General features: G+C 61.6%; 105 protein-coding genes, 1 tRNA gene and 1 pseudogene (1 of these 107 running past the window's edge). 51 read left to right on the top strand and 56 right to left on the bottom strand.

The genetic code is table 11. The annotated features are described in order from the left end of the window. From R0J92_RS14395 to R0J92_RS14365, 7 genes are all read left to right on the top strand, one after another. A protein-coding gene (locus R0J92_RS14395) for a PAS-domain containing protein (RefSeq protein ID WP_411052145.1) crosses the window boundary here: on the top strand, positions 1–855 show its 3' end. It extends 1,050 nt beyond the left edge of the window; only the last 855 of its 1,905 coding nucleotides appear in the window; its start codon lies off the left edge, out of view; it ends in the stop codon at positions 853–855. Then, the gene (locus R0J92_RS14390; RefSeq protein ID WP_317384692.1) at positions 848–1,567 is read left to right on the top strand and encodes a response regulator transcription factor; all 720 of its coding nucleotides are present in this window, start codon (positions 848–850) and stop codon (positions 1,565–1,567) included. The genes R0J92_RS14395 and R0J92_RS14390 overlap by 8 nt, the downstream gene beginning before the upstream one ends. Positions 1,568–1,760: 193 nt before the next feature. After that, positions 1,761–1,988 carry a WGR domain-containing protein gene (locus tag R0J92_RS14385; RefSeq protein WP_106162684.1) on the top strand — a complete coding sequence of 76 codons (228 nt, stop codon included), beginning with the start codon at positions 1,761–1,763 and terminating at the stop codon, positions 1,986–1,988. Between the two features lie 119 nt (positions 1,989–2,107). Beyond that, the gene (locus tag R0J92_RS14380) at positions 2,108–2,764 is read left to right on the top strand and encodes a histidine phosphatase family protein (protein WP_411052144.1); all 657 of its coding nucleotides are present in this window, start codon (positions 2,108–2,110) and stop codon (positions 2,762–2,764) included. Positions 2,765–2,787: 23 nt separating this feature from the next. Further along, positions 2,788–3,402 (top strand): glutathione S-transferase family protein, encoded by a 615-nt coding sequence (locus R0J92_RS14375; RefSeq protein WP_106162682.1) that lies wholly within the window; start codon positions 2,788–2,790, stop codon positions 3,400–3,402. An 11-nt stretch (positions 3,403–3,413) separates the two neighbouring features. Beyond that, positions 3,414–4,466 (top strand): saccharopine dehydrogenase, encoded by a 1,053-nt coding sequence (locus R0J92_RS14370; RefSeq protein ID WP_411052143.1) that lies wholly within the window; start codon positions 3,414–3,416, stop codon positions 4,464–4,466. Between the two features lie 29 nt (positions 4,467–4,495). Continuing rightward, complete coding sequence (locus R0J92_RS14365) at positions 4,496–5,638, top strand: saccharopine dehydrogenase family protein (protein WP_106162680.1); 1,143 nt, start codon at positions 4,496–4,498, stop codon at positions 5,636–5,638. A 113-nt stretch (positions 5,639–5,751) separates the two neighbouring features. Here R0J92_RS14365 and R0J92_RS14360 read toward each other — a convergent pair whose 3' ends face one another. The 8 genes from R0J92_RS14360 to R0J92_RS14325 form a co-directional block, all read right to left on the bottom strand. Next, the gene (locus R0J92_RS14360) at positions 5,752–6,075 is read right to left on the bottom strand and encodes a DUF3775 domain-containing protein (protein ID WP_411052142.1); all 324 of its coding nucleotides are present in this window, start codon (positions 6,073–6,075) and stop codon (positions 5,752–5,754) included. A 79-nt stretch (positions 6,076–6,154) separates the two neighbouring features. Further along, entirely contained in the window at positions 6,155–7,474 is a 1,320-nt protein-coding gene (locus R0J92_RS14355; RefSeq protein ID WP_411052141.1) for an adenylate/guanylate cyclase domain-containing protein, read from the bottom strand. After that, the gene (locus R0J92_RS14350) at positions 7,471–8,706 is read right to left on the bottom strand and encodes a DNA recombination protein RmuC (protein WP_411052140.1); all 1,236 of its coding nucleotides are present in this window, start codon (positions 8,704–8,706) and stop codon (positions 7,471–7,473) included. Before R0J92_RS14350 ends, R0J92_RS14355 begins: the two co-directional genes overlap by 4 nt. Positions 8,707–8,717: 11 nt before the next feature. Next, the gene (gene mutL, locus R0J92_RS14345; protein ID WP_411052139.1) at positions 8,718–10,655 is read right to left on the bottom strand and encodes a DNA mismatch repair endonuclease MutL; all 1,938 of its coding nucleotides are present in this window, start codon (positions 10,653–10,655) and stop codon (positions 8,718–8,720) included. A 90-nt stretch (positions 10,656–10,745) separates the two neighbouring features. Beyond that, positions 10,746–11,672 (bottom strand): metal ABC transporter permease, encoded by a 927-nt coding sequence (locus R0J92_RS14340; RefSeq protein ID WP_411052138.1) that lies wholly within the window; start codon positions 11,670–11,672, stop codon positions 10,746–10,748. Then, entirely contained in the window at positions 11,672–12,874 is a 1,203-nt protein-coding gene (locus tag R0J92_RS14335) for a metal ABC transporter permease (RefSeq protein ID WP_106162675.1), read from the bottom strand. Before R0J92_RS14335 ends, R0J92_RS14340 begins: the two co-directional genes overlap by 1 nt. A 46-nt stretch (positions 12,875–12,920) precedes the next feature. Beyond that, positions 12,921–13,724 carry a metal ABC transporter ATP-binding protein gene (locus R0J92_RS14330; protein ID WP_411052137.1) on the bottom strand — a complete coding sequence of 268 codons (804 nt, stop codon included), beginning with the start codon at positions 13,722–13,724 and terminating at the stop codon, positions 12,921–12,923. Between the two features lie 2 nt (positions 13,725–13,726). After that, the gene (locus R0J92_RS14325) at positions 13,727–14,692 is read right to left on the bottom strand and encodes a metal ABC transporter solute-binding protein, Zn/Mn family (protein WP_411052136.1); all 966 of its coding nucleotides are present in this window, start codon (positions 14,690–14,692) and stop codon (positions 13,727–13,729) included. Between the two features lie 213 nt (positions 14,693–14,905). Here R0J92_RS14325 and deoC point away from each other — a divergent pair, with 213 nt between their 5' ends. Continuing rightward, a complete protein-coding gene (gene deoC, locus R0J92_RS14320; RefSeq protein ID WP_317384703.1) occupies positions 14,906–15,922 on the top strand; it encodes a deoxyribose-phosphate aldolase in 1,017 nt (338 codons plus the stop codon). A gap of 10 nt (positions 15,923–15,932) precedes the next feature. Next, on the top strand, positions 15,933–18,275 hold the full coding sequence (locus R0J92_RS14315) for an aldehyde dehydrogenase family protein (protein WP_411052135.1): 2,343 nt from the start codon (positions 15,933–15,935) through the stop codon (positions 18,273–18,275). Positions 18,276–18,389: 114 nt separating this feature from the next. Here the strand turns inward: R0J92_RS14315 and R0J92_RS14310 are convergent, their stop codons facing one another. The 7 genes from R0J92_RS14310 to R0J92_RS14280 form a co-directional block, all read right to left on the bottom strand. After that, a complete protein-coding gene (locus R0J92_RS14310; RefSeq protein WP_411052134.1) occupies positions 18,390–19,763 on the bottom strand; it encodes a M16 family metallopeptidase in 1,374 nt (457 codons plus the stop codon). Then, positions 19,760–21,193 (bottom strand): M16 family metallopeptidase, encoded by a 1,434-nt coding sequence (locus R0J92_RS14305; RefSeq protein WP_411052133.1) that lies wholly within the window; start codon positions 21,191–21,193, stop codon positions 19,760–19,762. The genes R0J92_RS14310 and R0J92_RS14305 overlap by 4 nt, the downstream gene beginning before the upstream one ends. A gap of 134 nt (positions 21,194–21,327) precedes the next feature. After that, positions 21,328–21,834, bottom strand: a complete 507-nt coding sequence (locus R0J92_RS14300; protein ID WP_106162668.1) for a DUF3035 domain-containing protein — start codon at positions 21,832–21,834, stop codon at positions 21,328–21,330. Between the two features lie 55 nt (positions 21,835–21,889). Then, positions 21,890–22,372, bottom strand: a complete 483-nt coding sequence (gene lspA, locus R0J92_RS14295; RefSeq protein WP_411052132.1) for a signal peptidase II — start codon at positions 22,370–22,372, stop codon at positions 21,890–21,892. Positions 22,373–22,391: 19 nt separating this feature from the next. Further along, entirely contained in the window at positions 22,392–23,981 is a 1,590-nt protein-coding gene (gene purH / locus R0J92_RS14290; protein WP_411052131.1) for a bifunctional phosphoribosylaminoimidazolecarboxamide formyltransferase/IMP cyclohydrolase, read from the bottom strand. A gap of 24 nt (positions 23,982–24,005) precedes the next feature. Then, the gene (locus tag R0J92_RS14285; protein ID WP_411052130.1) at positions 24,006–25,751 is read right to left on the bottom strand and encodes a heparinase II/III family protein; all 1,746 of its coding nucleotides are present in this window, start codon (positions 25,749–25,751) and stop codon (positions 24,006–24,008) included. A gap of 343 nt (positions 25,752–26,094) precedes the next feature. Further along, positions 26,095–27,369: an RsmB/NOP family class I SAM-dependent RNA methyltransferase gene (locus tag R0J92_RS14280; protein WP_411052129.1), complete on the bottom strand. Its 1,275-nt coding sequence runs from the start codon at positions 27,367–27,369 to the stop codon at positions 26,095–26,097. 98 nt (positions 27,370–27,467) lie between these two features. Between R0J92_RS14280 and R0J92_RS14275 the strand changes: the two genes are divergently transcribed. Further along, positions 27,468–27,662, top strand: a complete 195-nt coding sequence (locus R0J92_RS14275) for a DUF1674 domain-containing protein (RefSeq protein WP_317384711.1) — start codon at positions 27,468–27,470, stop codon at positions 27,660–27,662. 115 nt (positions 27,663–27,777) lie between these two features. On the opposite strand, the gene dapB is transcribed toward R0J92_RS14275, so the two are convergent. Beyond that, entirely contained in the window at positions 27,778–28,587 is an 810-nt protein-coding gene (gene dapB, locus R0J92_RS14270) for a 4-hydroxy-tetrahydrodipicolinate reductase (protein ID WP_411052128.1), read from the bottom strand. Positions 28,588–28,680: 93 nt separating this feature from the next. Here dapB and rbfA point away from each other — a divergent pair, with 93 nt between their 5' ends. The 11 genes from rbfA to R0J92_RS14215 all read left to right on the top strand — a co-directional run bounded on the left by rbfA (position 28,681) and on the right by R0J92_RS14215 (position 39,454). Further along, positions 28,681–29,076: a 30S ribosome-binding factor RbfA gene (gene rbfA / locus R0J92_RS14265; RefSeq protein ID WP_106162661.1), complete on the top strand. Its 396-nt coding sequence runs from the start codon at positions 28,681–28,683 to the stop codon at positions 29,074–29,076. A 4-nt stretch (positions 29,077–29,080) separates the two neighbouring features. Continuing rightward, positions 29,081–29,863 carry a phosphodiester glycosidase family protein gene (locus R0J92_RS14260; protein ID WP_411052127.1) on the top strand — a complete coding sequence of 261 codons (783 nt, stop codon included), beginning with the start codon at positions 29,081–29,083 and terminating at the stop codon, positions 29,861–29,863. A gap of 57 nt (positions 29,864–29,920) precedes the next feature. After that, on the top strand, positions 29,921–30,829 hold the full coding sequence (truB, locus tag R0J92_RS14255) for a tRNA pseudouridine(55) synthase TruB (protein WP_411052126.1): 909 nt from the start codon (positions 29,921–29,923) through the stop codon (positions 30,827–30,829). A 191-nt stretch (positions 30,830–31,020) separates the two neighbouring features. Beyond that, the gene (locus tag R0J92_RS14250) at positions 31,021–31,542 is read left to right on the top strand and encodes a DUF1643 domain-containing protein (RefSeq protein WP_411052125.1); all 522 of its coding nucleotides are present in this window, start codon (positions 31,021–31,023) and stop codon (positions 31,540–31,542) included. A 151-nt stretch (positions 31,543–31,693) separates the two neighbouring features. Next, positions 31,694–32,698, top strand: coding sequence for a calcium-binding protein (locus R0J92_RS14245; protein WP_411052124.1), 1,005 nt, complete (start codon positions 31,694–31,696; stop codon positions 32,696–32,698). Positions 32,699–32,926: 228 nt separating this feature from the next. Further along, the gene (rpsO, locus tag R0J92_RS14240; RefSeq protein WP_106162657.1) at positions 32,927–33,196 is read left to right on the top strand and encodes a 30S ribosomal protein S15; all 270 of its coding nucleotides are present in this window, start codon (positions 32,927–32,929) and stop codon (positions 33,194–33,196) included. A 236-nt stretch (positions 33,197–33,432) separates the two neighbouring features. Beyond that, positions 33,433–34,647 (top strand): zinc metallochaperone GTPase ZigA, encoded by a 1,215-nt coding sequence (gene zigA, locus R0J92_RS14235; RefSeq protein ID WP_106162656.1) that lies wholly within the window; start codon positions 33,433–33,435, stop codon positions 34,645–34,647. A gap of 2 nt (positions 34,648–34,649) precedes the next feature. After that, positions 34,650–34,910 carry a DUF6525 family protein gene (locus R0J92_RS14230; RefSeq protein WP_411052123.1) on the top strand — a complete coding sequence of 87 codons (261 nt, stop codon included), beginning with the start codon at positions 34,650–34,652 and terminating at the stop codon, positions 34,908–34,910. 195 nt (positions 34,911–35,105) lie between these two features. Further along, positions 35,106–37,241, top strand: a complete 2,136-nt coding sequence (pnp, locus tag R0J92_RS14225) for a polyribonucleotide nucleotidyltransferase (RefSeq protein WP_106162655.1) — start codon at positions 35,106–35,108, stop codon at positions 37,239–37,241. A gap of 97 nt (positions 37,242–37,338) precedes the next feature. Then, positions 37,339–38,202, top strand: a complete 864-nt coding sequence (locus tag R0J92_RS14220) for a glycosyltransferase family 2 protein (protein WP_411052122.1) — start codon at positions 37,339–37,341, stop codon at positions 38,200–38,202. Positions 38,203–38,353: 151 nt separating this feature from the next. Beyond that, entirely contained in the window at positions 38,354–39,454 is a 1,101-nt protein-coding gene (locus R0J92_RS14215) for a rhamnan synthesis F family protein (RefSeq protein ID WP_411052121.1), read from the top strand. Between the two features lie 49 nt (positions 39,455–39,503). On the opposite strand, the gene R0J92_RS14210 is transcribed toward R0J92_RS14215, so the two are convergent. Next, complete coding sequence (locus R0J92_RS14210) at positions 39,504–40,154, bottom strand: peroxiredoxin (protein ID WP_106162653.1); 651 nt, start codon at positions 40,152–40,154, stop codon at positions 39,504–39,506. A 289-nt stretch (positions 40,155–40,443) separates the two neighbouring features. Here R0J92_RS14210 and R0J92_RS14205 point away from each other — a divergent pair, with 289 nt between their 5' ends. Next, positions 40,444–41,886 carry an aldehyde dehydrogenase family protein gene (locus R0J92_RS14205; protein WP_411052120.1) on the top strand — a complete coding sequence of 481 codons (1,443 nt, stop codon included), beginning with the start codon at positions 40,444–40,446 and terminating at the stop codon, positions 41,884–41,886. Between the two features lie 188 nt (positions 41,887–42,074). Beyond that, the gene (locus R0J92_RS14200) at positions 42,075–42,782 is read left to right on the top strand and encodes a helix-turn-helix transcriptional regulator (protein WP_411052119.1); all 708 of its coding nucleotides are present in this window, start codon (positions 42,075–42,077) and stop codon (positions 42,780–42,782) included. Here the strand turns inward: R0J92_RS14200 and R0J92_RS14195 are convergent. The 10 genes from R0J92_RS14195 to R0J92_RS14150 form a co-directional block, all read right to left on the bottom strand. Then, complete coding sequence (locus tag R0J92_RS14195) at positions 42,779–43,432, bottom strand: RluA family pseudouridine synthase (RefSeq protein WP_411052118.1); 654 nt, start codon at positions 43,430–43,432, stop codon at positions 42,779–42,781. The two genes, R0J92_RS14200 and R0J92_RS14195, sit on opposite strands and share 4 nt — an antisense overlap. A gap of 55 nt (positions 43,433–43,487) precedes the next feature. After that, entirely contained in the window at positions 43,488–44,423 is a 936-nt protein-coding gene (rarD, locus tag R0J92_RS14190; protein WP_411052117.1) for an EamA family transporter RarD, read from the bottom strand. A gap of 127 nt (positions 44,424–44,550) precedes the next feature. Beyond that, positions 44,551–47,004: a GcvT family protein gene (locus R0J92_RS14185; RefSeq protein ID WP_411052116.1), complete on the bottom strand. Its 2,454-nt coding sequence runs from the start codon at positions 47,002–47,004 to the stop codon at positions 44,551–44,553. Positions 47,005–47,095: 91 nt separating this feature from the next. Beyond that, positions 47,096–47,992: a homocysteine S-methyltransferase family protein gene (locus R0J92_RS14180; protein ID WP_411052115.1), complete on the bottom strand. Its 897-nt coding sequence runs from the start codon at positions 47,990–47,992 to the stop codon at positions 47,096–47,098. Beyond that, positions 47,989–50,433 (bottom strand): GcvT family protein, encoded by a 2,445-nt coding sequence (locus tag R0J92_RS14175; protein ID WP_411052114.1) that lies wholly within the window; start codon positions 50,431–50,433, stop codon positions 47,989–47,991. Before R0J92_RS14175 ends, R0J92_RS14180 begins: the two co-directional genes overlap by 4 nt. A 30-nt stretch (positions 50,434–50,463) precedes the next feature. Further along, positions 50,464–50,835 (bottom strand): GFA family protein, encoded by a 372-nt coding sequence (locus R0J92_RS14170; RefSeq protein ID WP_411052112.1) that lies wholly within the window; start codon positions 50,833–50,835, stop codon positions 50,464–50,466. Further along, positions 50,832–51,461 carry a LysE family translocator gene (locus R0J92_RS14165; RefSeq protein ID WP_411052111.1) on the bottom strand — a complete coding sequence of 210 codons (630 nt, stop codon included), beginning with the start codon at positions 51,459–51,461 and terminating at the stop codon, positions 50,832–50,834. The genes R0J92_RS14170 and R0J92_RS14165 overlap by 4 nt, the downstream gene beginning before the upstream one ends. A 1-nt stretch (position 51,462) precedes the next feature. Beyond that, positions 51,463–52,032, bottom strand: coding sequence for a helix-turn-helix domain-containing protein (locus R0J92_RS14160; protein ID WP_411052110.1), 570 nt, complete (start codon positions 52,030–52,032; stop codon positions 51,463–51,465). 172 nt (positions 52,033–52,204) lie between these two features. Then, positions 52,205–52,660: a GAF domain-containing protein gene (locus R0J92_RS14155; protein WP_106162642.1), complete on the bottom strand. Its 456-nt coding sequence runs from the start codon at positions 52,658–52,660 to the stop codon at positions 52,205–52,207. A gap of 89 nt (positions 52,661–52,749) precedes the next feature. Continuing rightward, positions 52,750–53,922: a thiolase family protein gene (locus R0J92_RS14150; RefSeq protein ID WP_106162641.1), complete on the bottom strand. Its 1,173-nt coding sequence runs from the start codon at positions 53,920–53,922 to the stop codon at positions 52,750–52,752. A gap of 96 nt (positions 53,923–54,018) precedes the next feature. On the opposite strand from R0J92_RS14150, the gene R0J92_RS14145 reads away from it, so the two are divergent. The 3 genes from R0J92_RS14145 to R0J92_RS14135 all read left to right on the top strand — a co-directional run bounded on the left by R0J92_RS14145 (position 54,019) and on the right by R0J92_RS14135 (position 56,731). Beyond that, positions 54,019–54,363: an STAS domain-containing protein gene (locus R0J92_RS14145; RefSeq protein WP_317384731.1), complete on the top strand. Its 345-nt coding sequence runs from the start codon at positions 54,019–54,021 to the stop codon at positions 54,361–54,363. A 33-nt stretch (positions 54,364–54,396) separates the two neighbouring features. Next, on the top strand, positions 54,397–54,837 hold the full coding sequence (locus R0J92_RS14140; protein WP_106162639.1) for an ATP-binding protein: 441 nt from the start codon (positions 54,397–54,399) through the stop codon (positions 54,835–54,837). A 316-nt stretch (positions 54,838–55,153) separates the two neighbouring features. Beyond that, on the top strand, positions 55,154–56,731 hold the full coding sequence (locus R0J92_RS14135) for a gamma-glutamyltransferase family protein (protein WP_411052109.1): 1,578 nt from the start codon (positions 55,154–55,156) through the stop codon (positions 56,729–56,731). Between the two features lie 57 nt (positions 56,732–56,788). On the opposite strand, the gene hspQ is transcribed toward R0J92_RS14135, so the two are convergent. Next, a complete protein-coding gene (hspQ, locus tag R0J92_RS14130) occupies positions 56,789–57,115 on the bottom strand; it encodes a heat shock protein HspQ (protein ID WP_106162637.1) in 327 nt (108 codons plus the stop codon). A gap of 229 nt (positions 57,116–57,344) precedes the next feature. On the opposite strand from hspQ, the gene R0J92_RS14125 reads away from it, so the two are divergent. After that, positions 57,345–57,932: a lytic transglycosylase gene (locus R0J92_RS14125; RefSeq protein ID WP_106162636.1), complete on the top strand. Its 588-nt coding sequence runs from the start codon at positions 57,345–57,347 to the stop codon at positions 57,930–57,932. Positions 57,933–57,970: 38 nt separating this feature from the next. Here R0J92_RS14125 and R0J92_RS14120 read toward each other — a convergent pair whose 3' ends face one another. The 4 genes from R0J92_RS14120 to R0J92_RS14105 all read right to left on the bottom strand — a co-directional run bounded on the left by R0J92_RS14120 (position 57,971) and on the right by R0J92_RS14105 (position 64,404). After that, complete coding sequence (locus R0J92_RS14120; protein WP_317384734.1) at positions 57,971–58,570, bottom strand: outer membrane lipoprotein carrier protein LolA; 600 nt, start codon at positions 58,568–58,570, stop codon at positions 57,971–57,973. A gap of 67 nt (positions 58,571–58,637) precedes the next feature. After that, the gene (locus R0J92_RS14115; RefSeq protein ID WP_411052108.1) at positions 58,638–61,667 is read right to left on the bottom strand and encodes a DNA translocase FtsK 4TM domain-containing protein; all 3,030 of its coding nucleotides are present in this window, start codon (positions 61,665–61,667) and stop codon (positions 58,638–58,640) included. 118 nt (positions 61,668–61,785) lie between these two features. Further along, entirely contained in the window at positions 61,786–62,964 is a 1,179-nt protein-coding gene (locus R0J92_RS14110; RefSeq protein WP_106162633.1) for an aminotransferase class I/II-fold pyridoxal phosphate-dependent enzyme, read from the bottom strand. A 108-nt stretch (positions 62,965–63,072) separates the two neighbouring features. Next, positions 63,073–64,404 carry an amidase gene (locus tag R0J92_RS14105; protein ID WP_411052107.1) on the bottom strand — a complete coding sequence of 444 codons (1,332 nt, stop codon included), beginning with the start codon at positions 64,402–64,404 and terminating at the stop codon, positions 63,073–63,075. 181 nt (positions 64,405–64,585) lie between these two features. Between R0J92_RS14105 and R0J92_RS14100 the strand changes: the two genes are divergently transcribed. After that, positions 64,586–65,812 carry a UbiH/UbiF/VisC/COQ6 family ubiquinone biosynthesis hydroxylase gene (locus R0J92_RS14100; protein WP_411052106.1) on the top strand — a complete coding sequence of 409 codons (1,227 nt, stop codon included), beginning with the start codon at positions 64,586–64,588 and terminating at the stop codon, positions 65,810–65,812. Positions 65,813–65,831: 19 nt separating this feature from the next. On the opposite strand, the gene R0J92_RS14095 is transcribed toward R0J92_RS14100, so the two are convergent. The 5 genes from R0J92_RS14095 to R0J92_RS14075 all read right to left on the bottom strand — a co-directional run bounded on the left by R0J92_RS14095 (position 65,832) and on the right by R0J92_RS14075 (position 69,566). Continuing rightward, a complete protein-coding gene (locus R0J92_RS14095; RefSeq protein WP_106162630.1) occupies positions 65,832–66,017 on the bottom strand; it encodes a Trm112 family protein in 186 nt (61 codons plus the stop codon). Then, positions 66,014–66,667 carry an LON peptidase substrate-binding domain-containing protein gene (locus R0J92_RS14090; protein WP_106162629.1) on the bottom strand — a complete coding sequence of 218 codons (654 nt, stop codon included), beginning with the start codon at positions 66,665–66,667 and terminating at the stop codon, positions 66,014–66,016. Before R0J92_RS14090 ends, R0J92_RS14095 begins: the two co-directional genes overlap by 4 nt. A gap of 27 nt (positions 66,668–66,694) precedes the next feature. Further along, positions 66,695–67,630: a tetratricopeptide repeat protein gene (locus R0J92_RS14085; RefSeq protein WP_106162628.1), complete on the bottom strand. Its 936-nt coding sequence runs from the start codon at positions 67,628–67,630 to the stop codon at positions 66,695–66,697. A gap of 206 nt (positions 67,631–67,836) precedes the next feature. After that, positions 67,837–68,625 carry an exodeoxyribonuclease III gene (locus tag R0J92_RS14080; protein WP_106162627.1) on the bottom strand — a complete coding sequence of 263 codons (789 nt, stop codon included), beginning with the start codon at positions 68,623–68,625 and terminating at the stop codon, positions 67,837–67,839. 254 nt (positions 68,626–68,879) lie between these two features. Further along, positions 68,880–69,566 (bottom strand): response regulator transcription factor, encoded by a 687-nt coding sequence (locus tag R0J92_RS14075; RefSeq protein WP_106162626.1) that lies wholly within the window; start codon positions 69,564–69,566, stop codon positions 68,880–68,882. Between the two features lie 169 nt (positions 69,567–69,735). Between R0J92_RS14075 and ribA the strand changes: the two genes are divergently transcribed. Both ribA and R0J92_RS14065 read left to right on the top strand, forming a co-directional pair. Further along, on the top strand, positions 69,736–70,824 hold the full coding sequence (gene ribA, locus R0J92_RS14070; protein WP_411052105.1) for a GTP cyclohydrolase II: 1,089 nt from the start codon (positions 69,736–69,738) through the stop codon (positions 70,822–70,824). Further along, positions 70,821–71,321 carry a L,D-transpeptidase family protein gene (locus R0J92_RS14065; protein ID WP_411052104.1) on the top strand — a complete coding sequence of 167 codons (501 nt, stop codon included), beginning with the start codon at positions 70,821–70,823 and terminating at the stop codon, positions 71,319–71,321. Before ribA ends, R0J92_RS14065 begins: the two co-directional genes overlap by 4 nt. Here R0J92_RS14065 and R0J92_RS14060 read toward each other — a convergent pair. Together R0J92_RS14060 and R0J92_RS14055 are read right to left on the bottom strand one after the other, a co-directional pair. Next, a complete protein-coding gene (locus R0J92_RS14060; protein ID WP_411052103.1) occupies positions 71,313–71,969 on the bottom strand; it encodes a YggS family pyridoxal phosphate-dependent enzyme in 657 nt (218 codons plus the stop codon). The genes R0J92_RS14065 and R0J92_RS14060 overlap by 9 nt on opposite strands. 116 nt (positions 71,970–72,085) lie before the next feature. After that, positions 72,086–73,051 carry a porin gene (locus R0J92_RS14055; protein WP_411052102.1) on the bottom strand — a complete coding sequence of 322 codons (966 nt, stop codon included), beginning with the start codon at positions 73,049–73,051 and terminating at the stop codon, positions 72,086–72,088. Positions 73,052–73,333: 282 nt separating this feature from the next. Between R0J92_RS14055 and R0J92_RS14050 the strand changes: the two genes are divergently transcribed. The 5 genes from R0J92_RS14050 (at position 73,334) to R0J92_RS14030 (ending at position 78,702) form a co-directional block, all read left to right on the top strand. Further along, complete coding sequence (locus R0J92_RS14050; RefSeq protein WP_317384744.1) at positions 73,334–73,822, top strand: DUF3576 domain-containing protein; 489 nt, start codon at positions 73,334–73,336, stop codon at positions 73,820–73,822. 87 nt (positions 73,823–73,909) lie between these two features. Beyond that, entirely contained in the window at positions 73,910–76,483 is a 2,574-nt protein-coding gene (leuS, locus tag R0J92_RS14045; protein ID WP_411052101.1) for a leucine--tRNA ligase, read from the top strand. Then, positions 76,470–77,003: an LPS assembly lipoprotein LptE gene (gene lptE, locus R0J92_RS14040; RefSeq protein WP_411052100.1), complete on the top strand. Its 534-nt coding sequence runs from the start codon at positions 76,470–76,472 to the stop codon at positions 77,001–77,003. The genes leuS and lptE overlap by 14 nt, the downstream gene beginning before the upstream one ends. Continuing rightward, on the top strand, positions 77,000–78,028 hold the full coding sequence (gene holA, locus R0J92_RS14035; RefSeq protein ID WP_411052099.1) for a DNA polymerase III subunit delta: 1,029 nt from the start codon (positions 77,000–77,002) through the stop codon (positions 78,026–78,028). Before lptE ends, holA begins: the two co-directional genes overlap by 4 nt. Positions 78,029–78,111: 83 nt before the next feature. Beyond that, on the top strand, positions 78,112–78,702 hold the full coding sequence (locus R0J92_RS14030) for a glutathione S-transferase family protein (protein ID WP_106162617.1): 591 nt from the start codon (positions 78,112–78,114) through the stop codon (positions 78,700–78,702). On the opposite strand, the gene R0J92_RS14025 is transcribed toward R0J92_RS14030, so the two are convergent. Next, positions 78,675–79,871: a TIGR03862 family flavoprotein gene (locus tag R0J92_RS14025; protein WP_411052098.1), complete on the bottom strand. Its 1,197-nt coding sequence runs from the start codon at positions 79,869–79,871 to the stop codon at positions 78,675–78,677. The two genes, R0J92_RS14030 and R0J92_RS14025, sit on opposite strands and share 28 nt — an antisense overlap. Before the next feature lie 66 nt (positions 79,872–79,937). On the opposite strand from R0J92_RS14025, the gene R0J92_RS14020 reads away from it, so the two are divergent. Beyond that, a complete protein-coding gene (locus R0J92_RS14020) occupies positions 79,938–80,243 on the top strand; it encodes an HNH endonuclease (protein WP_411052097.1) in 306 nt (101 codons plus the stop codon). Here R0J92_RS14020 and R0J92_RS14015 read toward each other — a convergent pair. Beyond that, a complete protein-coding gene (locus tag R0J92_RS14015) occupies positions 80,240–80,857 on the bottom strand; it encodes an enoyl-CoA hydratase/isomerase family protein (protein WP_411052096.1) in 618 nt (205 codons plus the stop codon). The two genes, R0J92_RS14020 and R0J92_RS14015, sit on opposite strands and share 4 nt — an antisense overlap. Then, positions 80,854–81,603: an SDR family oxidoreductase gene (locus tag R0J92_RS14010; RefSeq protein ID WP_317384750.1), complete on the bottom strand. Its 750-nt coding sequence runs from the start codon at positions 81,601–81,603 to the stop codon at positions 80,854–80,856. Before R0J92_RS14010 ends, R0J92_RS14015 begins: the two co-directional genes overlap by 4 nt. Before the next feature lie 134 nt (positions 81,604–81,737). On the opposite strand from R0J92_RS14010, the gene R0J92_RS14005 reads away from it, so the two are divergent. The 5 genes from R0J92_RS14005 to lpxK all read left to right on the top strand — a co-directional run bounded on the left by R0J92_RS14005 (position 81,738) and on the right by lpxK (position 87,704). Continuing rightward, the gene (locus R0J92_RS14005) at positions 81,738–83,252 is read left to right on the top strand and encodes a DUF2125 domain-containing protein (RefSeq protein WP_411052095.1); all 1,515 of its coding nucleotides are present in this window, start codon (positions 81,738–81,740) and stop codon (positions 83,250–83,252) included. 134 nt (positions 83,253–83,386) lie between these two features. Further along, complete coding sequence (locus tag R0J92_RS14000) at positions 83,387–84,733, top strand: TldD/PmbA family protein (protein WP_411052094.1); 1,347 nt, start codon at positions 83,387–83,389, stop codon at positions 84,731–84,733. Beyond that, a complete protein-coding gene (locus tag R0J92_RS13995) occupies positions 84,720–85,520 on the top strand; it encodes a 3'(2'),5'-bisphosphate nucleotidase CysQ (protein ID WP_411052093.1) in 801 nt (266 codons plus the stop codon). Before R0J92_RS14000 ends, R0J92_RS13995 begins: the two co-directional genes overlap by 14 nt. Then, positions 85,520–86,716 carry a 3-deoxy-D-manno-octulosonic acid transferase gene (locus tag R0J92_RS13990; RefSeq protein ID WP_411052092.1) on the top strand — a complete coding sequence of 399 codons (1,197 nt, stop codon included), beginning with the start codon at positions 85,520–85,522 and terminating at the stop codon, positions 86,714–86,716. The genes R0J92_RS13995 and R0J92_RS13990 overlap by 1 nt, the downstream gene beginning before the upstream one ends. Continuing rightward, positions 86,703–87,704 (top strand): tetraacyldisaccharide 4'-kinase, encoded by a 1,002-nt coding sequence (gene lpxK, locus R0J92_RS13985; protein ID WP_411052091.1) that lies wholly within the window; start codon positions 86,703–86,705, stop codon positions 87,702–87,704. The genes R0J92_RS13990 and lpxK overlap by 14 nt, the downstream gene beginning before the upstream one ends. A gap of 36 nt (positions 87,705–87,740) precedes the next feature. Here lpxK and R0J92_RS13980 read toward each other — a convergent pair whose 3' ends face one another. Together R0J92_RS13980 and R0J92_RS13975 are read right to left on the bottom strand one after the other, a co-directional pair. After that, positions 87,741–88,433, bottom strand: a complete 693-nt coding sequence (locus R0J92_RS13980) for a DsbA family protein (protein ID WP_411052090.1) — start codon at positions 88,431–88,433, stop codon at positions 87,741–87,743. Between the two features lie 2 nt (positions 88,434–88,435). Next, a complete protein-coding gene (locus R0J92_RS13975) occupies positions 88,436–88,957 on the bottom strand; it encodes a DUF721 domain-containing protein (protein WP_106162606.1) in 522 nt (173 codons plus the stop codon). An 84-nt stretch (positions 88,958–89,041) separates the two neighbouring features. Here R0J92_RS13975 and mutY point away from each other — a divergent pair, with 84 nt between their 5' ends. Both mutY and R0J92_RS13965 read left to right on the top strand, forming a co-directional pair. Then, complete coding sequence (gene mutY / locus R0J92_RS13970; protein WP_411052089.1) at positions 89,042–90,112, top strand: A/G-specific adenine glycosylase; 1,071 nt, start codon at positions 89,042–89,044, stop codon at positions 90,110–90,112. A gap of 74 nt (positions 90,113–90,186) precedes the next feature. Beyond that, positions 90,187–91,329 carry an alkane 1-monooxygenase gene (locus R0J92_RS13965; protein WP_411052088.1) on the top strand — a complete coding sequence of 381 codons (1,143 nt, stop codon included), beginning with the start codon at positions 90,187–90,189 and terminating at the stop codon, positions 91,327–91,329. A 61-nt stretch (positions 91,330–91,390) separates the two neighbouring features. Here R0J92_RS13965 and R0J92_RS13960 read toward each other — a convergent pair whose 3' ends face one another. The 4 genes from R0J92_RS13960 to R0J92_RS13945 all read right to left on the bottom strand — a co-directional run bounded on the left by R0J92_RS13960 (position 91,391) and on the right by R0J92_RS13945 (position 95,388). Then, complete coding sequence (locus R0J92_RS13960) at positions 91,391–92,788, bottom strand: adenylate/guanylate cyclase domain-containing protein (RefSeq protein WP_411052087.1); 1,398 nt, start codon at positions 92,786–92,788, stop codon at positions 91,391–91,393. Between the two features lie 193 nt (positions 92,789–92,981). After that, positions 92,982–94,088 (bottom strand): site-specific DNA-methyltransferase, encoded by a 1,107-nt coding sequence (locus R0J92_RS13955; protein ID WP_106162729.1) that lies wholly within the window; start codon positions 94,086–94,088, stop codon positions 92,982–92,984. A 108-nt stretch (positions 94,089–94,196) separates the two neighbouring features. Further along, complete coding sequence (locus R0J92_RS13950; RefSeq protein WP_411052086.1) at positions 94,197–94,814, bottom strand: ribonuclease HII; 618 nt, start codon at positions 94,812–94,814, stop codon at positions 94,197–94,199. 106 nt (positions 94,815–94,920) lie between these two features. After that, entirely contained in the window at positions 94,921–95,388 is a 468-nt protein-coding gene (locus R0J92_RS13945; protein ID WP_106162601.1) for a hypothetical protein, read from the bottom strand. A gap of 169 nt (positions 95,389–95,557) precedes the next feature. On the opposite strand from R0J92_RS13945, the gene R0J92_RS13940 reads away from it, so the two are divergent. The 3 genes from R0J92_RS13940 (at position 95,558) to R0J92_RS13930 (ending at position 98,302) form a co-directional block, all read left to right on the top strand. Further along, positions 95,558–95,851 carry a hypothetical protein gene (locus R0J92_RS13940; protein ID WP_411052084.1) on the top strand — a complete coding sequence of 98 codons (294 nt, stop codon included), beginning with the start codon at positions 95,558–95,560 and terminating at the stop codon, positions 95,849–95,851. Next, positions 95,823–96,524 carry a hypothetical protein gene (locus R0J92_RS13935; RefSeq protein ID WP_317384760.1) on the top strand — a complete coding sequence of 234 codons (702 nt, stop codon included), beginning with the start codon at positions 95,823–95,825 and terminating at the stop codon, positions 96,522–96,524. Before R0J92_RS13940 ends, R0J92_RS13935 begins: the two co-directional genes overlap by 29 nt. A 227-nt stretch (positions 96,525–96,751) precedes the next feature. Further along, entirely contained in the window at positions 96,752–98,302 is a 1,551-nt protein-coding gene (locus R0J92_RS13930) for a DUF427 domain-containing protein (RefSeq protein WP_411052083.1), read from the top strand. A 135-nt stretch (positions 98,303–98,437) separates the two neighbouring features. On the opposite strand, the gene R0J92_RS13925 is transcribed toward R0J92_RS13930, so the two are convergent. The 4 genes from R0J92_RS13925 to betC all read right to left on the bottom strand — a co-directional run bounded on the left by R0J92_RS13925 (position 98,438) and on the right by betC (position 103,271). Then, positions 98,438–99,946, bottom strand: a complete 1,509-nt coding sequence (locus R0J92_RS13925; RefSeq protein ID WP_411052082.1) for an aldehyde dehydrogenase family protein — start codon at positions 99,944–99,946, stop codon at positions 98,438–98,440. An 8-nt stretch (positions 99,947–99,954) separates the two neighbouring features. Beyond that, positions 99,955–101,076: a saccharopine dehydrogenase family protein gene (locus tag R0J92_RS13920; RefSeq protein ID WP_411052081.1), complete on the bottom strand. Its 1,122-nt coding sequence runs from the start codon at positions 101,074–101,076 to the stop codon at positions 99,955–99,957. A gap of 118 nt (positions 101,077–101,194) precedes the next feature. Further along, positions 101,195–101,623: an Lrp/AsnC family transcriptional regulator gene (locus R0J92_RS13915; RefSeq protein WP_106162597.1), complete on the bottom strand. Its 429-nt coding sequence runs from the start codon at positions 101,621–101,623 to the stop codon at positions 101,195–101,197. A 130-nt stretch (positions 101,624–101,753) separates the two neighbouring features. After that, on the bottom strand, positions 101,754–103,271 hold the full coding sequence (gene betC / locus R0J92_RS13910; RefSeq protein WP_411052080.1) for a choline-sulfatase: 1,518 nt from the start codon (positions 103,269–103,271) through the stop codon (positions 101,754–101,756). A 397-nt stretch (positions 103,272–103,668) separates the two neighbouring features. Here betC and R0J92_RS13905 point away from each other — a divergent pair, with 397 nt between their 5' ends. The 4 genes from R0J92_RS13905 to R0J92_RS13890 all read left to right on the top strand — a co-directional run bounded on the left by R0J92_RS13905 (position 103,669) and on the right by R0J92_RS13890 (position 109,147). Continuing rightward, positions 103,669–105,714, top strand: a complete 2,046-nt coding sequence (locus R0J92_RS13905) for a putative bifunctional diguanylate cyclase/phosphodiesterase (protein WP_411052079.1) — start codon at positions 103,669–103,671, stop codon at positions 105,712–105,714. A 212-nt stretch (positions 105,715–105,926) separates the two neighbouring features. Further along, a complete protein-coding gene (locus tag R0J92_RS13900) occupies positions 105,927–106,973 on the top strand; it encodes a TRAP transporter substrate-binding protein (protein WP_106162594.1) in 1,047 nt (348 codons plus the stop codon). 90 nt (positions 106,974–107,063) lie between these two features. Next, positions 107,064–107,645, top strand: coding sequence for a TRAP transporter small permease (locus R0J92_RS13895; RefSeq protein WP_317384765.1), 582 nt, complete (start codon positions 107,064–107,066; stop codon positions 107,643–107,645). Further along, the gene (locus R0J92_RS13890; protein ID WP_106162592.1) at positions 107,642–109,147 is read left to right on the top strand and encodes a TRAP transporter large permease; all 1,506 of its coding nucleotides are present in this window, start codon (positions 107,642–107,644) and stop codon (positions 109,145–109,147) included. The genes R0J92_RS13895 and R0J92_RS13890 overlap by 4 nt, the downstream gene beginning before the upstream one ends. Positions 109,148–109,219: 72 nt before the next feature. Here R0J92_RS13890 and R0J92_RS13885 read toward each other — a convergent pair whose 3' ends face one another. Then, the gene (locus tag R0J92_RS13885) at positions 109,220–110,245 is read right to left on the bottom strand and encodes a LacI family DNA-binding transcriptional regulator (RefSeq protein ID WP_411052078.1); all 1,026 of its coding nucleotides are present in this window, start codon (positions 110,243–110,245) and stop codon (positions 109,220–109,222) included. 123 nt (positions 110,246–110,368) lie between these two features. Between R0J92_RS13885 and R0J92_RS13880 the strand changes: the two genes are divergently transcribed. Then, positions 110,369–110,445: transfer RNA gene (locus R0J92_RS13880), tRNA-Arg, on the top strand. 136 nt (positions 110,446–110,581) lie between these two features. On the opposite strand, the gene R0J92_RS13875 is transcribed toward R0J92_RS13880, so the two are convergent. The 3 genes and pseudogenes from R0J92_RS13875 to R0J92_RS13865 form a co-directional block, all read right to left on the bottom strand. After that, positions 110,582–111,052, bottom strand: a complete 471-nt coding sequence (locus tag R0J92_RS13875) for a hypothetical protein (RefSeq protein WP_411052077.1) — start codon at positions 111,050–111,052, stop codon at positions 110,582–110,584. Positions 111,053–111,062: 10 nt separating this feature from the next. Beyond that, positions 111,063–112,463, bottom strand: a complete 1,401-nt coding sequence (locus R0J92_RS13870) for a TniQ family protein (protein WP_411052076.1) — start codon at positions 112,461–112,463, stop codon at positions 111,063–111,065. Between the two features lie 516 nt (positions 112,464–112,979). After that, positions 112,980–113,978, bottom strand: a pseudogene (locus R0J92_RS13865) (transposase); the annotation flags it as partial.

The raw sequence follows: 113,978 nt of genomic DNA, 5'->3' as shown, positions 1-113,978 counted from the left end.
GACCGCATGGCGGAGATGACAAGTCACCGGGGCTTGCGCCCGCAAGCTACCAACCTGCATGCGCTGCTGGACGAGATGAAGATCCTCGCCACGCCCTCCTTGCCGCAGGGCATCGGCCTCAGCGTGCTCGACAACACCGGAGACGGGCGCTTTCTGCTCGACCCTGGACGATTGCAGGATGCGCTGTTGAACCTGATCCTGAATGCCCGCGACGCCTGTGGCACCAGCGGCCAGATCACCGTGGCCGCGCATTTGGTGGGGCAGACCTGGATCGAATTCTGCGTCGGCGACACCGGGTCCGGTTTTTCGCGCGACGCGCTCGAAAATGCGCTCAACCCGTTTTTCACCACCAAGGGGCAGGAGGGATCCGGGCTGGGTCTGTCGATGGTCTATGACATGGTCAAATCCGCCGGCGGCGATATCCGCATCGGCAATACGGTCTCCGGCGCCATGGTCACCCTGCGACTGCCCTATCGCGCCGCGCCCCTAGCCACCGGTGGCATCGCGCTGCTGGTCGAGGACAGTGACGGGCTGAGGGCCACCTATCGCCAGCTGTTGATGGACCTCGGCTATTCTGTGCTGGAAGCCACCAGCGTCGACGAGGCGGTGGCGCTGGTCGCCGATGTCGAGGGCATCGCCCTGATCCTGTCCGACATCAAGCTGGAGGGCGAGGCCACCGGTGTCGATTTCTGCACGCGCCTCGGGTCAAATGCTCCGCCTGTGGTTTTGATGACCTCGCTGCCGCACACTGACCCGCTCTACCGCGCCGCATTGGCCGCAGCACCGCTCTTGCCGAAACCCTTTGACAGCTCCCATCTGATGGCGCTCCTGCAACAGAAGGCCGACCATGCGTGATGCCAATCAATCCCCTCTCGTGACGATCCTCGATGACGAGCCGGAGATCCGCCAGCTGCTGACGGAAACGCTGGAGGATGCCGGATATCGCACCCAGAGCTTTTCCCGCGCCCGAGATTTCGAAGCTGCCTTGAAACGGGTGACACCGGACGTCTGCCTGGTGGATCTGTCGCTGCCGGATACCGACGGGTTGGCGCTGGTGCACCGGCTGGCGCTGGAACAGGGGGCCAGTGTCATTATCATTTCGGGTCGGGCGCAGGTGCAGGATCGGGTCACCGGGTTGGAGCTAGGCGCCGATGACTACATCACCAAACCCTTTGATCCGGCGGAGGTTGTCGCCCGTATCCGCGTACGCCTGCGCGATGCCCCCCGGGGCGGACAGGCGCCGTCTGGAGATCGGGCACAGTTTTCAGGCTGGACCGCGCATTTCGACCGCTACGCGCTGGAAGACGAGGCCGGGGAGGAAACCGCCTTTTCCCACGCCGAAGGCGAAGTGCTGCGCCTGTTTCTGGAAAGCCCAAAGCGGCTGATTTCCCGCGCACAGATGATGGAACGACTAGGCGGCGGGGCCGGGGACAGTTTTGACCGGGCCATGGATGTGCGCATCTCCCGCCTGCGCACCAAACTGCGCGAGGACCCCAAGAACCCGCGCCTGATCAAGACGATCTATGGCGCCGGGTATATTTTCCTCGGAGATGTCAGCTGGAGTTGACCCGACCTGCCACCATACCGGTGTGAGTGAGGGGGGCTCCCGCCTCCGCAGAGGCCTGGCCTGCGGCAATCCCCCTTTGCGAAGTTCGGCGCGGCGCAACGCCCAACGGGAGCGGAGGATTTTCTCCTCCGGCGACGGGCGGGAGCACACCCGACCTCTTGCGGCGATGATTCGGCTCGCGTAAAAAGACAATATGGCCACCTGTCTGCTCTATAATCGCGCTGAAACCCGCCCTCCTCGGTTCTACCGGATCGAGCTCGCGATGAACCTCTTCGACGAGGTCTCCCTCCTGCGCGAATGGGGTGTGAAGGGTGGCAAGGGGCGAACGACCATCAATATCTTCGGCAACCTGCGCGAAGCCTCGGTGGCGGCCGACCGTCATCGCCACCGGATGCTGAAGCGCGGCTACAACCGCGCCTGATGGCCGCGGCCCGCTCCGAACGGCCCCGCATCCCGCCCCTCTGCATCGCTTGCAGTTTGCCCCTTTCAACCCGGGCGCCCCTCCCCTAGTAATTCTGCGACAGGATCAAAGAGGCGCGCATGTCAGAGATCACGCTGGTCCGCCACGGCCAGGCCAATACCGGGGCACGGGACGAAATCAGCTACGACAAGCTGAGTCCGCTTGGCCACCAGCAGGCCCAATGGCTCGGCGATCACCTACGCAGCTGCAAGGATCACTATGCCCGCATCTACTGCGGCACCCTCACCCGGCACGAGGAAACCGCCCGCGCCATGGGCTTTGACGCCGGACAGTTGATCCGCGATCCACGCCTCAACGAGATGGAGTATTTCACCCTCGCCAAGACGATGGAGGCCCAGCACGGTCTGGCGATCCCGCAGGAGCGCGAAGGTTTTGTCGCCCATTTGCCGCAGGTCTTTGCCGCCTGGGAAGCGGATCGCATTGCCGCCCCCTATGAAAGCTGGCGCGACTTTGAGAGTCGCACCAAGGCCGCCCTGTCGGAAATCGCCAAAGGCGACGGCCCGGCGCTGGTCGTGACCTCAGGTGGCTTGATCTCCATGGTGATGCGCCACTGCCTCGGGCTGGATACTGCCGCCACTGCCCGCATCGCCCTTGCCATCATGAACACCTCGCTGCACCGCCTGCACAATATCGGCGGGCACTATGCGCCGGTCCTCTTCAACGCGGTGCCGCATCTGGAAGAGCCCGACCGGCAATACGCGCGCACTCACCTCTAGATCGCCCCGCACAGGAGACCGCCATGCAACTCTACTACGCGCCCAATACCATCTCTATCGCCGTAGCCATCGCGCTTGAGGAAGCCGGTTTGGAGTATGAGGCGATCAGGATCGATTTTGCCGAACGTCAGCAAACCACCAGAGCCTATCACCAGATCAACCCCAAGGGCCGGGTGCCCGCACTGGTGGTCGAGGGCGGCATCCTGACCGAAACCGGCGCGCTTTTGGAATTGATCGCCGACATGGCCCCCGAGGCGGGTCTGCGCCCCAATGATCCGGTGCTGGCCGCCCGCATGCGTGAGGTGATGTTCTATCTCGCTTCCACCATGCATGTGAACCACGCCCACAAGCTGCGCGGCGCCCGCTGGGCCTCCAATCCGGCCTCGTTCAAGGACATGGCCCGCAAGGTGCCCGAGACCATGGCCGCCTCCTGCGACTACATCTGCAACCACGGCCTGCGCGGTCCTTTCGTTCTGGGCGACAGCCCCAGCCTCGCCGACTGCTACCTCTATGTGGTCTGCACCTGGCTCGAAGGCGACGGGGTCAAGATTGCACGTTTTCCAAAACTCACCGCCTTCATGGCGGCGATGGAGGCACGCGACAGCGTCAAAGCCGTGCGCGCCAAGGATATGCTTTGAAGGACAAGACTATGACACATCTCTGGGTCCGCGCCGAACAGCGCCAGAACGAGGATCGCGTCGGGCTGACCCCGGCCGGCGCAGGGGCGCTTCTGGAGGCCGGCCTCCGCGTCACCGTTGAAGAAAGCGCCAGTCGCGCCATTCCGCTGCAGGGCTACATCGACGCAGGCTGCGAGATCGCGGCAGAGAATTCCTGGCCCGACGCCCCGCAGGACACGATCATCTTTGGCCTCAAGGAACTGCCGGACGACGGCACGCCCCTGCCCCATCGCCACATCATGTTCGGCCATGCCTTCAAGGGCCAGCACTCCGGCAAGGAACTGCTGCGCCGGTTCCGCGAAGGCGGTGGCACGCTCTACGATCTGGAGTATCTGGTGGACGAGACCGGCCGCCGGGTTGCCGCCTTTGGATATTGGGCGGGCTATGCAGGCGCTGCCGTCACGCTCAAGGCCTGGGCCGCGCAGCAACGCGACGAGATCTGTGGCCCCGTAGGTGTCTACAAAGACAAACATGCCCTTTTGGCCGATCTGGATGGCGAGTTGGACGCGATCAGCACGGACCGCCCCACTGCCATCGTCATCGGCGCGCTTGGCCGTGTCGGCACCGGCGCTGCCGACCTGTGCGAAGCGATGGGGGTCAGTGTCACCAAATGGGACATGGCCGAGACCGCAAGCGGCGGCCCTTTCCCGCAAATCCTCGACCATGACCTGTTCCTGAACTGCATCTTTGCCCGCCCCGGCACACCGGTGTTCGTGCCGCAGGAGGCGCTTGGTGCGGTCCGTAAACTCACCGCAATTGGTGATGTGGCCTGCGACCCGGATAGCGACTACAATCCGGTTCCTGTTTATGACCGTGCCACCACGTGGGACGCGCCGGCCCTAAGGGTTGCAGAGGCGCCCGTGCTCGACGTGATGGCGATCGACAATCTGCCCTCGATGCTGCCCGCGGAAAGCTCCGAGGACTATGCGGATCAGCTTCTGGCCAGCCTCCTGACCCTGCCCGACCTAGATGCGGGCGTCTGGGGCCGGGCCAAGGCGGTCTTTGACGAACATGTGGCAGGCTAAGCGGCCTGCCCCGACCAAGGAGAACTGACATGACTATTCACTGGTGCGGCACCGGCCTCTCCGCCATTCCCGGCCTGCGTCGCCTGCTCGAAGCGGGTCACGACGTCGCCGTCTGGAACCGCACGCCCGAAAAGGCCGCCGAGGCGATCGGCGATCTGACCACCAATATCCACAAATTCTCCATCGCGCGCCTGTCCGAACTGCTGAGCCCCGCCGACGTCGTGGTCTCCATGCTGCCCGGTGACTGGCATGTGGAGCTTGCGGAACTGGCGATCAACAACGGCGCGCATTTTGTGTCCTCCTCCTATATCTCGCCCGAGATGCGGGCGCTGGATCAAAAGGCCAAGGATGCCGGTGTCGCGCTGGTGAACGAGGTTGGTCTTGATCCGGGCATCGACCACCTGATGGCTCATGCACTGGTGGCGGAATATGCCGAATCTCCGTCCTTCGACGCGGACAACGAGATCAGTTTCCTGTCCTATTGCGGTGGCATTCCCAAAACCCCAAACCCGTTCCGCTACAAGTTCAGCTGGTCGCCCCTTGGCGTGCTGAAGGCACTGCGCTCACCGTCTCGCTCGATCCGCAACTTCGAAACCTACGATGTCGCCCGCCCCTGGGACGCGCTCTCCACCTACGACGCGCCGCTGGCCACGCCGGAAACCTTCCAAGTTTATCCCAACCGCGACTCGCTGCCCTTCATGGAGCAGTATCATTTCGGCGCGGACTGGAAGGTGAAGACTTTCGTGCGCGGGACCCTGCGTCTGGATGGCTGGTCCGAGGCCTGGGCCGATGTCTTCAAGGAGGTCGAAACCCTCGAAGGTGAGGCAGGCGACGCCCGTCTCAAGGAGATGTCCGACCAGTTCTGGCAGGACAACGCCTATGACGAGGGCGAGCCTGACCGCGTGGTCCTCTGCGTGGATCTCAAGGCAGAAAAAGACGGCGAGACCAAGTGGCACAAGACCTATGTGATGGATGCCTGGGGCGATGATCGCGGCAGCGCCATGGCGCGTCTGGTATCCTACCCGGTCTCCTTCGCCATCGAAGCGGCAATGAATGGCAAGATCGCCCCCGGCGTCAGCGCCGCGCCCAGCGATGCCGCGCTGGTCGACAGCTGGATGGGCCGTATCGGCGCGCTCGCGCAGCACCTTCAGGTGGTGTCACACCGCTCCTGAGGCGCACCATCCACGATTTGACACTATAAAAAGCCCCGCCAATTTGGTGGGGCTTTTTTTCCTGTTCACAGTCTGGCGGCCCGACCCTGTGCAATGTCGCGCCCCAAGGCCGCTCAGCGCCCCATGACATCCTCGGCAACTGCCGAGACATCAACGCCCAAGGCCTCCAGCCCCGCCTCGATGTCATAGGCCAGGTTCGGCGTTGCCATCAGGTAATCCTCGGTTGGCGTGGTCTTCTCCTGGCGTGCCATGCCCACCGCCTGAGTGAATTCCTCCGCCTCGAACACTCCGCGACCGACCCAGAGGATCGCCACGAGCTCGGCCTGCTCATCCTCATTCATATCGGCAATGAAGGCGCGCAGCTCCGGCTCTGCACGGCTGATCTCGCGCGCCATCAGCGCCACCTGCTCCGCTTTGTTTGTTGCAATATCAACCATCGTGTTTGCCTCCTGCTGTCTCGCTGCTGAGGTCAGATGGTGCTGCAATGTCCGTCGTGTGTCCTTGATCTGCGACAAGTCAGACCTGAGCCGACGCGCCCCGTGGTCGCCCGCAAAGCGCGAGCGGCTGACTCCGCCCGCGCAGCGGCTCCAGATCCAGCGTCACCCATTCCTCGCGCTCGGACATAGGCAGATTGGCGGCCTCCAGAACGGCTGCAGACACGATGATTTCCATGTCATTGGTCTTGGTCATCTGCTCCAGCCGCGACGCAGTATTCACCGTGTCACCAAGCGCAGTGTACTCAAGCCGGTCTTCATCTCCGACCACGCCGGAGAACACCTCGCCCCAATGCAACCCAATGCCGACCTGCACATCCGGACGCCCCTCAGCATGCCGCAGCATGGACCACTCCTGCATCTCTGCCGACAATTGCATGGCACATTGCAACGCCCGTTTCGGCGCCTCTGCGCCATCAAACACCAGCATGGCACCGTCGCCGATGAACTTGTCGACCATGCCATGCGTCTGGCGGGCGGCGCGTTGAACGCGGATACGATATTCGGTGACAAACGCGCCGACTTCCGCCGGGTCACGTCCCTCTGCCCAGGAGGTGAAACCGCGAATGTCGATGAACATCACCGCCATGTCCTGGCGCTTTCCCTGACGCAGATCGTCCAGATCCTCTGTCTGCATCCGCTCGGCCAACCGCGCAGGTAGGTACCGGGTCAGCAACAGGCGTTTCTCTGTCTCGATCAGGGCGCGATGCAACAGGCCCCGCAGCGCTGCGGCCGCCACCACCAGCACCACCCCCGCGAGCAGGATCATCGCCAGTCGCACGATATTGGGCGGCACCGCCACCAGATGCTGCACACGGCTGGCGATGTCAGGTGTGATGGTAACCTCCGTGACAAAGCTGAGATACCCGAGGCCACCAACGATCAGCGCCACGCAATAGGCCTGCAAATAAGGGTTGAACCGCAACACCGCAAAGGCCAGCACAAGCGGCACCAGCCATGTCGGAGGCAGCAGGAAGGTCAAGGCACCGGGCATCGACACGTTCTCCAGACCAACCCAGGCGTTCACCAACATGAACAGGCAATCCAGCGTCACGACGGGCCAGACCATCCAGCGCCGGAAGCGGCCACTACGCGCCAGCCAGAGCGTCAGCGCGCCCAGCAACAGATACGAGAACATCGACAGGACCGCAAAGATCCACTGTTTGCGCAGAAAGTCCGCGATCTCCTCCGGCGGTTCGCCGACCGCGAGGAAGAAGACAACCATCAGCCCCAATGCCACGAACATCCGAAGGATCGAGACAACTTTTTCGGCTCTCAGCTCTGCCTCGCGCAACAGGGCCGCATCAGGTGCAATCCGCCGCCGTTTCGGCAAGACCCTCATTCGCCTGGAGTTTCCAGTGCGACCACCTGGCTGACGCTGTCCTGGCTCAGCTCCTCGAAGTCGAAATTATCCAGCCGCTGCGCCCGGCGCCCGGCCTTGTCGGCGCTGATCTTGATGTCGGAGATGTCCTTTTGCGCCTGGCCAAAGTGGCGATCAAGACTGCCGACCCGATCCCCAAGCCGCTCCACATCCTTGTGCAGCAGGCCCAATTCCTTGCGGATGGCGCCGGCCTGCTCGCGCATGCGCGCGTCCTTGAGGATGGCGCGCATGGTGTTCAGCGTCGCCATGCAGGTGGTGGGCGAGACGATCCAGACCTTGAGCGCAAACCCTTCGCGCACCACGTCGGAAAAATTGGCATGCAATTCGGCATAGACTGCCTCCGAGGGCAGGAACAACAGCGCACCATCGGCTGTCTCGCCATCCAGGATGTATTTTTCCGAGATGTCCCGGATGTGTTTTCGGAGCGCGCCTTTGAGCAGCCGCGCCGCCTGCGCGCGCTCGTCCTGCGTCTCGGCATTGCGCAGCGCCTCATAGGGCTCCAACGGGAACTTGCTGTCGATCACGATCGGCCCCGGCGGATTCGGCAGATGGATCAGGCAGTCCGCGCGCTTGCCGTTCGACAGCGTGTATTGAAACGCATAGGCATCCGTCGGCAGCGCCTTGGACACGATATCGTTGAGCTGGATTTCCCCGAATGCCCCGCGTGTCTGCTTGTTGGACAGGATATCCTGCAGCGACAGCACATCGCACGACAGCTTGGTGATATTGTCCTGCGCCTTGTCGATCACCGCCAGCCGCTCCTGCAGCTGCGTCAGTGAGGTGGCGGTGCGTTTGGCATTGCCATGCAGGCTCTCGCTCATGCGTTCCTGCATATCGGAGATCGCGCGGGCCTGTCTCATCGCATTGTCCGCCAGCCGATCGTTCATGCGCTGCTGCACATCGCCCAGACGGGATTCCATCGTTTGCAAAATCTGCAGCTGCGCGTTGGCCTGGGTGTCCGACACGGTCTGCAGATTGCCGCGCAGCGCCTCCTGTCCCGAAGAGAGCTGCTGCGCCACCTGGCTGAGAGTGCTCATCTGCTGACCCAGCGGCTCAATCGCGCGAGCGGTGCGCGCGGCGCTGCGCATCGACTGCACAAGGAGAACCACTAACAGCAGCACCCCGGCCCCTGCGCCCAGCAGGATCAGCCCCAGCGTATCCATATTGGCGATGGCGTCATCCATGCCTTCCATCAGATGTTCCTTCAGCTGCGACCAAACAGGCGTTCGATGTCAGCGAGTTTGAGTTCCACATAGGTCGGGCGGCCATGGTTGCACTGGCCGGAATGAGGCGTCTCTTCCATCTCGCGCAACAGCGCATTCATCTCCTCGCCGCGCATGCGCCGGCCCGAGCGGATGGAGCCATGACAGGCCACCCGGCTCAGGATCGCTTCCAGACGTGCCTGTACCAGCTGGCTCTCGCCCTGATCGGCCAACTCGTCGAGGATGTCGCGGATCATCGCCTCTGCATTCACCTCGCCGAGGATCGCGGGGGTTTCCCGTACTGCCACGGCGTTGCCACCGAAGGCCTCGATGCCAAGGCCGAATTTCGCCAGATCCTCCGCCACCTCCAGCAGCCGGGCACAGTCCCCCTCCGACAGCTCGATGATCTCCGGGATCAGCAGCGCCTGCGCGGCGACGCCAGTGTCCGCCATCTGGTGTTTCAGCTTTTCATAGACCAATCGTTCGTGCGCGGCGTGCTGGTCGACGATCACCATGCCGTCGCGGGTCTGGGCGATAATGTAATTCTCATGCACCTGACCCCGCGCGGCCCCCAGCGGCAGATCCTCGACGGGCTGCGTCTCCGGCTCGGCGCTGACAGGCTCTTCGACCAGACGGCCATTATAGGCGGCAGAAAATTCTGCAAAGCCCGCGTTTTCCTCTGCTGGTGGCAGCGCAGGATAGGACGGTGCGGGTGGCAAGCCGGGGGATTGCGCCGCATAGGCACTGTTGCGCGCGCCGAGAGAGGGCCGGTCCATCTGGTAGACCCGTGGAGCCCCACTCGCCGTGGGCTGTTCGGGTCGCATCGCCCCCAAGGTGGCCCCCGCCACGGTGCTGGAAGCACGATGACCGGCCTCCGCCAGCGCATGGCGCAAGGACGAGACGATCAGCCCGCGCGCCAGACCCGGATCGCGAAAACGCACCTCTGATTTTGCCGGATGTACGTTCACGTCGACCAGCGTCGGCTCGCAATCGATGAACAGCGCCGCCGCCGGGTGCCGGTCGCGGCTGAGGAAATCCATATAGGCGGCCCGCAGCGCCCCCGTGAGCATCTTGTCCTTCACCGGCCGCGTATTCACGAACAGGAACTGCGTCACCGCCGCACCGCGCGAATAGGTCGGCAGCGCCGCATAGCCGTAGAGGCGAATGCCCTCACGTGTGGCGTCGATCTTCAGCGCGTTTTCGGCGAACTCCCGGCCAATGACATGCGCCAGGCGTCCATGCAGCGCGTCAAACAAATCGCCGCTCATGGGGTCGGCCCGGAAGGTCACGCGCCCCTCGCCACCGCCGGACACATCACGCAGGGTGAACCCTACCGCAGGCTCCGCCATCGCCAGCCGCTTCACGGTGTCGGAGATCGCCTGGCTTTCGGCGCGATCGGTGCGCATGAATTTCAGCCGTGCCGGCGTGGCAAAGAACAGATCGCGCAGCTCCACGATGGTACCCTGACGCAGGGCGGCGGGTTTCACCGCCTCCATCTGGCCGCCGGCAACGCGGATCTGCGCCGCGTCATGACCCTCGGCACGACTTGTAATGGTCAGCCGCCCAACCGCGCCAAGGCTGGGCAGCGCCTCACCGCGAAAGCCGAAGGTGTGGATGTTCAGCAGATCCGAGCCGTCGATCTTGGAGGTCGCATGGCGCGACAGGGCCAGCGGCAGATCCTGAGGCGTCATGCCACAGCCATTGTCTGTCACCCGGATCAGCGTCTTGCCGCCATCGGCGATCTCGACCGTGATGCGGGTCGCCCCGGCGTCGATGGCGTTCTCCACCAACTCCTTCACCGCCGAGGCCGGACGTTCGACCACCTCCCCCGCGGCAATGCGGTTGATGGCGCTGTCGTCCAGCTGGCGAATGACGGGAAGAGGGGCAGACGCAGCCTGAGTCACGGGATTTTCGCTGATTTGGGGGTCGATAGTAGACATAGCCCAAGATTTAGCATGCGCGAGCACGATTCTGCCACCCGGAATACGCGCGCTAGGTGGTCCGTGCAGCGAGCGCGCAGCCCTCGGCGGTTACACGCCCGACGGCGCCCCCGCACGCCCACGGCAGGGGCCGAACAACGCGGCAATCGCCAGGATCACGCCGGAGATGGTGGCGATCATGCCCGCCGCGCTGACCGCATCCCCCATGCCAATCCAGAGCGGACCGTAACCCGCCAGAACATAGCCAATGATGGCCGATAGGGTGGCGAAAGCGACGCTCCAGGCGATCTGAAGTTCGAGCCGGTTGGTCATCATCCGCGCCGCGGCCGGCGGGCAGATGAACATGGCGATCACGATGATCGACCCAACCGCATCAAAGGCCGCCACGGCCGCGATCGCCGCCGTGATCACCAGCGCCAACCCCAGCAGATCAGTCCGCATCCCGATGGTACGGGCGAAGCTTTCGTCGAAAGTCGCAATCTTCAGCGGACGCCAGAACAGCGCGATGAAGCCCGCCACCACCACCAGCGTCGCTCCCATGCGCGGCAGTTCGACTGGCAGATAGGCAAGCGCCTGCGGATCCAGCAGCGATCCCCAGCCGGTGCCATCGAGCCAAATCAGGCTCTCCAAGTTGCCATAGAGCGCATGTTCCACGTCCAGATGAACGGAGGACGTATCGCTCTGCTCCAGCAGAAGCACCCCGGCGGCGAACAGCGTGGTGAAGACAACGCCCATGGCCGCACCGGGTTCGATGCGGCCGAGGCGGCGGATCGCCTCGATCATCACCACCGCGACCACCGCCGCGCCCGCCGCACCCAGCATCATCGGCCAGGTGGAGATTGCGCCGGTCAGCAGGAAGGCCACGACAATGCCCGGCAGCGCCACATGGCTGATGGCATCGCCGATCAGCGCCTGCTTGCGCAGCAGCAGGAAATTCCCCGGCAGCGCGCAGGCCACCGCCGCAAAAATCCCGATCAGCAGCGGCGTGAGGGAGAGGGTGACGAATTCGCTGCCCATCAGAAGGCCTCCTTGGGGGTGCCGATCTCGCGATCAATTGCGGCGATCTGGTCCGGGGTCAGCACGGTTTCAATCTCGCGCAGCCCATCATAAAGCGCTGCCGCTGCCTCCTGTGCCTGATCGCGGCGCAGGATGTCCCAGCGGCGTTCGTCGCGCAGCGCCTTGGCGGCGCGGGCTTGGCCGGACCGTGTCGCAACACCATCGGCGCGCACCAACCCAGCTCGGGACAGCAGACGCAGGGTGAGCGGTTCATAGATGGTCTGGTCTTGCGCCAGCGCCAGCAGACCCTGTCGCATATGCAAGCGGCGCTGGAACCTTTGATGTCGCAGCACGGCGGCGAGCACACCTCTGTTGGGCGCCACCAGCAGCGACAGGGCAAAGAGCGCAAAGCTCATCAGAACGATGATCGGCCCGGTGGGCAGGTTCGGCGCAGAGGCCGAGATGGCCGCACCGAGATAGGCCGCCAAAGCACCCAGAACGCCTGCAAGGATCACCACCTGGTCGGCGCGTTCAGTCCAGAATCGCGCAGCAACAGGCGGAATGATCAGCAGCGCCACGATCAGGATCAGCCCCACCACCTTGAGGCCCACCACGGTGACCGCCATCACCAGCCCCATCATCAGCATGTCGATCTTGCTGACCGGCAGGCCACGCGCGGCGGCATATTCGGGATCAAAGGCCACCATGGTCATGGGGCGTCGCGTCAACAGCACCAGGAACAGCACCGCCGCACCGCCCCCTGCGATCACCAGCGCATCGGTGTAGAGCATGCCTGCGGTGGAGCCCAACAGGAACCCCTCAAGCCCCGCCTGCCGTCCGACACCCAGCGTCTGGATCACAGTCAGCAGCACCACGCCAAAGCCGAAAAACACCGATAGCACCGCACCGATCGCCGCATCTTCGGCCAGGCGCGTGTTGCGGGTCAGCCAATTCATGCACAGCAGACCGAGGCCAGCTGATACGGCAGAGCCGGTCAGCAGAGCCGCAAGATTGCGGCCATCCCCACCCAGCGCCACGAGGACCAGGAACGCAACGCAGACGCCGGGCAGGGTGGCATGGCTCACGGCATCGGACACCAGCGCCCGCTTGCGCAGGAACAGGAAGGTCCCCGTGATCCCCGAGGCTGCGCCCAGCAGCGCCGCCCCGATCGCCACCAAAGTGGCGTTATAGCCCATTTGCAGGAACAGCGCGTCAATCAGCATGCTCCGCCTCTCTCTATATATTATATGTGTCAGGTCACCGTGGCGGTCACGCCGGCCGCGCGATCTGGTCGATCTGTGCGGTGGCCAGACGTCCGCCATAGGCCGATTGCAACGTGTCCGGAGTAAAGGCCTCAGCCACCGAGCCTTCGGCGACCTTGCGGGTGTTGATCAGGAACACATTGTCGAAGTAGTCCCGCACCGTCGCCAGATCATGATGCACCACGACCACGGTCTTGCCCTCGGCCCGGAGCGCCTTCAGCACGCCGATGATCGCCTTCTCCGTCGCCGCATCCACCCCGGCAAAGGGCTCGTCCAGCAGGTAGAGATCCGCTCCCTGTGCCAGCGCGCGCGCCAGAAACACCCGTTGCTGCTGCCCACCGGAGAGCTGACCGATCTGCCGGTCGGCAAACTCGCTCATGCCGACGCGATCCAGACAATCCGATGCGATTTGGCGATGGGTGCCGCGGATACGGCCCAGCAGTCCCAGTTCGCGATAAAGCCCCATCATCACCACGTCGATCACCCGGGTCGGGAAATCCCAATCCACCGAAGCGCGCTGCGGCACATAGGCGATGCGCCCGCGCTGATGGTCCAGCGGGCGGCCGAAGACCTGCACCCGGCCCGAGACCGGCGGCACGATGCCCAGGGCGGCCTTCAACAGGGTGGACTTGCCAGCGCCGTTGGGACCGATGATCGCGGTCATCTGCCCCGGAACCACAGTCATGTCGACGGAGAACACCGCCGGCTTCTCGCCATAGCTGACGGTGAGGCCACGGATGGCGAGCGGACTGGCATCCAGCCCCGGCTCGCGCGCAGCCTGTCCGTTCTGGCTGGCCAGTGAAAGTTGCATATTCAGTGTCCCGCCCCGAGTTTGCCATCCATGCCGCCGGTGGGAACATCCGCGCCCAACGCGCCGGCGATGGTGGTAAAGTTGTGGTCCAACATACCAAGATAGGTTGCCTCATAGGTGCCCTCCGCGCCCATGGCGTCGGAAAACAGCTCGCCGCCGATGACCACCTCATGATCCTTGGCCGCCGCGCCCTCGATCAACGCACGCATGGAGCGATCCGCCACCGAGGTTTCGACAAACACCGCCTTGACCTGGCGATCCACCAGCACGTCGACCAATTCGCCGATACGGTTCAGACCGGCCTCGGACTGGGTGGAAATGCCCTGAATGCCCAGCACGTCAAACCCGTAGTCGCGCCCGAAATAGCCAAAGGCGTCATGCGCGGTGACCAGCACCCGGTTGTCATCCGGTACGCCGGCGACAACCCTGCGGCCGTAGTCCGACAGGCGGTCCAACTCGCCCAGGTGACGCTCCAGATTGGCGGCAAAGAGGTCTGTCGCCGCCGGGCGGGCCTCGGTGAGCGCCCGCGCCACTTCGCGCACCACATGCTTCCACATCTCCGGGCTCATCCAGACGTGGGGGTCGAATTTGTCAGCGTAGTCATCATGGCCGCGCAGCAGGTCCTTGGGCATCGCCTCGGCCACCGGCACCACAACACGCTTGCGCGCCAGCGAATGGAAGAAGTCTTCCATCTGCGCCTCAAGATAGAGCCCGTGCCACAGCACCAGATCGGCGCGGGTCATGGCAGCGATATCAGTGCGGGTCTGGCGATAGGCATGCGGATCCACGCCCGCGCCCATCAATGCGGTCACCGCGACCTCGGCGCCGCCGATCTGGCGCGCCGCATCTGCGATCATGCCGGTGGTGGCCACAACGGTAAGCTTTCCCTCGGCCGCCAGCCCCGGAGTCGCACTGGCCAGTGCGGCCACAGCACCCAGCCCCAGAAGAGTTTGACGTCGGCTCAGCATATATACGTGCTCCCTGCTCGCAAAAATCTCGTTTCTCTTTCCAGCAATATGAGAACGATTCTCAACTTCGTCAATGAAAATGCGAATTATTCTCAAGAAAGGTCAATTTTTTGTCCTTTTGGTCAAAACAGAATGCGGAAAACCCATGGGAAACCTTGCATCAACGCGGTTTGGCGTGCGATTTTGGGGCAAATCTTTCGAGGACTCCCGCACATGGACAGCCAAACCGCAGACGCCCCTGCCAAAGCCGCCGCTGCATCGCCCTCAGGGGACGGTGCCGGCGTACATCTGCCCCGCAACCCCGGCATGGAGCTGGACCTGGATTGGGCACTCGGGATGGAGGCCAACACCTCCGCCATCGAACGCCGCTGCGCCAGCCTTCCCGGGCGCCGGTCGGTCAAAAAAGACCATCAGGCCGCATGGCTTCTGAAGGCGATCACCTGCATCGACCTCACGACGCTTGCAGGCGACGACACCGAGGCCCGCGTGCGGCGTCTCTGCGCCAAGGCGCGTCAGCCGGTGCGCGCAGAAATCCTGTCGCAACTCGGCATGGAGGGCATCACAACCGGCGCGGTCTGTGTCTATCACGACATGATCCCGGCCGCTGCGCGGGCGCTGCATGGCACCCAGATCCCGGTCGCCGCCGTCTCCACCGGCTTTCCCGCAGGCCTGTCGCCCTTTCACCTGCGGGTCGAAGAGATCCGCGAAAGCGTGCGCGCCGGGGCCCGCGAGATCGACATCGTGATCTCCCGCCGCCATGTGCTCTCGGGCAACTGGCAGGCGCTCTATGACGAGATGAAGGCCTTCCGCGAGGCCTGCGGCGAGGCGCATGTGAAGGCGATCCTGGCCACCGGCGAGCTGGGCACCCTGCGCAACGTCGCCCGTGCCTCGATGATCTGCATGATGGCGGGCGCCGATTTCATCAAGACCTCCACCGGCAAGGAAGGGGTGAACGCCACCCTGCCCGTTTCGCTGGTGATGATCCGCGCCATCCGCGACTACTACGCGCGCACCGGCTTTCACGTCGGCTACAAACCCGCAGGCGGCATCTCAAAGGCCAAGGACGCGCTGGTCTACCTCTCCCTGATGAAAGAGGAACTGGGCAACCGCTGGGTCCAGCCCGACCTGTTCCGCTTTGGCGCGTCCAGCCTGCTGGGCGATATCGAACGCCAGCTCGAACACCACGTGACCGGTGCCTATTCCGCCGGCTACCGCCACCCGATGGCGTGAGGACGAACAGATGACAATCAAAGAGATCTTCGACACCATGGACTATGGCCCCGCTCCCGAAAGCGCCGCAGACGCCTTTGCATGGCTGGTCGATCAGGGCAGCCGGTTTGGTCATTTCATCAACGGTGACTTCACCACCCCGGGCAAGGGGTTCGAGAGCAAGAACCCGGCCACCGGCGAGGTGCTGGCGGAATTGAGTCAAGCGACAAAAAAGGACGTGGACGCCGCGGTCAAGGCCGCCCGCACCGCGCAAGGCCCCTGGGCCGCCATGGGCGGATCCGGCCGTGCCACCTACCTCTATGCGATCGCACGTCTGCTGCAGAAACACAGCCGCCTGTTTGCGGTGCTGGAGACGCTGGACAACGGCAAACCGATCCGCGAGAGCCGCGACATCGATATCCCGCTTGTGCAGCGCCACTTCTACCACCACGCGGGCCACGCCCAGTTGATGGACGAGGAGATGTCGGGTCGTGAGGCGCTCGGCGTCTGTGGCCAGATCATCCCGTGGAATTTTCCGCTCTTGATGCTCGCGTGGAAGGTCGCGCCAGCGCTGGCCATGGGCAATACGGTGGTGCTGAAACCGGCGGAGTATACCTCGCTGACCGCGCTGCTGTTTGCCGATATCTGCCGTCAGGCCGGCCTGCCCAAGGGCGTGGTCAACATCGTCACCGGCGATGGCGCCGTGGGCGAGATGATCGTCAATGCGGATGTGGACAAGATCGCCTTCACCGGCTCGACCGACGTCGGCCGCAAGATTCGCGAAGCCACCGCAGGCACCGGCAAGGCGCTGACGCTGGAGCTGGGCGGCAAGAGCCCCTACATCGTCTTTGACGACGCTGATCTGGACAGCGCCATCGAAGGGCTGGTGGATGCGATCTGGTTCAACCAGGGCCAGGTTTGCTGCGCTGGCTCGCGTCTTCTGGTGCAGGAGAGCGTCTCCGAGCGGTTCCACAAGAAACTGCGCGCCCGGATGAAGACCCTGCGCCTCGGCGATCCGCTCGACAAATGCATCGATGTCGGTGCCGTGGTCGATCCCGTGCAACATGCCGAGATCACCCGTCTTGTGGCCACTGCCAAGAATTGCACCGTGCATCAGAGCAAGGTCAACATGCCCGCAAAGGGCTGCTTCTTCCCGCCGACCCTGATCGAGGGTCTGTCGCCCGCCGATCCCCTGATGCAAGAAGAGATCTTTGGACCGGTGCTGGTCACCACCACCTTCCGCACGCCGTCCGAGGCGGTCGAGCTGGCCAACAACACCCGCTACGGGCTGGCGGCGACGCTCTGGACCGAGAATGTGAACCTGGCGCTGGATATCGCGCCAAAGCTGGTCGCCGGCGTGGTCTGGGTCAATGGCACCAACATGTTCGATGCTGCCGCCCCGTTTGGTGGCGTGCGCGAAAGCGGCTTTGGCCGCGAGGGCGGTGTCGAGGGGCTGATGGCCTACACCCGACCCAAGGGCGAGACCAAGGCCCTGACACCGATTGCCGCCTTTGACGGCGCAGAGACCGCGACCGCCCCTGCAAGCATCGACCGCACTGCCAAGATGTACATTGGCGGCAAGCAGGCACGCCCCGACAGCGGCTACTCCAAGCCTGTCTACGGGCCAAAGGGCAACCTGCTGGGCCATGTCGGCGCTGGCAGCCGCAAGGATGTGCGCAACGCGGTCGAGGCCGCCCATGCCGCCAAGGGCTGGTCCAAGACCACTGGCCACCTGCGCGCTCAGATCCTCTATTACATGGCCGAGAACCTCGCCGCGCGGGCTGGTGAATTTGCCGCCCGCATCGACGCGATGACCGGCAAGGGGGAAGGCACCGCCGAGGTTGAAGCCTCGTTGCAGCGCCTGTTCTCCGCCGCTGCATGGGCCGACAAATACGATGGTCTGGCGCATGGTGTGCCGATCCGCGGCGTCGCGCTTGGCATGAAGGAACCGGTCGGCACCATCGGCGTGCTCTGCACGGACGAGGCGCCGCTGCTGGGTCTGATTTCCGCCATGGCACCCGCAATCGCCATGGGCAATCGGGTGGTTCTGGCGGCCTCACAAGCGTTTCCGCTAGCCGCCACAGATCTTTATCAGGTGCTGGAAACTTCCGATCTGCCTGCCGGTGTGGTCAACATCCTGACAGGCGCGCACAAGGATCTTGGCGACACCATGGCCAAACACCTCAACCTCGATGCGGTCTGGAGCTTCTCCTCCACCGATCTGTCACAATTGATCGAGGTCGCCTCTGCCGGAAATCTGAAACGCACCTGGGTCAACAATGGTCAGGCGACGGACTGGGCGCGCGATCACAGCAAGCGCTTCCTGCAAGCCGCAACCGAGGTGAAGACGGTCTGGATCCCCTACGGCGAGTGACCTGAGAATTAATCAACACAGAAACGGCGCGGCCCCGACTTGGGACCGCGCCGTTTTCATTTTGCGTTGTTCGGGCGTTGATCTGCACGCGATCTCACTGCCGAGTACCGCAGATCAGTCCGTCGACTTCAGCCCCACGGGCTCACCGACGACCACAAACCGTAGGCCATCCGGGTCCAGCAGCTCCCGTGCCACCCGGTTCACATCCTCCAGCGTCACCGCGTCGATCTTCTCATTGCGAGTCAGCACATAATCAGTCGGAAGATCGTCCATCTGCATCGCCACAAGGATTGATGCGATCTGACCATTGCCGTTGAACCGCAGCGGGTAGGCGCCGGTCAAATAGGTCTTGGCATCCTGCAATTCTGCCTCGGTCACGCCGTCCGCCACCAAAGAGGCCCATTGATCACGTACCACTCCGACGGCCTCTGCCATCTTCTCATTCGCCGAGGCGAGCGACCCCATATAGGTCGCGGCCAGATCGCGCGGCACCAGATAGCTGTAGACGCCATAGGTCAGCCCACGCTTGGTGCGCACTTCCTGCATCAACCGGGTCTCGAACGAGCCCCCACCCAGGATCTGGTTCAACACATAAGCGGCAAAGAAATCTGGATCCGTCCGGTCAATGCCCTTCTGGCCAAACAACGCGACCGATTGCGGCGTGGCAAAGGGCACCACCGTGACGCCACCTTCGATCATCACCTCAGCCGGACCAGGCATAGGGCTGCCCTCAGCGGGCAGATCACCCAGCAACTCGTCCAGCATCACACCCAGCTCCTCGGGCGTGATGTCGCCAACAGCACTGACATAGAGCCTGTCCCGAGCAAAAACCGCCTCATGTGCCGCAAACATGTCCTGACGTGTCAGCGCTGAGACGCTCTCCACGGTGCCGATGCCATTTGTCCCATAGGGATGATCTCCAAAGGCGAGTTCGGCAAATTTGCGCCCGGCGATCGCATTGGGATCGCTCTCATCCGAACGTAGCCCCACCAGAACCTGCGCCCGGACGCGATCCAACGCATCCTGATCGAATCTCGGTTCCTGAATCGTCTGACGCAGCAGCTCCACCACCTCTTCGCTGTTCTCACTCAGAAAGCGAGCAGAGATGGAGACCGTGTCCTTATCTGCATCATATGAGAAATTCGCAGCCAGCGCTTCGAGCGCGCGTGCGTAATCCTGCGCGCGAAGCTCGCCCGACCCCTCCTCAAGCAATCCGCCCATCAAATGTACCGCGCCCCGCTTTCCGGGCGCATCCAGTGATGTCCCGCCGCGAAAGCGCATCTCCAATGCGGAGAAGGGGATCGTGTGATCCTCCACCAGCCATGCCTTGATGCCGCCCGGAGAGGTGACCTCCTGGATGTCGATCTCCGCCCGTGCCATCTGGGCCGCCATCAGCAGGGCAAACCCGGCCACAAGCGCCAGCACCGCACGCTTCAGCGGGCGCAGATCCACGGTTTTTGCGCGCAGGGTTGTCGTGTTCCGGCTCATTGGTCAGCCTCCTGCTGGCTCTGGGTCAGATATCCGGTGACAGAGGTCTCGGGCCGCATCACCTCGCGCGCGACGGCAATGATCTCATCCTCGGTGATCGACTGCAGCACACGCGGCCAATCCTGCACATCCTCCACCGTCAGCCCCGAGGTCAGCGCGCGGCCGTAACGGTTGGCGATCCGGTCCACGTCATCACGGGCATAGATTTCGGAGGCGCGCAGCTGCAACTTGATCCGCTCCAACTGCTGACTGTCGACGCCTTCGGCCAAAAACTGTGTCACGGTCCGGTCCAGCGCAGCCTCCGCTTCCTCAAGCGTCACACCATCGGCGGGCACAACAACAAAATCAAAGGTCGTGTCATCCAGTGATACCCCGGAATAGAAAGCAGCCGTATAGACCGCGACCTGCTGCTCGAATTGCAGTGCGTTGGCGAGATAGGAAGTCGTGCCCCCGCCCAGCAATTCCGACAACAGATAGAGCGCCGCAGCTTTCTCTTGGCTGGCGTGATCCCGTTCCGGTGCCAAATAAGAGCGCTGCACGTAAGGCTGCGCCACCCGCGCGTCGGCAAAGGCTAGACGCCGCGCCGCGCTCTGCGGCGGTTCCTGACTGCGCAGGCGTTCGGGCAAATCGGGATTGGCGGGAATGACACCGTAGTATGTTTCGGCCAAGGCCCGCACCTCGTCTGGCCTCACATCCCCGGAGACCACCAGAATCGCGTTATTGGGCGCATAGTAGGTGCCGTAGTAGGACAGCGCGTCCTCCATCGACAGCGTCTCCATCTCGTGACGCCAGCCAATGACTGGCTGGCCGTAACGATGGTTGAGATACTGAACCGCCCGCATCTGCTCCCGGAACAGCGCCGAAGGATCATTGTCGGTGCGCTGATTGCGCTCCTCAAGGATCACTTCGCGTTCTGTCACGATGTCGGTCTCGGTCAGGCGCAGGTTCCGCATCCGATCCGATTCCATCTGCATCATCAACTCAAGGCGATCCGCCGCAACCCGCTGAAAATAGGCGGTGTAATCATAGCTGGTGAAAGCATTGTCGCGGCCACCATTGCGCGCGACGGTGGCCGACAGCTCGCCCGCCTCCAGCGTATCCGTGCCTTTGAACAGCAGGTGTTCTAGAAAATGCGCGACACCGCTCTGCCCTACGGGTTCATCCGCCGATCCGGCGCGATACCAGACCATATGCTGAACAACCGGGGCCCGATGATCCTCCACAACCACAATCATCATGCCGTTTTCCAGCGTGAAGGTTGTCACCATTTCGGCCCCTGACTGTGCCTCTGCGGGCGCGGCCTCAGCAGCGGGTGCGGTCTCCTGGGCGGACAGCATGGGCGCACCAAGACCCGCCGTCATCGCCAGGGCACAAAGCGCAACCCGCCAGCTGGCCCGAAGCCCGGACGGAAACGCTGCCACAGATGTCATATGTTCTATCCTCCAGATCGATCATCCCGGCACATGCCATGGCATGCCCCAGCGCAGAGTCGGTTTCGTCTGCTGAAGATCAAGTTACGGTGCAAAACGCCAGCCACAAGCCGGTTTGCCGAAATTGTGAAGGGTTATTCGCCTTCTGGCGGCGAAGAGGGGGTCGGCACACCGGCCCGACGGTACGCCGTACTCACATCCTGAGGGTCCAGCGCCTGACGCTCGTAGGTCTCGGCGTAGCGGTCGACCGGGAACAGCTTGATGTTGGCAAGAATACCGGCCCGTTTGCGATACTTCGCATCCTCTGTTGCCAGCGACTCGCGAATATCACCCTGCACGCCATATCGGCTGGCGGCCGTCACAAGCGCGCCATCGCCGGCAGGAATATCCGTGCCGCTTGGGCGTCCGCCCAGGGCCACCACGGCTTCTGCCTTAGGGTCGCGATCCGTGCGGTTGCGTCCGCCGGGGGTCGGCTCCGGCAGAGCCGCATAGCTTGCTGGTTCTTCCAGCGGCTTGCTGGGCAGCACGAGAAACTCATCGGGACTGTTGCGGCGCGCATCAAGATCATGCAGCGGTTTGTTGCCACAGGCCGACAACAGCAAAACGGAACCCAGAATGATCGGTGCAGTCGCAAAGCGCATGGGGCGCGGTCCTCTTAGACGTTTCAGTCACCTCTAGCGCATATCGCGCAAGAGGTCACGCGGGCTTTTTCGCGCGGCCTTCGAACAGGATCAACCCCGCCGCGCCCGCAAAGATAAAGATATCCGCGACGTTGAAAACAAAGGGATTGTTCACGCCGCAGCAGGACATGTTGAGAAAGTCGAGCACATAGCCATAAAGCACCCGATCCACCACATTGCCCAGCGCACCGCCGATCACAAGACCGGCACAGAGCTGCATCATCCAGCTCTGGCCATGACTGCGGCGCACCCAGAGGAACACCGCAACGCAGATCACCAGTGAGATCACCACCAGCGCCCAGCGACTTGCGTCGCTGCCGCCGTCGAACAGGCCGAAGTTGATGCCGCGGTTTTCGCCATACCGAAAGGTCAGGAGCGGCGGAGCCACGTCGAGTCGCAGCCGATTGACCAGATCGAGGCCGAACACGACCCCGATCTTTGTTGCCTGATCAATGATCAGCGCAACAAAGGCGGCAAGGTAAAGCACGTAGCTCCGCATATCAGTTACTGCTCCGGGCTCAGTGACGGAAGTGACGCATGCCGGTGAAGACCATCGCCAGCCCCGCCTCATTGGCGGCCTTGATGACCTCATCATCGCGCATCGAGCCACCGGGCTGGATGACGCAGGTGGCGCCATTGGCCGCCGCCTCCATCAGACCGTCGGCAAAGGGGAAGAACGCATCGGACGCCACGGCAGACCCTTTCGCGAGGCTTGCGGGCAGCTCCATCGCATCCGCCATCCGCTGCGCCTTGACGCCAGCGATGGTGGCAGAGTCCACACGGCTCATCTGGCCTGCACCAACGCCCACGGTCTGACCGTCCTTCACGTAGACGATCGCATTGGATTTCACGTGTTTGGCAACTTTCCAGGCAAACAGCAGATCCGCCATCTGTTCCTCGTTGGGGGCTTTTTCGGTCACCACCTTGAGGTCATCCATCGCGCGGTGGCCAATGTCTTTGTCCTGCACCAGCATGCCGCCCGAGACCTGACGGGTGGTCAGGCCTGCGTCCTGCGGGTTGGGCAGACCATCGGTGATCAGCAGGCGCAGGTTCTTCTTGGCGGCAAAGATCGCCTTGGCCTCGTCGGATGCGCCCGGCGCGATAACCACCTCGGTAAAGATCTGGGCGATCGCCTCGGCGGTTTCGCCATCCAGCGGCTGGTTCAGCGCCACGATGCCGCCAAAGGCCGAGGTGCGGTCGCAGTCGAATGCCTTTGTGTAGGCCTCAATCAAGGTCGCGCCCCGGGCCACACCGCAAGGGTTGGCGTGTTTGATGATCGCCACAGCAGGGCCGTCCTCGGGGGCGAATTCACTCACCAGCTCAAAGGCCGCGTCGGTGTCGTTGATGTTGTTGTAGGAGAGCTCCTTGCCCTGCAGCTGCTGTGCGGTGGCAACACCCACGCGGTCGCTGCCATCGGTGTAGAAAGCTGCGTCCTGATGCGGGTTCTCACCATAGCGCAGCGTCTGCGCGATCTGTCCAGCAAAGGCGCGGCGACGCGGCGCTTCCAGGCCGATGGCACCGGCCATCCAGTTCGACACCGCCGCATCATAGGCCGCCGTGCGGGCATAGGCGTTCTGCGCCAGCCACTGACGGAACACGAAAGAGGTCTGACCGTCGTTCTGGTCCAGTTCCTCCAAGAGTACGCCGTAGTCTTCGACATCCACCACGGTGTTGACGAACGCGTGGTTCTTGGCCGCCGCGCGGATCATCGCCGGGCCGCCGATATCGATGTTCTCGATCATCTCGTCATAGGCCGCACCGCGCTTCAGTGCCGCCTCGAACGGGTAGAGGTTCACCACCAGAAGGTCGATCTCACCGATGCCATGCTCGGTCATCGCCGCCACATGGGCATCATTGTCGCGCAGCGCCAGCAGACCGCCATGCACCATCGGGTGCAATGTTTTCACACGACCGTCCATCATTTCCGGGAAGCCGGTCACATCAGACACATCCCGAACGGCGAGACCCGCATCACGCAGCGCTTTTGCAGTGCCACCGGTCGAGAGCAGTTCAACCCCGCGCTCAGCGAGGGATTTGCCCAGCTCGATCAGCCCGGTTTTGTCAGAGACGGACAGAAGGGCGCGGCGGACGGGGTGGAGGTCGGTCATCGGTGTCAGAATCCTTGTTCAGGTTCACTCTTCGTAGGCCATGGGTTCGTCGCGGGCCAGATCGCGCACGGCCACGGCCGTTTCCTGCGCCTTGCTGAGGGTCCAGCGGATCTGGGTCGCGTATTGAATGGCCCGGCCCGACAGGACAATTTGCAGCGATTGACGCGGCTTCAAGCGGGTCTTTTCCAGGTAAACGCTGGTTTCCAGCTTCAGGTCGCATTGACCGTCGTGACGGAATACCCAGATTTCCCCACTCTTGAGCGCCATGGATACTGCCGCGCCCCCCAAGTCAAGGGCCGCATCCACATCCGGGTGCAAATGGAACCGCAAATCATAACCGATTCCCTGCAGCCCACCGGAATCCAGCGCCTTGTCGAAGCGTTTCTTGGCTGCCCCATCCAGCGCGAGCAACATATCCTCGCCCGAAACCATCCGCCCATCCACGGACAGCTCCAATGCGCGGGCGACAGTTACCCCGAAGTGGCGGGCATAACCATCATGCGCGCCCTGAAACCGGTAACCATCATCAAGGTCTTCGCGCTCGATCGGCACCTCAGTGGGCGACTCGATCAGGAATTCATGACCGGTGCCCTTCTGCGGTTGCGCCAGCCGGGCGCTGGAATGCCCTTCGACACAAAGGGCAGAATGCGATGGTGTCGCCCGCCCGGCGCGACGCCACTCGAGACCAAAGTTCTCACCCGCGCCGCAGTTCACGATCAACGGACGCCGACCAGAGGTCAGCTCGAACGCCAAGGTTGAGGCATGTCCGTTATAGGACGCTTTGCTCACCGGCGGTACGGTGGCATCAACAATCACCGAAGTCCGCCTGGCAGATAGCCGGGCAAATCCCATCGCCAATCCATCAAAGGCACGCGCTGGCACATGTGAGGCCGCCAAGGCATGGTCGAGCCAGCCTTCCTGCCCACGCCCACCGCCGTGAAACCGCGCAAGTCCCCCATCGCTATGGCGCAACGCGCGCAGGGTGGGCGCGATCCTGTCCAGGGCGGCATGATGTTCGCGGGGCACCGAGCGCCCGGCTTCGTGCAGGGCCGCCGCCGCCCAGGTCAGCAGGGTGAAGACATCGAGCAACTCTTCCGGGTTGCGAGTGGGCAGACCTCCGTCGGCATTGATCTGCGTTTCGCAATCCTGTGCCAATGCCCGCACCGCCGGGTCCGCCAGCTCCTCGCAGCCCTTGAGCGCCAGCCCGGCATAAATCAGCCCGGTGAGTGCCTCGAAGCGTGGCAGCCCCGGCGAAGCCCCTTTCCAGCGCTGCGACAGGAACCAGGTTTGCTGCGACAGTGACCGGTAAAAGGCGTCCGAGGCTGGCTTGTCCTGGCCACTAAGCAGGAACAGCGCGTGGTTGATCCATCGAATCACGCGGCGACCAGTCAGATCCGGTGACCAGCCCGGGCCAGTGCCATTGCCAAACTCGTCGATCCAGCCCCAGACCCAATGCTGCGCCTTGCGACGTGCCTTGATGTCGCCGACGGCTGCTAGATCGTCGAGCCAGGTGCAGCCCTGCCGCTCCGCCTCGAAGGCAAAATCCGGCGCGTCGACATCCCACAGCCCTGTGGTACTGCTCTCGACCAGATAGCCCGCAAGCAGCAGGTTGCCGGCCACCAGCTGGCGCCCGCGCGCAAAGCTGCCGATGGTGCGCGGTTCCGGCTGCGACACGAATCCCGTAGCCGCAGGCTGCTTGCGCGCCTTCCAGGCGGTATAGCGGTTCAGCAGACGCGTTCCGCGACTGGCCATTCGATCGTATCTGGACATGCTCTCTTGCCTCACACGCCTTTGGCGTTTTGGCCAGAGGATAACGCGCGGTGGCGCGGGTGTCATGCGCTCTGTGTCACAGCTGCGTCGGAGAACCATGAAACCGGAGCTGACACACCGTCGGGGACGCTCCCGCCCGTCGCCGGATCATGCGGAGATGATCCGCTCCCGTTGGGCCTGGCGCCTTGCAGGCCAAATGGCCCGCAAGGCGGGACCCTTGACCCTCCCATGGAGGGTCAAGGGCCGGGCCCAAGACCGCCAAGGGGGCTTGCCGCCGGCAAGGCACCTGCGGGCGCGGGAGCCCTCCCCCCCCGGTAACCGTTGTTGCCGAAAAAATCAGTCGCTAGACGTCCGCTTTCACAAGCTCCGCCATGTAGAACCCGTCCATGCCGCCGACCTCCGGCCAGTAGTCCGGACGCAGACGCAGTCCGCCTTCCTCAGTGATCCAGCTTGCATCGATTCCCTCCAGCGTCCTGACGCCATCGCCAACCCGCGCCTCAGGGAACATCTCCAACGCATCCTCGATCTGACACTCGCCTTCATCCGGCAATAGCGAACAGGTGCAATAGACCAAGCGGCCACCGGGTTTCACCAGCGTCCAGGCATGCGCCAGCATCTGCGCCTGCAGCTCGATCAGCGCACCAAACCCGGCACCGTCCTTGGCATGGGGCAGATCCGGATGGCGACGGATGGTGCCCGTGGCGGAGCAGGGCGCATCCAGCAGTACCGCGTCGTATTGCCCGCTCTGCGCCATGACATCACCGGCAATCACATTCGCCGACAAGCCGGTGCGCGCTAGGTTCTCTTGCAAACGTGCCAGACGGCCTTCCGAGATATCAACCGCCGTGACATCGGCCCCCGAAGCCGCCAACTGCAAGGTCTTGCCGCCAGGTGCTGCACACAGATCAAGCACCCGTTCACCGGGCTGCGCATTGAGCATCCGCGCGGGGAGTGCTGCCGCCGCATCCTGCACCCACCAATCGCCCCGCTCGAACCCCGGCAAGGCTGAGACCTGGCCGGCCTCTTCCAGCCGCAAACTGCCGGTTGGAGTCAGCCCGCCGCCCAATGCCGACAGATCCACGCCGGGCTTGGCGCTCAGGTCCAGCGGCGCCCCCCGCAGATGAGCCGCCTCGATCCCCAGCATGGCCTCGCTGCCCCAGGCCTGCGCCAGCGGGCTACGCAGCCATTTCGGCAGGCGTGGCACCCGCAGCTTGGCCCATTCCGCCGGACCCTCCTCAGCGACCTTGCGCAGGACCGCATTGACCAGCCCCTTGAGCTGCCCGTGGCGGCGATGGCGCGCCACCAGATTGACGATGTCATTCACAACCCCATGCGCCGCACCGCCCGAGCACAGCTCAACCGTGCCCAAACGCAAGGCATTGCGCACAAACAGCGCCGGTGGTTTGCGTAAGTGTTTCTGCAACACCCGGTCCGCGCGCTCCAATGACCGCAGCACCTCCAGCGTCAACCGCTGCGCCCGGGCGCGGTCCGCCGGTTCCAGCTTGTCCAGAACCTGCGCCTGACACTCGGACAGCAACAGCCCCTCACCCAGAACCTTGTCGAGAAGCGCTACCGCCGCGCGGCGGGCATCGGTTGCGGATGTTGGGCGGTCACTCATGCAATTGCTCTCCTGATGGGGCATCGGCTTGTCCACAGCGGACGCGGGCGTATATCATGGCGCAAGCATAATGAAACCCACCCTGCGGAGAAGACCCCATGAGCGACGCCCCCGAAGCCCCCCGCGCAGAGGATCTGCCCCCCGCCGCCCAGCGCGCGCTCGCCGAAGCCGAGGCGCGCCGCAAAGCCCGCGCAGCAGAATCAGCGCAGCCAATCGAACTGGGCGGTCGCGACGGCCCCGACCCGGCCCGCTATGGTGATTGGGAGAAAAAGGGCATCGCTATCGACTTCTGAGCCGGGCGCTCACCCCGAGATATTTTCAAAAAGATGAAACAGGGCGCCGCTACCTTTCATCTTTTGCCAAATACCTCCGCCGGAGGCAGCCGCCCGCAAGGGCGGCCCAGAAACCTCAGAGGCCGAGCACGTCGATCATGTCATACTCACCAGGCGCCTTGTCCTGCCCCCAGAGCGCCGCTTTCAGCGCACCGCGGGCAAAGATCGCGCGGTCAGTGGCCATGTGACGCAGCACGATACGCTCGCCGGCGGCGGCAAACAGCACGTCATGCTCGCCCACGATGTCGCCGCCCCGAATGGCAGTAAAGCCGATATCGCCCGACTTGCGCGCGCCGGTAATGCCATCGCGGCCCCGGTCCGCAACATCCGCAAGCGTGACACCCCGGCCCTCGGCCGCGGCCTCGCCCAGCATCAACGCAGTGCCGGAAGGCGCGTCGACCTTGTGGTGGTGATGGGCCTCGATCACTTCGATGTCGAAATCCTCATCCAGCGCGGCAGCGACCTTTTTTGTCAGCTGCACCAGCAGGTTCACCCCCAGAGACATATTGCCCGCCCGCACCAGCACTGTCTGACGACCAGCTGGCTGCAACCGCGCGATCTGTTCTTCCGTCATGCCGGTGGTCCCAATCACATGCACGCAGCGCGCCTGTGCCGCGAGTTGCGAAAAGGCGATCGTTGCTTCAGGCGCGGTAAAATCGATCACCGCTTGCGCCCCGGAAAAAGCCTCCAGCGCGTCATCAGTGACAATCACGCCTCGCGCGGCGCCGCCAATGGCAATACCGATGTCCTGCCCGATCCAGTCGTGGCCCTCGCGCTCCACCACGCCCGCCAGCTCGGCCTTGTCGCTCTCCAGCACCGTCTTGATCAACATTTGCCCCATGCGCCCCGAAGCGCCGGTGATCACGATCCCTGGTTTATCCGTCATGGCCTCACTCTCTGATTGGACTATCCGCTTGAATCCTCCTACCCTGACCGCGACCGCTTGGCAAAGGGCGGGTTTCGGCATAGAGCGGGTTTCATGGCTAAGAACAAATTTCACGACGGTCCCGGTCCCTCTCAACGTCAGCTTCGCGTCGGCGAAGTGATCCGCCGCACCTTGTCCGAGGTGCTGGCGCGCGGTGATATTCACGACCCGGAGCTAAACCGTCTTTCGATCACCGTCGGCGAGGTCCGCACCTCCCCCGATCTGAAAATCGCCACCGCCTATGTGCTGCCGCTTGGCGGCAAGGGGCAGGAGGACGTGCTGCAGCTGCTGGCCCGCAACAAGGGAGAGCTGCGCCGCGCCATCGGCAAGAAGACCGGGCTGAAATTCACGCCGGATCTGCGCTTTCAGATTGACGAGACCTTTGACCGGATGGACGACACCCGCCGGATCTTCGAACAGGACGCGGTGCGCCGCGACATCGAGGACTGAGGCGATGCGGGCCCGTGCCTCCCTGCTCGGTCTGTCGCTGAGTCTGTCCATGTCTCTTTGGGCACATGCGGCCAGCGCCGTGGAGTGCCGCGATGAAAGCTACGCTGGCAATCGCTTCAGCCTGTGCGAAGTCGATGCCGCGAGTGAAGACCTGCGCCTGTTCCTGCGCGATGACGATGGCGTGGTCATGGGGCATTTCTCCACAATCGAGGCGCATCTCGCGACCTCCGGCAAACGCCTCGCCTTTGGCACAAATGCGGGCATGTATCACACGGATCGCTCACCGGTCGGGCTCTATGTCGAAGACGGCGCAGAAGAGATGCGGCTGGTCACCAACCCCGGCCCGGGCAACTTCGGCCTGGTGCCCAACGGGGTGTTCTGTCTGCGCCCGAACCGCGCCGACGTGATCGAGACCTTGGCCTATGAGGCCAGCGACACCACCTGCACCAGCGCCACCCAATCCGGGCCGATGCTGGTGATCGACGGCGATCTGCACCCGCGGTTCCTGGAGGACAGCGATTCTCGCTACATTCGCAACGGTGTCGGCACCAGTGCGGACGGCAGCCGCGTGGTTTTTGCGATCTCGCGCAACGCTGTGAACTTCCACGATTTCGGCAGCCTGTTTCGCGATCATCTCGGCCTGCCGCAAGCGCTCTATTTCGATGGCAATATCTCTCGCCTGCACGCGCCAGAACTGGGGCGTTCTGATGTGGGGTTCATGATGGGGCCTGTGGTGGGTGTGGTCGAGGATATCCCGGATACGGAAGCAGACACGCTGCAGAATTGACAGCCCTCGCGTCCTGCGTTACCCCGCCCGCCTTATCCGACATTTTAGGGGACTCTGATGGGACGCAAACGCAAGGGACGCGATATTTCCGGCTGGCTGGTGGTGGACAAACCCGCAGGCCTGACCTCGACCGCCGTCGTGAACAAGGTCCGCTGGGCGTTTGACGCAAAAAAGGCCGGTCATGCCGGCACCCTCGATCCCGAAGCCACCGGCGTGCTTGCCGTGGCCCTAGGCGAGGCCACCAAGACTGTTCCCTATATCACCGACGCAATGAAGGCCTATACCTTTACCGTGACCCTCGGCGCGGCCACGAATACCGATGATGCAGAAGGCGAGGTGCTGGCCACCTCCGAAACCCGCCCCACCGATGCAGACATCAAGAATGCGTTGCAGGGCTTCATCGGCGAGATCCAGCAGGTACCGCCGAAGTTCTCCGCGGTGAAGATCGACGGGCAACGCGCCTACAAGCTGGCCCGTGATGGCGAAGAGGTGGAGCTGTCCGCCCGCGCCCTCTGGGTCGAGGAGCTGGTGATGCTGGACCGTCCCGACGCCGATCACGTGGTGCTGGAGATGACCTGTGGCAAGGGCGGCTACGTGCGCTCCATCGCACGCGACCTCGGCGAGAAACTCGGTTGCCTCGGCCATGTGAAGCAGCTGCGGCGGGTCTGGTCCGGCCCGTTTGATGCCGAGGTTGGCGTCACGCTGGAGCAGATCGACGCGCTGGCCAAATCCCCTGAAATCGACCAGTTCCTGCGGCCGCTCGAAGAAGGCCTGATCGACCTGCCGGAACTGAAATGCACCGCGCAGGGCGCGGTACGTCTGCGCAACGGCAACCCCGGCATGGTGATTGCCTCCGACGTGGAGTACGGCGAAGAGGCCTGGGCCTCTCTGGACGGCAAGGCCGTTGCCGTGGGCAACTACAAGGCGGGTGAATTGCATCCCTCCCGGGTGTTCAATCAGGACTGACACCCGGGGATCGAAGGCCACTCACATCCGCGACAGATCAGTTAAGATGTTGTAAATGATAGGGAAAACTCCCTGACCCATTGTTTCGCGCGCGAAACATAACGTCAACTGTGCTGACCTATACCTGCAGACCTCCGGGGAAAACGCCGGGGGAATTGCGCATTCCGCCGGGATGCGGCAAAACCGCTGGCATGATCACCCGCCATCACGTCAAGGGCGATGCGCCCTCCACCGCCGTCTATTCCGATTGCGAGACCTATCGCTACAGCCTGAGCCGGATCTGGGATCCGGCGGGGCAGAAGGTGATGTTCGTGATGCTGAACCCCTCGAAGGCCACCGAGGTACAGAACGACCCCACCATCGAGCGGTGCGAACGTAGGGCCAGGGCGCTGGGATTCGGCGGGTTTCAGGCCACCAATATCTTTGCCTATCGGGCCACGGATCCGCGCGACATGCGCGCCGCGGCGGACCCCGAAGGGCCGGATAATATGGATGTGCTGCTGCAGGGCATGGACTGGTCCGACATGGTGATCTGCGCCTGGGGCACGCATGGCGCGCACCGCAATCAAGGTCCGCAGGTGGCCGCCACTCTGCGCCAAAGCGGTCGCCCCCTGCATCACCTCGGTCTCAGCAAGGCCGGACATCCCAAACACCCGCTTTATATCGCGTATGCCGAAGCGCCCCGGATCTGGCTTCAGGAGGTCGATTCATAGGGTTCATTAACCGATGTTCCTGTTTTGTATTCTGCTTTAAGCTATCCTGTGCCATCCTTCATACTGGTTGAGTGTATCTAGTACGAAGTGGACCAGTACCGTGTTGTGGTTGGCCAGTATTCTTGGAATCGCTGCTGTTGGCAGCGCGATCATGATCGATTTTGACTCCGACGAGGACGATGAGGAGACCTCTGACGAGGATGTGACACGCACCGGAAACAACGTTGTGTCACCTGACGTATTTCTCTCTGGCTCCGATCCCGACGGCGACACAGAAGATGTGAGCGCGGCAGACGACGAGGACGGGACCGAGGGAAGCGCAACCAATCTCGGCACGACTCACATTGGCACCGACACGCTCGATCACCTGTCAGGCAGCACCACGAATGATACGCTCCTTGGCCTCGGCGGGGATGATCAGATTAATGGCTACGCCGGAGATGATTCAATCGATGGCGGCAGCGGCAATGACGACCTCTATGGCGATGAGGGAGACGACACTCTGACCGGGGGAACCGGCGCCGACACACTCCATGGCGAAGAAGGTTCCGACACGCTGGCGGGCGAGGATGGCAATGATGCCCTCTATGGCGGCTTTGGCAGCGATCAGCTTCAGGGTGGCAGCGGCGACGACACGCTTCATGGTGGTCAGGGCGATGACACACTGACCGGTGGCGAAGGGTCTGATGCGGTGCATGGCAACGATGGCAATGACACCCTGTCCGGCCGCGAAGGCGAAGATGCGCTGTTTGGTGGTGCCGGAGATGATCTGGTCAATGGCGCCGATGATGGCGACACGCGTGACTTCGTAAACGGCGGAGACGGAGATGATACCCTGATCGCGGGCGCCTCTGACGTGCTGACCGGCGGCGACGGCGCAGATCAACTTCTGCTGGGCGATTGGATTGCGCAGGGCACTGTCGACCTCATCGACTTCGACCGCGAAGAGGATCAGCTCCTGCTCGTTTACGACGGCACGGAGGCCCAACCGTCGCTCGAAGTCGAGGCAGACCCGGATGTGCCCGGACAAACCATCGTCAGGCTTGATGGTGAAGAAGCGATGCGCCTGACGGGCGCCGAAGGGTTGACCGCTGACGACATCATCTTGGTCGAAGCAAACGACGAAGACGTCGCCTATCTGCCGATTCCGACCTGACAGTCGCCCGCGTGCCCTGCCGATCCTTGCGCCCGCACCGCTATTGGCAGACCGCTCCAGTGACCTCACCACGCTTTTCCTTTGCAATACTGCCCCGGATCCCGTAGTGACCCGCATCCGCGCGTGGAATCAAACCTCGTGAGCTTCGTGCGTGGGTTTCTCCATGGGCCTGTGCTGGACGACATCCCGGCCTGCGCCATCAACTCTAACCTTATGAAGGAGACCCCGATGTCGATTACAGCTGAAGAAAAAACACGCTTGATGAAAGAATTCGCGACCAAAGAGGGCGACACCGGTTCTCCGGAAGTCCAGGTTGCAATCCTGACCTCGCGTATCACCACGCTGACAGAGCACTTCAAAACCCACAAGAAAGACAACCACGGTCGCCGTGGCCTTCTGAAAATGGTTGCTCAGCGCCGTAAGCTGCTGGACTACCTGAAGGGCAAAGAAGAAGCGCGCTATCAGGACATTATCAAGAAGCTGGGCATCCGTCGCTAAGACATCCGCCCGGACTTCGGTTCAAAGAGCGCCCGTTCCTGCACAGGAGCGGGCGTTTCTTTTTGCCCCAACCGCATTTGCAGATCGAAGCGCGTGACGCGCTGTCTGTGTCTCCCGATTGTGAGTCTGGCGTGAATCGCGTTCCGGGTCGGGGCGCGGCTTTTTTGATTTCGGGGACTTGTCATCGCAATCGCTTCATGATTGTTACGTTATAACACATCACACAGGAGTCGCAGATGTCCGATCCCCGCCTTCCCGTCACCGTGCTCTCCGGCTTTCTCGGCGCTGGCAAGACCACGCTGCTGAACCGCATCCTCAACAATCGCGAGGGCCGTCGCGTTGCGGTCATCGTCAACGACATGTCCGAGGTCAACATCGACGCCGATCTGGTACGCGAGGGCGGCGCGGATCTGAGCCAGACTGAAGAAACCCTGGTGGAGATGTCCAACGGCTGCATCTGCTGCACCCTGCGCGATGACCTGCTGGCGGAGGTGCGTCGCCTGGCGCAGGAGGGGCGCTTTGACTACCTGCTGATCGAATCCACCGGCATTTCGGAACCGCTGCCCGTCGCGGCGACCTTTGATTTCCGCGACGCCGAGGGCGAGAGCCTGTCGGATGTGGCCCGACTCGATACCATGGTGACCGTGGTTGATGCGGTAAACCTGCTGCGCGACTTTGCCAGCCACGACCTGCTGGCGGACCGGGGCGAGACGATGGGCGAGGAAGATGAACGCACATTGGTGCATCTGCTGACCGATCAGATCGAATTTGCCGATGTGGTGGTGCTGAACAAGGTGAGCCTTGCCACGCCGGAGCAGGTCGATGCGGCGCGTAAGATCATCCGCAGCCTCAACGCCGATACGGACATCATCGAAGCGGATTTCAGCGCCGTGCCCGCAGACAGGATCCTCGACACAGGGTTGTTTGATTTCGAGAAGGCGCATGAGCACCCGATGTGGGCCAAAGAGCTTTATGGCTTTGCCGATCACGTGCCGGAGACCGAGGAATACGGCATTGCCTCTTTTGTCTACCGCGCCCGGGCGCCCTTCGACCCGCAGAAGATCCACGATGTGCTGAACGGCAGCCTGCCCGGGGTGATCCGGGCCAAGGGGCATTTCTGGATCGCCACCCGCCCCGACTGGGTCGCGGAGTTCTCGCTCGCCGGTGCCTTGTCGAGCGTGGCACCGCTGGGCACCTGGTGGGCCTCGGTGCCGCAGGACCGCTGGCCTACGCATCAACAGGCGCGGGACTACATGCGCGCCCATTGGCAGGAGCCCTTTGGCGACCGGCGGCAGGAACTGGTCTTTATCGGCGCCGGCATCGACTGGCCGGCGCTGACGGCCAAGCTGGACGCCTGCCTGATGCCGGAGATCACCGCCGAGACCCTGCCAGACTGCGAAACCCTGGCAGATCCCTTTCCGCTGTGGCGGCGCGCCGAACAGGCGGCCTGACCATGGCCAGGCGGGACCGGGATGGCAACCGGGGGGCAGTGTCCCTGCCCACCCGGCGCAGGCACGAAGATCCGATGGCGGCCTATGACCGGCTGCCGCCGCCCCTGCGGGCCTGGGTGCGCGAGGCCTCGCTTCCGTGGTCGGCGCAGTCCTGCCGCCGCATCTGGCAGGCGGCACGCCGGGCCGGTCTGGGCGAGGAGGCCGCCCTGGCCCACCTCGATGCGGTCGAACAGAAGACGCTGGCACAGCCCCGCAACCGCTGAGCCGCGTAACACGACACCACAGCGAACGCTTTCTTTTTGCGCCGAACTCCTGTAAGGGCGGATCTATCTGAGACGATGTGCCCAGACCCCGGCACGCGAAAGCAAGATAGCATAGGGGGTCGGCGGCAATGGGGCCGCTACGCAATATGGAGACCCGGGATACGCCCGGGAGTGCTCCGACTTAGGATACGATAGATGTTCAATGTGACGACGAAAACAATGCAGTGGGGCGAAGAAACGCTGACACTGGAAACGGGTAAGGTTGCGCGCCAGGCAGATGGCACCGTGATCGCGACCCTTGGCGAAACCTCGGTCATGGCCAACGTGACCTACGCCCGCGCACAAAAGCCCGGTCAGGATTTCTTTCCGCTGACCGTGCACTACCAGGAAAAATACTACGCCGCCGGCAAGATCCCGGGCGGCTTTTTCAAACGCGAAGCGCGTCCGACTGAAAAAGAGACGCTGACGGCCCGTTTGATCGACCGCCCGATCCGTCCGCTGTTTGTCCCCGGCTTCAAAAACGAAGTTCTGGTGATGTGCACCGTGCTGTCCCACGACCTGGTCAACGACCCGGATATCGTCGCGATGATCGCGGCCTCTGCCGCGCTGACCATCTCCGGCGTGCCCTTCATGGGTCCGATCGCCGGTTGCCGCGTTGGCTATGAGGGTGGCGACTACGTTCTCAACCCGACCGTGGACGACATGCAGGACCTGCGTCTGAACCCGGAGCAGCGCCTGGACCTGATCGTCGCCGGCACCAAAGACGCCGTGATGATGGTGGAATCCGAGGCTTACGAGCTGACCGAGGAAGAAATGCTCGGCGCGGTGACCTTTGCCCACGAGCAACTCCAGCCGGTCGTCGACCTGATCGTCTCGCTGGCGGAAGAGACCGCGAAAGAGCCGTTCGACTTCACCCCGCCGGATTACTCCGACCTCTATGCTGCGGTCAAAGCAGCTGGTGAAGAGAAGATGCGCGCCGCCTATGCGATCTCCGACAAGCAGGAACGCGTGACCGCCGTTGGCACCGCCAAAGACGAGATCATCGCCGCTCTGAGCGAAGAACAGCAGGAAGACGGCAACCTCGGCTCCGCGCTGAAGAAGCTGGAATCCGTTGTTCTGCGTGGTGACGTGGTCAAGAACGGCCGCCGCATCGACGGTCGTGCGCTGGATCAGGTTCGCGGCATCGAATGCGAAACCGGCCTCCTGCCGCGCACCCATGGCTCCGCCCTGTTCACCCGTGGTGAAACCCAGGGTCTGGTCGTGACCACGCTGGGCACCGGCGATGACGAACAGTTCATCGACGCGCTGCACGGCAACTTCAAATCCAACTTCCTGCTGCACTACAACTTCCCGCCCTACTCGGTTGGTGAAGTGGGTCGTGTTGGTGGCCCCGGTCGTCGTGAAATCGGCCACGGTAAACTGGCATGGCGCGCGCTGCAGGCGGTTCTGCCGGCACCGACCGACTTCCCCTACACCATCCGCGTGGTTTCCGAGATCACCGAATCCAACGGCTCCTCCTCCATGGCGTCCGTTTGCGGTGGCTCCCTGTCCATGATGGACGCGGGCGTTCCGCTGAAAGCACCGGTTGCCGGTGTTGCGATGGGTCTGGTTCTGGAAGAAGATGGTTCCTACGGCATCCTGACCGACATCCTCGGCGACGAGGATCACCTCGGCGACATGGATTTCAAGGTTGCGGGCACCGAAGCGGGCATCACCTCCCTGCAGATGGACATCAAGGTTGCGGGCATCACGCCTGAAATCATGAAATCCGCGCTGGCTCAGGCCAAAGCGGGCCGTCTGCATATCCTCGAGGAAATGTCCAAGGCGCTGACCGAAGCTTCCGAGTTCTCCGAGCACGCGCCGCGCATCGAGACCATGCAGGTTCCGACCGACAAAATCCGCGAAGTCATCGGCTCCGGCGGCAAGGTCATCCGCGAGATCGTCGAAGTCTCCGGTGCCAAGGTCGACATCAACGACGATGGCATCATCAAGATCGCATCCGCCAACGGCGAGGCCATCAAGAAGGCCTATGAGATGATCTATTCGATCGTTGCAGAGCCGGAAGAAGGCGCGATCTACACCGGTAAGGTCGTGAAGATCGTCGATTTCGGCGCCTTCGTGAACTTCTTCGGCAAGCGCGACGGCCTTGTGCACGTCAGCCAGATCGAAAACCGCCGCCTGAACCACCCTTCGGATGTTCTGAAGGAAGGTCAGGAAGTGAAAGTCAAACTTCTGGGCTTTGATGATCGCGGCAAGGTGCGCCTGTCGATGAAGATGATCGATCAGCAAACCGGAGAAGAGATCGTCGAAAAGAAAGAAGACGCTGAATAAGTCTTTCCCCGCATTATGCGGATCTGACATAAGATGCCCGGGGCCAGTGGTCCCGGGCATTTTTTATGGCGCGCCCGCCGCGCCGACCGAGGATCTCATGAGCCGCGTCACCATCATTACCGTTGCCTATAATTCATCCAAGATCCTGCCGGGGTTGTTGGCCTCCCTGCCTGAGGACGTGCGCTGCATCGTGGTGGACAACGGATCGGCAGATACCGATGCGACCCGCTGGCTTGCAGAAACCCATGGCGCGGAACTGGTGGTCTCTGAGACGAATATCGGCTTCGGGCGAGGGTGCAATCTGGGCGCTGCACACTCCAACAGTGAGTTCCTGTTTTTCGTGAACCCTGATGCCAGTCTGGCCCCCGGCGCCATTCAGGTGCTTTTGGCGGCGGCAGAGGCCCATCCTGAGGCCAGCGCCTTCAACCCCCGCCTACGCGAGGGGGATGGCAGGCTCGCGTTCAAGCGCCGCAGCAAGCTGCTCCCGAAATCCCACTGGTTGCCACGCGCCGCCGCGGAGGCAGATTGCGAGCTTCCAGTTCTGTCAGGCGCCGCCATATTTGTGCGCCGCGCGGCATTTGAAACCATCGGCGGGTTCGACCCGAAGATCTTTCTGTTTCACGAAGATGATGACCTCAGCCTGAGATTGGCGCGGGACTGTGGCCCCTTGCGTTTGGTCACCGGCGCTGAGGTGACACATCTCTTTGGAGAGTCCACCGTGCGCTCTCCCCGTACCGCTGCGCTCAAGGCCTGGTACATGGGACAGTCGCGGGTCTATGCGGCCCGCAAACACGGCCTGCCTGGGGCATATGCCCGCGCGCTTTCAGATGCGCTGTTGCAGCTTTCGTCACCGTTGACGCTCCTGTCGAAGCGCAAACGCGCGAAACATTGGGCCTATCTTCGCGGCGTGCTCGCGGCTTACCAGCAAAACACCGCCAACCTACCCCTGCCCTGGGGCTGACCACGCAGTTGTCGCCTCCTCGGCAACACGCTATGAATTGCGCCTCTCTTCTGGCCGCCCGTTATCCTACTTTGTCTCTGGTGAACTGATGTCGCTGTCCCTGTGGAAAATCCAACGTGAACTGATACGGCCTTTCAAACAATTGAGCCGTTTGCCACCACGTCTCGGCAGTCTGTTCTTCGCGCAACCGTACTATGATCACATTCTGGCGTGTAAAAAGCGCACCCATATCGGCACCGCTCCACAAACCAACAAGGTCGCAATCTACCTTATTTTCCCGCAAACCGGCGTTCTGGCCTCGCACAAAGTGGCGCTGCGCTATCTGATCGACAATGGCTATAGCCCGGTGGTTGTGTCGAACCTACCGCTATCTGACACCGATAGGGACGAGTTGACTGCACTGTCATCGCGTATCATCGAGCGTCCGAACTTCGGCTATGATTTTGGCGGGTATCGAGATGGGGTGCTTGAGGTCATCAACGAGTTCAAATCTGTTGAACGGCTTGTCTTGTTGAACGACTCCGCCTGGTTCCCGCTCCCGAACTCTGGTGATTGGCTGCATGAGGCCGAAGCGCTGAAACTGGATTTCGTCGGTGCGGCCAGCAACTATGGCCATGAACGCGTCGATCTCGAAGACTACAGGCAAATCCGCTGGAGCTATAGTTGCGATCACCGCAACTTTCACTATTGCTCATTTGCGCTGATGATCTCTGAAAACGTTCTGAAGTCACCGGCCTTCCGACGCTTCTGGCGCAAATTCCCGCTGACGAACAACAAGACGGTGACCGTTCGTCGGGGCGAGATCGGGTTGAGCAGCTGGATTATCTCACATGGGTTCAGTCATGGCAGTACGCTGGATATTTCGGACCTCGACACGGAGCTGGCCGGCCTCTCGGACACGGAATTGACGGCCGTCGCCCGCGACACCATCATTCCCGAAATGCCGCGCGCCAAGGCGTTGAGAGAGGATCTCATGTCCCGTACGGCCACACGGGAAGAATTGATCGGTTTCATCCTGACGGCCGTCGCCCGTCAAGGGATCAGCTACACCCAGCCGCGCCTGATGCATCAAAGCCGTGGTTTCGCGTTTCTGAAGAAATCGCCGATCTGGCTGGACGAAGACGCCTCCGATCTGACGCTGCGCTTTGTTCGCGATCTGGACGGCCCGTTTGGTGACACGATCCGAGACGAAGCCCTGAACCTGAGACAAACCCGCGGCAAAGCTTTTGCTGCCTCAGCCGACGCGGCATAACGCGGCAAGATCGGTCACCGCACGCAGCACACGGTGACCGATTGAGATTTTACTCCGGCGCCTTTGTCTTGCGCAGGTAGGGGAAGATCGTCTCGAACTCGCCGAATTTCGCTTTTGCATCCTCATTGGACACCGACGGTGGGATGATGACATCTTCGCCCGGCACCCAGTTAGCCGGGGTGGCAACACCCTTGGCGGAGATCTGCAAACCGTCCAACGCCCGCAAAATTTCCGCGAAGTTGCGGCCCACAGTCATCGGATAGGTCATGGACAGCTTCAGCTGCTTGTCCGGACCGATGATGAAGACGGACCGCACGGTTGCGCTGTCGGCGGGGGTACGGCCATCAGGCAGATAGGCCTCGGCGGGCAGCATGTCGAAGGCCTTGGACACCGCAAGACCCTCATCCGCAATGATCGGGAAACCGGCTTCGGACTTGCCGTAGCTCTCGATGTCGCTCTTCCACTTGCGGTGGTCCTCGGCGCTATCGACAGAGACACCGATGACCTTGGTGTTGCGCTCCGCCCACTCCGTGCTCAGTTGCGCCACTGCAGAAAACTCTGTGGTGCAAACCGGAGTAAAGTCCTTGGGGTGAGAGAACAGAATGGCCCAGCTGTCGCCTATCCAATCATGAAAAGTAATGGTGCCCTGATCGGTTTCTGCCGTGAAGTTCGGCACTACGTCATTAATACGCAAACCCATTTGAGTGCTCCTCCTGTATCAAGTCGCGTGAATCGCTGCGCCAAACCTACTCCGTTTCTGTCCGGGTGAAAGCATATTGCCCATTCACGTCCGTTTTTGTCGCAGGTCACCAAATCTTCCGCAGCAAATGCAAGTTCAATACGCTGACGAAACACGGTTTCATGAGGCACTAGATCTGACGCCGGAATTTGATCAAAAATCCGACTTGTAGAGAGCTGCGGTCACTGACACACTGCCCGCAACGCGCCGAAGACCGGCCAGATTCCATACCTGATAGGGGAGCTGAAACATGCTTGAGAAACGTGATTTTTACATCAATGGTCAGTGGGTTTCCCCCTCTGCAGCCAACGACTGTGCCGTCATAGACCCATCCACAGAAGAAGCCTGCACGGTGATCTCTCTGGGCGCACAGGCCGACACGGATGCTGCCGTTGCTGCTGCGAAGGCAGCATTGCCCGGCTGGATGGCGACCCCTCCTGCTGAACGTATCGCGCTCGTTGAGAAGCTGATCGAGGTCTATAACACTCGTACCGAAGAGCTTGCGCAATCCATGTCCACGGAGATGGGCGCGCCGATCGATCTGTCCCGCAGCGGCCAGGTCGGCGCGGGCAGCTGGCACCTCGATGGGTTTGTGAAAGCGGCGAAAAACTTCGAGTTCGAACGCCCCCTTGGCGATCATGCCCCCAACGACCGGATCATTTACGAAGCGGTCGGCGTGACGGCCCTGATCACGCCGTGGAACTGGCCGATGAACCAGATCACGCTGAAGTTTGGCGCCGCGGCAATCGCGGGCTGCACCATGGTACTGAAACCGTCCGAACAAAGCCCGCTGAACGCGATGATCTTTGCCGAGATGGTCCATGAGGCGGGCTTCCCTGCCGGTGTGTTCAACCTTGTGAACGGCGATGGTGCGGGCGTTGGCACGCAGCTGTCGTCGCACCCGGATGTGGATATGGTGTCCTTCACCGGCTCCACCCGCGCGGGCACCGCGATCTCCAAAGCGGCCGCTGACACGCTGAAGAAGGTGCATCTGGAGCTTGGTGGCAAAGGTGCGAACCTCGTGTTTGAGGACGCCGATGAGAAGGCCGTGAAACGTGGTGTGCTGCATATGATGCAGAACACCGGCCAGAGCTGTAACGCACCCTCGCGGATGCTGGTCCAGAAGGGCATCTATGATCGTGTGGTCGAAGAAGCCGCCACAGTCGCCAACAAGGTCGAGGTCGGCCCCGCCTCGCAGGAAGGCCGCCATATCGGTCCCGTCGTCAATGAACTGCAGTGGACCAAGATCCAGGACCTGATCCAACAGGGCATTGATGAGGGCGCACGTCTGGTGGCAGGCGGAACCGGTCGCCCGGATGGGTTGAACAAAGGGTACTACGTGAAGCCCACGGTCTTTGCTGATGTGAACAACCAGATGACCATCGCGCGCGAAGAGATCTTTGGCCCGGTGATGGCGATCATCCCGTTCGAGACCGAGGAAGAAGCGGTCGAGATCGCCAATGATACGCCTTATGGCCTGACCAACTACGTCCAGACGCAGGACGGCGCGCGCGCCAACCGTCTGGCGCGGGCTCTGCGCTCCGGCATGGTGGAAATGAACGGCAAATCCCGCAGCGCCGGTGCGCCCTTTGGCGGCATGAAGCAATCCGGCAATGGTCGCGAAGGCGGCGTTTGGGGGCTTGAGGACTTCCTCGAGGTGAAGGCCGTTGGCGGCTGGACGCCAGAAGCCTGATCCCACACGAAGATTGACATCAGGAACCGCCCTTCGTGGCGGTTCTTTTCTTGCCGTGGTGCAGTCATCAGCAGGGCGTCTTTAAACGTTCATCAAAACTTGCAAGACTTTGAGCACCGGTACAGCGTTTTAGCACCGTGGATTGAGCCCAGCCCTGCGCCAGGCTTGCCTCAGTGAGGAGGTGCGCAATGGATTTTAGCGATGCTCTGGGCGTGGATCTGTCTGCCGACCAGCCGGCGGAGACAATTATCCGATCAGTGGCCGGTGCCGAGGCACCCGTGGTCACCGCACTCGTTGCAGTCCCCGACCCCGCGCTGATCTGCGAAAAACTGCTACGGTTGCAACGGTACTGCAGCATTGTTCCTCGCCTTGAGATTGCCGAGGTGACCACGCAGGCCATCACCCTGGCAGCGGGGCCACACGGCGAACCACCGGACCTGAAATGCGCCGCAATTCTGCAGGGGGTTCTGGAACGGGCGGGGTTCAAATTTGTTTCGGCCCAAGGGCGGAAAATCCGGTGGAAGAATGCCCCGGGCATTCCCACGCCGCCTCCCTGCGAATCTGCGCAACTGACGGATCATCTGGTTCAATTGATCGCCTCGGACCTTTCACGTGCCTGGCGCATCGAGGACGCAGCCCTGCATCTTGGCCTCTCCACTCGCAGCCTGCAGCGCTATTTGCACGCCGAAGGGGGAACATTTTCGATCACCTTGCGACAGGCGCGAACGGACCGGGCAGCCGCACTTTTGCGGACCAGCAGCCTGAGCCTCGCGGAAGTTGGATTTTACTGTGGCTATGCAGATCAGGCGCATTTTCAGCGCGAGTTTCACAGACAGATCGGCACGACGCCGCGCAAGTACCGGATCAAACAGCACGCCCAAAGGCGTGTCGATTAGAATGGGGCTTTGCTACGGAACTTGTGAGAGGCGCCACCTTCGGGATGTTTGAGCCGCAGCTCCTCCGAGTGCAGCATCATACGTGAATGCTCTCTCGCCGCACCGCTGGCATAGAGCGGATCCCCGAGGATTGGGTGACCAAGTGACAACGTATGAACCCGCAACTGATGCGACCGGCCGGTTTTGGGGGACAAGCGCACACGGGTTTCGTTTTCGCCGTAGCTGACGACCTTCCACTCCGTCTCCGCCGGTTTGCCGGTCTCAGCGCAGACTTTTTGCAGCGGACGGTTGGGCCAATCCACGATCAGCGGTAGATTCACCGTCCCGCTGCGCGGTTCAAGATGTCCAACCAGACGCGCGACGTAGGTTTTCTTCGTCATGCGCTTTTCAAACTGCAGGCCAAGATGCCGTTGCGCATGCGGTGTCATCGCAAAAACCATCACCCCTGAGGTATCACGGTCCAAACGATGTACCAAAAGCGCCTCCGGAAAGGCGGCCTGAATGCGGGAGATCAGGCAATCGGCCAGATGCTCTCCCTTGCCGGGCACGGAAAGCAGGCCCGCAGGTTTGTTCACCACAAGCAACTGCGAGTCGTGATGCAGAACATCAAGCGGGTCGCTCGGCGGGCAATATACGCTGGATACGGTCATGAGCCGCTGCCTAGCTGTGATCGGCGTGCCAAGCAAGCATCAGTCTGCGCGGGCCTCAGGCCTCACGCGCGGGTGCCGCCTCGGTCAGGGCCGCGCGCCCCTTGCGCCGCATCTCCCGCAGCAGAGAGACCGAATAGATCACCAGCGCCACCCAGATCAGCGGGAAGGCCACCATGCGGGCACCACCGAAGGGCTCCTTGAACACAAAGACCGCGACGAGAAAGATCATCGTCGGCGCAATATACTGCAAAATTGCGATGGAGGAGAGCTTCAGCAGCTTGGCGCCATTGGCATAGATGATCAGCGGCACCGCCGTGACCACACCGCAGCCCAGCAGCAGCAGCGTGTCGAACTGCACGGAGGCAAAATGGCTCTGCCCGGTGGCAGTCAGATAGCCGATGTAGCCCAGCGCCGGAATGGTGAGGATCAGCACCTCCAGCAGGAAGCCCTGATTGGGACCGATGGGCAGGGACTTCTTGAAAAAGGCATAAAAGCCCCAGGATACAGTCAGTCCCAGCGCCGCCAGCGGCAACCGCCCAGTTTCCACGGTCAGGATGATCACCGCAAGGCTGGCGAGGCCAACCGCAACCCACTGCGCCCGAGTGAGGCGTTCACCGAGCAGAAGCGCGCCCAGCGCAATCGAGAACAGCGGGTTGATGTAATACCCCAGCGCCGCCTCCAGCGCGTAGCCCGCCCCGACGGACCAGACATAGATGCCCCAGTTCACCGAAACGAACGCCGCGGTGACGCAGCCCATGGCCAACACGCGTGGGCTGCGCAAGGCGGCCTTCAGATCCGACAGACGGCCCAGCATGATCAGCAGGATACCGGCGATCGGCACCGACCAGATCACCCGATGGGCGACCACCTCGGTGGGGGGGATATGCGCCAGCAGCTTCATGTAGAGCGGAAGGAAGCCCCAGAGGATATAGGCCGTCAGCGCAAAGGCGAGGCCCTGGGGCGTATCCACGTTTTCTGGTTTGCTGCTCATCGCCGGGCCTCCTCCCCAATCCGAATCGACCGTCCGGCAACGTGCCGTCAACGACTTAACAAACAAAAGAAAACCGCAGCGCCGCCATAAATATGGGCGCTGCGGTCGTGTCGACGTAGCAGATGTATCAGGCTTTTACACGCTCCGACTTGGGGTCATACAGCGGTTTGAGAGAGATCTCTGCCCGCACCCTCGTGCCGCAGACATCAATCTCGTAGGTGGAGGCCAGCACATCCGCCGCGGCCTCACCTTTGCACGGCACATAGCCAAGGCCGATCGCCGCACCAAGGGTATGACCGTAGTTGCCCGACGACAGGTAGCCCACGCAGTCCCCGTCCCGCAGGATCGGCTCGTTGTGAAACAGCAGGGGCTCCGGATCGGTCAGGCGGAATTGCAGCAGACGATTGTGCGGTCCGCTCTCCTTGCGTTCGGCCACGGCAGCACGACCGATGAAATCGCAGCCCTTGTCGAGTTTCACCGCAAAGCCGAGTCCCGCATCCACCACGTGATCCTCGCAGGTGATGTCATGGCCGAAATGGCGAAAACCCTTCTCGATCCGGCAACTGTCCATCATATGCATGCCGCAGAGTTTCAGGTCGAGGTCCTGCCCGGCCTGCCACAGGGTCTCGAACACATGACCGGCCACGTCGGAAGAGACATAGACCTCCCAGCCCAGCTCTCCCACATAGGTAACCCGATGGACGCGGGCGAGGCCCATGCCGATCTCGATCTCCTGCGCGGTGCCAAAGGGGTTCACGGCGTTGGAAAAGTCATTGGGCGAGACCTTCTGCAGCAGCGCGCGTGCATTGGGCCCCATCACCGCCAGCACGCCCTCGCCCGCCGTGACATCGGTGATGACCACGTTGAAGGCACCGCGGTGGCGCATCATCCAGGTCTGATCCGCCAGCCGCGTCGCAGCGGGCGTGACCACAAGATAGGCCGTCTCAGACAGGCGGGTGACGGTCACATCCGCCTCGATCCCACCAGTGCGGTTGAGGAATTGGGTATAGACGATCTTGCCCACAGGCACCGAATAGTCTCCACCGCCGATGTAGTTCAGGAAGGCCTCCGCATCCGGCCCCTCGACGCGGATCTTACCAAAGGAGGACATGTCGTACATGCCGACATTCTCGCGCACGGCACGATGTTCTTCGGCAGAGTTCTCAAACCAGTTCTGGCGCTTCCAGCTGTATTTATAATCCTTGTCCTGTCCCGGCGCGGCAAACCAGTTGGCGCGTTCCCAGCCCGCCAACTCGCCAAAGACCGCGCCCTGTTCTTTCAGCTGATGATGGAAGGGCGTGCGGCGCACCCCACGCGCGCTGGCCTTCTGGCGATAGGGGAAATGGTCCGCATACAAGAGCCCCAGTGTTTCCTTGGAGCGTTCAAACAGATAGTGCCTGTTGCCCTGGAAAGGCTGCATTCGGGAGATGTCCACGTCGCCGAGGTCAAAGGGCTTCTCGCCCGCCTCCATCCACTGCGCCAGCGCCATTCCAGCACCACCTGCAGATTGAATACCGATGGAGTTGAAGCCGGCGGCGACCCAGACATTGTCCATCTCCGGCGCGAGGCCGAGGTGATAGGCATCATCGGGCGTGAAGCTCTCCGGCCCGTTGAAGAAGGTATGAATGCCTGCCTCGACCAGCATCGGCATGCGGTTCACGGCGGCCTCAAGGATTGGTTCGAAGTGATCGAAATCCTCCGGCAGCTGGTCAAACTCAAAACTTTCGGGGATGCCCGTCATGGCCCAGGGTTTGGCGTTGGGCTCAAAAGCGCCAAGCAGGATCTTGCCCGCGTCCTCCTTGTAGTAGGCGCATTCATCCGGCACCCGCAGCACCGGCATCTGGGTCAGGCCCGCAATGGCTTCGGTCACGATGTAGAAATGTTCGCAGGCATGCAGCGGCACATTGGTGCCCGCCATGCGGCCCACTTCATGCCCCCACATGCCAGCACAATTCACCACCATATCGCATGCGATGTGGCCCTGCTGCTGCCCGTCATCGGAGTGCCAGTCCACCCCGGTGACACGGCGGCCCTCCCGCTGAATACCGCTGACCTTGACGCGTTCTTGAATGATCGCGCCGCGTTGCCGCGCGCCCTTGGCCAGCGCCAGTGCGATATTGGCCGGGTCGCCCTGCCCGTCCCTGGGCAACCAGACCCCGGCGGTGACATCCTCGATATTCAGGTGATCGTATCTGGCCTTGACCTCATCGGGCGAAATTTCCTCCACCTCTACCCCGAAGGCCCGCGCCATGGCGGCCTGACGGAATATCTCCTCGCGGCGCTCCTCGGTGAGGGCGACTGTGATCGAGCCGCAGCGTTTGAACCCGGTGGCAACCCCGGTTTCCGCTTCCAGCGCGCCGTAAAGCTCCTGACTGTATTTGGCGAGCTTGGTCATATTGGCAGTGGCGCGCAGCTGCGCGATGAGGCCTGCGGCGTGCCATGTGGTGCCGGAGGTGAGCTGTTTACGCTCCAGCAGCACCACATCCTGCCAGCCCAGCTTGGTCAGGTGATAGGCGACAGAGCAGCCCACGACGCCGCCACCGATAATGACAACACGAGCCTGTTGCGGAAGTTGGTTCATTGGTCTGCTCCTTTCCGTTCGGAAATCGTATCTGGGGCGTGCCACCGCGAGCGGGGCGCCGCCTCTTGCCACGAGGTCGCAGGGCCGCAGGTCAGACGAGGCGATGCCCTGCGGCCCTGAGGCGTCGGGCCAGCTCGGCGATGTGGTCGGGACCCACCTCGCAACAGCCGCCGACAATTGTGGCGCCCGCCGCAACCCATTCCATTGCATGATCGGCATAGTCCTGCGGACCAAGATCAACCCGTCGGCTGAGGGCGTCGACGGTGGGCGCGTCCTGCAGAAATCCTTCGGCGATGCCGTCAAAGCCATTGGCAAAGGCCCCAAAGGGCAGATCGGAGGTCTTGAGAATCGCAAGCGCCGGCAGGATGGCCTCCGGGCGAGAACAATTGATCAGCACCGCGGCGACCTCATAAGTCTGAAGCAACGGCAGAACATCCGACAGCGGCTCGCCCGAACGCAAGCGCGTGCCATCCTCATCCATCACGCTGAAGGCCATCCAGACGGGTTTGCCCAGATCAGAGATGCCGCGCAGGATCCCTTCTGCCTCCTGCACCGACGACACCGTTTCGGGCAGAAGCAGGTCGACGTGCGGCGCCATGTATCGGGCGATTTCCCGAAAGGCGGCTGCCGCGACCTCCGGGTCGGGCTTCAGATCAGGCCGATAGGACGCATAGAGCGGCCCCAGCGCCCCGGCCAGACGCACCCCCGGATACGCGGACTGCGCCGCTTTGGCCTGTGTCAGCGCCGCATCGAGCAGAGGAAGCAGTTGCTCTTGCTCGCCGATCCGCGCCAGCCGCGACCTGTGCACGGCGTAGGTGTTTGTGGTCGCCACCGTTGCCCCCGCGGCGAAATAGTCGCGATGGAGCGTGCCCACCAGATCGGGCGCCTCCATCATCACGGCGGTGGACCAGAGCGGCGTGGCCTTTGCCCCTCTGCGGCGAACCAGCTCCTGCCCGATGGAGCCATCCAGAAGCGTAATCTCGTTCATGCGCGCAGCCTTTCGTTGTGAGGATCCCAAAGGGGTTGGTCGGGCCGTACGGTGGCGCGGTGCTTGCGGCCGTAGATCTCCACCTCCAGCTCGGTGCCGGGCGTGGCAAGATCGGCGCGGACCATGCCCAGCGCGATGGAGGCCTCCACCCGGTAGCCCCAGTCGCCGGAGGTGGTTTCGCCGACGATCTCGCCCTCCTTCCAGAGACAGGACATATAGGGCGCGTCGGCCTCGCCTGCCTCGACCACCAACGTGACAAAGCGTTTCTGCGCCCCCTGCTGCAGCTCCTGCCGGAGTGCCGCCTTGCCGGGGAAGTCCTGCGGCTTGTCGAGTTTCACGAACCGGTCCAGCCCAGCTTCAAGCAGACTGTAGTCTGTCGAGAGATCACCCTTCCACGCACGGTAGCCTTTCTCGATCCGCAGGGCATTCAGCGCATACATGCCGAATGGCTTGGCGCCCGCCTCTCGGATCGCGGCGTAGATCGCAGGCATATGGTCGTTCAGCGCGTGGATCTCCCAGCCAAGCTCTCCTGCGAAGGAGACACGGACCAGATGGGCGGGGTGGCCTGCCACCGTGGCGGCCTGATGGCTGAGCCAGCCCAGTGAAAGATCGGCGTCGGTGAGCGGCGCAAGGATTTCGCGCGATTTCGGACCGGTGACGATCAGCGTGTCGCGACAGGTGCTGAGATCCTCCACCGTGACACCGGCGGGCATGGCGGCGCGCAGAATGTCCCGGTCGTGCCATTGGGCCGAAGCGGCGGTGATCATCGTGAACTCTTCCTCGCCGCTGCGCAGGCAGGACATTTCCGTCAGGATACGCCCCCGGCTGTCAGCGATATAGACGAGGTTCATCCGGTCCACCTTGGGCAGGCCGCCGGCGATGAGGCCGCGCAGGGCCTCTGCCGCGCCATCACCAGAGACTGCAAACCGCGAAAACCCCGGCAGGTCCAGCACGCCGCAGTGGTCGCGCACCGCCTCGCATTCCTCGCGGATGCGCTGCTGCCACGGGCCAGCGCGGCCCCAGGTATGGGTGGCCTTTTTCGATGTGTCATCGCCCGGCTGTGCAAACCAATTGGCGCGCTCCCAACCGTTGTAGGCGCCCATCTGGCCACCCTGCGCGATGACCTGCTCATGCACCGGCGAGAGTTTCTTGTTCCGCCCGGCGGGCCATTCGTGACGGGGGAAGTGCATGGCGTATTCGTTGCCGTAGACCTCCATCCCCTTTTTCACGCAGTAGTCGTGATCGGTGTAATCGGTGAACCGACGCGGATCGCAGGACCACATGTCCCATTCGGTCTGCCCGTCGACAATCCATTCCGCCAGCACCTTACCCGCGCCGCCGCCCTGGGCGATGCCGAAGGTGAACACACAGGCCTCAAAGGCATTCTTCACACCGGGCATGGGGCCAAGCAATGGCAACCCGTCCGGCGCGTAGGGAATGGGGCCGTTGATGACGCGCGACACGCCGGAGGTGGCCATCAGCGGCACCCGCTCCATGGCGTCGGTGACGATATCCTCGATCCGGTCGAGGTCATCCGACCAGAGCTGGAAGGAGAAATCCTCCGGCATCGGATCGCTGTCCGTGTCCCAATGCGCGCGGCAGTTGGGCTCGTAGGGGCCAAGGTTGTAGCCGTGTTTTTCCTGCCGCAGATAGTAGGATACATCCACATCGCGCAAGAGCGGCAGCTTGCGTCCGGTTTCCTTTGACCAGGCCTCGATATCGGGGATTTCCTCGGTCAGCAGGTACTGGTGGCTCATCACCATCATCGGCACGCTGCGCCCGCCATAGGGCTTGAACCACTCCCCCACGCGCTGCGCATAATATCCGGCGGCATTGACCACGTAGTCGCAGGCAATATCGCCCTTGTCGGTGTGCACGACCCAGCCGTCGTCGGTCTGGGTGACACCGGTGGCGGGGCAGAAGCGGATGATCCGCTGCCCCAAGTCGCGCGCCCCCTTGGCCAGCGCCTGGGTCAGCTGCGCCGGGTCGATGTCGCCATCGTTGGGATCATAGAGGGCCCCGGTCAGGTCGTGGGTCTCGATGAAGGGATAAAGCTCCTTCACCTCCTCTGGCGTCAGGATCTTGATATCCATGCCCTGATAGCGCCCCATCGCGGCGGCGCGCTCGAACTCCTGCATGCGCTCGGCGGAATGCGCCAGCCTGATGGATCCGGTCTGATGGTAGTTCATCGGATAGTCGACCTCGTCGCCGAGGCGGGCATAAAGCTCCGTCGAGTAGCGCTGCATGTTCATGATCGACCAAGAGGTCGAGAAGGTCGGCACATTGCCCGCCGCATGCCAGGTAGATCCCGCCGTCAGCTCGTTCTTTTCCAGCAGGACACAATCGGTCCAGCCTTTCAGGGCCAGATGATACAGCGCGGAGCAGCCGACAACGCCGCCCCCGATGATGACCACGCGGGCCCCTGTTGGAAAATCAGACATGGTCGGCTCCCTGTTGACGTATATCTCGGGTCAGTCCTGTTGCGGCAGCCCGTCGGCGATCTTGTAGTAGTCGCCCTTGTCCGCCGCGAAGATGTGCTTCTCCAGCGTGAGGCCGGTGGGATTGCTCACCGCCCCGAGGGCAAAGCTGGTGGTGTCCTCATCCAGCGCTTTCCAGAACAGGAAAGAACCGCAGGTGGCGCAGAAGCCGCGCTTGGCGTTTGTGCTGGAGGCAAACCAGGACACGGTGCCAGTGATGGTCAGATCCGTGTCCGCCACATAGGCCGAGGACCAGATGCCGCCCGACTGGCGTCGACACTGGCCGCAGTGACACATGGATGGCCCCATGGGGGCGGCCTCGGTTTCGAAATGGATATTGCCGCAGAGACACTGGCCTTTGATCATGAGGAAACCTCCAGATTTGGTGTGCTGCTGGCACCCAGAAGAACACCGTAAATGATGAAACAGATCGCCAGCAGACGGCGGATCCAGATGTTGAAAACGGCTGCCAGTGCTGCCCGGCCCATAATCACGCCAAGGAGCGTGAAGCCGGTGTAGCTGAGCGTGGTCAGCGTCAGCGCGGTCGGCATGATGACCGCCATCTGCGACCAGATCGGCACGTCCGGCTGCACGAATTGCGAGAATGCTGCCAGATAGCCCGCGACGCTCTTGGGGTTGATCGTCGCCACCGCCAGCGCGTGCAAATAAACATGCCGCGCCGGGCGCTCGGCGGCAGGCGCGGGTTTGGCAGCATTGCGCCACCCCCGGATGCCTTGAAAAATCAGGAAACCCGCCCCGACCAGTTTGGCCACAAAAAACGCGCTCGGTGAGGCCGCGATCAGCGCTGTCACGCCCAGCGCCGAAAGGATCAGAAACCCCGAGGCCTGGGTTAGGATTGCAAGCACCCCGAGCATCGCCTTGCCGAACCCGAGGTTCATGCCGTTGGAGATGCAATTGACCGCATTGGGCCCGGGTGTGGTTACAAAGACCAGCCAGAACAGGGCAAAGAGGGTCCAGGCGTCAAAGCTCATCTCAATACACCGGCGGCGCGATGACCCAGACGGCGACACAGGGCGCGTCATAGGGGTTGGCCCATTGGAAGGGTTCATTCCGGATGCGGAAACTGTCGCCGGGACCAACGGTAAAGCGACGATCCGCGATCTGCAGGTCGAGGCGGCCGGAAATCACATATGCGACCTCCTGCGTCGGGCGATGGGCCCGCGTCTGCATGAGCGCGTTTGGGGCGAAGGTGGAATGCACCATCTCGAAGTCATCGGTCAGATCGGGGGAGAGCAGTTCCTCGATCAGCCCTTCTTCACCGGAGCCCATGGGCCGCCGGGCCTCTGCGCGCACGATGTAGCCCTGTTCCTCCACCGGTGCGGAAGCATGGGCAAACAGCATCGACATCGGCACTTCAAGACAGGTCGCCAGCTGCCGCAGGTCGGAGATCGAGGGTTCCGACAAGTCCCGTTCCACCTGGCTGATCCAGCCCACCGACCGGCCCATGCGCGCGGCCAGATCGGCGATGGTGATCCCCCGCGCCCGTCTGAGCGCGCGCAGATCGGCGCCAAGCGTGGTGAGAGCCGGGGTGTGATCGTTCAAGGCGGCCTCCGCAGGCTGGTGAAATTTACCCTATAAATTTCATGATGCCTGATCTCTGTGAAATTTAAAAGGAAAATTTCACAAGGGGATTGGAGGGGTCCCCTATCGTCAGACAGGCAGAAAAAAACCGGCACTGAGGCAGCGCCGGTTATTGTACTAAAGACGGGAGCATTCAGAGCCCGCCAAACACGCTCTCCAGCAGTGCAGCCAAGCAATCCGCATCCTCCTGCGTAAATGCGCCGGGCTGGTCGCTGTCGATATCGAGGACACCGATCACCGCTCCGGCACCGTTGCGCACCGGCAGCACGATTTCGGATCGGGTGGACGACGAGCAGGCGATGTGACCGGGAAAGGCCTCAACATCCTCGACCAGCTGCACCGTATTTGCGCGCGCCGCCGCGCCACAGACACCGCGCGCGAAAGGGATGACCAGGCAGCCGTGCCCACCCTGATAGGGACCAATCTTCAAAACCTCCGGCTCGGTGACGCGATAGAAGCCGGTCCAATCAAAGCGATCATCAGAGTGATGCAGCTCGCAGGCCAGCGTCGCCATCAACGCCACCTCGTCGGTTTCGCCTTCGGTCAGCGCAGCCACTGTCTTGGCCAGATCCTGGTAGTTCACCCGCATTTCAGATTTGCCTTTCCTGAATGTGACAGGAAGAGACGCGCCCCTCCATGTCGTGATGCCTCAACCGATAGGATGCGCCAGAACCGAGGTCAAACCCGCTCGATCGCGATGGCGGTCCCTTCGCCGCCACCGATGCAGATTGCTGCGATGCCGCGTTGCAACCCGCGCTTCTCCAGCGCGTTCAGCAGCGTCACCATGATCCGCGCACCCGAGGCCCCGATCGGATGACCAAGCGCACAGGCACCACCGTTCACATTGATCTTCTCGCGCGGCACGCCCATTTCGCGCATGAAGGCCATCGGCACCACGGCGAAGGCCTCGTTCACCTCCCAGAGGTCCACATCCTCCACGTCCCAGCCGATCCGGGTCAGCAGCTTTCGCGCCGCCGGCACCGGCGCGGTGGTGAACCAGCCCGGCGCTTGCGCGTGACTGGCGTGGCCAAGGATATGCCCGCGAACCGGCAGCCCACGCGCCGCGGCGGCCTCTTCGGACGCCAGAACCAATGCCGCTGCCCCGTCGGAAATCGAAGAGGCATTGGCCGCCGTCACCGTACCATCGGCACGGAACGCCGGTTTCAGGGTCGGGATCTTGTCGGGGCGCGCGGCGCCGGGCTGTTCATCAGTGTCGGTCACCACCTCACCCTTGCGGGTTTTGACCGTCACTTCAGTTATTTCGCCCTCGAATGCACCACTTTCCTGCGCCGCCAGGGCGTTGGATAGCGACCCCAGCGCAAATGCATCCTGATCTTCACGGCTGAATTGATAATGCTCGGCGCAATCCTCGGCAAAAGTGCCCATCAAGCGGCCCTTGTCATAGGCGTCTTCCAACCCGTCGAGGAACATGTGGTCGATGACCTGACCATGGCCGATCCGGGCCCCGCCGCGCATCTTGGGCAACAAATAGGGGGCGTTGGTCATGCTCTCCATCCCCCCCGCGACCATCACATCGGCCCCGCCAAGCGCCAGACGGTCAAACGCCATCATCGCCGCTTTCATGCCGGAGCCGCACATTTTGTTGAGGGTGGTGGCCGGCACCTCTTCGCCCAGCCCTGCGGCAAAGCCTGCCTGCCGCGCCGGGGCCTGCCCCTGCCCTGCTGGCAGGACACAGCCCATCAGCACTTCGTCGACGGTGGTGGCCCCTGCTCGCTGCAGTGCAGCCTTGATGGCCGCCCCGCCGAGGTCTGCCGCTGTCACCCCATCGTAAATTCCCTGAAAACCGCCCATCGGTGTTCGCGCCGCGCCCGTGATCGCAATCCTGGCCATTCCGTCAACTCCTCCAAATTTCTGAACTATCCATACTGAATGATAACATTTAAGGTCTAGGGTGAGTTCCAAATATGATGACCCGAGGAACACTCTATGAGCCTTACAAGCACGGAAGCAGACGGCGCACAGGTGGTGACGGTTAACGCCCAGCGCATTGATGCAGCCATGGCCATTCAATTCAAAGAAGACATGCGCACGGAGACGGAGGCGGGGCCGACACGTGTGATTCTCGACCTGTCTTGCGTGGATTTCATCGACTCTAGCGGTCTGGGCGCAATCGTCGCCGCGATGAAGCAGCTTGGCAAGGATCGCAAGCTGGACCTGGCCGGCCTGACCCCGAAGGTCGACAAGGTGTTTCGGTTGACCCGAATGGACACGGTTTTCAATCTTTATGACACGCTGCAGGACGCGCTCGATCCTGAACACGTCGAGACTTAAACCGACCAAGATCGTCTTTGGAGATCGAACTATATGGTTGAAACTTTTGCCTGTTCCTTCAGGGCGACCGAGCTGGATGCCAGGCGTGGCGTCATTTCGGTGGTCCATCGGTTGAAGGACATGGGTGTCCCCGACACCCGTGTCGACGAGGTGCAGATCGCCCTCGCCGAAGCAGTCAACAATGTCGTCGAACACGCCTATTCCGAAACCACCACAGGTGATGTGCTGATCCGATGCAACCTACACTCGGACCGTCTCTGGGTGGAAATCCGCGATGCGGGTATGCCTTTTCCGGACACCAAACTGCCGGAAGGAAAGCCCGCGCATGTCGACGCGAGCACACCGCTAGAGGATCTGCCCGAAGGGGGGTTTGGTTGGTTCCTGATCCGCGAGTTGGCCAGTGACATTCAGTACAAGCGCAATATGGACAACAATCAGTTGTCGCTGTGTTTCGAAATCCAACTCACGAAGTGAACCGGGCACATTCCTCCAAACCGCTATTCCCGCAGCATTTGTTTCAGATCCGCATGAACTTGCTCGGCCAGCCACAGATCCGACACATTAAAGGCCCGCGAGCGCCCCAATGCTGAGCAAAAACTCAACGTAGAGCTGACCTTTAGCTTGCCCCGGCGCCGTGTATTTCTGCCCCCACCTGTCGCGCGGCGCCGGGGTTTCGGCAGTCTGCGCAGTGCCACGCATTCAAGCGCAGCAATCCGGCCCCTCCCGCGTTTTGCCATTGCCTCCGGTTTCAGGACCACTACGCTTCGGTCCCAAACAGGAGAAAACAGGAATGCGTGATTTCCAGAAACCGGGCCGCTCTGCGGTTTTCGCCCAGAATGGCATATGCGCCACTTCGCATCCCTTGGCTGCCCAGGCCGCCATCGACATTCTGAAGCGTGGCGGCAATGCGATGGATGCGGCAATCGCTGGAGCGGTGCTATTGGGGATTTGCGAACCACAGATGACCGGCATCGGCGGGGATTGCTTTGTCCTCTATAATCGGGCGGGCGAAAACAGGGTGCGCGCCCTGAACGGATCCGGTCGGGCCGCCGCAGCCGCGCATGCGGACCAACTGCGCGCTCAGGGGCGCCAGACCGTACCGCTGAATACCGCGGATGCCGTTACCATCCCCGGTGCCATGGATGCGTTCTGCCGCTTGGCGGAAACAGAAGGCAAACTCGGCCTCGATGCCATTCTGGCCCCCGCCATACACTATGCAGATGAAGGTGTGCCCGTTGCCCCGCGCGTTGCATTTGATTGGGGCAATGACGCGTCTACCCTGCAGGGCTCCGCGCGGGAGGCCTATCTCTTTGACGGCAAGGCGCCGACACAGGGCGACATCTTTCGCGCTCCCGGACAGGCCGAGGTGTTACGCCGGGTCGCCAAGGACGGGCGTGATGCATTCTACACCGGAGAGATCGCGGACGACATGATCGCCGCCCTTGCGGCGCGCGGTGGTGTGCACACTGCAGATGATTTCGCCGCGACGGAGGCCACGCCCACAGATCCGGTCTCGGGTCACTACAAAGGGACAGACCTGCTGGAGCATCCGCCCAACGGTCAGGGTGCCACCGCGATCCTGATGCTGAACATCCTGAAGCATTTCGACATCGCAGCCATGGACCCCAACGGGGCTGAGCGCGCTCATATCGAAGCTGAGGCAGCAAAACTCGCCTATGATGCCCGAAATCGCTTCATTGCGGACCCGGATCACATGTCCCGTCTCGACCATATGTTGGCATTGGACACGGCAGAGCGTCTGGCCGCGTTGATCGACCCGAAACGGGCCATGGCCGCGCCGCAAGGCGTCAGCGAGGCAGTGCACAAGGATACCATCTACATCACCGTTGTTGATAGGGACCGGATGGCCGTGTCGCTGATCTACTCCATCTTCCACGGATTCGGATCCGGCATTGCGTCGGAAAAGTTTGGCATCCTGTTACAGAACCGGGGCGCGGGGTTCTGCCTCCAGCCCGGGCACGCCAATGAACTGGCAGGCGGCAAGCGCCCAATGCACACGATCATCCCGGCGATGCTGGCAGAAAACGGTCGCATCACCATGCCATTCGGCGTCATGGGCGGCGCGTACCAGCCCAACGGGCATGCGCGGTTTGTGTCTAACCTGAAGGATTTCGGCATGGACCCGCAGACCGCAATGGACGCACCACGGGCGTTCTCCGATGCAAGCACGCTGAAAGTTGAGCGAGGTTACTCGGATAAAGTGAGAGCCGAGCTCACCGACATGGGTCACAAGGTCGACGTTTCAACCACCGCGATCGGTGGCTCGCAAGCCATCCAGATTCACGCCAATGGCGTTCTGGAAGGGGCAAGTGATCCCCGCAAAGATGGATGCGCGATCGGATACTAACGCGACAGGACAGGACGTCGGGGGACGCCCCCGGCACCTGTCTCGCGTCGAACGGCGTCAGTTCAGATGATACTGCAGTTGATAGTTGCCATCATCAAACCCGGTGAACATCTCGTGCAGGTCAGGATGACTGACCGGCTCGCCGGAATAATCCGCAACCAGATTTTGCTCTGAGACATAGGCAACGTAATAGCTCTGATCGTTTTCGGCGAGCAGGTGGTAATAGGGTTGTTCCTTGGCCGGACGGCTCTCCTCCGGGATCGCCTCATACCATTCCTCGGTATTGGAAAACTCCGGGTCCACGTCAAAAACGACGCCGCGGAACGGGTGCTTTCGATGACGGACGACCTGGCCAAGATTATATTTTGCGCGCGTCTTCAGCATGTTTGTCGGCCCTCTTCTCCCCCTGTACTAACGGTTTCCGTCCTCGGTTGTCCAACCTTGGTGGTGACAATTTGCAGAAACAGTCTGTCAGGCCGCCAACGACAGTTCCACAACCCCCTAGTTTCACGTCAATTTTTAACAATCGGCGGGAAATGTGAGCGCTATTCATTGGGGATTTCCTCCCTGATCGCAATTGGCTAAACTGCCAAAAAAAACAGAGGCAGAGGCAATGAGCAGAATCATAAGTGCCCTGGTGCTCCTGTTGGCATTGGCCGCCTGTGGTGGTGGATACAAATCCCCACCGCGAAATTTGGACAACGCCTGCAGCATTATCAACGAGCGCCCGAAGTATTTGCGTGCGTTCCGCGCGGCAGAACGCCGGTGGGGTGTGCCGGTGCATGTGCAGATGGCAACCATACATCAGGAAAGCCGCTTTGATGGCAGGGCCCGCACACCGCATAAATATGCGCTCGGCATCATCCCGATGGGCCGCATTTCCAGCGCCTACGGCTATGGCCAAGCTCTGGACGGCACCTGGGAAGACTACAAGAAAGACACCGGCCGTCGCTCTGCACGCCGGGACAAGATTGATGACGCCACGGATTTCATGGGTTGGTACATGACGCGCAGCTACCAGCGCAATGGCATCCAGCTAAGCGATGCGCGCAATCAGTATCTGGCCTATCACGAAGGTCACACGGGCTACGCGCGCGGCAGCTACAACAGAAAGAGCTGGCTGCTGGGCGTCGCGAACAAGGTCGAAGCGCGCTCCAATGCCTATAAGGTTCAATTGGACAGCTGCCGAAAATTCAGGTGAAGAACTGCCCCACGCCAAATGGTGTGGGGCAACCTATATCAGCGGTCGCGTCTTGGACGTGAGATGCTGAACAGGCTGGATTTAAACGACATTCCCGTTTTCATATCACCGAGAATGACCGTGGTCGTCTCGCCAGCGCTGCCGTGGATAACCCATTTTCGCAGCTGTACCGGCGCATCGGTGAACATCATTTCGATGCTGCCATACTCCGGGTTCTTAGGGTCCTGCGCACGCACCACGGTAGACACCCCATCAAACCCATGTCCGACAACCATATTCGCGCGCCCCAGATTCACGTTCCGCGCCAGGATGATCGACAACGGCGTACGGCTGAGCGGATAGGTCTCTGGTGGCTGGTTTGATTTCGGGTCCATGATCGCGACGGTCCCGGCCTCGGCCAGCACCAACCCGGAATGTGGCGGATCATATTCAAACCGCACCTTGCCCGGACGGCGAATATAGAGCTTCCCGGTCGACAGGCTGCCGTCATCGTTCACCTGAGTGAAGTCTGCCTGAGCAGTGGCAAAACTGTTCATATAAGAGGAAATCTCGTTCAGGCTCAGCTTCTCCGCCGCGGTTGCAACGGTGGAAGCCAATGTGGTCGCGCCGAGCGCGAGAGCAAAGACAAACTGTTTCATAACTTAGAAGATATGCGCCTCAGGGCCAAAGTGAAGAGGCCGGGCACAGCGCCCGGCCTTTTGTTGCTCATTGCTCGGGAACGAGAATTTCTCTTTTACCAACGTGGTTTGCAGCAGAGACGAGGCCTTCTTCTTCCATCTGCTCCACCAACCTCGCGGCCTTGTTATATCCGATACCCAGTTTACGCTGGATGTAGGAGGTCGAACACTTGCGATCCTTGATGACGATCCCCACCGCCTGGTCATAGAGCGCATCTTCGCCGTTGGTGTTCCCACCGGTATTGAGACCCAAGACCGCATCGATGTTGTCGGCCTTCGCATCATCCGGACCTTCAACCACGCCACCGACGTAATCGGGCGGGCCGAATTGTTTGAGGTGGTTCACCACCTCTTCGACCTCTTCGTCCGACACGAACGGGCCGTGGCAGCGCGTAATACGGGCGCCGCCCGCCATATAGAGCATGTCCCCCATGCCCAGAAGCTGCTCGGCCCCCATCTCGCCCAGAATGGTACGGCTGTCGATCTTCGACGTCACCTGGAAGGAAATCCGGGTCGGGAAGTTCGCCTTGATGGTGCCGGTGATCACGTCAACTGACGGACGCTGTGTCGCCATGATGAGGTGAATGCCTGAGGCCCGCGCCATCTGTGCCAGCCGCTGAATACAGGCTTCGATTTCCTTGCCTGCCACCATCATCAGGTCTGCCATCTCATCGACAATGACGACGATGTAAGGCAGCGACTTGGGTTCGAATTCCTCGGTCTCGAAGATCGGCTCGCCAGTGTCCTCGTCAAAGCCGGTTTGGACAGTGCGCGAGAACATCTCACCCTTGGCGAGCGCCTCTTTCACGCGACCGTTGTAGCCCGCAATGTTGCGCACGCCCATCTTGGACATCTTGCGATAGCGGTCTTCCATCTCGCCCACGACCCATTTGAGGGCAACAACCGCCTTTTTCGGATCGGTCACAACGGGGCTCAGGAGGTGCGGAATGCCGTCATAAACGGACAGTTCCAGCATCTTCGGGTCGATCATGATCAGGCGGCATTCATCAGGCGTGAGCTTGTAGAGCAACGACAGGATCATTGTGTTGATCGCCACCGACTTACCAGAACCGGTGGTCCCGGCGATCAGCAGGTGAGGCATCTTGGCGAGGTTGGCGACCATACTGTCACCACCGATATCTTTGCCCAGCGCCAGCGGCAGGTTCTGATTGCCGTCGCCGAAGTCGCGACTGGCGAGAATTTCGCGCAACACCACCTTTTCACGGTTCTCGTTCGGCAGTTCGATACCGATCACCGTACGGCCGGGCACAGTGGACACCCGCGCCGACAGGGCAGACATCGAACGGGCGATGTCGTCAGACAGACCGATCACACGAGAGGCCTTGAGACCCGGCGCTGGCTCCAGCTCATACATGGTGACCACAGGGCCGGGGCGAACCGATACGATCTCGCCCTTTACGCCATAGTCGTCGAGTACGGTTTCCAACATGCGGGCGTTTTCTTCCAGCGCTTCATCGCTGAGATGCAAGCGTTCAACACCCGACGGGTTGGTCAGCAGTGACAGCGGTGGCAATTCGAAATCGCTGTCGCTCTCCTCGTTGAACAAATTCGGTTGCGCCTCCGCCTGCGCCCGGGCTGAGGGCTGAACCGGTTTGCGCTGAGGCTGTTCCACGACCGCCTTGCGAGGTTCTGCGACCGGGATTTCCATCGACACATTCGCGGCGGGCTGAGGATCAGCGCGCGGTGTGATCTGGACCCGAGGTGCCTCAGCAGACGGCATGGCTGGTGCGGGGCTGGTCATGGCAGGTTCTTCGGGCAAGTTCTCCGTCGGAACCTGGTCGGCGAGGAACGCATCCGGCATGTCCGGCACAGCTTCGGGCGTGTTCAGTGCAGAAGCGACTTGCGCCTGTGGGATCGCCTCCGGTGTCGGGGCGGCAGGAATGTCAGGGACAGATGAAACACCGGCAGTAAGCTGCGGCTCGCTTGCGGGGGACGCCTGCGGCGCGCTTTGATTGAAAATCAGCGGTTCGGGCCGTTTGCCACGCCCCTTTGTCAACGACAGGTCCGACGGCGGCGGTGTCTTGGATCGACGGATGCGAACGGCATTGGCGATCTTTTCGGCGATACGCTCGTCACCCGGAACATTCGGAACGTCGGCGACCGGTTCGGGATCCACCAGTTCTGGTGCTGGCATGTCCGTCGCCTCACCCCGCCGGATGAGATTGGTTGCACGGCTGAACAGACCTGTGCGCTCCTCGACGGGGGGGGCAGCGACGGGCTGCGGCGCCGGTGTATGCAGACCGAATTGCGGTTCGTTGCGGACAAATTCAGTTTCGTCCATAGGGTCGCTGTAGACCAGTGGTTCGTCTTCTGCGTCGAGTGCCAGGGTGCGTTGTTCTGCCCGGCGGTTCTGCCATGAACGCGCGGCCTGAAGACCGCCATTGGCGCCACGGCCCAAGAGGTTTGCCAAGGCACCATAGGCCAGCACCAGTCCAATCAACAGGAAACGCCCGATGCGCGTCACTTCGGAACGGGTAAACCCAAGAACAAACGCCCCAAGCGCCAGCACCGCGATGGCCGTCAGGAACGACAGGAACTTTACCAGGAACGCAAGACCGAAAGGCAGGAGCGCCAAAAGGCCGCCCAGGGCCGTATTGCCGATCATCCCACCAAGACCAAAGCTGTGGAATGCCTTCCATTCGTCACCCGGCACCAGTGTCTCAAAGTGCAGCGCCACAATGATCAGCCAGAACACCAGCATCAGGGCCGGCCAGAGCACCCGGTCCTCGCCCCTGTGCAACAGGAAGCGCGCACCCCATGCAAACAGAAACACGGAAATCGCCCAAGCGCCCTTGCCAAGAAATGTGATCAGCAAAAAGGCGATCGAGGCCCCGGTCTGACCAAGCCAGTTTTGCACCGGCGCGTCTGTGGACACCATCCAGTTGCTGTCGTCCGGCGTGTATGAGCCGATCATCGCGGCCACCAGCAGGCCAACGCCAATCAACAGAAGCCCGATCAGCTCCTTGCCACGCTTTTCGATAGCCGCCTGCATGTTGCTGTCCAGAAGCGGATCTCTGCTGCGGGTCTGAAATGCCATGCCTACCTCGGTTCGCTCGCGCAGGGCATCGGCTGTTTCGCTCTTGGATCAGCCCCGCGGGTGTTTCGTCTTGCTCTTGGCCTGTTCCCGGCTTTGGGAACAGGCGATCTTCTTATTCTCAATAGAGACAATCGCGCAGCAAAGTAAGCGCTGCACGTGTCTGTTCCGCAGAGGCCACAAGTGCCACGCGGATATATCCATGTCCGGGATTCTCTGCCCCCTCGCCCTGCGCCAGGAACGAACCCGGCAGCACACGCACGCCGGTTTCCTGCCAGAGCTTTAAGGTCGCCGCCTCAGCATCCTCGACCGGCAGCCAGAGAAAGAAGCCGGCTTCAGGCGACATATATCCGTTGAGACCGGCAAAGACCTCATCCGCAACGCGATATTTTTCCTGATAAAGCGCACGATTTTCGACAACATGCGCCTCATCCGCCCAGACCTTTGCGGCCGCGGCCTGCAACGGACCGGGCATTGGGGCGCCGGAATAGGCACGCAGTTTCTTGACCTGCACCAATGTCTCGGGTCCGCCAGCCAACAAGCCGGAACGCAGCCCCGGCAGGTTGGAGCGTTTGGAGAGCGAATTGAACAGAACAATCCGTTCGGGATCCGCGCCCAGCTCGTCAGCGACCGTCAGCGCGCCCACCGGGGCGCTGTCTCGGTAGATCTCGGAATAGCATTCGTCCGCGAATATCTTGAAATCATATTTCTCCGCCAGGCGGATCAGCTGTTCCCAATAGGCGCGCGAGGCCACGGCCCCCTGCGGATTGGCTGGCGAGCAGATATAGGCCACGGCGGTGCGGTTCAGCACCTCTTCGGGCAGCGACGCATAGTCGGGCAGATGGCCGGTCTCATCGGTGGCGGGCACGAACACCGGCTCGGCGGCAACCGAAATCGCCGCGATCATGTAGACCTGATAGAAGGGGTTCGGGATCAGTACCACCGGGCGCTGGCCGTTCTTTTCCTCGGGGCAGAGCGCCATGGCGGCATTATACAGCCCCTCGCGGGTGCCATTGAGCGCCATCAGCCGGGTGGCCGGGTCCAGCGTCACGCCATAGCGCTGCGCCGCCCAATCGGCCATGGCCCCGCGCAGGGCGTCGGTGCCTTCGTTCTGCGGGTAGCTGTTAAAGCCTGCCGCGTTCTCCATGATCACATCGGTGACCCAAGACGGGAATGCGTGCTTTGGTTCGCCAATGGTCAATTGCACCACATCGCCACCGGGCGCGTGATGGTCAAGAAGCGCACGCAAACGCGGAAACGCGTAGGGCGGCAGATGGGCAAACCGCTCGGGAAACTTCATGTCTGTGCCTCAATACCGGGATCGTAATCGCCCCGTTTTGTCCCGCAAGTTACAGGCCAAAGGAGCATGCGTCCACCCGCTGATGGCGCGGGTGCAACAGTGTGTCTTTCAGGCCAAAGCCGCCTCAACGCCAGCGCCTACGCGCAAAAGCGCCTCTTCGCAGTTGGGCTGACCAATCACCTGCAGCCCGCAGCTGGGCGTGCCGGTGGGCAGCGACAGCGCGCAGATCCCCATCAGATTGCCGATCCGCGTGTTCCGGAGCGCCATGAGATTCGAGGTGACGTAATAGTCGTGATCACTTTGGAGCCGGGCGAGGTTTGGCGGCAGAATCGGGGCCGTCGGCGCCAGCACCGCGTCAAAGCCAGCGACCGCCTGATCCCAGATCATGCGCACCTGCTCCAGCTTGGCCCATGCGGCGACGTAATCCGCTCCCGTGAACTCCGCGCCGGAGCGGAACCGCGCCAGAATCTCCGGGAACATCAGATGAGGTGCGGCCTCGATCACCTCCTTCCACAGGCCATAGGCCTCGGTGGTGAACAGGATCGGCGACAGGACCATCGCCTCGGGCAGTTCCGGCACCTTCAGCGGCACGATGTCCGCCCCAGCCTCGCGCAGCTTGTCCAGCGCGGCGGCATGGGCCGCGGCCACTTCGGGTGCAAGATCATCCTGCGCCACCGTGCGCAGGTCGGCAAACCGCTTGCCCTCGACGCTTGCGCCTTCCAGATCCGGCGCGGCGGCGGAGCCTTCGACAAGCGCCAGCATCAGCGCCGCATCTTCGACCGTGCGGGCCAGCGGGCCGATAGTGTCAAACTTCAGACACAGCGGCACCACGCCCTCAAGGCTGACGCGCCCGGAGGTGGTCTTGAGCCCGACCAGATCGTTCCAGGCCGAGGGGATGCGCACAGATCCCCCGGTGTCCGAACCGATCGCCCCGGCCGCCAGACCAAAGGCCACCGAGGCGGCCGCACCGGACGATGACCCGCCGGGCACCGCGTCGGGATCATTCACGCAGGGCGGTGTTTCCTTGATCGGGTTCAGCCCGAGACCGGAGAAAGCCAGCTCGCTCATATGGGTCTTGCCGAGGCAGACCGCCCCCATCGCGGTTGCGGTCTCCAGCACCAGCGCATCGCGGTCCGGCACCCGGCCTTTCAGCAGATCGGAGCCAGATTCGGTGCCCACGCCGGCGCTGTCGAACAGGTCCTTCCAGCTCAGCGGCACCCCGTCGAGCGGCGAGCGGCGCAGGCCGGATTTCGCGCGGTCCTGTGCGGCCTTGGCCTCTGCCAGGGCGCGATCACGGGTCACTTGCGTGTAGATACGCGCCGTCGCGGGATGGGCATCAATCGCTGCCAGATAGGTCTCGGTCAACGCCAGCGGGTCGATCTCTCCCGCGGCGATACCGCGGCCCAGTCGCGCGGCGCTCATGGTCAGCCAGTCCTGCATCAGTTTTGCCTTTTCGTGATCCCCGTGCCGGGGGCGGATTTGCGTTTGCGGCCACCGTAGCGACCGCGCATGGGGCGCACAATCCCGACCGGCCCGGATCGCTGCCCCTCGACGGGACTGCGGCAGCGTGCCTCTGGACATTGGCATGGACAATTGCCCGGCAGGGCGCATATTGCGGGGCATGACTGATATGCGTGAAATCCTGATCGTGGGCGGTGGCCTCAACGGCCCCTCGCTGGCTCTGGCACTGGCCCAGGGCGGCCATTCCGTAACGTTGATCGACGCCCTGCCCGCGCCGCTGCGCGAAGAGGCGGGCTTTGACGGGCGATCCTACGCGCTGGCGCTGGCCTCCACCAGGTTGCTGCAGCAGATCGGCGTCTGGTCCCGCATCGCGGATCGGGCCCAGCCGATGAATGAGATCAAGGTCAGCGACGGCACCGCCGGGCGCGGCCCCTCGCCGCTGTTCCTGCACTTCGAAGACAGCGATCTGGACGAGGGCCCGATGGGCTACATGGTCGAAGACCGCTATCTGCGTCGCGCCCTGCTGGAGGCGATGGCGGTGGAACCCCGGATCACCCAGATCTCCGGCCAGCGTGTGGTGGCGCAATCTGTCGGAGCTGATGCGGTCACCGTGACGCTTGAAGATGGCGCACAACTGTCCGGAGCACTGCTGGTGGGCGCCGATGGGCGCCAGAGCGGCACCGGCGAACGCGCGGGCATCAAGCGCACCGGCTGGGACTACGGCCAGACCGCGCTGGTCTGCGCCATCTCACATGATTTGCCGCATGACGGGATTGCACATCAGTTCTTCATGCCGCCGGGCCCACTGGCGATCCTGCCGCTGCCGGGCAATCGCAGCTCCATCGTCTGGAGCGAGACCCATGCCGAGGCGGCGCGCATCCAGGCGCTGGGGGATGCGGATTACCTGACCGTGCTGCGCCCGCGATTTGGTTCGTTTCTCGGAGAGATCGCGCTGGAAGGCAAACGTTTCAGCTATCCGCTGAAGCTGAGCCTCGCCAATGCGTACTACGCTGAGCGGCTGGCGCTGGTGGGAGATGCGGCGCATGGTCTGCATCCGATCGCCGGTCAGGGCCTGAACGCAGGTCTGCGCGACATAGCCAGCCTGGCCGAGGTGCTGACAGACGCCGCGCGCCGCGGCGAGGATATTGCAAGCCCCCTGGTCTTGGCGCGCTATCAGCAGTGGCGACGGTTTGATACCACCTCGCTGGCGCTGGCGACAGATGTGTTCAACAAGCTGTTTTCGAACGACAATCCGATCCTGCGTGCCACCCGCGACCTTGGCCTTGGACTGACCAACGCCTTGCCCGGCCTGCGCCGTGGATTCGTGCGCGAGGCGGCGGGACTGTCCGGGGATCTGCCGAAACTGTTACGCGGGCGCCCGCTCTGACCGCGCGCTCGCGGCACGCTCACTCCAGCGGGCGCGCCTCATCCGTTAGCATCACCGGGATACCGTTGCGGATCGGGAAAGCCAGATTGGCGGCGCGGGAGATCAGCTCCTGCTTTTCGGCATCATATTCCAGCAGCGTTTGGCTCGTCGGGCAAACCAAAGCCTCAAGCATGCGACGATCAAAGGCGGGGGCCGTATCTGTCATTGCAGTTTTTCCTCCAAAGAGCCACCGGAGCCGCCCCGCAGGGCAAACTCCATCAAGGTGACCAATGTTTCGCGCCGGGTCGACAAGCTCGGCGCCTCCAGTAGGGCCTGTTTGTCCTCCGGTTCGAAATCCAGCAGCATGGAAAGCGAGTTGATCAGCAACTCGTCCCCCGCCTCGTCCAGACTGCCCCAATCGGTCGACAGGCCGCGCGCGTCAAGGTAGCGCCCGAGAAGGCCCATCAATGCAGCGCGGTCAAAGACCTCGTCGCATTCCGTTTGCCCCAGATCGGCATCGAACCCTGCCCAATCCACCGCGCAACGGCGATAGGGGGTGAAGCCCTCGACCTCCGTTTTCACGCGAAACCGAGACAGCCCGCAAAGCGTAATGAAATAGCGCCCATCTTCTGTTTCCGAGAATTGCGTCACCCGGCCTGCACAGCCGATGGTTTGCAGGCCGGAGCCTTCACCGTTGCGCTTGCCATTGGGCTGGATCATTCCAATCACCCGCTCAGGCGTCTTGAGAGCATCCTCCAGCATCTGCAGGTAGCGTGGTTCAAAAATATGCAGCGGTAGTTTCGCCCGCGGCAACAGCAGCGCCCCGGGCAAAGGGAAGACAGGGATAGTGTCCGGCAGATCAGCGGGTTTAATCATGTTGTGCAACCTAGTGCCGCAACAGCATCAGGCAAATATAATAGAGCTGAGCTTGCGGCGGCCATTCAGAACCACCGGATCATTGGGCTTCAGCGCCTCGAAGATGGTGAAGAGCTGCGCCTTGGCCGCGCCGTCGTTCCACTCGCGATCACGGCGGAACAGCTCCAGCAACTCCTCCACAGCGGCCTCGGCTTCGCCTGCGGCATGCAGCGCCTGCGCCAGATCGAACCGGGCCTGCAGATTGTCCGGATCCGCCTCGACAGCCGCGCGCAACTCGGCGACCGGGCCGGCGTTTTCGGCCTGACGGGCAAGCTCGATCTGCGCATGTGCGGCCTCGATTTCGGGAGCCGTTGAAATCTCGGCCGGGGCACCGTTCAGAACCGCCTCGGCCTGGTCCAACTCACCCATCGCCACGTGACAGCGCGCCAGTCCACTGTAGGCCGGAGCACTCTTGTCGTCCTCACCGAGGATCGCCGCAAAGACCTGCGCCGCGTCAGAGGCCGCGCCTTCTTCGAGCATCTGCTCGGCGGTTTCCAGCGCTTCGCCCAGTCCGCCATCGGCGGTGCTGCCAGCGGTTTCGGCCAGTTTCTGCAGGAAGGCGTCGATTTCGGATTGCGGCAACGCACCTTGAAACATGTCCACCGGACGCCCCTGATAAAAGGCAACGACACTCGGGATCGACTGCAGCGGCAGGCCCTGTTGCGCCAGCGCGGCAGCCAGACGCTGGTTTTCATCTACGTTGATCTTCGCCATCTTGACCGCGCCCTTGGCCTTGGTAACGGCTGCCTCCAGCATCGGGCCCAGCGTCTTGCAGGGGCCACACCAGGGCGCCCAGAAGTCCACCACGACCGGCACCTCCATGGAGCCATCAACCACCTCCGCCATGAAGGTTTCTTCGGTCACATCCTTGATAAGATCGCCTGCAGACGCTGCGGCATCGGCTCCGCCCAGAATGTCCATCATTGTTCCGCACTCCTTTGAGTCTTGCTTGAGCCCTATATGCGATTTCAACGCCGGAAAACCAAGGGATGAGTTTCGCGAGAGTCTTTGCGGCGTGCCCCCGCCGCGCCGCCAGGCGCGGCGCCCGGCCCAACAAAAATGCGCGCCCCCTCTGGCGCGCGTCTTTTGGCGGGAGCGCCCCGCCCTGCTTGCGCCAAACTTAGCCGGGATCAGAGATCGAAGGTGGCAAAGACCGGCGCGTGATCGCTGGGCTTTTCCCAACCCCGCGCCGCGCGCAGGACCCGGCTGGAGTGTGCGGCATTGGTGATATCCGACGTGGTCCAGACATGGTCGAGCCGACGCCCCTTGTCTGCGGCATCCCAATCCTTGGCACGGTAGCTCCACCAGCTGTAAAGCTGCCCGTCGGGAATGTCGTTGCGGGTGACATCGGCCCAGCCACCGGCCTCCATCACCTGCGCCAGGTGCTCCACCTCGATCGGCGTATGGCTCACCACCTTCAGCAGTTTCTTGTGGTCCCAGACGTCATCCTCGCGCGGGGCGATATTGAGATCGCCCACCAGCACCGATTTCTCGGGCCGCTCGGCGTGGAACCAGTCCCGCATCTCGGTGAGGTAGTCGAGCTTCTGGCCGAACTTCACGTTCTTTTCGCGATTCGGCTCATCACCGCCCGCGGGCACGTAGAAATTGTGGATGGTAACGCCGTTTTCCAGCCGTCCCGCCACATGGCGGGCATGGCCGAGGCTGGCGAAGTCCTTGTCGCCCGCGTCCTCGATGGGAAGCCGGGACAGGATCGCCACTCCATTGTAGCCCTTCTGCCCGCGCGCAACCATATGAGTGTAACCGAGCGCCCGGAACGCCTCCATCGGGATCTTGTCCACCGGGCTCTTGCACTCCTGCAGGCACAACACATCCGGCCCCTCCTCTTCGAGAAGCTTCAGCACGATGGGTTCGCGCAGGCGCACGGAGTTGATGTTCCAAGTGGCGAGGGTAAAGGACATGCGGGCTCTCAATCTCTGGCAAGTGTTCGCGCGGATATTGCCTCCGCAGCCGCCTTGATGCCAGCCCTTGACCGGTCATTCTGCACAAACACTTTCAAGTAACGCCGCTCGCGGAACAAAAAAAGACCGGGCACGAAGCCCGGTCCAGTCCAACAGGGAGGGTGCATATCATAACCCGGATATGCACGGGATCTCTTCAGCAGAGCAACCGTTCAACGTGTGTACACGAAAGTTGTTCCACCTTTAATTGTTACTCAGGCGACCAGCCGGTAACCGCCTGATTCCGTCACAAGAAGTCTCGCATTCGACGGATCCGGCTCAATCTTCTGGCGCAGGCGATAAATATGCGTCTCCAACGTATGCGTTGTAACCCCGGCGTTGTAACCCCAAACCTCGTGCAGCAAAATGTCGCGGGGCACCACGCCATCGTTTGAGCGGTAGAGGAATTTCAAGATATTCGTCTCTTTCTCCGTCAGGCGGATCTTGCGCTCATCTTCGGTCACCAGAATTTTCATCGCCGGCTTGAAGGTATAGGGGCCAAGCACAAACACTGCGTCCTCAGACTGCTCGTGCTGACGCAACTGCGCGCGGATACGTGCCAGAAGAACCGGGAATTTGAATGGTTTGATGACGTAATCATTCGCGCCAGCGTCCAACCCGAGAATGGTATCGGCATCGCTATCGTGCCCGGTCAGCATCAGGATCGGCGATTTCACCCCCTGCTTGCGCATCAGTCGGCACAGCTCACGCCCGTCCGTATCCGGCAATCCAACGTCCAGGATGATCAGATCATAGATCGCCTCTTTGGCACGTTCCATCGCGCCCTGCCCGTCGCCAGCCTCGAAGACGTCGAAATCTTCGGTCATCACAAGCTGCTCACTCAGAGCCTCTCGCAGATCCTCATCGTCATCCACGAGCAGAATTTTCTTCAACTGGGCCATCCGGTCTCTCCTGATCTCTTGCCATCACAGATGTGCCCGTGCTCACAAAAGAACAAGCTTCGCGACATGAGGTTCACGTCGACGTGTCCGGTGGCGCGGAAATATTTCACTTTTGCAGCAATTGGGCGTAGGAAAAAACTCCTGATGTTACAGCCGGGATCGTGACCTGATGAGCCTATTGCCAACAATGCTGGAGCGGATCGCACGTGCGCGAGTCGATCTGAGAATGGGATTGCCAGTCATCCTGACCACCGGCGACACTGCCATCCTCGCGATCGCCATAGAAAGCCTTACCCCGGAGCGCCTTGCGGACCTGCGCGGGCTCGGCTCGGTTGCCCTGGCCCTGACAGCACGCCGCGCAACGACTCTGAAGGCCCGCGTCTATGATGATGATCTGGCACGGGTGGAAGTTCCCATCGACGCGGATCTAAGCTGGCTTCAATCCCTTGCGGATCCCGCCGACGATCTCGCAGCCCCCATGAAAGGGCCGCTCACCAGCCTGCGGAGCGGAGAGGCCTCTCTGCCCCGGCTGGCTCTGGCGCTTGTGAAATCGGCGCGCCTTTTGCCGTCTGCCGCCTATGTTGACCTTCAGGACGCCGGATCCTTTGCGCTAAAGCACGACCTGACCCTCCTGCCCCGCTCTACCGCCGAACCGCTACTGAACCAAAGCTCCCCGCTCCATCCAGTGGCGGCTGCCCGGTTGCCAGTGGAAGCCGCCGAAGCTGGCCGATTGCACATCTTTCGCCCCGAAGACGGCGGCGAGGAGCATTACGCCATCGAGATTGGCCGCCCGGATCGTGACAAACCGGTATTGGCGCGGCTGCACTCCGCCTGTTTCACCGGCGACGTCCTCGGGTCACTCAAGTGCGATTGCGGACCACAGCTGCGCGGGGCGCTTGGCCAGATGGGCCAAGATGGCGCTGGCGTCCTGCTTTATCTCAATCAGGAAGGGCGCGGTATCGGGCTGGCCAACAAGATGCGCGCCTATTCATTGCAGGATCAGGGCTTTGATACGGTAGAGGCGAACCATCGTTTGGGGTTCGAGGATGACGAACGGGATTTCCGCCTCGGCGCGTCGATATTGCGAGAGCTGGGTTTTTCCTCAGTACGGTTGATGACCAACAACCCCGGCAAGATCGCCATGATGGAGAAAACCGGGATCTCGGTCGAAGAACGCGTCCCGTTAAAAGTGGGCGAGAACGAATTCAACCGTCACTATCTGGCGACCAAGGCCGCGAAGTCGGGGCATATGTTATGACCCCCGCAAACCTTGTCCTGACCCCCACCGGCCTGCGCTTTATGGGCCGTACGTTTGCCTGCTCTATCGGCAGAGGCGGCATTTCAGACAGGAAAACAGAAGGGGACGGCGCCACCCCCGTCGGCGAACACCGCATTGTCGGCATGCTCTATCGCCCGGACCGCATCTGCCCACCGCAGGACTGGGCCATGCCAATCCTCCCCGGAGACCTCTGGTCTGACGACATCAAGGCCATCGACTACAACCACATGGTGCGTGCGCCGTATCCACATAGCCATGAGCGGCTTCGGCGTGCCGACCCGCTTTATGATCTTATTCTGCTAACCGATTGGAATTGGCCCTATTCACAAAAGTCGCGCGGCTCCGCGATCTTCCTGCATCAATGGCGCAGGCCGGGCTATCCCACCGAAGGGTGTATTGCGTTCTCTCGCGAAACCCTGCGCTGGATCGCAGAGCGACTGCAGCCCGAAGCACGGGTTATTGTCCGCTCACGCTGAATAGGTGCGGTCACCAAATATCGCCGAGCCGACACGAACATGGGTGGCACCAAGTGCGATTGCGCCTTCAAAGTCGCCGCTCATCCCCATCGACAGACCGGCCAAGCCATTGCGATCCGCGAGTTTGGCAAGGAGCGCGAAGTGCAGGCTTGCCTCTTCGTCGACCGGCGGAATGCACATCAGTCCTTTGACGGGCAGGTCGAGGTCACGGCAGTCCTGAATGAACCCATCTGCATCAGCAGGTAGAATACCGGCCTTCTGCGCTTCTTCGCCGGTGTTCACTTGAATGAACAGATCCGGACACTGCCCTAACTCCTGCGCCAGGCGCGCAAGCGTTGTGGCAAGCTTTGGGCGATCAACGGAATGAATGGCATTCACCAGCTCCATTGCCTGCCGCGCCTTGTTGGTCTGCAATGGGCCGATCAGATGCAGGTCGACGCCCTGAAACCGCTCGCGAAACTCGGGCCATTTACCCGCTGCTTCCTGAACGCGGTTCTCACCAAAAACTCGGTGCCCCTCTTCAAGAACGGCCTCGACGCGTTCGTTCGGCTGCACCTTGGACACGGCGATCAGCTCTACCGAGCCGGTTGCGCGATTGGCGGCGGCTTCTGCGGCGGCAATGCGGGATTTGATCTCACTCAGCGACATCTCGGCCTCATTTAGCTAGGGGGGCTGTTTGGCCGGACAAAACACTGTTTACGCACAAAAGAAAAGGGCGAGCTCCGAAGAGCCCGCCCCAAGAACCGAGTGGTTCCGTTCTCCAATTAGAAGGAGAAGGACACACCGAGGTCTGCTTTGGTGTTGCTGGAGGAGTCGGAACCAACACCACCTGCGAGGGTCACACCACCGCCGAGACCGTGACGGAAGCCGATACCGTATGCGGTGTCTGCGCCGGTCACACCACCGTCAGCAACCAGTGCGCGGATGGAGGTCGCGGAGGACACTTCGTAGTTCATCGAAGCGGAGATGGAGGTGTCCTGCTGGTTGTCGCCGTCACCAACCATTACGGTGTAGCCGATTGCGCCGGCGGTGCCGTTCAGGCCGATTACCCAGTAATCGCCAGCAGTGTCGGTGTCGGAGTAAACCGCGCCGATGGACATGCCGTTGGCCAGGGTGTAGCCGAGACCCAGCTGAACTTCTTCGTCTGCTGCAACAGCTGCAGTGTCAACAACAGTCGTGTCAGCACCAGTGGCGTCTTTCAGGAAGGTAGCAGCCTGCGCACGGGTCTCTTTGTAGGAGAGCGATGCGGAGAAGTCACCAACAGTGTAACGTGCTTTGATGGTGGTTGCGTCAGCGGAACCTGCACCGAAACCGGTTGCCGGGCCGTTGAAGTTGGAGTTCGCTTCCAGGAAGGAAGTGAAGCCGATGCCGTAACCGTAGTAGTCAACCTGGTCACCGGAATCCAGAACGTTGGATACGTTACCAACGTCAACACGCAGACCGCCGAAGGACACTGCGAAACCAGCTGCGCCCGGGCCACGACCGGAGATGGAGTTCTCGTGGTCATCTTCGTTGGCTTCGAGACGGAAGCGAGCTTCCAGTTTCACGCCAGCGTCGGTTTCCGCGATACCGGTGATGTTGACGCGCATACGCTGTTCGATGCGGGTCTCGTTGGTTTCAGCTTCGTTGTATGCCAGACCAAAGCGTGCGGAGCCGCCGATGGTGAGTTCTGCTGCTGCGACACCTGCGGTCGCGACCAGAGCGGTCGAAGCGAAGAGAATCTTTTTCATGGTTTACCCTCGGGTTTGAATTTCGAAAGAAGCAATCGGCGTCTGCCACTTCGCTCCTCAAGTACGCACATCCTCTCGCTCGTTTTGGGGTCTCGAAGCAAGCGTGCGCTGAAAGCTGAAAACCATTCATCAACCAAATGATGCATCAAGGTCACAGTCGATTTCACCGGATAGCTCCGCAAACTGCAGCAGGCGCGAGTCTATTAAAGAATAGGCTTGTTGGCGCATCCCGCCTTGTCTAGGAGTAGATCAACTGCAAATTCTGGAACAGGCCCGGCCAATATGCGTGGTATAAAGACTTTCGTTCTTCTATCTTCATTGACCTTTGTGACCGCCTGCGGGGCCTTCAGATCGCTGGACACCAGCACTGAGGTCGATGACCGCGACACGATCGTGCTCGCAGGCGAAGGCCGTGAAGCAAACGATGACAAGACCACGATCTGGGAAGCCTTTGGCCCTCGCAAAAGCGAACAACGCGTTCAAGTGAACCGCTATCTGTGGGCCGCAAGCCTTGATGTGCTGGAATTCCTGCCTGTTCAGTCGGTCGACCCGTTCACCGGCGTGATCGTGACCGGGTACGGCACACCGCCGGGTGGCGGGCGCTCTTACCGGGCAACCGTTCACATCAAAGATCCCGCGCTTGAGGCACGGTCGCTCAACGTTGCGCTGCAAAGCCGTGGTGGCGCCGTGAGTTCGGCAACTGCACGCGCCGTCGAGGATGCGATTCTCACCCGTGCCCGTCAGCTACGCATAGCTGACAAGAAGATCTGACGCCTGCGCACTGGAACCCAATAGAAATTACACGTATCAGAAGCGCCGGGTCTAAAGCCCGGCGTTTTTAGTCAAAGGACCCCTCACATGTCGCGTTACGAAGCCTCGGACATCGAAGCCAAATGGCAAAAAGCCTGGGAAGAGGCTGCCATTTTCCAAGCGAAAGAAGATCACGACAAACCCAAGTACTATGTGCTTGAGATGTTCCCCTACCCGTCGGGCAAGCTGCACATGGGCCATGTGCGCAACTACACGATGGGCGACGTGATCGCGCGCTACAAGCTGTCCACCGGCCATAACGTGCTGCACCCGATGGGGTTTGACGCCTTTGGCATGCCTGCGGAAAACGCCGCGATGGCCTCGGGCGGGCACCCCAAGGACTGGACCTATTCCAACATCGACACGATGGTCGAACAGATGAAGCCGCTGGGCCTCTCGCTCGACTGGTCGCGCATGTTCGCCACCTGCGATCCCGAATACTATGGCCAGCAGCAGGCTTTGTTCCTTGATTTCCTTGAAAAAGGTTTGGTCTACCGCAAGAACGCCGTGGTCAACTGGGATCCCGTGGACATGACCGTTCTGGCCAATGAGCAGGTTGAGGCCGGACGTGGCTGGCGCTCCGGTGCGCTGGTGGAACGGCGTGAACTGACGCAGTGGTTCTTCAAGATCTCCGACTATTCGGATGAGCTGCTGACCGCGCTCGATGGGCTGGAAAACTGGCCGGCCAAGGTGCGCCTGATGCAGGAAAACTGGATCGGCAAGTCCCGCGGGTTGCAGTTCAGCTTTGAGCGCACCGATGGTGAAGAGGCAATCGAGGTCTATACGACTCGCCCCGACACGCTGATGGGCGCAAGCTTTGTTGGCATCTCTCCCGATCACCCGATTGCCAAGCAGCTCGAGGCCGAATCGCAAGAGGTCGCCGATTTTGTTGCGGAATGCCGCAAGGGCGGCACCACGGAAGAAGCCATCGAGACCGCACCGAAGCTGGGCTACGATACCGGCCTGCGCGTGCGTCACCCGCTCGACCCGAACTGGGAGTTGCCGGTCTGGATCGCCAACTTCATCCTGATGGATTACGGCACCGGCGCGATCTTTGCCTGCCCGGCGCATGACCAGCGCGACTTTGAGTTCGCCACCAAATACGACCTGCCGATCATTCCTGTGGTGGAGCCGGTCGAAGGCGCAGATGAGCTGACCGAGGCCTATGTGCCGACCAAAGCCGAGAAGGTCCGCTATGTGCGCGGCTTTGCAGGTACCGAGGAACAAACCGGCGAGGACGGCGTCAACACCGCCGTCGACAAAGCCGAGGCTGAAGGCTGGGGCGAAGGCGTCACCAAATTCCGCCTGCGCGACTGGGGTCTTTCGCGTCAGCGCTACTGGGGCTGCCCGATTCCCGTCGTCCACTGCCCCGATTGCGGCGTGGTGCCGGAAAAGAAAGAGAACCTGCCCATCGCGCTTCCTTACGACGAGGACGGCAAGGCGATTGATTTCTCGGTGCCCGGCAACCCGCTGGACCGTCACCCGAGCTGGCGCGATTGTGCATGCCCGTCCTGTGGCAAGCCCGCCCAGCGCGAGACCGACACGATGGACACCTTTGTGGACTCCAGCTGGTATTTCGCCCGTTTCACCGCACCCCGCGCCGAGACGCCGACGGATCTGGAAGCTGCGAGCTACTGGATGAACGTCGATCAATACATCGGCGGCATTGAGCATGCGATTCTCCACCTGCTTTATTCGCGGTTCTTTGCCCGCGCGATGGAGATCTGTGGCCATCTGCCCGAGAGCGCCAAAGAGCCGTTTGATGCGCTCTTTACGCAAGGCATGGTGACCCACGCGATTTACGAGAATGCCGAGCGCAAGAACGAGAACGGCCGCTCAATCTACCACTACCCGAATGAGGTCGAAGAGCGGGATGGAGGCGTCTTCGTCAAGGAAACCGGTGAGCGGATCAAGGTTATTCCCTCGGCCAAGATGTCCAAGTCCAAGAACAACGTGGTCGATCCGCTGGCGATCATCTCTACCTACGGGGCCGATACCGCGCGTTGGTTCGTTCTGTCCGATTCGCCGCCCGAGCGGGACGTGGAATGGACCGCATCTGGCGCTGAAGCCGCCTATAAGCACCTGAACCGGGTCTGGAACCTTTGTGATCGCATTGGCGAGATGGACCCGGATGCGAAAGGCGAAGGCGACGAGGATCTCTTGCGCGAGATGCATAAGGCGATCCGTGATGTGACGCTGGGGGTCGAGAGCTTTGGCTTCAATGCCGCCATCGCCAAGCTTTATGGCTTCACCAACACGCTGTCGAAATCCAAGGCCAGCGCTGCGGTACAAAAGCAAGCTATCAAGACTTTGGCGCAGCTGATGTCGCCGATGACACCGCATTTGTCCGAGGATATCTGGGCGCATCAGGGTGGCGAAGGGCTGGTTGCCAACGCCCCATGGCCGGTCGCGGACGACTCCATGCTGGTCGAGGACAGCGTCACCCTGCCCATCCAGGTGAACGGCAAACGGCGCGGCGAGCTGACCGTTGCCAAGGATCTCGACAAGGCGGAGGTTGAAAAACTGGCGCTGGCGCATGAAGCTGTACAACGGGTGCTGGAAGGTGCGGCGCCCAAGAAGGTGATCGTTGTACCGGGGCGGATCGTCAATGTCGTTGCCTGACCGACGCAGATTCCTAGACCTGATGCTGGCGCTGCCCCTTGGCGCCGGCCTCTCTGCCTGCGGGTTCGAGCCGGTCTATGGGCCGAACGGAGCGGGCACGGCCCTGCGCAACCAGATTGCATTTCAGGCGCCCGAAACCATCGGCGCGCCGAGCGACACTGATGCCTACTACTTCGTCCGCCAGCTGGAGACACGTCTGGGCCGTGCGGGGGCGCCAGCCTACCGAATGGACCTGACGCTGAACACGAGCGAAGTCGGTCAGGCGATCACCGCCGACGGCGACATCACCCGGTATTCGCTGACCGGCACCGCGGGCTACAGCCTCGTGCGCCTGTCGGACGGGCAGATCGTTGCCAGCGGCGAGGTGGAGAACTTCTCCGGCTATTCCGCCAGCGGCACCACGGTACAGACCCTGGCTTCTGAGACCGACGCGCACGAGCGCCTGATGGTGATTCTCGCCGATCAGATCGTGACCCGGCTTTATGCGGTGCCCGGTTTGGGCACGGCGACCGGCACATGAAACTCAGCCCGCGCGAGGCCGAGGGCTATTTCGCCCGCCCCGACCCCGGCAAGACCGGGATGTTGATCTACGGGGCGGATGCGATGCGCGTCTCGCTCAAACGTCAGCAGATGCTGGCAGCACTCCTTGGTCCCGCAGCCGAGGAGGAGATGCGCCTGACCCGTATGGTGGCGGGCGAGTTGCGCAAGGATCCGGCCCGACTTCTGGACGCAGTGAAGGCCGTGGGGTTCTTTCCCGGCATCCGTGCGGTGTTTGTCGAGGATGCCAATGACACCGCCACCCCGGCGATCACCGCTGCGTTGCAGGAATGGCAGGCGGGTGATGCGCAAATCGTGGTCACCGCGGGCCAGCTGAAAGCCTCATCAAAGCTGCGCAAGGCCTTTGAAACCCACAGCAACGCCTACGCCACCGGCATCTACGACGATCCGCCCTCCCGCGCGGAGATCGAGCGCATTCTGGGCGAGGCGGGGGTGCGCGATGTTCCCGGCGACAGCATGTCGGCGCTGACCGACATTGCCAATGAGATCGGTCCCGGCGATTTCTCTCGTATGATCGAGAAGCTGAGCCTCTATAAACATGGCGACAACAGCCCGCTGACGCTGGAGGATATCGACGCGGTGGCGCCTCAATCCACCGAAGCCGCGCTGGACGATCTGCTCAACGTGGTGGCCGAAGGGCGCAGCACCGAGATCGGCCCCGTGCTGCGGCGTCTGCAGGCTCAGGGCACTAACGCGGTCAGCCTTTGCATCGGGGCGACCCGGCATTTTCGCACGCTTTACACCATCGCCTCTCATCCCGGCGGCCCAGCGCAAGGCATCGGTGGCCTGCGGCCGCCGCTCTATGGCAAGCGGCGCGACCGGATGTTGCGGCAAGCCCAGGGCTGGGGCGCGCAGAAATTGCAGAACGCGCTGACTTTGCTGACCGATACCGACCTACAGCTGCGGTCTGCCGGGCAGAGCGCTCCGGCGCAAGCGCTGACTGAACGCGCCCTGATCCGGCTGGCTATGCTGGCCCGGGCGCGCTGATCACCATCCCGCGACGACGTGACGGGCCGCTTGACCTCTTTCGCGCGTGCAGCAAACCTGCCTGCAACCAAGGAGGACACATGATGTACAAAGTGATCGGCAAGCCGATGACCCGCACGTTCCGCGTGCTTTGGGCGCTGGAAGAACTGGAACAGCCCTATGAGTTGGAAGATGCGGCCCCGCAAAGCGCCGAAATCCGCAATTACAACCCATCAGGCAAGGTGCCCGCCCTTGTGGTAGACGGCACGACCGTGACTGATTCCGTGGCGATCATCACCTATCTCGCTGACAAGCACGGTGCGTTGACCGCGCCCGCCGGCACTTTGGCCCGCGCGCGGCAGGATTCGGTCACCAATATGCTCAACGACGAAATGGATGCGCTTCTCTGGATGGCTGCGCGGCACAGCTTTGCCCTGCCGGAAGAGCAGCGGGTGCCGGCGATCAAGGACTCGCTGCGCTGGGAATTTGCCCGATCCGTCAGCCGCGTCGAGGCCCGCTTGACCGATGAATTCATCGCAGGCGAAAGTTTCTCCATCGCCGATATCCTGCTGACCCATTGCCTGAACTGGGCACGCGGGGCCAAGTTCGAGGTCGAAAGCGAGGCGTTGCTGGCCTATGGCAAGCGCATGCGTGACCGGGCGGCGTTTCAGCGCGTCGTGACACTCGCCAAGTAACGCGCCGCAGCCTGCCCGGCCCAGCGCCCGGTAGCAAAACAGGCGGTCAGCAGATAGCCGCCCGTCGGCGCGTCCCAATCCAGCATCTCTCCGGCGCAAAATGTGCCGGGGAGTGCCTTCAACATCAGCCCGTCATCCAGCGCATCGCGCCGCACGCCGCCCGCGGTCGAGATCGCCTCGTCCAGTGGACGCAGCCCCGCATGGCTGACCCGCAGATGCTTGATGATCCGGGACAGAGCCGCCGGATCCTGCGGCAGCGGACGCCCGAATTCCTGCAGGAGTGCCGTTTTCACCGGACCCAATTTCAGCCCCCGCCGCATATGATTGGCCCAGCTTGCCTTGCCGCGTGGCTTTGCCAGGCGCGTGGCCAGCTCCGCCACGGCCACGTCAGGCGCGAGGTCCAGATATAGCGCATGTCCGTCTCGTAAGGCCGGGGTCAGCGCATAGAGCCCGCCGCCTTCTAGCCCACGCGCCGATAGAGTTGCCTCTCCGCGTCCCGTCAGATGCCCGGCCTGCCAGCCTACCGCCTTGATCGCCGCCCCGAAGTGCGGCGCCATGTGATCGCTCCATGCCACCGAAAGCGCTGCGTTGGAGGGCTGGAAGGGGGCCAGCGCCACACCCTGGCTGGCCAGCATCGCGGCCCAGGCGCCATCAGATCCCAGCCGCGCCCAACTGGCCCCGCCCAGCGCCAGAACCGTCGCACGGGGCGAAATCCGCTGCGGGCCATCCGGCGTGTTGAAGCTCAACTGACCATCCTGCCAACCGGTCCAGCGCCAGCCCACATGCCGGGTTACGCCAAGCTGATCCAGCTCCGCCAACCAAGCGCGCAGCAGAGGCGAGCCTTTCATCGCAGTGGGAAACACCCGCCCGGTCGAGCCCGTGAACAGCGCCTGCCCCAGCCCCTGCGCCCAATCCTGCACCGCCTGCGCGTCAAAGGCGCGGATCATCGGGGCCAGCCAGTCCTCGGCATCGCCATAGTGGGCAAGCAGCGCCCCGATCGGTTCGTCCTTGGTCAGGTTGAGGCCGGATTTGCCAGCCATCAGAAACTTGCGCGCCGGCGAAGGCTTGGCCTCGACCAGCGCCACCCGATGCCCCTGACGGGCGATTTCACCCGCAGCCATCAGGCCCGCTGGCCCGCCTCCGATCACCACCGCATCCCACTCGTGCATTCGACTTTGCCTTTTGCTGTCTCTGCCGCATCTTGCGCGGTGAGCATCCCAACTTCGCAGCCCATCATGACCGACCCGGACACCAATCCGATCTGCCCGCTCTGCGCCCGTCCGATCCCGGAAGACGCCCCACAGAGCCTGCACCACCTGATCCCAAAGCTCAAAGGAGGCAAGGGCGGTCCGACGGTTTTGCTCCACCATATCTGCCACAGGGAGATCCACGCCAGCCTGAGCGAAGCGGAGTTGGCGCGCAATTACAGCACCATCGCAGCCTTGCAACAGCATCCGCGGCTGGCGAAGTTCATCAACTGGGTGCAGAAGCGCCCGCCAGACTTTTCCTCCCGCGTGCCGGGCAAGCGACGGAAACGCTAGGTCGGCGCGCAGGCTTGCAGGATCGCGCGGGCAACTTCGGGATCTGCCGCCAAGGACGTTTCCACCAATGCTTCGGCGGTCTGCAACAGGTCCTCCGGCGCCACGATGCGGTCGATCAGTCCGTAGTCATAGGCCTCCTGCGCGGAGAGCTTCTGCCCCGCCGCCAGCACCATCTTGGTGCGCGCCGGGCCGATCAGTGCCCGCATCCGGGCCGCATCCGAGGGCTGTGGCAGGTAGCCCAGTTGCATCACCGGATAAAACACCTTGGCCGTAGGCACCGCAATGCGGAGATCGCAAGCCAGCGCCATGCCGTTGGCACCGCCCGCAAGCGTGCCGTTGAGGGCCGCCACCTTCAGGCAGGGCATCTCCGCCAGCGTCGCGGACAGCTCCTCCCACAGGGGCGAGGTGGCCAGCCCGGCCTTCGCGGCATCAAGATCCGCACCGGCGCTAAACACCTTGCCCGTGCCGGTCAGGATCACGGCCCGCGCGCCCTCGGCCCCACGCAAGACAGCAATCAACTGCTGCAGCATGTCCGGCGTCAGGGCGTTGGCTTTCTCCGGACGGTTGAGGCGCAGGGTCAGCAAACCGCGCGAATCCTGATGGCGTTCGATCATGTCAGGCCGACTCGCGTGCGGATGGTCTCATCGCGCAGGGAGATCTCGGTGCCGATGAATTCGTCGGCATCGGGGCTGCACATCCACAGAAGCGTACGCGCAGGCCATTCCGCCGGGATGTGATCCTCCCAGTCCAGCTGGCTTACCGGATTGAGACCGCTGGCCTTGATGTCGCGCTGCATCTGGGTGGCCACCGTGCCCGGCGACAATCCCATAACCCGAATGCCGTTTTCACCCTCCTCAAGGTGCAGCGCTTCAGTCAGCATCGCCGCGCCCGCCTTGGAGGTGCAATAGGCGCTCCAACCTTCCAGAGGCCGCTGCGACGCGCCAGATCCGATGGTCAGCACAGAGCCGCCACCCGCCGCCTTCAGATGCGGCAAGCCTGCGTGCATCATATTGAAAACGCCGGTGATGTTCACATTGATCAACTGCGCCCAATCCGCAGGGGATGCATCCGCCAAACGGTCGATCGGGTCGATCAGGCCAGCGTTGCAAATCAGCACATCAAGGCTGCCGAAAACGTCCTTGGTTTTGGCAAATGCCGCCTCAACCGCCGCGTAGTCGGACACATCGCAGGCCAGTGCGAGCGCTTTTTCGCCTATCTCTGCCGCCAGTTCGGTGAGCGCATCAGCGCTACGCGCAAGAAGCGCGACATTTGCACCAGAAGCGGCGAAAACCCTTGCTGCATCCGCTCCGATGCCCCGGCTCGCCCCTGAAATGACAACTGTCTTACCTGCGATATCCATAAATTGTCTCCAAATCTTCGTTTGCTTATGTGTTAATCTGCTTTGGGGGGAACGGTCCAGTCATTGGCTCCCTTGACCACACCCGCGCGAGCGGAGAGGTTCGCCCCAACTCTTCGCTAGGAAAGGTTCTTCTTATGTCTGTTTCTCTTTTTCGTGGCCTGGGCGCCGTTGCCCCAATACTGCTTATCGCCCAGGCGGCGCACGCCGATCTGAGCGCTCAGGATGTCTGGTCTGACTGGAAATCCTACATGTCCGACACCGGATATGACGTGACCGCATCAGAGGCGTTCGAAAACGGTACACTCAAAGTCACCGACATCGCAATGTCGATGGACATCGACGGTGATACCCTCTCCGTGACCATGGGCGCGCTGGACTTCATTGAAAATGGCGATGGCAGCGTGAATGTCGTGATGCCAGCCGAATTCCCGATGGCGTTTGATGTCAATTCCGATGGCGAAGCCGTCACCGGTAGCTTGCTCTACACCCATGACGGCAGCCCGATGGTCGTCAGCGGCGACACTTCCGAAATGGAGTATAGCTACGCTGTCGATCAAGGCACCATCACGCTCAACGACCTCGTGATCGAGGGCGAAGCCGTCCCCACTGACGTTGCGGCCCTGACCCTCACCATGAATGACATTGCCAGCAACACGGTGATGAAAATTGGTGACTTGCGGTCCTACACCCAATCCATGACCGTCGCATCCCTTGCCTATGATTTCATGTTCCAGGACCCTGAAGGTGACGACGGGGCGGCCTTCAACGGCGTGATCGAGGGTGTGAACTTCGACGGCGACGCCATCGTGCCCGAGCTTGAAGATCCCTCTGATGTCTCGGCGATGCTGAACGCAGGCATGGCCTACGATGGCAAATTCACCTTCGAGTCCGGCAGCAGCAACGCGAAAGGCTCCGACGGCTCTGACAACTTCGAGATACAGACCACCTCGAACGGCGGCGAGTTCAACATCGGCCTCAGCCCCGACGGCCTGACCTACGACGTCATCCAATCCGACACGACGTTGAACATGACCGGCTCCGACTTCCCGTTCCCGATCTCGCTGAGCATGGCCGAGATGGGCGTGAACTTTGCGATGCCGCTGACAAAATCCGAAGAAGAGCAGGATTTTGCTCTCGGTCTCGCGCTGCGCGAATTTGCGGTTCCGGAAATGCTCTGGGGTCTGATCGACCCGACTGGCGAGCTGCCGCATGACCCGGCCAACCTGGTTGTTGACCTGACCGGTACCGGCAAACTGTTCTTTGACCTGACGGATGAAGAACAAATGGCTGCAGTCGAGGACGGCGAAGAGGTTCCGGGGGAAGTGAACTCGCTGAAAATCAACGAAGTGCTGCTGTCCGCCGCGGGTGCAGAACTGACCGGCACCGGTGACTTCACCTTTGACAACACCGACCTGGAGAGCTTTGACGGGATGCCGGCACCTTCAGGTGAGGCCAACCTGCAGTTGGTGGGTGCAAACGCGCTGATCGAAAAGCTGATCGGAATGGGTCTCCTGTCCGAGGATGACGCCATGGGTGCACGCATGATGATGGGCATGTTTGCCGTCCCTGCCGGTGATGACACGCTGACCTCGAAAATCGAAGTCAACGACGAAGGTCACGTGCTCGCCAATGGTCAGCGCCTGAAGTAATCGCATCGGGCCTTTGCCCACATGTGATGGGGCCGCTCCTGCCGGGGCGGCCTCTTTTTATGGTGCACAGCCCTTGCGGTAGCCCGGCGGTCTGGCTAGCTCTGGAGCATTGCCGCTCATACGTGAAGGTGCACATGACCCAAACTCCGCAAACCCTCTGCCACGCCCTGCTCGACGCAGCGCGCAAGGCGGGCGCTGATTCCGCCGATGCAATGGCCGCCGAGGGCAGCTCCCTCTCCATCGAGGTCCGCGACGGCACCCTGGAACACGCGGAACGCTCCGAAGGGGTGGATATCGGGCTGCGCGTATTCGTCGGACAACGACAGGCGCAAGTGTCCTCGTCCGACACACGCACCGAGACACTGGCCGCCATGGCGGAGCGCGCTGTGGCGATGGCGCGCGAGGCACCGGAAGATCCCTATGCGGGATTGGCGGATGCCGAACAGTTGGCCCAGTCCTGGGATCTGGCCGCACTTGAGATGGCAGACCCCAGCGCGGAACCGGCACCGGACCAGTTGCAGCAAGACGCCTTGACCGCCGAGGCGGCCTGCGCGGCCATCGAGGGGATCACGCAGGTCCAATCCGCCGCTGCGGGCTACGGTCGGCATGACATCCATCTCGCCGCGAGCAACGGGTTCTCCGGAGGCTATGCGCGCACCAGCCGATCGGTCTCCTGCGTTGGCATCGCGGGGACCGGCAGCGGCATGGAACGCGACTATGATGGCGATTCCCGCACGTTTCAGAGCGATTTGCGCGCAGCCGGAGACGTCGGGCACACCGCGGGCACCCGTGCAATCGAACGTATCAATTCCCGCCGCCCCAAGACCGGGGCCTATCCGGTCCTGTTTGACGAACGCATCTCGTCCTCGCTGATCGGCCATTTGCTGAGTGCCGCCAATGGGGCGGCCATCGCGCGGGGCTCATCGTGGTTGAAGGATGGTCTTGGTACGCAGATCCTGCCAGACAGCCTGTCAGTGATCGAAGATCCGCACCGTGCACGTATGTCCGGCTCTCGTCCCTTTGACGGCGAAGGGCTTCCGACGCAAAAACGTGCCATTGTTGAGGACGGGGTCCTGACCGGCTGGACCATGGATCTGGCCTCCGCTCGCAAGCTGGGGATGGAAAGTACCGGCAACGCCGCCCGTGGCATTGGTTCCGTCCCTTCGCCGTCCAACTGGAATATCGCACTGACCCAGGGCACACGGACGCGCGCCGAGTTGATCCGGGACATGGGCACCGGCCTGTTGGTCACCTCGATGATCGGCTCTACGATCAATCCCAATACCGGGGATTATTCGCGCGGCGCTTCGGGCTTCTGGATAGAGAACGGCGAGATCGCCCATCCGGTCAACGAAGTCACCATCGCGGGCAACCTGCTCGACATGCTCAAGACGCTGGTGCCAGCCAATGACGCCCGGACCTACCTGTCCCGTGTTGTCCCCTCGCTGCTGCTCGAAGGAATGACACTTGCCGGAGAGTGATCTGTCCCTTCTCATTTCGGCGGCGCAGCGGGCAGGTGAGATCGCGGGGCAATTTGTTGGCACCGAAGCGCAGAAATGGGACAAGCCCGATGGTGCAGGGCCGGTAACCGAAGCCGACCTCGCCGTGAACCGCTATCTCGAGGATCGGCTGCAGGCCGCGCGCCCCGATTACGGTTGGCTGTCGGAGGAGAGTGAAGACAATGAACTGCGCCTGTCGCGGTCACATGTCTTTGTCATTGATCCGATCGATGGCACCCGTAGTTTTGCCGATGGCTCTCGAACCTGGGCGCATTCGCTCGCGATCGTGAGGGATGGCGCGCCCGTTGCCGCCGTCGTCATGCTACCGCAGCGCGACCTGCTTTTTGCCGCGGCCGCCGGTCAGGGCGCACGCTGCAATGGTACGCCAATTCACGCCAGTCCTGCTCAAGATGTCGAAGCTGCTCACGTGCTGAGCGCCAAGTCCGCGCTGGATGCCCACCACTGGACCGATGCCGGACCGCCTGCATTTGAACGTAGCCATCGCCCATCGCTGGCCTATCGAATGGCACGTGTGGCCGATGGCACCTATGATGCGATGCTGACCCTGCGCCCCACCTGGGAGTGGGACATCGCCGCAGGTGTCTTGCTCCTGGAGGAAGCTGGAGGTGTGGCGACCAACCGCTGTGGTGGGCGCATGGTTTTCAACCGCCCCGACGCGCTTCAGGACGGCGTCGTGGCGGGCGGACCGGAGCTGCATCGCCAATTGCTCTCCCGCCTGGTCTACAGTTCGGATGAGAACCGGAGCTGATGCCCTGGCGCGAAGACGAATATAGATTTGGTACCGCCCCCCTGAGCCGCCCTGACGGCGAGCTGGTCTGGGCGCATGCGACAACACAGGAACGGTTTCTGGGCCTGTGCGATGTAGGGCATCGTCTGAAGACCATGCGCCCTGACCTCTCGATGATGTTCACCTGGGAGGAGGATGCGCGCCCCTCTCACATTCCGGAAGGTTGCGATATCGCCTTGGGGCCGCTGACTGTCGAGCAGCCAACTGATATCCGCAATTTTCTTGATCACTGGGACCCGGATGTCTGCATCTGGGCGGGCGGTCATCTGCGCCGGGTGTTGATGCGCCAGATACGCGAACGCAAACTCCCCTCCGTTCTGGTCGACATCGATGCCGATGAATTGCCAGGACGTACATCGCGTTGGTTGCCCGATCAACGGCACCGGCTATTGAATGGGTTTTCCGAAATCCTCGTACCTGGCACCGAAGTCACGGAGCGGTTGAAGCGCGCTGGTGTTCCGGCTGAACGCATCCGCTCGTCCGGTCGCCTATTCGAGTCGACCAGCCCGCCTGGCTGCAACGACGAGGAGCTGGCACGGCTGCAATCTCAACTCCATAGCCGCCCCGTTTGGCTCGGCGCGCGGCTGTCGCTGACCGAGTTGCAACCGGTGGCAAAGGCGCATCGCGCCACGCTCCGACTGTTGCATCGTTTGCTTCTGGTCATCACTGTCGACACGTTTGAGGATCTCGAAGCTGCTCGTAATACTTTGAAAAAAGAGGGGCTTGTCTTTGCCGACTGGGATATGGGCGAGGAGCCGGAAGATCACACCCAGGTCATAATCGGGCTTACCGAAGACCTCGGCCTCTGGTACCGGCTGTGCCCGCTCTGTTTTCTCGGCAATAGCCTGATCAGGGGAGCGCAGGGCATCAACCCATTGAACGCAGCGGCCTTGGGATCTGCAATTCTACATGGTCCGGGTGTTGTCACGCATACACAGGCCTACCATCGCCTGGCGGCACTGGGAGCTGCCCAGCGCATCCATGGCGAAGAGGAACTGTCCGAAGCGGTTTATCAGCTCTCCTCCCCTGACAAGGCAGCAGAAATGGCGCTTGCAGGTTGGCAGGTCGTGACCGAAGGTGCGGTCATGACAGACAATCTCCTCGACAAGATTCAGGATCTTCTGGACCAAGGTGAAATCAACGATGCGGCCACCTGAATTCTGGAACAGGCCACCGGGGGTCTTTGACCTGCGGGCCTGCGCTCTGTCACCGTTGGGTGCGCTCTATGCGCGCGCCACTGCTGCACGTCTGCGCAAGGGCATCGCGCTGCAAGCCACGGTTCCGGTGATCTGCGTCGGCAACCTGAACGCGGGCGGCACGGGCAAGACTCCGACGGTCATCTGGTTGATGGAGCAGCTCGGCGCAGCCGGACATTCCGTTCACGTCGTGTCACGCGGCTATGGCGGGCGGCTCGACGGGCCGGTGCAAGTGGACCCGAGGCACCATTCCGCAGCAGATGTCGGCGATGAACCACTTCTGATGGCCGCCTTCGGCGAAGTCTGGGTGGCCAAGGAGCGGAGCGCAGGCGTCGAAGCTGCGGCAAACTCTGGCGCCAGCGTGATCCTGATGGACGATGGGTTCCAAAACCCATCCGTAACAAAGGATTTTTCGATCATCGTGGTCGATGCCCAACGCGGATTCGGCAACGGGCGCTGCCTCCCGGCAGGACCATTGAGAGAACCAGTCGATGTCGGATTGAAGCGGGCGGATGTTGTGCTGTCACTGGGTAACACCTCTGCACAGAACGACTTTCGCGCCCTTTGGGGACCGGCGATCACCATCCCTCATGTCGAAGGGCACGTCGCCCCGTTGCCAACCGGAATGCCATGGCAAGGCACCAAGGTGCTCGCCTTTGCCGGCATCGGGCATCCGGAAAAGTTCTTTGCCACCCTGCGCGGCCTTGGCGCAGACCTTCGCCGCGCGGAGGCATTGGATGACCATCAAACTCTGGCTCCGGCGCTGCTGACCCGGCTGGAACAGGAAGCGCGCCTGCTTGGTGCGCAACTCGTTACCACGGAGAAAGACGCCGTGCGGTTGCCTGACAGCTTTCGACGCAAGGTGATCACCCTGCCGGTCCGCCTACAGATACCCGAGGCCGACATGCTGCTCACCCGCCTGAAGGAAATCGCGCCGCCCCCTGCATGAGAGAACGGCGCGGATTATCATAAGAACGATAGAAGGTTAGCCTTCGAGCTCTGCGTCGATCAGCGCCTTCATGTCTTCGTAGGACTGGTTCGACACCTTGGTTCCGTTCAGGACGAAGGACGGAGTGGACTGAACTTCGTCTTTGGTCGCGTTTTCCTGATACCAGGCCACCAGTGTCTGAGCCTTGGTAGCGTCCTGCATGCAGGCCTCCAGCTTGTCGTTGTCGAGGCCAGCCAGGCGACCGATCTTTTTCAACGCCTCGACCATCTCGGTCGGATTGCCGGCGCGGGTCCACTCGGACTGCTGTTGGAAGATCAGATCGGTGATGCCGAAGAATTTCTCCGCTCCACCGCACCGGGCAACCATGGATGCCCACAGGCCAAAGCGGTCGAAGTAGACCTCGCGATAGATGAACTTCACTTTGCCAGTGTCGATGTAGTCCGCCTTCAGCTTCTTGTAAGCGTCCGCGTGGAAACTCGCGCAATGCGGGCAGGTGTAGGATGCATACTCGATCATGGTGACAGGCGCATCTTCCGCGCCCTGAACCATCTCGACGATGGTGGAGGTATCGACTTCGGCAGCCTCAGCACTCTCCTGCGCGTTGGCTGCGCCAATCAGTTGGATGTCCAGTAAGCTCGTCTCGCCTTGACGGGTCGAGAAGCTGTTCATGGCATAAACACCTGCGGCGACGGCCACGGCCGCGCAAATACCTGTCATCGTACGGGTCATTTCTACCCCTTTCGGTTTGTTTTTTGTCGTGTCATCACATTGCGCCCAAGCCGCTCGAGTGCTGCGCGCAATTCGTCGTTCTCTACACCGGTGGCCGTCTCCCGGGCCGCCGCAACATCCTCAGGTGCGGGTTCGGCCTGTTTGCGGGTTTTCGGCGCATAGCGAAAATCCACCTGACCATCCGCAAAGCCGATCGGAGCTGTCTGCGTGATGTGAAGCTTGGAAATGGCGTTGTAGCCATAAACCGCGTTGACCTTGTCACGCAGCGCCGCTTTTTGCATTTCCAGCATCGGGGCCATGGCGCCCGTGGTCAGCACAGTCAGCGTTGCACCGATACCGCCGCGCCCGTAGCCGACCTTGACCGGGCGCGCCATCGCCGCCAGATCCGGACCGACGATGTCCTCCCAATGGGTCAGCAGCCGCGAAACCGCGAAACCACGGGTCTCTCCCGCCTTGCGAATCTGGTCATTCAGCAAGGAGCCTGTTCGTTTAAAGCCGCGTGTGGTGGGTCGTCTGTATGCCATGCCGGTGGTTTTGCGTGTGTGTTCGCCCTATTGTAAAGGGCCGGACGTCAGAGACCAGCCAAACCATAAGCCAAAGGATAAAGAATGCGTGACCTCTCCGTGCATCCAGAGACACTCAGCCAGGAACTGTTGGCCTGGTATGATGTCCATGCCCGTCAGATGCCCTGGCGGGTTGGCCCGGGTGATCGCGCAACCGGTGTGCGCCCCGATCCCTATCGGATTTGGCTGAGCGAGGTGATGCTGCAGCAAACAACCGTGGCCGCCGTAAAAGACTACTTTGAGCGCTTCACCCGGCGTTGGCCGCGTGTCACTGATCTGGCCGCAGCGGCGGATGCCGACGTCATGGGTGAGTGGGCAGGACTTGGCTACTATGCCCGTGCCCGAAATTTGCTGAAATGCGCCCGTGTGGTAGCGGCCGATCACGCGGGGTTCTTTCCTGACACATATGATGGTCTGATCGCACTTCCGGGCATCGGACCTTATACGGCGGCGGCGATATCAGCGATCGCCTTTGACCGGCAGGAAACGGTGCTGGATGGCAACGTCGAGCGTGTCATGGCCCGTTTGCATGACGAACACACCCCCTTGCCCGGCATAAAACCCGTCCTGAAAGATCACGCCGCACAGCTGACGCCCGAAAACCGCCCCGGAGACTATGCGCAGGCGGTCATGGACCTTGGCGCGACGATCTGCACCCCAAAATCACCGGCCTGCGGCATCTGCCCCTGGCGCGCCCCATGTCAGGCCCGCGTTGAAGGCACCGCTGCCGAACTGCCAAAGAAAACACCGAAGAAGCCCAAACCGACAAGGCTCGGATACATCTACCTCGCTCGATCCTCGGAGGGCGACTGGTTGCTGGAACGACGCCCGGACAAGGGGTTGCTGGGAGGGATGCTCGGGTGGCCCGGGTCAGATTGGAACGAGAGCCCACAAGAGGCGCCCCCCTTTGCCGCCAATTGGCGAGATCTCGGTGCCGAAGTTCGCCATACCTTCACCCATTTTCATCTTATCCTGCAGGTACGCGTCACGGAATTACCTTTGAACTTTCAGCTCTCTGCCGGACAGGAGATCGTCAAACGTCACGATTTCCGACCCTCGGACTTGCCAACCGTCATGCGAAAGGCATTTGATCTGGTTCAGGCTGAAATGCGCTAATGCGCCCTATTGGGTTGGCGACACTTCAGGATTAGGCTCGACCCATCCCTTGCCCGCAGACCCGGAGCCATTCGATGACCCAGTTCATTCCTGCCGCTCAGCTGCGCGATTGGCGGCGTGCCCTGCCCTTCTGGCTGTCGCTGACATTGCTGCCACTGGTCTGGGTGGGTGCTGTTTTTGGCAGTTGGTGGGTCCTGCTGCCGCCGCTGGCAACCTGGTATCTTTTTGCTGTTCTCGATGGCTTTCTCGGCCTCGAACTGGACAACGCGGATCCGGAGTCATCCGACGCGGATCTGACCTGGTATATTCGCCTGACCACGGCCTGGGTGCCCTTGCAATTCATCACGCTCTTCGGCCTGATCGCCTATGTCACCGGCGCCGTCCACCTCAGCAGCCTTGAGAAATTCGGCACCTTCTTTGGCATGGGTGTGGTCGCCGGTACCATCGGGATCAACTACAGCCACGAACTGATGCATCAGACCAACCGCTGGGAGCGCTGGATGGCCGACATCCTGTTGGCGATGGTCTTGTATTCGCATTTCCGGTCTGAACATCTTCTTGTGCACCACCGCTATGTCGGCACCCCACGTGATCCGGTTACGGCCCGCTATAACGAAGGCTTCCACAGGTATTATCCCCGCGTGTTGAAGCAGTGCTGGCATTCGGCATTTAATGCGGAACGCCAGCGCCTTGCGCGGAAGGGATTGCCTTGGATACACCGCAGCAATCCCTTCATGCGCTACTGGGCGCTGCAGGCTGGCATGATGTTGCTTGCGCTGTTGATTGGCGGCATCTCAGGCGGGTTACTCTTTCTGGTCCAGGCCGGTGTCGCGATCTGGCAGCTGGAGCTGGTCAACTACATTGAACACTATGGCCTGACGCGCAAACACCTTGGCGATGGCAAGTATGAGCATGTCAAACCCCATCATTCGTGGAACGCGGCGCAGAAGGCATCAAACTGGCTGCTGATCAATTTGCAGCGCCATTCGGATCATCACTACAAACCGGACCGACGTTTTCCGCTGTTGCAGAACTATGCCAAATCCGAGGCCCCACAGTTGCCCTATGGATATCCGGTGATGACCGTGGCCGCGATGATCCCGCCGCTCTGGCGCCGGGTCATGAACCCAAAAGTGAGACTCTGGCGCAAACAGTATTACCCGGAGATCACCGACTGGACCACCTATAACAGAGTGACCAACCCAATGCCCCGCTGATACTACGTTTCGGCATGGCCCCAGAAAACCGAGCCTGCGCATAGACGTGTAGACCCCGCTGCTATCTGTCGCGCGGCAACGCCCAGACGGACATCGGCCCGTCCAGCCCTCGGATGGTTTGATCTGGATGAAAGGTGAATCCCTCCAACAGATCGTCGGCCCCACCTTCCTGCTGAAGCTGTGTGCAGAGTGCGTCACTCATGGCAATCCGCGCTGACAGCGCGCGCGTCATCGCCTCCAGCCGCGACGCGACATTCACCGCTGTCCCGATAACCGCGTATTCCAGCCGGTTGGCCCCGATGTCGCCTTGTACTGTCTCGCCGAAATGAATGCCGATGCCCGCCTGAATTTCCGCGGCTCCGATACTGCGGCGCTCCTGGTTCCATTGATCGAGCACACGACACATGGAGCGTGCACAGGCCAGCGCTTGCGATGCATCATGTTTGCCGGGCATGGGGGTGCCAAAGGTCGCCATCAACCCATCCCCCAGGTACTTATCCAGCGTCCCGCCGAAACGGAACACTTCCTGCTCCATACGCCCATGAAACCCGCGTAGCAGCTCAATCACCTCAACGGCATCCTTATCCGCCGCCAGTCGGGTAAATCCGACAATGTCGATGAATAGTACCGCAATATTGGACATGCGAACCTGGTTTAGCGGGTCATCATTCTGCGACAATTGCTCCACAACGTTGGGCGAAAAATACCGTGATAGATTCGCGTGTTCGCGGGCCAAGTCTGCATTGCGATCCAGCATCAGATAGAACCGGCGGGTAGATTGCGCGAGGATCGCCGCCACCATCAGAAAGACCATCGCCTCCTGAATGCGAAAGCGAAACCCGACATCGTTGGGATCATATAGCGCAAGGACATGCGGCCACTCCGCCAATGCCTCGGTCAGGCGTTGCGCGATCTCGTTGTTTGGCGTCATGAAGTACCACATGAGCGCTGACCCGCTGAGCCAGATCACGCTCGCCCAAACACCAATTCCAATCACCGTGCGCCAACTGTACGCGAGGGTGCCAAAGGCGAGAATGATAAAGAAGTACATAAAGTTATCGTACTGATACAGCATAGGAATTGGCATTTCCTGCTGATCGAACGGGTTCGGGAAAACCATGCCAAAGGTCATCAGAACAAGATCGAACATGATCAGTGCGACTTCTGCATGCGAGCGCCCCACGCGGGCAAATCGTCGAATGAAGAACCCGTTGACGCATAAGATCGCCAGAAGGGCGATGTAGTAGAGCTGCGAGGGATGCGGGTAGACCAGGGCAAGGAATACGCCAACGATCGGCATGATGATCCAGCGGGCCAGCACCGCCATTTCCACGCCGCGGCGTTTATGCTCTTCCAGCGCCTCTCGGATGTGTCTCGTCTTCAACGCATCATCCTGCAGGATCGGGTCCAATGGTGCGCGCCCGGGCGCTGCGGATGCAGGTGTCGCGGCTGAGACCATCCTGACCTCCCCTTATGAAACGTGGTTTTTTGTAGGTTGCTTGGCTTCAAAATAGGCAGGCTGCAATCGAGTTGCACGCCTATTCCCAGAAGATAACGCAAAAAACCCCGCCAGAACGGCGGGGCAAGGTGCAGTGTGCCGCGCTCATTGGGCAGCACACCGTCGGCGTTCGAATGTTCTGTAGAACCGTGGCTCAGTTTTGCATTTCCGCCCGGATCTGCTGGCGCAAGACGTCGATCGGGACGGTTTTGCCATCCTTCTTGAAGCACCAGTAAGTCCAGCCGTTGCAAGAGGGGGCGTTTTCGAGATGTGCGCCCACCTGATGGATCGAGCCTTTGATGTTGTCCCCGATCAAGGTGCCGTCTGCCCGAACCTTGGCCTTGTGGCGGCGGTTCATGGAATAGAGCTCCTCGCCCGGGCGTAGCATACCGCGCTCCACCAGCTGACCGAAAGGTACGCGTGGCTCCGCCCGTTTGGAGGCCGACACCTGCAGCGCCTCACGGTCGAATTTGCGCACGCCCTTGATGCGGGCCTCGGCCACCTTACGATAGCTCTCTTCACGCTCGATGCCGATGTATTCACGCCCCAGCATCTTCGCCACCGCACCGGTGGTGCCGGTGCCGAAGAACGGGTCGAGCACCACATCGCCGGGATTGGTGGAGCCCACCAGGATACGATGCAGCAATGCCTCGGGTTTCTGCGTCGGATGCGCCTTGTCGCCATTGGCGTCCTTCAGGCGTTCGTGCCCGGTGCAGATCGGCATCACCCAGTCGGAGCGCATCTGGATACCCTCGTTCAGGGATTTCAGCGCCTCGTAGTTGAAGGTGTATTTCGCCCCTTCGGACTTCGACGCCCAGATCATCGTCTCATGCGCGTTGGTGTAGCGCTTGCCACGGAAGTTCGGCATCGGGTTGGATTTGCGCCAGACCACATCGTTGAGGATCCAGAATCCCTCGTCCTGCAGCGCGGAGCCGACACGGAAGATGTTGTGGTAGGACCCGATAACCCAAAGCGCGCCATTGGGCTTCAGAATGCGGCGGGCCTCTTTCAGCCAAGCGCGCGTGAAGTGGTCATAGACACCGAAGCTGGAAAACTGGTCCCATTCGTCGTCGACCGCATCCACCATGGAATTGTCAGGGCGGTGCAACTGCCCTTTGAGCTGGAGGTTGTAGGGCGGATCCGCGAAGATCATGTCGATCGAGTTGGAGGGCATGCTAGCCATCCTCTCGATACAGTCGCCATCTAGAATCGTGTTTAAAGGGAGCGCCGTTGCGGCGCCCTTCGCGATGGTTTTGTTCATTTGCTCTGCCTCGATAACCACGGCGCTTATGCGCTCATTCTGGTTGTCCACAGGATGAGTCATCCCGGATTCGAGGTCAATTTGTTTTTTGAATCAGCTGACTACGGTTCACTCTTGATACAATATCTTGTGTACCGGCTTAAAGGATCTTCTATGATGAGGGGTCACCCCTAGTTTCACCAAAGCGTCACGATGTTGTTTGGATGGGTAGCCGGCGTTCTTCTCCCATCCATATCCGGGAAACTGTTGCGCTAAATCCACCATGACCCGATCTCGGGCTTCCTTTGCAAGGATCGAAGCCGCTGCAATCGACACGGAGCGACCATCCCCCTTGACCACGGCTTCGGCAGAAATCGACAGGCCGCGCGGAATCAGGTTCCCATCAATCAGCAGATAGTCCGGCAGCGGATCCAATGCCGCCACGGCTCGTTCCATTGCCAGATGCGAGGCACGCAAGATGTTGTGGTTGTCGATCTCCTCGATACTCGCATGAGCAACAGCCCAGTCGGCGCGGGCCTGTATTTCGGATTCAACTGCGACACGTTTCTTGGCACTCAGCTTCTTGGAATCATTCAGCCCAGCAGGAATGTCAGCAAGGTTCAGAACGACCGCGGCTGCAGTCACGGGGCCGGCAAGCGGGCCGCGACCGACCTCGTCAACACCGGCAATGCGCAAATAGCCACGGTTCAGCGCGGCCTCTTCCAAAGAGAAATCAGGGTAATCCATGCGACCCACAGACCCGGTTTTGAAGGACCGTGCAAGGGAGATTGACACAAAAAAGGGCGCACAGGGCGCCCCAGTTTTTTGCTCGATACCGTGGTTTCCGATCAGCTCACCGGCGAACTAAACGATACCCATGCTTGCGCAGGCAGCCCGGACGATATCCGCGACGGCTCTTGTGCCGGTTCTCCAGCTCTGCATAGCACCGATTGGGCAGCTTGCGCACAAAGTCATAATTGCGGTTCAGGCAGCGCATCCCAAGGAGGCGACGATCCTTGCCACGCACTCGGATATTGGTCAGACACTTGGCTGGCAGATCGTAGCGGCGAACACGCGGTGGTAGCGGCTTTGGGTGCGGTTTGGGGTCGACATGCGGGCGCTCGCGGCGATCATCTCGTCTGTCGTTGATCGCAGCACCGATGATCCCAAGGATCGCGGCACCGGCAATGAATTTCGCGATGTCGTCGCTGTCAGCACGTGCCGGAGCGGTCGAAAATCCGGTAATCGCGACGGCAGCTGCCAAAATGACAGCGATGAACTTGCGATGAGCGTTGCGAGAGTTTTGAGGAACTTGGGTCATAACAGTCTATCCTGTGTCAGGTGCGTGGGTCGGCTGGACGTCAACCGGATGACCCAACCTTCGCCCCGACGCTGAAAGACAGGCAATAACGCCCGCCTGTTATCAAATATCAGCGCCCCAACACCCTGTTGTCATTGAATATCAGCGGCCCCGACGGCATGATGAGCACATGACACACATTCGCAAAATCCCCGCCCTTCTGCTGCTCCTCGCAGCCCTCGCGCAGCCCGCGCATGCGGCCGGGTGCTATGCCGATTACAAGGCAAAGCAGGACCAGCCGCTGAAGCTCCATTACGGTGTGATGGAACTCTCCGGGGCCTGTTCCAAATCCGCCGCCCGCGATGAGGTGGCCACCCGCCTGCAACGCGCAGGCTGGACGCTGTTGAACGTCCTATCCGTTTTTGGCCCCGAGGGGCTCGACAAAAGGAAAGCGGATGCCGGATCCCACTTTCTCCGTTTCTGAGGTTCGCAACGCTGGATCACGGGTGATCGCATTGGGTATTGGCGCCATCGTTGCGCTGTTGGTGATCGCAGGCACGGTGTTGCTGCTCACTTTGCCCGATGGCAATGCGTTTAACGCGCGCGTGGAACGGGTATTCGTCGAGAACGACCTAACCACCCAAGCCGAGGTCAAGCTCTTGGAGATCCTTGCGCAATCCGGCACCGCCTTTGCCGACACATTGGCCAGCTACCGGATGGTGATCTTCGTCCTCCTGGTGTTTGCAACGGCGATGATGATCGCGGCACTGGTCGTGCTGGCGATGTTGGTGATGCTCAACCGCCGCATGGCGCAGATCGAGCGGGCCGGTATCCAGGTGACCGAACTGCTGATCAGCCGAGAGGAACACACCGTCTACCTCAACAACATGGGCTTCAAGCTCACCAAGGCCGCGATGGAAACACTTTCGGTGCTGGCCGAGGCGCGGCTCGATGATGATGTGCTGTCAGGTGCGGAGATCGAGGCGGTGATTTCCGGCAAATCAAGCAGTGATTGCGAAGAGGCCGCCGGGGCCACGCGGATCAAGCGCTTGCGCGACACGCTGGGCAATCAGATGATCAGCGAGCTGTTAGTCAAGAACATCGCCAAACGCGGCTATGTGCTGGCGATCAACAAGGATGTGATCCGCATGGTGTGACGCCAGCTCCGGTCCACCCGCGTCACCCCGGATATGCAAAAGGCGGGGGTGCTCCCGCCCGTCGTCTGTGAATTGAAAACTCTCATCCGCCCGTTGGGCCTGCCCCCCCGGCGACGTGCATCGCACGGCGCAATCCCTCAAATGTGATCCCCGCAGCGGGCGAGGGGCTGGAAATCTGCCGCAAACCTTCCCATATTAGGAAGGCTAGCTTTGGACAGATACACCCCATGAACATTCAGGTCTCGCCGCGCAGCGGTTACGGTATCCTTGTTGAGCAACTGGACGGCCCGGTTGCTGCCTATCACGGCGACACGCTCCTCGCGCAGAGCAGTCGTGCCAAGGTGATGTATGAAACACGCCTCTCCCCCGTGGTCTATTTCCCCAAGGAAGACCTGCTGGTGGATATGGACAAGGCCTGCAGCAAGACCACCTTCTGCCCCTTTAAGGGCACCGCCCATTACCGCGACCTGATTCTGCCCGGCAAGAAGGAGCTGTGCAGCGCGGTCTGGAGCTATGACGAAACCCTGCCCGAGGCGCGCCAGATCACAGGCCATATCGGCTTCATCCCCGAGGCGCTCGACCGGCTGGATCTGGGCCCAAACCGTCTGCAAGCGCCCGATGACGGCAATATCTCCGGCCCATTGGTGGACTGGCTCCTGCGCGAGGCGGCCTTCCTGCCCTCGCCCGTGGACTTCACACAGGCCTTCGTCGCCAAACTGCACGAACAGGGTCTACCCGTCAGCCGCCTGACCATCCTCGCCTGGGCCCTGCACCCCCGGATCGCGGGCCACCATTACCTGTGGGAAAAAGGCGTACCTGGGGTGGAGACGTTTTCGCCCTCCTACGAAATCCACGAAAAGCCGGAGTTCAAGAACTCTCCGCTGCGCCATGTTTCCAAGGGGCTTGGCGGGCTGCGCTATCGATTGACCGGCGCGACCCCGCCCGAGGACTTCCCGATCCTGCGCGATCTGCGCGACCGCGGCATGACCGACTATGTCGCCATGCCGCTGCCGTTCTCGGACGGGCGGATCAATGTGCTGACCGTCGCCTCGGACGCCCCCGATGGCTTCAGCACTGCTGATTTGGGGTTGATCTTTGAATGCTCTGCGGTGATCGCGCGCTATTACGAGGTTTTCATGCAGCGTGAAAACGCGCAGGCCGTGCTGGAAACCTACGTTGGCAAACGCTCCGGTGCGCGGGTGCTTGGGGGCAACATCCGCCGAGGGGATGGCGATGAGATCGACGCCGCGATCATGTTCTGCGATCTGCGCGGCTCCACCCTGCTCGAAGAAACCCTGCCACGCGACAAATACATCAACCTGCTGAACAGGTTCTTCGAGACCACCTCCGATGTGGTGCACGAAAACGGTGGCGAGGTGCTGAAGTTCATCGGGGACGCGGTGCTGGCGGTCTTCCCCGCAGGCCAGAACCCGGCCGAAGCCCGCGCGCAGGCGCTCGCTGCCGCTCGGGGCATTGTCGCCGCGCTGGCCGAGATCGAGCCCTGCCCGTCGCTGCCCAACCTGGACTGCGCCATCGGGATTGCCTCGGGGTCGGTGCTTTATGGCAATATCGGCTCGCAGGAGCGGCTGGATTTCACCGTGATCGGTCAGGCCGCCAATATCGCTGCACGTCTGGGCGATTACGGCAAAACCATTGGCCACCGCATCGTGGTGTCACGCGACATCCTGACTGAGACCGCCGAGGCGAAACCGCTGGGACATGTGAAACTGCACAATGTTTCGCAGCCGGTCGAGAGCTTTGCCATCGCGGCAGACTAACAGGAACCTCCCCGCCGCATTCGGCAGGGAGGGAGACCCTCAGATACTCGTTACCATCACACAGCTTGTCCCGCCTCACTCCGGCGAACGCGTGGCTGCCGCTTGCGCGACAGCCAAATCCGGACCGGCCCAACCTTAGATGTCGAACTTCACACCCTGCGCCAGCGGCAATTCCGCCGAATAGTTCACGGTGTTGGTCTGGCGGCGCATGTAGGATTTCCACGCGTCAGAGCCGCTCTCGCGACCGCCGCCGGTTTCCTTCTCGCCGCCAAAGGCACCGCCGATTTCCGCGCCCGACGGCCCGATGTTGACGTTGGCAATGCCACAATCAGAGCCCGCCGCAGTGAGGAAACTCTCCGCCTCGCGCATATTGAGCGTGAACACACAAGAACTCAGCCCCTGTGGCACGTCGTTTTGCATCTCCACCGCGTCCTCAAAATCGTCATAGCCCATGACGTATAGGATCGGCGCAAAGGTCTCTTCTTTGACCGACGCGCTCTGGCCGGGCATCTCGACGATTGCTGGCGCCATATAGACACCGCCTGCGGGCACGCCCTCGGTGACGCGCGCGCCACCATGCACGGTGCCGCCCTCGCTCTCGGCAGCCTTCAGCGCCGAGGTCATCGCATCCCCTGCGGCCTCATCCACCAGTGGACCAACCAGAGTGCTCTCGGCTTGCGGGTCACCAACCGGCAGACCAGCGTAGGCGACCTTCAGGCGTTTCACTAGATCCTCGCGGATGGAGCTATGCACGATCAGACGGCGCAGCGAGGTGCAGCGCTGACCGGCGGTGCCCACGGCAGAGAACACAATCGCCCGCACCGCCATTTCCAGATCCGCCGAGGGGGCGACGATCATCGCGTTGTTGCCGCCAAGTTCGAGAATGCATTTGCCGAACCGCTCTGCCACCACAGGCGCCACCGCGCGGCCCATGCGGGTGGAGCCCGTGGCCGAAATCACCGGCACGGATGGGCTGGCGACCAGCACCTTGCCGAGTTCCGCATCGCCAATCAGGGTCTGCAGCAGGCCCTCGGGCGCGTCGTCGCCAAAGCGTTTCACCGCGCGTTCAAAGATCTTGGTGCAGGCCAGCGCCGTCAGCGGTGTTTTCTCCGACGGTTTCCAGATCACCGGATCGCCACAGACAATCGCCAGCGCCGCATTCCATGACCAGACCGCAACCGGGAAGTTGAACGCCGAGATCACGCCCACCGGCCCCGAGGGATGCCATGTCTCGCGCATGCTGTGGCCAGGACGTTCCGAGGCAATCGTCAGACCATAAAGCTGGCGCGACAGACCAACTGCAAAGTCACAGATGTCGATCATCTCCTGTACTTCGCCAAGGCCCTCAGAGGTGATCTTGCCCGCTTCCCAGCTGACCAGGGCGCCAAGGTCATCCTTGGCCGCGCGCAGCTCCTCACCGAGCAGGCGGATCAGCTCACCGCGCCGCGGCGCCGGCACCACGCGCCATGCCTTGAACGCGGACTGCGCGCGATCCAGAATCGCGGGCATCTCGCTTGCGGGGGTGTCGTGGACCTCGGCCAGCGTGCTGCCATCAATGGGCGAGCGCACCGCGCGAATGCCACCGCTCAGCTCTGCTGCTGTGAGGTCAAGGTTCTTCAGGATATCGTCTGCTGTTCGTGCCATGTCTTTCATCACTCAGCTGCCAATTTTGTTGTGTCTGTCATGTGGTCAATGTCGCCCGCCCGGTAGAGCTGGCCGAATTCGGTCTCAAGGAACGCCTGAAGGTTCACCTGCTCCTGACGCACAAAGCCGCTGGAGGGCAGCTCGCCGCGCCGCACCAGATCCACCACCCCCAGAACGCCAGCGGTGGTGGTGACTTGGATCGCGCTCCATGCCTTGCCGCCGATCTGGCGGGAATAGCTCTTGTTGATCAGGCTCTTTTCACGCAGCTCGCCATTGATACGGCCCCGCGCGGTGCAATAGACCAGCACCACATCCTGATCGGTGCGCGGCAATGCGCTCTCGAAAATCTCTTTCATCAGGTCACGGCGGCGTTCCAGCCCCAGATCATGCAGCAGCATTTTCAGGATGTCGCAGTGGCCGGGATAGCGGATCGACCGATAAGAGACCGCCCGCGCCTTGCCCTCCAGCGTCTCCGGCAGGGTGCCAAGCCCGCCCGAGGTGTTGAAGCATTCATACTCCACCCCATCAAGGCTCAGACGCTCGTAATCTTCGAGCGGCGCGGTCTTAGTGCGCGCGCCATTCACGATGGCATCGCAGGGGTTGCAGTACTCATTGATCAGCCCGTCGGTGGACCAGGTGAGGTTATATTTCAACGCGTTGGTCGGAAACTTCGGCAGCGCGCCAACCCGCATGTGCAGGCTGTCCAGCTCGTCAAACTCCGCCGCCAGCGACGCGCCCGCGATGCCCACGAAACCGGGCGCAAGGCCGCTTTGGGGCATGAAAACCGTCTTGCTGTCCTGCGCCAGTTTGCGCACGGCTTCGGTGGCGGCCACATCTTCGGTGAGGTCGAAATAATGCGCGCCCGCCGTTTTGGCGGCCTCCGCAATCATTGGCGTCAAAAAGAACGGCGCGGCAGAGATCACCGCGTCAAAGCCCTGAAGCCCCTTAGCCAGATCCACTGGATCCTTGGCGTCGATCTGCCGGGTCGGCACGCCGAGATCCGCAACCGCGCTCAGCGCGTTCAGATCATGATCCGCGAGGGTGACCTGATAATTGGGGGATGTCTTCAGGAACGTGGCAATCGCCTGACCGATCTTGCCCGCGCCCACGACACAGATGTTCCATTGCATGTGACCTGCACCTCCTTGTTTTCAAACAGGGTGCAGGTTCCATTGTTCGTTTTGTAGGGATTGGATTGTCGGACTGACGTAAATTCGCGCCGTTATGACGGATCAATCGTCATATCGTTCAAACGCGATCAATCCGACGCCCGAAGACCACCAGCGTATTGGTGCGCTGCACGCCCGGAATGCGGCCCACTTCATCGACCAGAATATCCAGATCCTCAATCCGCGGCGCTTCGGCCGAGACCATCAGATCGTATTCGCCATTGATCGACAGGCACTGGCGGATCTCGGGATAGGCTTCCAGTCGCTTGGTGATGCGACCGGTTTCCTTCTGCTGTACCTCCAGCAACACGACCACCATGACGGTATTTCCCTCATCGGGATCGCGCAGCACCACGGTGTAGCCCGCGATGATGCCACGGTCCTCCAGCCGGGTGATCCGCTCATGCACGGTGGTCCGCGCCACGCCGAGCTTTGCCGCCAGCTTGGTCGTGGATTCGCGTGCGTTGTGCTGTAGTGCCGCGATGATCCGGCGATCCAGATCGTCCATGGTGCCTCCGATGTGGTCTGCTGAAAACTTCTGCAAACCCTGCGCCCGGGACGCAAGCGCTTTGTGCACGCAAGCTGATACCACAGCACGCGCCCGACGCCCAATCGCGAGCAGGCGCGTGACCCCGGGCTCAGGTGTCCAGCTTCGGCGCCCGTGCCTGATCCTCGACGACGTTGAGGTCCATGTGGTTGCGCATATAGCGTTCTGAGGCCTTTTGCAGCGGCTGGTAGTCCCAGGGGAAATAGCCGCCCTCACGCAAGGCCTCATAGACCACCCAGCGGCGGGCCTGGCTGGCGCGCACATCCGCGTCAAAGCGGTCCAGATCCCAGCGGTCAGCGGCAATCGCCTTCAGCGCGGCGTAGCCGTCGGCATGAGTGGGATCCTCGGCCAGGTTGGTCAGCTCGTGCGGGTCGGCCTCAAGATCGTAGAGCTGATCGGGGTCCAGCGCGCAGAGGTTGAGCTTGTAGCGCCCTTGCCGCAGCGAGACCATCGGCGCATAGGAGGCCTCGGCGGCATATTCCATCGCCACCGGGCTCTGGCGTTGTGCGCCCTGGCCCAGCGGCACCACGCTTTCGCCCGCGGTCCAGGGCATGACCTCGTCCATGCTGACCCCGGCCAGATCGCAGAGCGTCGGACAGACATCGATGTTGGAGACCGGATCGGTGGCCAGCCCCGGGGTCATGTTGGGGGCACTGATCATCATCGGCACCCGCGACGAGCCCTCGTAAAAGCTCATCTTGAACCACAGCCCGCGCTCGCCCAGCATGTCGCCGTGGTCGGCGACAAACAGGATGATGGTGTCCTGATCTTGACGGGTGCCGCGCAGAGCCTCCATCACCTCGCCGATCTTGTCGTCGAGATAGGAGATATTGCCGAAGTAGGCCCGGCGGGAGCGGCGCACGTCCTCTTCGGAAATGTCGAAGTTGCGCCAGTCGTTGGCGTCGAAGATCCGTTTGGAATGGGCGTCCTGATTGTCATAGCCGAGGTCGCCCACCTCGGGCAGCAGATGGTCGCAGTCCTCATAGAGATCCCAGTATTTCTTGCGGGTCACGTAAGGGTCGTGCGGGTGAGTGAAACTGACGGTGAGGCACCAAGGCCGGTCGTCCTTGCCGCGTGCCAGATCATAGATCTTCTGGGTGGCGTGAAAGGCGACCTCGTCGTCGAATTCCATCTGGTTGGAGATCTCGGCCACACCGGCGCCGGTGACCGAGCCCATGTTGTGATACCACCAGTCGATGCGCTCGCCCGGTTTGCGATAGTCGGGCGTCCAGCCGAAATCGGGCGGGTAGATGTCGGTGGTCAGCCGGTCCTCAAAACCGTGCAGCTGGTCGGGGCCGACGAAATGCATCTTGCCGGAGAGGCAGGTGTAATAGCCCGCACGGCGCAGGTGGTGGGCGTATGTCGGGATGGAGGAGGCGAATTCGGCGGCATTATCATAGACGCCAGTGGCGGAGGGCAGCTGTCCGGACATGAAGCTGGCCCGTCCCGGTGCGCAGAGGGGGCTGGCGGTATAGCAGTTTTTGAACCGGGTGGAGCGTTGTGCCAGTGCCTTCATGTTCGGCGCGTGCAGCCAGTCCGCCGGGCCATCCGGAAACAGTGTTCCGTTCAACTGGTCGACCATGAAAATCAGGATGTTGGGAGATGTCATCTGGGCGTCTTTCTAGTGGCTCAATGGGGTGCAGGCCGCTCTGAGAGAGTCGAGAGCAATGATTGCTGTCTGCCGCCAAGCCGAGTCAACCGGACCCGAGATCCTGTCGTGTGGTTGCTTCAGCGGCTTCTTGGTTCATGGTGCACCCTATCTAGTTATTGACTGACCAGTCAATCAAATCATTTTCCACTTGCTTGTTTGGCGCATTCAACTGGCTGCCGAACGAGTGAGGAATCTGCGCCCACGTGAGGGCTCCGCCATGGGTGGGGAATACACCCAAGCTGCACGGTCAGAGCGATTGCGCCCGCGTTGGGTATTTAACGGTATTTTTATCAACAACCTCCAGTTGACAGGTGAAGCTTGGATGCTACGGTTCTAGAAGATCGGGAGGCTATCAATGCTCTGCGGCAGAATGCGGCGACGGACGGCGTGGAAAAAAGTCTCTCGACGGATTGGCACGGTCTGCGCTCAACCGCTTCTCGTGTTTCCCCTCCTGTTTGCGTCGACGGACACCGCCCGCGCCGAGAGTGGCGATGCCAATCACCAGAAAACGGGGTTAAGCGGCCCTGACGCAATGGGCGCACATACCGCCCCATCTGGAACCACAATCACGGAAGCGTTTTACGCACAGCAATCACCGGCTGTGGGCGTGCTCTATCTAGTATGTGCCGCCATAATTCTTGCACTGCTCCTCGCAGAGACTCTTCGACGTCTCCGGCGCGTGCCGGAACAGAGATCGCCGCCTCTTGCTGCAACCTCCCCCATCGCCGTTTTCCGCCCCGGCACAGATAGCGTTGCCATTCTGGATGCGGAGGCGCGTGTCATTGACGCCAACCCACAATTTCAGTCCGAAACCGGATTGCCACTGGCCAAGATCCGGGGACGACCCATCTGGGCGCTTCACGCCAAAGGATTTGGCAGACTATTCTGGGACAGCGCGTTGGATGAGGCACGGCGCAGCGGGTCTTGGAACGGCGAGGCACGAACACTCGATCACGGTCATCTGCCAGAAACAGAGAACATGTCGGTGCGCGCTCATAACGAGAGCGGCGGCGCCGATATAACCTTTGAGTTCCGGTCGCGCCGGCCCTTCAAGCCAACGCCAAAACCAGCGTCTTCAATCGAAACAAAAATGCGTGATGCGCTCACCGGTCTTCCAACCCGGCGGGCGATGAAGGCACAAGTGGAACTTGCAATTATCCGCGCGAAGGCCGCGCATACTGAACTGGCGTTGATCACCATCGATCTGGACCGGTTTCGAGATATCAATTCCATTTTCGGCGACGACATCGGCGATCGCGTTCTGGAGCGACTTGCGAATGCATTACGCACCGTTGAATCCTCGAACATCACGGCGGGTCGTATCGGGGGGGATGAATTCATTCTGCTGGTCGAGCACATCGCCAACGCTGAGGCCGTCCTCAACATCGCGCACGATATCAGCACCACACTGGGGGATGAAGTTGCCGTTGACGGCCTGACGTGCAGATTAAGCGCCAGCATGGGCATCGCTCAATACCCCAAGGATGGCGAAGGGCAGCGAGGCCTGATGCAGGTGGCTGGCGTGTCGCTTTGCCATGCCAAGGCGAAGGGCCGCGGTCAGATTTGCTTCTACTCCGAACACATGGAGCAACGTTCCAGCGACAGCCTGCAGATGGAAATCGACCTGCGGCGCGCAATTTCGGACAGCGAATTGCTGATGTTTTACCAACCCCAAGTTGACCTGCGCACCGGGAGCTGTATCGGTGCCGAAGCCTTGTTGAGATGGCAGCACCCAAAGAAGGGGTTGTTGCTGCCCGGCGGTTTTGTTCCCCTCGCCGTCGACGTGGGTCTGACCACAGCGATTGATAATTTTGTCATACAGGAAGTCTGCGCTCAGATCGGACAGTGGAAGGATGATGGTTTTGCGCCGGGCAAGATTTCGATCAACATATCTGCAACCACGCTGCTGATTCCGGACTTTGCCAGCGACCTGAAGGCTACGGCAGATGCCCACGGCCTGGATTTGAGCCAACTGGAAATCGAAGTCCTGGAAAGCACGCTTTTCCCACGTATGCGCAGTTCCATGAATACAATAGAGGAGCTGCGAAGCCTGGAGGTGACCCTTGCCATTGACGATTTCGGGACCGGGTACTCTTCTCTTGCGATGCTGAAGGACCTGCCGATTGATCGCATCAAGCTTGATCGGCGATTCATAAAATCCCTGCCCCACGATAGCAAAGATGATCGTATCGTCGCAGCGATCATTGCCATGGGCCGCAGTCTCGGAATCAACGTGATCGCAGAAGGTGTTGAAACACGTGAACAGCGGGACAGGTTGATCTCGCTCGGGTGCACCGAAGCCCAGGGGTTCCTGTTCAGTCGCCCGATCAAAGCGCATGACTTTTCCAGCGGCTGGCTGAAATGCAATCGCCCACACGCCTTCGTGGGCACCTCTACCTGACGGCGCATGTGACCGCTACCAAAGTGAAATTCGCGCAAAAACACCCCACCTCTTCCGTTGATAGTTACAAAAGCACCTAATAGCCCTGCATCAAGGGCATTTGGATGGCTCAGCTTCATGCGTGCTCAAAAAACGAGCGCGACATCGAGATCTCATGCGGTAAGGTTGCCGTTGAGGAGCCGTAAATGGTCCCGGTCAAAGGGAGGAAACGCATGACCACTCGCAGAGCAATTCTCGGTGCCGCCACCGCACTGGCAATGTCCGCCATGGGCGCATTGCCCGTTGCCGCACAGGAGGTGACACTAAAGATGCACCAGTTCCTGCCCGCGCAGGCGAACGTACCAAAGCTGATCCTGGATGTCTGGGCCGACAAGGTCGAAGAGGCGTCTGGTGATCGGATCAAGATTGACCGCTACCCGTCGATGCAGCTGGGTGGCAAACCGCCAGAGCTGATCGACCAAGCGCAGGACGGAGTTGCCGATATCGTCTGGACCGTCGTCGGCTACACGCCGGGCCGTTTTCCGTCGACCGAAGTCTTCGAATTGCCCTTCATGATGACCAACGCGCGCGCCGTGAGCCACGCGTATTGGGATATGATGGAATCCCATTGGCTGGACAGCGAGTTCAAGGATTTCAAAATCCTGGCGGGATGGGTTCACGGCCCAGGCATGTTCCACACATCTGACCCGGTTGAGACGCCGGAAGATCTAGAAGGCGTGAAAATTCGCGGCGGCTCGCGCTCCGTGAACGCGCTCCTGACGGAAATGGGTGCGACCCCCGTTGGCATGCCCGTGCCAGCCATCCCCGAAGCCCTGTCGAAGGGTGTGATCGACGGGACAACGATTCCGTGGGAAGTCACCACCTCTCTGAAGGTTCCGGAGCTGGTCGAAAACCACACCGAGTTCGAAGGGCGCGCGCTTTATACCCTGACCTTTGTTCTGGCGATGAACAAAGAGAAGTATGACAGCCTGCCGGATGACCTGCAGAAAGTCATCGATGACAACTCCGGCCTTGAAATGTCTGTTTTTGCTGGCGGCACCATGGCGGATTCCGACATGCCCGCCCGTGAGAATGCGCTGGATCTTGGCAACAACGTCATCACTCTCGACGCAGAACAGACCGCCGTATGGCGCGAGCGGTCCCAGCCCATCTACGACAACTGGCTGGCTGACATGACCGAGCGCGGAATCGACGGTCAGGCGCTTCTGGATGAGGCCACCATGTTGATCGAAAAATACACGCCGCAGTACGAGAACTAATCGAGACATCCATTGACGGGGTCCGCCTGCCTGTGCAGCGGGCACCGTCGCATGCAATGGTGCTGTATAAAGCCAAAGGTGGGCAAGGGCATGCATAACTACATGATGGGGCTGGCGCGGATCATGGCGATGATCGGCGGCGCGGTCCTGACACTTCTCATTCTTCTGACCTGTATCTCGATCGCCGGGCGCCTGCTGAATGGCGTGTTTCACAGCGACGGGATCGAAGCCATGATGCCCCAATTCGCGGACTGGATGACGGCGCATGTCGGCCCCGTGAACGGGGATTTCGAACTGGTCGAGGCGGGCGTTGCTTTCGCAATCTTCTCGTTCATTCCACTGTGCCAGATTACTGCAGGTCATGCAGCGGTTGATGTCTTTGCCAACAGCTTTCCGCCCAAGGCAAACCGGATACTGCGCATGGTGACCGAGATTATCTTCGCCCTTGTGCTGGTTCTGATTGCTTGGCGACTGGGTGCAGGCACGGTCAGCAAATTCGAAAATGGCGAGACGTCGTTCCTGTTGGAATTCCCCACCTGGTGGGCCTATGGCACGAGCCTTGTGGCCGCTGTAGTGGCCGCAATCGTCGGAATATACATGGCCGCTGTTCGCAGCATCGAAGCCCTTACTGGCCGGATCCTCGTCCAGGACGGCGTGGAGACACAATCATGAGCGCACTCGAAATCGGCATCTGGTCTTTCCCCGTTCTGATGGGGTTGATCTTCCTGCGTGTTCCGATCGGTCTGGCAATGTTCCTGGTCGGGCTGGGCGGTTTGGTTGCCGTCACTGGCGACACCTTGGTGGCTTTTGGTCGCCTGAAGAACGAGACCTACTCGACCTTCTCCTCCTATTCGCTGTCGATCATTCCGATGTTCTTCCTGATGGGGCAATTCGCAACCCTGGGCGGCATGTCCACGGCTCTGTTCAAGGCCGCCGAAGGCTTTATCGGCCACCGCAAAGGCGGCGTGGCCATGGCGGCCATCGGCGCCTGTGCCGGCTTTGGCGCGATTTGCGGCTCCTCACTGGCGACCGCCGCCACCATGGGACGCGTCGCCCTGCCCGAGCTGAAGAACTATGGATACGCCAGCGGGTTTTCCACCGCTACGCTGGCGGCCGGCGGCACCCTCGGCATCCTGATCCCGCCCTCTGTGGTTCTGGTGATCTACGCCATTCTGACCGAACAGAATATCGCCAAGCTGTTCCTCGCCGCCTTCATTCCCGGCCTTCTGGCAGCAATCGGGTATGTCATCGCAATCTCCGTCTACGTGCGCCTCTTCCCTGAAAGCGCGGGCACCCGGGAACCGATCCCGTGGCGCGAACGGTTTGCGCTGCTGATCGCAGTCTGGCCGGTGCTTCTGGTTTTTGGCCTTGTGGTGGGCGGCATCTACGCCGGTTGGTTCACCCCGACCGAAGGTGCCGCCGTGGGCGCGTTGGGAACCGGGTTGATCGCATTGGCAAACGGGGGCCTGACTCGCAGCACGCTTACCGATAGCTTTCTGGTCACCGCACGCTCCACCGCGATGATCTTCTTCATTGTGCTGGGTGCCGCCTTCTACAACGGCTTCCTCGCTCTGACGCAGGTGCCACAGGAACTGGCGAACTTCGTGGTGGCGCAAGGCCTCAGCCCATGGATGGTCCTCGCACTGATCCTTGTGTTCTACCTGTTCCTGGGTTGCCTGATGGACAGCCTTTCGATGATCCTGCTGACAATCCCGATTTTCTATCCGGTGATCTCGGCAATGGATTTCGGCCTCGTATCACTCCCTGCCATGCAGGCGGAGGCCGCGATGGAGGTCCTTCGAAATGGTGTGCCGGAGGGCATGGGTGCAGAAATGCTCGTCTCGATTCAGGACGCGATCGCCAATGGCGCAGAGCTGACCCGCGAGCAAATGAAAGAACTCGGCATTCGCGTGACGCAAGGCATCGCAAACCGTTTGGAGACTGAATATGTCGCCATCTGGTTTGGCATTCTGACGCTCATCGTCGTCGAGGTCGGCCTCATCACGCCGCCCGTGGGAATGAACCTCTTTGTCATCAATGCGATGGATCCCAAATCGCGCATGGTGGACACGTACAAGGCGGTCATGTTCTTCGTCGGATCCGATCTGATCCGGGTGGTGATCTTGGTGTTGTTCCCAGTGATCACACTCTTGCCCCTGATGTTGCTCTACTGACGGTGCACACACCGACAAAGAAACGCGCGCCCCATCAGGATCGCGCGTTTTTCTTCATCCAAACGAGTTGAATCAGCGTCTTTTCAGCGTATCGCCGTATGAAATCGTCGGCGTCAGCGTCACATGCTTCTCAAGCTCCACATCCGGATCTTCGAGTTGCGCCGCGATGATCTGCGCGGCCTTCATGCCGATTTCCTGACGGCACGCATCCATCGTAGCCAGCTGACGCGGCAAACCCGCGAGCAATTCGACCCCGTTAAAGCCTGCAAGGCCAATCTGGCCAGGCACGTCGATCCCCTGATCTATCAAGGACAGCAGCCCACCGGCGCCAATCATGTCGTTGGAGTAATACAGAAAATCGAGTTCAGGCGAGCGTTCAAGCATCGCCTGCGTCATTTCACGCCCCTTCGCAAGCGCTGAACCGCCGGAGTAAAACTCGCGATCCTCGATCTCGATACCCTCTTTCGCCAGCGCTTCGGTGAACCCTTCGAACCGTTTGCGGGCGCGATGGTCCAGCGGCATTTTGGTACCCATGAAGCCGATATGGCGGTACCCCGCCTTGAGGATCGCCTTGGCCATCTCTCGCCCTGCACGACGATGGGAAATCCCGACCATGGAATCCACAGGGTTCCCGTCGGTATCCATGATCTCGACCACGGGGATGCCAGAAGCCGCCAGCATCGCGCGCGCTGGATCTGTATGCTCCAAACCTGCGATGATCACACCGGAGGGCCGCCATGACAGCATCTCGTAGAGGACTTTTTCTTCTTTCTCAGGCTGATAGTCGGTGACACCGACCACGGGCTGTAACTCGGTATCCTCCAGCACTCGGTTGATACCGGTCAGGACCTCCGGAAAGACCATGTTGGATAGCGATGGAATGATCACGGCCACCAGGTTCACCCGCTTGGAGGCCAGAGCGCCGGCGATCTTGTTGGGAACGTAGCCAAGTTCCTTTGCGGCAAGCAACACTTTCTGACGGGTCTTCTCTGACACATCCCCCCGGTTGCGAAGTACACGGCTGACGGTCATTTCCGACACACCGGTGGCGTCGGAAACATCGCGCAGCGTCAGCGGACGCTTGGAGTCGTTGGTCACGTGCTTGGCCTCTTTGCTTTGTTGCATCGAGGTTAGCCAGTCCCGCAGAGGGACACAATGGCCCTTGCGCGCGCGGCATGAAGCTTGTGGTGGTAACGGCTATTTGCTATCGCCTCCCCAAACGGCCCCGTGGCTCAACTGGATAGAGCAGCCCCCTCCTAAGGGGCAGGTTGCAGGTTCGAATCCTGCCGGGGTCACCATTTCCCTATGTGTTGTTGTTGTTTGACATCCAAAACCCGTATTTTTGACAAAAGACGGGTTTTGAACGATCAACGCGTCCTGCTGTCGATCTGGCTGTCCTTGCCGGGATACTGCGCCCATATGGGGCCTGCGGGATCAGCCTCTACCAAGATCTATCTCCTTTTGCAGTACCGGCTCTGCCTCTTGGCGTAGGTAAAGGGGACCGAAGTCCACTCCACCAGGCGCGAACGGCCTGACGCCGACGGCGCGCAGCCGGGCGGTGCAGGTCTGGCGGTGGAGGCCGAATTCACTTTCCATGGTCGTAGGGGTCAGGAAGCGGCGGTGGAAGTCGATCTTGTCGTCCTCGGACGCATAAAGAACGGCCCGCTGCGTCACAGGGTGCCGATTCCAGAATGCGGGCGCATGGCCAGCCTCATGTAGCGCCGGGTACCAGCCCCTGCGCCTCATGCCGACGCTGTTGGCGAAGACTGAGGCTGGTTGCCCGGCCGGAGTTGTGTTGTCGCGACGGCGGACATGAGGGCGCGCTCCAGCCAAGCTGTCGACCTCGGCCTTCAAAACCATGAATGATCGATAGCCCGATAGCCCAGGATCGCGCGCAACCCTCATGCGCCTCTCCCTAATGGCATTCAGCATCGCGCCGGCCGGCAGGCCAGTGCGCCGTTTCGCCAGCTGCAGCCCCTCCCAGCAAGAGCCATCTGGTCGAACCGGTTTGCGTCAAGGAGTGCAGTTCCGCGACCAGCGCCAGCCCGTCGGCGAGCCGCCAGGGCGCCTTGCCTCGAGGATGGTTGGTCAGCGGGCGAATGATTTCCTCTTCCCGTAGGGTACGAAGCTGTGCTTCGGTCGCGCCCATGGCCGCAAGCATGTCGCCCCGTCCAACCAGCGTTGGGATCTCGGCCAGAAGCCACGCATATTCGGCCGCATCGAAGGTTCGCAGCGCAAAGGGGCGAGGATCCGCGGCGGGCAATGCCCCGGCATCAGTCAGGATCTGCTCGACCAGTTTTGTCGAGACGCCGATCTCATTCGCCGCCGTTCTAGGGTTATGCAGGCGCCGCGCCGGCAGCACCTCGTCCAGGACGCGCTCACCTGCGGCAACCGGCCAGGTCTCGAGAATGCAATCCCGCAGCATCGTGCGGAATGGATCGAAGGCTGCATCTGTCAGATATTCGTCGAGCGCGACATAAAGCTTTCCGACGGCCTGCCGCGGCGCGATCTGCTTGCCGCTGCTGCTTCGGGCGAGGTCCTGCAGGGCCTCTCGGAAGGCCGCCTCTCCTTTCGAGAGCACAGCGAAACCGGCTGTTTGCGCCTCAGCCTCCTGTCTGTCGCCGCGGCTGGTTTCGAGAGGGCGATGTTTTAGCAGCGCCATCCCGAAGAGCTCGCAGATCGTGGTCACCGCATATACAACCTGCCCGGCAAGCCAGGTCGGATCCTGGCCGGTCTCGAGGCGGGTATCCAGCCAGAGATCATAATCTGTCGGTGCAGAGCGGGGTTGGTCAAATGCTCCGGCCATGATCTCGGGAGCGAGATCACGCAGCCGGGCCGCGCTGTCGAACCTCTCTGCGGGTCTGGCGACTTTCCAGTGCGGAACGAGAGGGTGGTGGCGGCGGCAGCAGAGATTGACCGAACTCAACAGCCAGTCGCCCCGCATCGCCATCAACCGCTCCGGACGGCCAAGCGTTGCCCCAGCATCCTCTCGTAGGCACAAAGGGCAGCCCCGAATGACTGGATTGCGCTGGGCGCGCAAGACAAAGGCCTCATCTCTGTAAAACATCCTGACATCGTCGGCGGGAACACCTGTCCAGGACACAAGATCATCGCGTATCGCAGGTTCCAGCCCCGCCGCCTCAGCCAGCCGATCAAGGGCAGCGGTATCCAGCTCCAGAAAGCGGCGAATTTGATAGCCGAGATCGATGGAGAAGTCGCTCATCTCCGCTGCATTCATCGCGGCGAAACGCGAAAGGAAGGACAGGGCGGTTTCGCGCGGAGCCGGGAGTGGACGGAGAGGCAGGGCGAAAGGCATCGAAATCTCTATCGGTCATGCCCTGCGGAACATGGGACAAGGTTCTTTCTCGATCCAGACCTGATCAACACAAGGGGGCTGGTCAGGGGCAAAAGGACTTCGAGCGAAAGCGAAACTAGTCTCGGATTTCGTGCTATCAATCAGGTGCGCAGCAGGTCACGGCATGTCGAGTACGGCCCTTCGAGACCAGATCTGCTCACGGCCCTTGGACGAGGCGACTTGCGGCGGCGCGGCGTCAAGAAGGCAACGATTTTGCACCATGCCCGCGTCGCGGGGTGACGCCAGCTAGCCCAAACTCGACATTGAACCAAGCGCGGCGCAGACTCGGCTGCTGCCGCAAAACACTGAGTAACGCGCGAAAGTTGGTGATGCCCTGAGGGACGGCATATCAGGCGGATTATGTTGAAAAATCCGCCGGTTTCTGCCGATTTTGAGGCTCTTCGTCGTTGAGCAAGGCCGTTGCACTAGGGCTATCGCCCGTTCCTCCGCCTCAAGGCGGTAAGATGGCCGCTCAGCTCATGCTGCGGCCTCCTGTTTGATGCTTCGCGGGCGTAGCTTCGCGAGTTTCCGTACGTTCTGGGCGATGGCGGCGAGCAGGAATTCGTCCTTGGCGCCGTTTGGTCCGCGCAGCCGCAGCCGTGTCAGACCAAAGATGCGCTTGAGGTGTGCGAAGAGCATCTCGACCTTCTTCCGTTTGTCACGCGACACCTTTTAGGCCTAGGTCTTTCGGCACTCCCTGGCGAACTCGCGCGCCTCTTCATGGGGCTCGCGCGTGACATATCGGGCATCGGCTTTCGGACAGCAGATCTCCTTGGACGGGCAGGCCAAGCAGGTTGCCTTCAAGCCGCGGTATTTCTTCCGCCCACAAGTATCCTGACCCTGTGCCGGATCGGAATAGTTGCGTCTGAACTGTTTGAGGGCATTGCCGTAAGCCGTGTCGGCGGCCAGCCAGTCCGGTTTGATGCCAAAGCGTTTTTCGGTCCTGTCCAGCATCGTACGCGCAGCCCCAACCTCGGCCTGGCAGATAGAACGGGTGGCCTCAACGTCCATGATCACCGAGCTCTTGGTGTCGATCAGGTAATTGGTGGCATAGGCGAAATAGGGGCGACGTTCCTCGGCACTGGTCCATTGCGCAGCCGGATCGGAATGCGAGGTAAACTTGGGTTGGACCGGCGATGCTGCCCCGAAGGCAGCGTCATCCAGTGTCTCTAGATATTCACGTGCCGCCCTGTTTCCGGCTTCCCGCGCGGCCTCCGGGCTCAAGTTCCCTGCCGCGATTGACCGGATCTTGTTGGCATCAGCCGAAATCAGGCTCGCATCGACTGCGAAGCCCTCGCCCGACACCAGATCCTCTTTCAAGCAGCGCTCAACGGTTGACTCGAAGACCTGCCGCAGAAGACCGCTTTCCCTGAACTTGCCGTGGCGATAGCGGGAGAAGGTCGAGTGATCCTGCACGTTACCTTCCAGACCCAACCGGCAGAGATGGAGTAGGTGGGCGACCCGGAATGGTCGATC

The organism is Tritonibacter sp. SIMBA_163, from assembly GCF_046535935.1.
Taxonomy (GTDB): Bacteria; Pseudomonadota; Alphaproteobacteria; order Rhodobacterales; family Rhodobacteraceae; genus Epibacterium; species Epibacterium scottomollicae.
Note: the sequence above shows the minus strand (reverse complement) of the source record. Positions and strands in the feature narration are given on the sequence as shown.

Bases quoted from the DNA above. Each gene is read 5' to 3' on its own strand.
- R0J92_RS14390 (WP_317384692.1), top strand. From the start codon at position 848: ATGCGTGATGCCAATCAATCCCCTCTCGTGACGATCCTCGATGACGAG.
- R0J92_RS14385 (WP_106162684.1), top strand. From the start codon at position 1,761: ATGGCCACCTGTCTGCTCTATAATCGCGCTGAAACCCGCCCTCCTCGG.
- R0J92_RS14380 (WP_411052144.1), top strand. From the start codon at position 2,108: ATGTCAGAGATCACGCTGGTCCGCCACGGCCAGGCCAATACCGGGGCA.
- R0J92_RS14375 (WP_106162682.1), top strand. From the start codon at position 2,788: ATGCAACTCTACTACGCGCCCAATACCATCTCTATCGCCGTAGCCATC.
- R0J92_RS14370 (WP_411052143.1), top strand. From the start codon at position 3,414: ATGACACATCTCTGGGTCCGCGCCGAACAGCGCCAGAACGAGGATCGC.
- R0J92_RS14365 (WP_106162680.1), top strand. From the start codon at position 4,496: ATGACTATTCACTGGTGCGGCACCGGCCTCTCCGCCATTCCCGGCCTG.
- R0J92_RS14360 (WP_411052142.1), bottom strand. From the start codon at position 6,075: ATGGTTGATATTGCAACAAACAAAGCGGAGCAGGTGGCGCTGATGGCG.
- R0J92_RS14355 (WP_411052141.1), bottom strand. From the start codon at position 7,474: ATGAGGGTCTTGCCGAAACGGCGGCGGATTGCACCTGATGCGGCCCTG.
- R0J92_RS14350 (WP_411052140.1), bottom strand. From the start codon at position 8,706: ATGGAAGGCATGGATGACGCCATCGCCAATATGGATACGCTGGGGCTG.
- mutL (WP_411052139.1), bottom strand. From the start codon at position 10,655: ATGTCTACTATCGACCCCCAAATCAGCGAAAATCCCGTGACTCAGGCT.
- R0J92_RS14340 (WP_411052138.1), bottom strand. From the start codon at position 11,672: ATGGGCAGCGAATTCGTCACCCTCTCCCTCACGCCGCTGCTGATCGGG.
- R0J92_RS14335 (WP_106162675.1), bottom strand. From the start codon at position 12,874: ATGCTGATTGACGCGCTGTTCCTGCAAATGGGCTATAACGCCACTTTG.
- R0J92_RS14330 (WP_411052137.1), bottom strand. From the start codon at position 13,724: ATGCAACTTTCACTGGCCAGCCAGAACGGACAGGCTGCGCGCGAGCCG.
- R0J92_RS14325 (WP_411052136.1), bottom strand. From the start codon at position 14,692: ATGCTGAGCCGACGTCAAACTCTTCTGGGGCTGGGTGCTGTGGCCGCA.
- deoC (WP_317384703.1), top strand. From the start codon at position 14,906: ATGGACAGCCAAACCGCAGACGCCCCTGCCAAAGCCGCCGCTGCATCG.
- R0J92_RS14315 (WP_411052135.1), top strand. From the start codon at position 15,933: ATGACAATCAAAGAGATCTTCGACACCATGGACTATGGCCCCGCTCCC.
- R0J92_RS14310 (WP_411052134.1), bottom strand. From the start codon at position 19,763: ATGAGCCGGAACACGACAACCCTGCGCGCAAAAACCGTGGATCTGCGC.
- R0J92_RS14305 (WP_411052133.1), bottom strand. From the start codon at position 21,193: ATGACATCTGTGGCAGCGTTTCCGTCCGGGCTTCGGGCCAGCTGGCGG.
- R0J92_RS14300 (WP_106162668.1), bottom strand. From the start codon at position 21,834: ATGCGCTTTGCGACTGCACCGATCATTCTGGGTTCCGTTTTGCTGTTG.
- lspA (WP_411052132.1), bottom strand. From the start codon at position 22,372: ATGCGGAGCTACGTGCTTTACCTTGCCGCCTTTGTTGCGCTGATCATT.
- purH (WP_411052131.1), bottom strand. From the start codon at position 23,981: ATGACCGACCTCCACCCCGTCCGCCGCGCCCTTCTGTCCGTCTCTGAC.
- R0J92_RS14285 (WP_411052130.1), bottom strand. From the start codon at position 25,751: ATGTCCAGATACGATCGAATGGCCAGTCGCGGAACGCGTCTGCTGAAC.
- R0J92_RS14280 (WP_411052129.1), bottom strand. From the start codon at position 27,369: ATGAGTGACCGCCCAACATCCGCAACCGATGCCCGCCGCGCGGCGGTA.
- R0J92_RS14275 (WP_317384711.1), top strand. From the start codon at position 27,468: ATGAGCGACGCCCCCGAAGCCCCCCGCGCAGAGGATCTGCCCCCCGCC.
- dapB (WP_411052128.1), bottom strand. From the start codon at position 28,587: ATGACGGATAAACCAGGGATCGTGATCACCGGCGCTTCGGGGCGCATG.
- rbfA (WP_106162661.1), top strand. From the start codon at position 28,681: ATGGCTAAGAACAAATTTCACGACGGTCCCGGTCCCTCTCAACGTCAG.
- R0J92_RS14260 (WP_411052127.1), top strand. From the start codon at position 29,081: ATGCGGGCCCGTGCCTCCCTGCTCGGTCTGTCGCTGAGTCTGTCCATG.
- truB (WP_411052126.1), top strand. From the start codon at position 29,921: ATGGGACGCAAACGCAAGGGACGCGATATTTCCGGCTGGCTGGTGGTG.
- R0J92_RS14250 (WP_411052125.1), top strand. From the start codon at position 31,021: ATGATCACCCGCCATCACGTCAAGGGCGATGCGCCCTCCACCGCCGTC.
- R0J92_RS14245 (WP_411052124.1), top strand. From the start codon at position 31,694: ATGATCGATTTTGACTCCGACGAGGACGATGAGGAGACCTCTGACGAG.
- rpsO (WP_106162657.1), top strand. From the start codon at position 32,927: ATGTCGATTACAGCTGAAGAAAAAACACGCTTGATGAAAGAATTCGCG.
- zigA (WP_106162656.1), top strand. From the start codon at position 33,433: ATGTCCGATCCCCGCCTTCCCGTCACCGTGCTCTCCGGCTTTCTCGGC.
- R0J92_RS14230 (WP_411052123.1), top strand. From the start codon at position 34,650: ATGGCCAGGCGGGACCGGGATGGCAACCGGGGGGCAGTGTCCCTGCCC.
- pnp (WP_106162655.1), top strand. From the start codon at position 35,106: ATGTTCAATGTGACGACGAAAACAATGCAGTGGGGCGAAGAAACGCTG.
- R0J92_RS14220 (WP_411052122.1), top strand. From the start codon at position 37,339: ATGAGCCGCGTCACCATCATTACCGTTGCCTATAATTCATCCAAGATC.
- R0J92_RS14210 (WP_106162653.1), bottom strand. From the start codon at position 40,154: ATGGGTTTGCGTATTAATGACGTAGTGCCGAACTTCACGGCAGAAACC.
- R0J92_RS14205 (WP_411052120.1), top strand. From the start codon at position 40,444: ATGCTTGAGAAACGTGATTTTTACATCAATGGTCAGTGGGTTTCCCCC.
- R0J92_RS14200 (WP_411052119.1), top strand. From the start codon at position 42,075: ATGGATTTTAGCGATGCTCTGGGCGTGGATCTGTCTGCCGACCAGCCG.
- R0J92_RS14195 (WP_411052118.1), bottom strand. From the start codon at position 43,432: ATGACCGTATCCAGCGTATATTGCCCGCCGAGCGACCCGCTTGATGTT.
- rarD (WP_411052117.1), bottom strand. From the start codon at position 44,423: ATGAGCAGCAAACCAGAAAACGTGGATACGCCCCAGGGCCTCGCCTTT.
- R0J92_RS14185 (WP_411052116.1), bottom strand. From the start codon at position 47,004: ATGAACCAACTTCCGCAACAGGCTCGTGTTGTCATTATCGGTGGCGGC.
- R0J92_RS14180 (WP_411052115.1), bottom strand. From the start codon at position 47,992: ATGAACGAGATTACGCTTCTGGATGGCTCCATCGGGCAGGAGCTGGTT.
- R0J92_RS14175 (WP_411052114.1), bottom strand. From the start codon at position 50,433: ATGTCTGATTTTCCAACAGGGGCCCGCGTGGTCATCATCGGGGGCGGC.
- R0J92_RS14170 (WP_411052112.1), bottom strand. From the start codon at position 50,835: ATGATCAAAGGCCAGTGTCTCTGCGGCAATATCCATTTCGAAACCGAG.
- R0J92_RS14165 (WP_411052111.1), bottom strand. From the start codon at position 51,461: ATGAGCTTTGACGCCTGGACCCTCTTTGCCCTGTTCTGGCTGGTCTTT.
- R0J92_RS14155 (WP_106162642.1), bottom strand. From the start codon at position 52,660: ATGCGGGTGAACTACCAGGATCTGGCCAAGACAGTGGCTGCGCTGACC.
- R0J92_RS14150 (WP_106162641.1), bottom strand. From the start codon at position 53,922: ATGGCCAGGATTGCGATCACGGGCGCGGCGCGAACACCGATGGGCGGT.
- R0J92_RS14145 (WP_317384731.1), top strand. From the start codon at position 54,019: ATGAGCCTTACAAGCACGGAAGCAGACGGCGCACAGGTGGTGACGGTT.
- R0J92_RS14140 (WP_106162639.1), top strand. From the start codon at position 54,397: ATGGTTGAAACTTTTGCCTGTTCCTTCAGGGCGACCGAGCTGGATGCC.
- R0J92_RS14135 (WP_411052109.1), top strand. From the start codon at position 55,154: ATGCGTGATTTCCAGAAACCGGGCCGCTCTGCGGTTTTCGCCCAGAAT.
- hspQ (WP_106162637.1), bottom strand. From the start codon at position 57,115: ATGCTGAAGACGCGCGCAAAATATAATCTTGGCCAGGTCGTCCGTCAT.
- R0J92_RS14125 (WP_106162636.1), top strand. From the start codon at position 57,345: ATGAGCAGAATCATAAGTGCCCTGGTGCTCCTGTTGGCATTGGCCGCC.
- R0J92_RS14120 (WP_317384734.1), bottom strand. From the start codon at position 58,570: ATGAAACAGTTTGTCTTTGCTCTCGCGCTCGGCGCGACCACATTGGCT.
- R0J92_RS14115 (WP_411052108.1), bottom strand. From the start codon at position 61,667: ATGGCATTTCAGACCCGCAGCAGAGATCCGCTTCTGGACAGCAACATG.
- R0J92_RS14110 (WP_106162633.1), bottom strand. From the start codon at position 62,964: ATGAAGTTTCCCGAGCGGTTTGCCCATCTGCCGCCCTACGCGTTTCCG.
- R0J92_RS14105 (WP_411052107.1), bottom strand. From the start codon at position 64,404: ATGCAGGACTGGCTGACCATGAGCGCCGCGCGACTGGGCCGCGGTATC.
- R0J92_RS14100 (WP_411052106.1), top strand. From the start codon at position 64,586: ATGACTGATATGCGTGAAATCCTGATCGTGGGCGGTGGCCTCAACGGC.
- R0J92_RS14095 (WP_106162630.1), bottom strand. From the start codon at position 66,017: ATGACAGATACGGCCCCCGCCTTTGATCGTCGCATGCTTGAGGCTTTG.
- R0J92_RS14090 (WP_106162629.1), bottom strand. From the start codon at position 66,667: ATGATTAAACCCGCTGATCTGCCGGACACTATCCCTGTCTTCCCTTTG.
- R0J92_RS14085 (WP_106162628.1), bottom strand. From the start codon at position 67,630: ATGATGGACATTCTGGGCGGAGCCGATGCCGCAGCGTCTGCAGGCGAT.
- R0J92_RS14080 (WP_106162627.1), bottom strand. From the start codon at position 68,625: ATGTCCTTTACCCTCGCCACTTGGAACATCAACTCCGTGCGCCTGCGC.
- R0J92_RS14075 (WP_106162626.1), bottom strand. From the start codon at position 69,566: ATGGCCCAGTTGAAGAAAATTCTGCTCGTGGATGACGATGAGGATCTG.
- ribA (WP_411052105.1), top strand. From the start codon at position 69,736: ATGAGCCTATTGCCAACAATGCTGGAGCGGATCGCACGTGCGCGAGTC.
- R0J92_RS14065 (WP_411052104.1), top strand. From the start codon at position 70,821: ATGACCCCCGCAAACCTTGTCCTGACCCCCACCGGCCTGCGCTTTATG.
- R0J92_RS14060 (WP_411052103.1), bottom strand. From the start codon at position 71,969: ATGTCGCTGAGTGAGATCAAATCCCGCATTGCCGCCGCAGAAGCCGCC.
- R0J92_RS14055 (WP_411052102.1), bottom strand. From the start codon at position 73,051: ATGAAAAAGATTCTCTTCGCTTCGACCGCTCTGGTCGCGACCGCAGGT.
- R0J92_RS14050 (WP_317384744.1), top strand. From the start codon at position 73,334: ATGCGTGGTATAAAGACTTTCGTTCTTCTATCTTCATTGACCTTTGTG.
- leuS (WP_411052101.1), top strand. From the start codon at position 73,910: ATGTCGCGTTACGAAGCCTCGGACATCGAAGCCAAATGGCAAAAAGCC.
- lptE (WP_411052100.1), top strand. From the start codon at position 76,470: ATGTCGTTGCCTGACCGACGCAGATTCCTAGACCTGATGCTGGCGCTG.
- holA (WP_411052099.1), top strand. From the start codon at position 77,000: ATGAAACTCAGCCCGCGCGAGGCCGAGGGCTATTTCGCCCGCCCCGAC.
- R0J92_RS14030 (WP_106162617.1), top strand. From the start codon at position 78,112: ATGTACAAAGTGATCGGCAAGCCGATGACCCGCACGTTCCGCGTGCTT.
- R0J92_RS14025 (WP_411052098.1), bottom strand. From the start codon at position 79,871: ATGCACGAGTGGGATGCGGTGGTGATCGGAGGCGGGCCAGCGGGCCTG.
- R0J92_RS14020 (WP_411052097.1), top strand. From the start codon at position 79,938: ATGACCGACCCGGACACCAATCCGATCTGCCCGCTCTGCGCCCGTCCG.
- R0J92_RS14015 (WP_411052096.1), bottom strand. From the start codon at position 80,857: ATGATCGAACGCCATCAGGATTCGCGCGGTTTGCTGACCCTGCGCCTC.
- R0J92_RS14010 (WP_317384750.1), bottom strand. From the start codon at position 81,603: ATGGATATCGCAGGTAAGACAGTTGTCATTTCAGGGGCGAGCCGGGGC.
- R0J92_RS14005 (WP_411052095.1), top strand. From the start codon at position 81,738: ATGTCTGTTTCTCTTTTTCGTGGCCTGGGCGCCGTTGCCCCAATACTG.
- R0J92_RS14000 (WP_411052094.1), top strand. From the start codon at position 83,387: ATGACCCAAACTCCGCAAACCCTCTGCCACGCCCTGCTCGACGCAGCG.
- R0J92_RS13990 (WP_411052092.1), top strand. From the start codon at position 85,520: ATGCCCTGGCGCGAAGACGAATATAGATTTGGTACCGCCCCCCTGAGC.
- lpxK (WP_411052091.1), top strand. From the start codon at position 86,703: ATGCGGCCACCTGAATTCTGGAACAGGCCACCGGGGGTCTTTGACCTG.
- R0J92_RS13980 (WP_411052090.1), bottom strand. From the start codon at position 88,433: ATGACCCGTACGATGACAGGTATTTGCGCGGCCGTGGCCGTCGCCGCA.
- R0J92_RS13975 (WP_106162606.1), bottom strand. From the start codon at position 88,957: ATGGCATACAGACGACCCACCACACGCGGCTTTAAACGAACAGGCTCC.
- mutY (WP_411052089.1), top strand. From the start codon at position 89,042: ATGCGTGACCTCTCCGTGCATCCAGAGACACTCAGCCAGGAACTGTTG.
- R0J92_RS13965 (WP_411052088.1), top strand. From the start codon at position 90,187: ATGACCCAGTTCATTCCTGCCGCTCAGCTGCGCGATTGGCGGCGTGCC.
- R0J92_RS13960 (WP_411052087.1), bottom strand. From the start codon at position 92,788: ATGGTCTCAGCCGCGACACCTGCATCCGCAGCGCCCGGGCGCGCACCA.
- R0J92_RS13955 (WP_106162729.1), bottom strand. From the start codon at position 94,088: ATGAACAAAACCATCGCGAAGGGCGCCGCAACGGCGCTCCCTTTAAAC.
- R0J92_RS13950 (WP_411052086.1), bottom strand. From the start codon at position 94,814: ATGGATTACCCTGATTTCTCTTTGGAAGAGGCCGCGCTGAACCGTGGC.
- R0J92_RS13945 (WP_106162601.1), bottom strand. From the start codon at position 95,388: ATGACCCAAGTTCCTCAAAACTCTCGCAACGCTCATCGCAAGTTCATC.
- R0J92_RS13940 (WP_411052084.1), top strand. From the start codon at position 95,558: ATGACACACATTCGCAAAATCCCCGCCCTTCTGCTGCTCCTCGCAGCC.
- R0J92_RS13935 (WP_317384760.1), top strand. From the start codon at position 95,823: ATGCCGGATCCCACTTTCTCCGTTTCTGAGGTTCGCAACGCTGGATCA.
- R0J92_RS13930 (WP_411052083.1), top strand. From the start codon at position 96,752: ATGAACATTCAGGTCTCGCCGCGCAGCGGTTACGGTATCCTTGTTGAG.
- R0J92_RS13925 (WP_411052082.1), bottom strand. From the start codon at position 99,946: ATGGCACGAACAGCAGACGATATCCTGAAGAACCTTGACCTCACAGCA.
- R0J92_RS13920 (WP_411052081.1), bottom strand. From the start codon at position 101,076: ATGCAATGGAACATCTGTGTCGTGGGCGCGGGCAAGATCGGTCAGGCG.
- R0J92_RS13915 (WP_106162597.1), bottom strand. From the start codon at position 101,623: ATGGACGATCTGGATCGCCGGATCATCGCGGCACTACAGCACAACGCA.
- betC (WP_411052080.1), bottom strand. From the start codon at position 103,271: ATGACATCTCCCAACATCCTGATTTTCATGGTCGACCAGTTGAACGGA.
- R0J92_RS13905 (WP_411052079.1), top strand. From the start codon at position 103,669: ATGCTCTGCGGCAGAATGCGGCGACGGACGGCGTGGAAAAAAGTCTCT.
- R0J92_RS13900 (WP_106162594.1), top strand. From the start codon at position 105,927: ATGACCACTCGCAGAGCAATTCTCGGTGCCGCCACCGCACTGGCAATG.
- R0J92_RS13895 (WP_317384765.1), top strand. From the start codon at position 107,064: ATGCATAACTACATGATGGGGCTGGCGCGGATCATGGCGATGATCGGC.
- R0J92_RS13890 (WP_106162592.1), top strand. From the start codon at position 107,642: ATGAGCGCACTCGAAATCGGCATCTGGTCTTTCCCCGTTCTGATGGGG.
- R0J92_RS13875 (WP_411052077.1), bottom strand. From the start codon at position 111,052: ATGAGGGTTGCGCGCGATCCTGGGCTATCGGGCTATCGATCATTCATG.
- R0J92_RS13870 (WP_411052076.1), bottom strand. From the start codon at position 112,463: ATGCCTTTCGCCCTGCCTCTCCGTCCACTCCCGGCTCCGCGCGAAACC.